Below are 111,497 nucleotides of genomic sequence, written 5' to 3' on the forward strand. Positions count from 1 at the left end.
GCGGCACCAAGGCACCGCAGGCCGCCGGCGTCATCCACACCGACTTCGAACGCGGCTTCATCCGCGCCAACACCATCGCGTTTGACGACTATATCGCGCTCGGCGGCGAAGTCGGCGCGAAGGAAGCCGGCAAGGCCCGCGACGAAGGCAAGGAATACGTCGTCCAGGACGGCGACGTCATCCACTTCCGCTTCAACACGTAAGGCCTGTCGCCCCAAAGGCCACAGCAATTCGGCGTGACGGGCTCCGGCCTGACGCGCCGAGGCGCTTCAGGAACGATCGATAGAAGACCCGATGTTACGGCGCGGTATGCAACCGCGCCGTCATCGTTTCCGGCAACAGGCTGACGACGATGCGCCGCAGCTTCTGCCAGAAGATGCCGATGACGAGCACGGTGACGCCGACCACAGCGAAGGCGAAGAACACGTAGTTGTCGAGCGACGCTCCAGTCTGGTTGAGCATCGTCCAGACAGCCCCGCCCAGCGACAACAGCCCTGATGTAACGAAGGCTCGTCGGTCGATGACCAGCCCGACCAGCATGAACAGGGCCACAATCAGAATGGCGGCGGCCGCCTGGCCAAGGCTGGCTTGCCCATCCCACCACGTCGCACCGTCGTTCGACAGGAAAACCAGAGCGATCAGCCCGTAGAGCAACGCGGGTGCTGCGGCCAGATGCAGCCAGAACGCGGTATCCGAGCGCGTGGTCACGCGCTGCGGATCGGAAACGTCGTAGCGCATCGCGACCGCAAAGACGCCCAAGGCGCCGACAAGAACGGTGAGCGCGAGAAGCATGAAATGGTTCTCATTGGCAAGGTCGATCCCAAGGCTCTTCTCCAAGGCAAGAAGGGCCGCAACCACGCCGATGAGGGCGACCGACACCATCAGGCCGGCCAGTGCCAGTGGCACGCGATAGCGCCAGTAGAACAGGCCGAGCGGGATCGGGAATGCTGATAGAAAGGCGAGCACAAAGACCAGTGGCCTCCAGGCATCCTCATGCTCGCTGACGAACCACAGTGCTGTAATCCCGACCCAATGCACGAGAGCAACCGTCAGCGCCACCGACGGCAGCGCCAGCCGCTGGCGCCGCACCAGGATCTCGGCAAGGACCAGAATGACCGGCAGCGTCAAGAACGGGCCACCCAGGCCCCAAAGACCGATCAGCACGACGACGACACCGATCGTGATCAGGATGTCGTGAAATCCCCGGATGAACCGTGGCTGCTCGCTGTCTTCGGCCGCGCGCGCGTCGAGAGCGGCATCGTCCCGCTCCGCTGCGGCATCCGGCGCCGTCGGCCCGAAAATTATGCCCCGATCGGCCAGATAGGCTTCGAGATCGCTCACCTGATGGGCAGAGATGATCCCTTTTTCGGCGGCGCCTGCAAGCGCTCTGTTCAGTTCGGTCACGTGCATCCTCAATCAAACGCGCATCGTTGCATTTCCAAAACAGGTGGTTGCATGAACATGCGGTATTCGCAACCTGGAAATTCCTTGCTGCGGCCGATCACTTGGCATGAGAGCCCACGCTTCAAACCTTGCTCAAAGCGATTCCGATTTGAGAAATTATGCAGTACGTAGAGCGGCAGCAAATCAGACGGGGCAACGCAGCATGTTGTATTTCGAGGATTTTTCCGAAGGGCGACGCTTCGACTACAAACCGGTCGAAATGAAACCTTCCGATATGATCGCCTTTGCGCGTGAATTCGATCCGCAGCCGATGCATCTCGACGAGGAAGCCGGCAGGCGCAGCATCCTCGGTGGCCTCTCGGCCTCCGGCTGGCACACCAGCGCTGTCGGCATGCGCATGATGCTCGATGCCTTCATGGGCCAGTCCTCGTCGCAAGGCTCGCCCGGTATCGACTTCATGGACTGGAAGAAGCCGGTCATTGCCGGCGACACGCTCACAGGTTTCAGCCAGGTTCTGGAGGCCCGCCGCTCGAAGTCCAAGCCCGGCCTCGGCATCGTCAAGTTCCGCAACGAAATCGTCAACCAGGCCGGCGAACCGGTGGCGGTTTCCGAATGTTCCGTGCTCTTCCGCTGCCGCGACAAGGTCCAACACTGATGATGACGATGGAGGAGTTTTACGCCACCGGCCGCAGGACCGTCATCGGCAGCCTGACGTTTTCGGCGGAGGATATCGTCCGCTTCGCGCGCGATTTCGATCCGCAACCCTTCCATCTCGACGCCGAAGAAGCCCGGCATTCGCTGTTCGGCGGCCTCTGCGCCTCCGGCTGGCACACATCCGCCGGCTGGATGCAGTGCTTCGTCCGGTTCTGGAAGGACGAGCAGCGTCGGCTTGCTGCCGAAGGCCTGCAGGCGCCAAGGCTCGGCCCCTCGCCCGGTTTCAAAGATCTCAGATGGCTGAAGCCGGTCTATGCCGGCGACACCGTGACCTATGCCGTGACGTTCCTCGAAAGCCGCGCGCTCGCCTCGCGGCCCGGCTGGCGGATCAACACCATTCTGTGCGAAGGCGAAAACCAGCACGGCGAAACAGTGATCCGCTTCGAGAGCAAGGTCATAGAGTTCGTATAGATCGCCACGATTGCCGACGGTGCCACGCGCGGGCAACAATCTAATTCCTTAAGTCAGGAACGATTTGGGCGTAAAATCCGTTCGGACCTTCCAAGCTTCACGCCAGTTGCCGATAGGCCCTGGTGTAGCGGAGCTTTGACAGGGAGAACTGGAGGGCAATCTATGGAAAAGACCCATGTCCGCGAACTGGCGGAGGAATATCTTCGCCTCGGCGGCCACCGGCGCGTGGCCATCGACGATAACGAAACCTCGATCCGAAGCTGGGAAGCCGAGCCGCCAGAGGCCGACGCCTTCTGGCGGAGGGAGGTCGAAACACTGACACCGGCAACGCAGCGCGAAGTGCAACTGATGCTGCCCACGATTAATCGCGCCTGAGGACGCGGGCCCTCAGTGGCCGTCGAATTCAATCAGCGTGCGGACGTTGACGCCGAGCGCTTCTAGCTTCTTGCGGCCGCCGAGTTCCGGCAGGTCGATGACGAAACAGGCTGCAACGATATCGGCGCCCATCTGCTTCAACAGCTTGACGGCGGCTTCGGCCGTGCCGCCGGTGGCGATCAGGTCGTCGACCAGAATGACCTTCTCGCCCGGCTTGAGCGCATCCTTGTGCATCTCCATCTCGTCGACGCCGTATTCGAGGCTGTAAGCGATGCGCACCGTGTCATGCGGCAGCTTGCCCTTCTTGCGGATCGGCACGAATCCGGAGGAAAGCTGATGCGCGATGGCGCCGCCAAGAATGAAACCGCGCGCCTCGATACCGGCGATCTTGTCGATCTTGGTGCCGGCATAGGGATGCACCAGTTCGTCGATCGCACGGCGGAACGCACGGGGATTGCCGAGCAGCGTGGTGATGTCGCGGAACATGACGCCCGGCTTCGGATAGTCGGGAATATTGCGGATAGCGGCGATCAGTTCCGATTGAACGGTAGTGGTCATGGGCAAAGAAGGCCTTTGTGTCTCTTGTTACCGCAAACCCATAACACCATCGACCGACATGTCTATAACGGTTTCTTGCCGCACGGCAGGCTGGAACAATTTGGTCGGCCCAGGGGTTGATGTTAGGCTGGGAGCCGTGACGCGCGGAGGAGATGCGCGTGACCTGCCCCTTGCTTGAGCTCACATCGGAAGGAGGAACATCATGCGCCTGTTTGAATGCGGTTCTCTTGTCCCGGGTTGCGAATGGCACACGCGCGCCGATAATGACGCCGAAATCGTCCGCCGCGTGGTGGACCATATGCGCCAGGCGCACGGCGAAACCATGATCCGCGAAAACATGATCGACAACATCAAGGCGCGCATCGTCGAAGAGACCAAGGCCGCCTGACAAAGCTGCATATGCCCCGAACGCGCGCGGGTTTTACACCGACACAGACCCGCGACGCGTCTCGTGTTGCCGCCCGCCAGAGGTGCCTGGCGACGAACTGGTGCGAGAGACAAAACGATCGCCACCACCCGATCTGGATTTGCGACGTTCTCCTGCCAGCTCTTAGGACCGCGGGACCGCGCGTTCTGTTATCCCGTGGACGAGCGGTAATGCGCGAAGGAGATTTGACCCGCCCGGCCCTCACGCTCTATAGCCTCCTGATCAGCACGCGGCGTGTCGCCCTCGCCTGTCGTGGTGATCACTTGCGTTTGCCGGCCGCCTGCGCGAACGTCTCATGCCCTGGATTCTTTTAACTGGCACTCGGAACCTATGAACGACAAAGCTTTTGACACTTTGACCGGCATGTACTTCACGGTCGACGACCCCGATGGGAGCTATGGCACTGGCCAAGTTATTCGTCTTGCTGCCGAAGGGATTTATTTCGTTCGCTTCGACGGCAATGAGGTGACGCTGCCCCTGGAACTCGTATCCATCGGCGAGATGTTGCAGACCACCGAAGAGGAATACAAGCTTTGGCGGTTCTTCGATACGACCGAGGAAAGAGACAAGTGGATCGAATGGCTGGATGCACCATCCAAACCAAGGGTCATTTCGCTTGTGAGGCCGACCAAGTAGCAGCCTCTCGGCCCAGTCACTCCTGGAGCCCACAGGTTTCTCGTTCACGGCGCGTGTTTGGTACCAGCAGAGATCCGTCGTCTATGGCGCCTGGCGCTTTTCCGCCAGGTCATTATGGACCTCGACTCTAGACCTCACGCCCGTTCTTCATTCCCGCGGCACCAAAGCCTCGAGCCTTGCGACGAGGTTCGCCCGGTCGACGCTGAAGTTGCGTTCGACCCACAATGTCTCCAGCTCGCCGAGGATTTCGCCGACGCGCGGCCCGGCCGGGATGCCGGCCTTCAGCACATCCGCACCCGACAGCGGGAAACTCGGGCGCTTCCATGCCTCGGTTCGCTTCAAGAGGCGCTGGAAGGAAGCGGTCTCGGCCAGCAGTGCCGGATCGCTTTCGGACTTGCGCCTCGCCGAGGCAAGCGCCAACCGCAGCCGGACGGAAATCCCCTCGGCACCGTGGCGGTAGAGCAGCCGGTCAAGCGCCGCGTCGACCGTCTTGGTTGGTATCGTCGGGGCAGTGGCAAAGCGCGCAAAATAGGCCGCCTCGGCCTTCGACAGGCGCAACCGTGCGGCCATGGCTTCGAGTCGCTCTGCGTCCGGCGGCACGATCGCCGCAAGGCGCAACAGCGGATCGACAACCCACGAGAATGCTCGCTCGGCGGCAACCAGTTCCGGAATGGCGTCGATGCCCCATTTTTCGGTCTCGGGCAGGATCTCGGTCAACACGCCCGCCTGGCGCATCCAGAGTAGCGCGCGGCCCGGGTCCTCGGCCGAAAGCAGCTTCTTCGTCTCCGCCCACACGCGTTCTGCCGAAAGCGTCGACAGTTTTGAACGCGCCTGCGCGCAGGCCCTCAAGCCATCGGCATCGGGACGCCCGTTGCCGTAATGAGCGAAGAAGCGGAAGAAACGGAGAATGCGCAGATAGTCTTCTGCCACCCGCTCGGCCGCGTTGCCGATAAAGCGCAGGGTCCGGCTTTCGATATCGGCCAAACCGCCGACTTCGTCGATGACCTCGCCTTTGTCATTCGCGTAGAGTGCGTTGATGGTGAAGTCGCGCCGTTCGGCATCCACCTTCCAGTCGGTTCCGAAGGCCACTTCCGCCCGGCGCCCGTCGGTCGCGACGTCGCGACGCAGCGTCGTCACCTCATAGGGCGTTCCGTCGATGACCAGCGTCACCGTGCCATGGTCGATGCCCGTCGGCACCACCTTGATACCGGCAGCCTTCGCGCGGGCAGACACGTCTTGCGGATGCCAGGTGGTGGCCATGTCGACATCGCCGACGGGCACGCCCATCAGGCTGTTGCGCACGGCGCCGCCGACGACGCGCACCTCCCCGCCCTCGGCGTTCAGGACGTCGAAGACGCGGCGAAGGGATGGAGCTGAAAACCAGCTCTCACCGGCAACCGAGGTCATGCATAAAGCCTTTCATAAAGCATTCGGACGATGCCGGCGGTGATACCCCAGATATTCCTGTCGCCATAGGGCATGCGATAGAAATGCCGGTCTTCGCCCTGCCAGTGGCCGCTTCCGCGCCCATGGTTGCCGGGGTTCATCAGAAACGACAGCGGCACTTCGAAGACGCTTTCGACCTCGTCGGGGTTGGGAACCAGCTCGAAGCCCGGCTGCACCACCGCCAGAACCGGCGTGATCTTGAAGCCGGACAACGCCATGTAATGCGGCAGCCGCCCGATCGTTTCCACAAAGCGTGGATCGAGACCGATCTCCTCCTGCGCCTCGCGAAGGGCGGCAAGCTCGATCGACCGGTCTTCGGGATCGACCGCGCCGCCGGGAAACGCCACCTGGCCGGAATGCTTGCGCAGGCTGGCGGTGCGCTGGGTGAAGATGACATGCGCATCTTCGCCGTCGTCGACCACCGGCACCAGCACCGCCGCATCCTTCAGATGCAGGGTCTCGAGATGCGGAACGATGCCGGGGTTGAGCAGGAAATCGCCGTGCTCCCGCCAGGAGCTTTCCACCGGCCCGCCCATCTGGGTCAGCGCCCGGCGGCGAAATTCGTCGGCGGAATAGGGATGCCCGTTCATCGCGACAGCGCTTCCAGTTCGCCAGCCGGCATGATCGGGAAGACCGAGCCGCCCGACCGTACGCAGAACATCTCGACGCCGTCGACCATTAGAGTTTCGCCGAGGTCGACGAGATCATACATGACGGGTCGAGACACCAGCGCTTCCAGCCGGCCGCGCACATGTAGATAAGGTTTCAGCTCGCGATTGTCGCCGTGGATGACAAAACGCAAGGCGTGTTCCGGCCCCGCCTCGACAACATCGCCGACATTTGTGCGAAAGGTCAGCACCTGCACGCCGTCTTTCTCCGTGACGCTCATTTCGACGGCAAGGAAAGGGGCGTCGACGATGCGGATCGCCACCTTTTCCACAGGCGTCACCAGATAGGTGACGCCGTCCTCGTCCTTGCGCAAAACTGTGGAGAACAGCCGCACCAGCGGCTGCCGGCCAATCGGCGTGCCGAGATAGAACCAAGTGCCGTCGGCGCGGATTTCCATGTCGATATCGCCGCAGAATGGCGGATTCCAGCGCTCCACGGGCGGCAGGCCGCGCTTGCCGTCGCCAGTCTGGCCGGCCGCGCGCGTAATCAGCGCCGCTAGTCCGGCCGCGTCCCCGGTTCGCTGAATTTCGGCTTCTGCCATCGTTCCGTCCCGATTGGCCCCGATTTTGCACCGGAGGCGTGTATGCCGTCGCGAGATGCGGCGTGTATGATGTCACGAGATAGTGCGTCTGCGGCGACTTGTCAGCCGTCAGCCAGGGTCTAAATTGGAATAAGGCAACTGAAATTCCCCGGCGGGGCGATTCGGTTCAACAACGGGCGACCGGGGAGTATGACCATGAGTGTGATGAAGGGCGCGACGGACGCGACCGACGAAAAGGCGATCGTTGCCGCGGCGGAAAACGCGCTTGCGGAAATCGCGCTCGTGCGCGCCGAAGTCGGCAAGGTCATCTTCGGCCAGGAAACGGTGGTCGAGCAGACCCTGCTTGCGGTCCTGTCGGGCGGTCACGCCCTGCTCGTCGGCGTGCCCGGCCTTGCCAAGACCAAGCTGGTGGCGACGCTCGGCACCGTTCTCGGGCTCGATTCCAGCCGCGTCCAGTTCACGCCCGACCTGATGCCGTCGGATATTCTCGGCTCCGAAGTCATGGACCAGGATGCCGCCGGCCATCGCTCCTTCCGTTTCATCCCCGGCCCGATCTTCACGCAGCTCTTGATGGCCGACGAAATCAACCGCGCTTCGCCGCGCACGCAGTCGGCGCTGTTGCAGGCGATGCAGGAGTATCACATCACCGTTGCCGGCGCCCGCAAGGACCTGCCGCAGCCGTTCCATGTGCTGGCGACCCAGAACCCGCTGGAGCAGGAAGGCACCTATCCCCTGCCCGAGGCGCAGCTCGACCGCTTCCTGATGCAGGTCGACGTCGGCTATCCCGAGCTTGCCGCAGAACGGCAGATCCTGCTTGAAACCACGGGCACCGCCGAAGCGACTGCCCGTCCCGTCATCGATGCCGCCCGCCTGCAGCAGATCCAGAGCCTCATCCGCCAGATGCCGGTCGGCGAAAAGGTGGTCGATGCGATCCTGGCGCTGGTGCGCTCCGCCCGTCCGGGCAACGGCAATGCCGCCACCGACAAGAACGTCGCCTGGGGCCCGGGCCCGCGCGCAGGACAGGCGCTGATGCTGTGCGCCCGCGCCCGCGCGCTTTACGATGGGCGGCTTGCGCCGTCGATCGACGATATCATGGCACTCGCCGAGCCCGTTCTCCAGCACCGTATGGCGCTGACCTTCGCCGCCCGTGCCGAAGGCATGACCGTGCGCGACGTCATCGCCGGACTGGTGAAACAAGCCAAGGGATAAAGAATGGCCTCCATCGGGCACATAGTTGCGCGTACCCCCGCTGGTGAGGTTCTTTCCCGTGCGCAGCAGCGCGCGATGCTCGTTCCTGACTGCCTCGTCGAAGCCCGCCGCATCGCCAACACGGTGATCTCCGGCTGGCACGGCCGGCGCAAGCGCGGGATCGGCGAGAATTTCTGGCAGTTCCGGCCCTATAGCGACGGCGAAAGCCTGTCGCGCATCGACTGGCGCCGCTCCGCCCGCGACGATCATACCTATGTGCGCGACCGCGAATGGGAGGCAGCCCACACCATCTGGCTCTGGGCCGACCTGTCGCCGTCGATGATGTACAAGTCGACGCTCGGATCGGTGTCGAAGGAAAGCCGGGCGCTGGTCTTGATGCTGGCGCTCGCCGAAATCCTCGCGCGCTCCGGCGAGCGCATCGGATGTCCTGGGGTGATGGAGCCGATCTCCGCCCGCAACGCCGCCGAACGGCTGGCAACCGCCATCATGCTGACGCCGCTTTCCGAAGGGCTGCCGGAGACTGGCATGATCCGCAACGCCAGCGATCTGGTGCTGATCGGCGATTTTCTCGACCCGACCGACCGGATCATGGAGCGGCTGGGTCCGCTCGCCCGCCGCGGCCTGCGCGGTCATGTCGTCGAGGTTGCCGATCCGGCCGAGGAGGTCTTTCCCTATGCCGGGCGGACCGAATTCAGCGACCCAGAAACCGGCCAGAAGCTGACCGCCGGGCGCGCCGAGATCCTGCGCGAAGATTATCAGCGCGCCTACCTCGCTCGCCGCGAAAGCCTCGGGGTGACGCTGCGCCATCTCGGCTGGACTTTTACGCCGCACCGGACGGACAGACCCGCCTCCGAGGCGCTGGTTGCAGTCCACATGTATCTCTCGGGCATGCCCGGTCGCGCCACCCATGGAGGCCAGCTATGACCGGCCTTCCCTTTCTGTTTGCCAATCCCGCGATGCTTGCGGCGCTGATCGCCCTTCCGGTGATCTGGTGGCTCTTGCGCATGACCCCGCCGAAGCCGGCGGCCGAAGTGTTCCCACCGCTGCGCATTCTTGCCTCGGTGCTGAAGCGCGAGGAAACACCGTCGAAAAGCCCGTGGTGGCTGACCCTTTTGCGCATGCTTTTGGCGGCCGCGGTTATTCTCGCCATCGCCGACCCCGTGGTGAACCCGCGCCAGAACACGTTGGCAACGAGCGGCCCGCTCGCCATCGTCGTCGACAACAGCTGGGCAACGGCTACCGACTGGGAGCAGCGTGTGGATGCCGTCAGCACGCTGATCGACGATGCCGAGGCGCGCGACCTCGCCGTCTCGATCGCCTTCACAGGCGACCGCCAGCACGACGCCACGCCGGGCTCGGCAGCGACTGCGCGCAACAGGCTTGCTGCCGCCGCCCCCATCCCGCTCGCCGTCGACCGCACCCAGGCGATTGCCGCACTGAAAACCGCGTTTGAAGGCGCGAAGCCCGGCACGCTGGCCTTCGTCAGCGACGGCATCGAGGCAGCAGACCAGAAGACCATGGCGGCGCTATCCGAGGTCGGAGCCGCCGAACTGCGGCTGATCGAGGCCGATGGCAGCCGCACCGTGGCACTGACCGATAGCAGCAACGGCTCGACCGGCATGTCGGTGACGGCAACGCGCCTCAACAAGGATGGGGCGCTCACCCTGCCGATCGTCGCCTATGACACGCGCGGCCGCGCCATTGCCGACGGGCAGATCGCCTTCGGCCCCGGCGAAGGCGTCGCCAAGGGCAGCATCGAGGCGCCCTTCGAACTGCGCAACGACTTTGCCCGCATCGGCATCGAGAATGCCGCGACCGCCGGCAGCGTGCACCTGCTCGACGATGGTTTCCGCCGTCGTCGCGTCGCACTTCTGAGCGGCGAGGCCCGCGATCAGTCGCAGCCGCTTCTGTCGCCGCTCTACTACATCAACCGCGCGCTCGCGCCCTATGCCGATCTCGTCGAACCGCACGAGACCGATCTCGCCGTCGCCATTCCGGAGCTCCTGGAGCAGAAGCCGTCCGTGCTGATCATGGCCGATATCGGCCGGCTGCCGGAAGAGATCTATCCGAAGCTCACGAAATGGATCGACAATGGCGGCATGCTCATCCGCTTCGCCGGCCCCAGGCTTGCAGCCGCCCCCGCCGACGATCCGCTGGTGCCGGTGACGCTGCGCCAGGGCGAACGGGCGCTCGGCGGCGCACTTTCCTGGTCCGAACCGCAACCGCTCGCCGACTACCCGGCCAACAGCCCGTTTGCCGGCATGGCGCGCCCGACCGACATTCTGGTCAAGCGGCAGGTTCTGGCCGAGCCGACCGCCGATCTTGCCGAGCGCACCTGGGCAAGCCTTGCCGATGGCACGCCACTGGTGACGACGTCGGCCCACGGCGCCGGGCGCATCATCCTCTTCCACGTGAGCGCCGAAGCCACCTGGTCGAACCTGCCGATCTCGGGCGATTTCGTCGAGATGCTGCGCCGCAGTGTCCAGCTGTCGCGCGGCGGTGGCGTTGCCAACGAGGGCAAGGCGCAGCAACAGACGCTCGCGCCCTATCGGCTGCTGAACGCCGACGGCGTGCTTGTCGCTGAGACCGGCAATGCCCGGCCGCTCGATGTCGTGCCGGGCCAGGTGCCGGTGTCGACGCCTGAGAATCCGCCGGGTCTCTACGGATCGGAAGATGGCTTTACCGCGCTCAACCTTTTGCCGCGCAATGCCGAGCTGACGCCGATCGACATGACCGCCGCCGGCGCTCACACCACCCAGCAATTGGCCGCTTCCGAAAGCTGGTCGCTGAAGCCGGCCCTGTTCACCCTTGCAATGCTGCTGCTCCTCGTCGACGCGCTGATCGTGCTGTTCATGGGCGGGGCCTTCTCGCGTCTGCGCGCAGCAAAGGCGATGACCGCAGGCCTCCTGCTGGCGGTAAGTGCCTTCCTCGTCTCGCCGCCGGATAGTCTGGCCGACGACAGCCGACCGGAAGACGCCGCCATTCTCGAGCGCCTCGACACCACGCATCTCGCCTACGTCGTGACCGGCGAAGGCGAAGTCGATCGTCTCTCCGAGCGCGGGCTTGCGGGACTTACCGACTTTCTCACCTATCGCACGACACTTGAGCCGGGCACCCCTGTCGGCCTCGATATCGCCAAGGACGAACTGTCGTTCTATCCGATCATCTATTGGCCGGTTTCCGCATCGGCGCCGATGCCGAGCCCGCAGGCCGTCAGCCGCATCGACGCCTATATGCGCGCCGGCGGCACGGTACTGTTCGACACGCGCGACCAGTTCTCTTCGCTCGGCGCATCGTCCGGCGGGACCAGCCCCAACACCGAGCGGCTGCAGGCGATCCTTGCCAACCTCGACATCCCGCCGCTGGAGCCCGTTCCGACCGACCACGTGCTGACCAAAGCATTTTACCTGCTGTCGAACTTCCCCGGCCGCTACACCGGCAGCCCGCTGTGGATCGAGGCGCAGCTCGACAATCGCGAAGAGGCGAGCAATCGCCCGGCCCGCTCTGGCGATGGCGTGACGCCGATCATGATTACCGGCAACGACTTTGCCGGCGCCTGGGCGGTGGATGCCAACGGCGTCGCATTGCTGCCAACCGTACCACCGGACGAAATGCAGCGTGAATACGCCTTCCGTTCCGGCGTCAACATCATGATGTATATGCTGACCGGCAACTACAAGGCCGACCAGGTGCACGTGCCGGCCCTGCTCGAACGGCTCGGACAATGAGGGCCGATCGATGACCGCTGACTTCTCGCCATTCATCCCGTGGCCCTATCTGGCGGTGCTTGCCGTCGCAGCCGCGATCCTGGCCGCACTCGGCATCTGGCGCGGCGTGCGCGGCGCCTGGGTGCGCGCCGCTGCGCTTGCCGCCTTCTGTCTGGCGCTCGCCAACCCGGTCCTCTTCCAGGAGGAGCGCGAGCCGCTGTCGACCATCGTCGCCGTGGTCGTCGACCGCAGCCAGAGCCAGGATTATGCCGGCCGGCGCGAGCAGACCGACAAGGCGCTTGCCGACCTCAAGGACCGCCTTGCCCGCTTCCCGCAGATCGAGACCCGCATCGTCGAAGCCGCCGACAGCCCGGAGAGCGAAGCGCCTTCAACCCGCCTCTTCTCCGCCTTGACCTCCGTGCTTGCCGATGTGCCGCCGGCGCGGGTCGGCGGTGCGATCTTCATTACCGACGGCCAGATCCACGACGTGCCCGACATCAACCAGAAGCTCGGCTTCGACGCGCCGATCCATGGGCTGATCAGCGGCAGGCCGGATGAATTCGACCGTCGCATCGAGATCGTCAGCGCGCCGCGCTTCGGCATCGTCGGCGAACAGCAGAAGCTGTCCTTCCGCGTGGTCGACGATGGCAAGGCGCCGGGCGGCACCGCCGAGGTGACCATCCGCCTCAATGGCAACGAGATCGCAACGGAAGTCGCCGAACCCGGCACCGACGTGCCTTTCAGCTTCACCGTGCCGCGCGGCGGCAACAACATCCTCGAATTTGCGGTCAACGGCGTCCCCGGCGAAGTTACCGAAACCAACAATCGCGCCGTCCATGTTCTCGACGGCATCCGCGAAAACCTGCGCGTGCTCTTGGTCTCAGGCGAGCCGCATGCGGGCGAACGCGCCTGGCGCAACCTGTTGAAGTCCGATGCCGCCGTCGACCTCGTGCATTTCACCATTCTGCGCCCGCCGGAAAAGCAGGACGGAACCCCAATCAACGAGCTGTCGCTGATCGCGTTTCCCACGCGCGAGCTGTTCGTCGACAAGATCAGCGAGTTCGACCTGATCATCTTCGACCGCTATCAGCACCGCGGCGTGCTGCCGATCCTCTACTATGACAACATCGCGCAATATGTGCAGAACGGCGGCGCGCTCTTGATCGCAGCCGGGCCTGAGCATGCCGGCAACGATTCGATCGCCGCCACGCCGCTTTCGGCGGTACTGCCCGCAAACCCGACCGGCGTGATGAATGAAAAGGGCTTCTATCCGCGCCTTTCGGATGAGGGCAAGAAACACCCGGTCACCCGCGGCCTCGAAGGGGCTGCCAGCGAACCGCCGCAATGGGGCCGCTGGTTCCGCACCGTCGACGTCGACCGGCCACTCGGCCAGACCGTGATGGAAGCCGCCGACGGCAAGCCGCTATTGGTGCTCAATCGTGTCGGCAAGGGACGCGTCGCCATGCTTCTGTCCGACCAGGGCTGGCTCTGGGCCCGGGGCTTTGAAGGTGGCGGTCCGCACGTCTCGCTCTATCGTCGCACCGCCCATTGGCTGATGCAGGAGCCGGCGCTGGAAGAGGAAGCGCTGACGGCCCGCGCCGCAGGCCGCACGCTCGAAATCACCCGCCAGACCATCGAGGGCGACCCCGGCCCCGCGACCCTCACCTATCCCTCCGGCAAAACCGAGGAGCTGTCGCTGACGCAGCGCGAACCGGGCCTCTACAGCGCCGAGGTGAAGACCACGGAAACCGGCCTCTTCGAAGTGGCCAACGACGAACTGTCCACGCTCGTCCATGTCGGCAATGTCGACGCGCCGGAATTCAAGGCGGCGATCTCGACCGAGGACAAGCTGCGCCCCTGGGCAGAACAGACCAAGGGCCTGGTGCGCCGGCTGGCAAGCGCCGACGGCGCCATAGACCTGCCGTCGATCCTGCCGGTGCGCGGCGCCGTGCGCGTCGCCGACGACCAGCGGCTGTCGCTGCGCCTGACCGACGAGACCGTACTCAGGGGCATCAATTCTCTGTCGCTGTTTACCGGCCTCTTCGGCCTTGCCGCCCTGCTCCTGCTGATCTCGGCGACATGGTACCGCGAGGGTCGATGACCGATCCGAGCGTCGCCATCAGCAACCTGCGCGACGTGCCCTATTTCGCCGACGATATCGCCGACCGCGTCTGGCGGGCCTGGTGGGAACCGCGCGGCTTTCCACTCGATCACATCGCCGGGCTGGTTGCCGGCAGCCTCGGCGACCATCGCATTCCTTTCGCCATCGTCGCCCATCGCGGCGCAACGTTTATCGGCACCGCCTCGGTGATCGAATCCGACCTGGAGGAGCGCCCCGAGCTTGGTCCCTGGGTGGCAGCCGTTTGGGTGGAGCCGACATTTCGCGGTCTCGGCCTCGGCGCGAGCATCGTTCGTCACGCAGCCGAGGCGGCCTTGGCGACCGGCGTCGAAACCGTGCATCTCTGCGCCTTGCCGCAGAAGCGCGCCTTCTACCAGCGCGGCGGTTGGCAGCTCGATGAAAAGGATGTGGGTGAAAGCCGGCTCGACGTTTTCAGCATGCGCCGTTCCTGATTTAGGCCACAATGACTGTCGACATCGCAGGGACATTCTTTGGAGCCCTGTAGATGCGTTTGATAGCCTCCTCCTTCCTTGCCCTCGCCCTTGCCGGCGCAATCGTCACCGGGCCCGCTCACGCGGCCGACCTTATCGATTTTTGGGACAAGCCGCAGCATGGCGGCAACAGCTTCAACCGGCTTCCGCCGGACGAGGCCTATTTCAAGGCGCTGTCCGGCTACGGCGCCACCTGGGTTCGCTTGTCCTACGACAAATGGAAGCCGGCCAAGCGCGACTTCCTGATCGGCAATGCCGACAAATACGAGGGCATACCGGCGGCCGACCTGAAGACGCTGAAGGAAACGCTCGATCGCGCCGACAAGGCCGGATTGAAGGTCGTCATCACGCCATTATCGCTGCCCGGCATGCGCTGGTCGCAGAACAACGGCAACAAGTTCGACGGTCGCATATGGCAGGACAAGGCCTGGTGGGCTGAGGCCGCAAGCTTCTGGCGCGACCTCGCCCGCGAACTCAAGGATCACCCTGGTGTTGCCGCCTACAACATCATCAACGAACCGGCGCCTGAAAAGCAGAACGGCCTTGCAGAACACGCCGACGAAAAGGCGATGCAGGACTGGTATGCGAGCAAGAAGGGCAGCGCCTCCGACGTCGTCGCCTTCTATGAGACGGTGATCGCCGCCATCCGCGAGGTCGACCCCGCGACCCCGATCATGGCCGACGCCGGCTGGTACGCCGCAGCCGATGCCTTCAGCTATTGGCCGTCGGGCCTCAGCGACCAGAAGGTGCTCTACAGCTTCCACATGTACGAGCCCTATGCGGCCACCAGCGCGCCCAACATGAAGCGCGAAAAGCCCTATACCTATCCCGGCAAGGTGCCTTTCGGCGAAGGCGAGGAAAACTGGGACAAGGCGCGGGTTGCCTCCTATCTCGACCGGCCGGTGCAGTGGGCGAAAGACAAGGGCATTGCGCTCAACCGCGTCGTTGCCGGAGAATTCGGTTGCATGCGCCGCTGGACCGGCTGCAAGGCCTATCTCGAGGACGTGCTGACGACGCTCGACAAGGACAGCCTGCACTGGGCCTTCTACAGCTTCCGCGAAGACAGCTGGGACGGCATGGACTACGAACTCGGATCGAAGAAGGTCCACTGGAAATATTGGGACGCGATCGATGCCGGCACGCCCGATCCGGTCAAGCGCACGGCGACGCCTGAGTTCGAACCGATCTCCAAGCGGCTGGCCAGGTAGGAGTGTCCATGTTCGAGATCACCGACAAACCGCCGGCCGAAGCGCTTGAAGCCATCGGCAACGGCCTGACGGCCTTCAACGCCGCCGATGTCGGCCCGTCCGAACGGCGGCCACTGGCAGTGCTCATCGGTGGTTCCGATGCCGGCGGAAAACGCGGCGGCCTCAACGGCTATACCGCCTGGGGCTGGCTGTTCGTGCAATGGCTGTGGCTGCCCGAAGACCTGCGCGGCCAGGGTCTGGCGGCCAGGCTCCTGGCCGCGGCCGAAGACGAGGCCCGTCGCCGCGGCTGCCACGGCGCCTGGATCGACACGTTCAATCCGCAAGCCCGCCGCGCCTACGAGCGCCAGGGTTACGAGGCCTTCGGCGAGTTGCCCGACTTTCCGCCGGGCCGCAGCCGGGTCTTTCTGAAAAAGCAGCTGGGCTAAAGCATTTCCAGGAAAAGTGCGGAGCGGTTTTCCGTCAGGAAATGCGTAAAAACAGAGACATAGAGCGTTTCTGTGTTTCCGTGTAAATCGGAAACGCTCTAGAGGTCGCCGACAGACGGTATTGTCAGACGGCAAGCGCCAGTTCGATGTCTTCGACCTCGGCCATCTCCTCGACAGTCGTGTCGTCCCGCCAACCGATGACGCCGGCAAGACCGGCATGCACGCCTTCGGCCATCGGCACAACCAGCACCCGTGCCGGATCGACCGGGCCCGGGAATTCCAGTGCCGCGTAACGGACCTTCTCGAAGCCGAGCGGCTGGTAATAGGGCGGGTCGCCAACGAGGATGACGGCGTGCGAGCCCTTCCGCCGTGCCGCTTCGACGGCGATACGCACCAACTCCCGGCCGATGCCCATGTTCTTGTGCGACGGCCGTACGGCGAGCGGCCCAAGCAGATGCCCCTTGATCGAACCCGCCATCACGGGCGTCATCCGGACCGAGGCAATCGTCTCGCCATTATCGGCGCAGACGAAGGACAGCGACCGATCGTGGGCGCCCTGCTCGCGAATGCGTGCAGCCGCCCGGGCGAACCGGCCGGGACCAAAGGCTTCTTCGTTGATGATTTCGATGGCTGCGTCATGGGACGCGTCTTCGGTCAGGTAGACGAGGTCATGCTTTTTCATGGGATCAGGAACCGTATGCAGACAGACATGGGGATGGCTTCGCCCGAGGGGGCGTTGGCAGCATCAGCGTCGTCGCAGGTTTCCCGAGAAAGTCATGAGTACGGTTCGTTCCGGACACAGAGAAATTTTCTGAAATCGCCGATACCAGAAAATTGCCCGATGTCAAAGCCCAAAACGCACTGTTCAGAAATCGATACCTTCCGCAGGTCGATAAAGCCGCTATCTATGAACAACGAAACCACGAAGGAGATTGCCCATGGGCAGGCTTGTAGACGGCGTCTGGCAGGACGTCTGGTATGACACGGCGGCGACGAAGGGCCACTTCAAGCGCAGCGAATCGCAGTTCCGCAACTGGATCACATCAGATGGATCGGCAGGCCCATCGGGCGAAAGCGGCTTCAAGGCCGAGGCCGGGCGCTATCATCTCTATGTCTCGCTCGCCTGCCCCTGGGCACACCGCACGCTGATCTTCCGCAAGCTGAAGAAGCTCGAAGACCTGATCTCGGTCTCGATCGTCGATCCGCTGATGCTGTCGAAGGGCTGGGAATTCAAGGGCAAGGACGGCGGCACCGTCGACCACCTCTTCGGCTCCGAAGCGCTCTGGCAGGTCTACACCCGCGCCGACCCAACCTATTCCGGCCGGGTGACGGTGCCCGTCCTCTGGGACAAGCAGAAGAACACCATTGTCTCGAACGAATCCGCCGAGATCATCCGCATGTTCAATTCGGCTTTTGATGAGCTGACCGGTTCGAATGCGGATTTCTATCCGCAAGACTTGCGCACCGAAATCGACGAACTGAACGCTCGCATCTACGGCACTGTCAACAACGGCGTTTACAAGGCCGGCTTCGCCACGAGCCAGGAAGCCTACGAGCAAGGCGTCACCCCGCTGTTCGACATGCTCGACGAGCTGGAAGAGCGGCTGGCGAGCCGGCGCTACCTGACCGGCAGCGCGATCACCGAAGCCGACTGGCGGCTGTTCACGACGCTGGTGCGCTTCGACCCCGTCTATGTCGGCCACTTCAAGTGCAATATCCGCCGGATCGCCGACTACAAGAACCTGCAGGGCTACCTGCGCGACCTCTACCAGGTGGCGGGCGTGGCCGAGACGGTCGACATGCGCCACATCAAGGAGCACTACTACCGCAGCCACACGATGATCAATCCGACCGGGGTCGTGCCCGTCGGCCCGATCCTCGATCTGGATGCTCCGCATGGGCGAGGCGCCATCTAAACACCCGGCAAGGCGCTGTCTTGCGCCAGGTCAGGGCCGCACAGCCAGATCTACCAGTAGCTGTCGAAAACGCTTGCGCCCGCCAGCTCTCCAAGCCGGCGGCGCGTGGCGGGCGTCGTATCGTCAGGCAGGGCATCAAGCGCAAAAAAGCCGCTCGCCGAAATCTCCAGATCCGGCGTCTTCGGCGCCGACTGGCGAACATGGTCGCAGCGGTAAAACACCACGTGATCGCGGCGGCTCGTGCGCCTGTTGTAGTAGACCTGTACCAGCGCCGGCGGGACCGCCGCCTCGAGATTACCTTCCTCGCGCAACTCGCGCAGCAGGCCTTCGAGCGCCGTCTCGTCGCGGTCGAGGCCGCCACCCGGCAGGTGCCAGCCGGGCAGATAGGAGTGCCGCACCAGGAAGACCCGGCCCTGATCGTCGAAGCAGGCAGCGCGCACGCCGATCGTCATGCCGCGCGACAAGGCGTAGTAGCCGTGAGCCAGGCGCATCAGGACGCGGTGATACCAGCGCCGCACCTCCCGGGGCTGCTGTTTTTCCAGGTGTTTATCCTTCCGAATAGGCCGTTGGCCGGGATTAATCCGGCGACATGATTCCCCTCAACCGGAATATGCGCTAGACGGGGACGATGTTCAAACTTGCCCATATCTCCGATGTCCACCTCGGCCCCCTGCCCGATCTCTCCTTGAGGGAACTCGCCTCCAAGCGCATCACCGGCTTCGTCAACTGGCACCGGAACCGCAGGCGGCACCTGTTCACGGGCACGCTCGATTGCCTGATGGCCGACATCGAGAAGCGCGATCCGGACCATATGGCAATCACCGGCGACCTGGTGAACCTCGCTTCATCGCGGGAGATCACCGCGGTGACGGACTGGCTCGACGACGCTGGAGACCCGGCCAACATCTCGATTGTCCCGGGTAATCACGATGCCTATGTGCCGGGCGCCTATGAGAAGACGACGCGCGCCTGGTATCCCTTCATGCGCGCCGATGGCGCCCCGGCCGATTGGCATGAGAACCATCGCTGTTTCCCCTATATGCGGGTGCGCGGCCCGGTGGCGCTGATCGGTTGCTCGACGGCCGTCGCGACACCGCCCTTCGCCGCCAGCGGCTATTTCGGCCAGCGGCAGGCCCGCGCCACCGTCAAACTGCTGCGCCAGGCGGGCGATGCCGGCCTCTTCCGCGTGGTGATGATCCACCATCCGCCGATCCGCGGCGCCACGTCGCTGCACAAGCGGATGCTCGGCATCCGTCGTTTTGCAGCGACGATCTCGTCTGGCGGCGCCGAACTGGTGATCCACGGCCACACGCACTTGAACACCGTCTATTGGCTGAAGGGGCAGAACGGCCCGGTACCGGTTGTCGGCATCTCCTCGGCATCGCAGGGCCCGGGCGGCCACAAGCCGCCGGCTGCCTACAACCTGTTCACCATCGCCGGCGAGGCCGGCAACTGGCACCTCACCCGCGAGCGATACGCGCTCAACGCCGACGCGACGGGCGCCACGCTGGTTGAGACCACCCGTTTCTAGGGACGGGACGATCATGGGAGAGGCCGGCCCGAAATTTGCCGGAATCCCATCCCCGAGAGGAATAAATACGCCTGTTTGGGCGTCACACTCCCGTTCGGGTTCCCACAACCGGCAGAGCGATCTATTCTCTGTGCCGGAGATGGCGTGCTCGGCGCCATTGTATCAGTTGGGAGATAGGCATGATGTACCGCAAGACCATTCTATGCACCCTGTTTGCCGCCGGCGCGGCCATCTTCTCAGCGCAGACGGCCATGGCCGCCGGCGAGGATAGCAGCGAGCCGCCGAAGAAAACCAAGACGAGCAGCGAATGCACCCAAGGCAAGGTCTGGGATGCCAGGAAAAATGCCTGCGTTAACGCCAAGAAGAGCGATCTGAGCGACGACATCCTTTTCCAGGCCGCCCGCGAGCTCGCCTATGCCGGCCAGTATGAGAATTCCATCAAGGTTCTCGGCGCCGTCAGGGATCAGAAGAGCGCCCGGGTACTGAACTATCTCGGTTACGCCAATCGCAAGGCGGGCCGGATGGAACTCGGCATGCAATACTACAAGCGCGCGCTCCAGGCCGACGAAAACTATATCCTCGCCCGCTCTTACATGGGCCAGGCGTTGATCGAGCAGGGCCAGATCGAGGATGCCCGCGTGCAACTGGTCGAGATCCGCGACCGGGGTGGCGAAGACACCTGGGCCTATCGCTCGCTGTTGCAGTCGCTCGGCGGCGTCAGGCATTATTGACGCAGTCCCACTGCCTTCCCGCAACCGGGAAGGCAGTTCCGCACCCTGGCTGAAAGCGCCTCCTCAGCTACGCTTCTTTTCGGTCCATTCCGGCGGCAAGCCCAGCCCGCCGCCGACGATGCCTGTCACCCCGGAACCACGCCCGAAAACCGCGCAATCGGGATCGGTCGGCTTGCCGGTGACCGCATAGGACAGGCTGTTCGAGACGGCCTTCATCGACGGCAATTCGAAATCAGACTTCATCGGGTCGTTCGATTTTGCCAGCAACGCGCTGAAATCCTCGGAGAAGTCGCCGGCCAGTTCGAAGGCGTCGGCCGCTGTCGATGCGCGCGAGCCGTTGGTCAGGATATTGGCGCCCCGTGCCCATGTCAGCCCGGCGATCTGCTTGCCCCGTGTATCGAAGGCCTCCGCCTCCACGGCGAGACTGCCAAGACCGATCGGAATACGCGGGACCGGCACCGGAGCCACCGCCGAGGTGACGGTCGACACGCCGGCGACAACGGCATTGGTCGCCTTGACCTTGCTGACAACCGAGCGCACCGCCATATCCGCAGGCTTCGAGACCGGCACGACGTCGAAATGGGCACTGAGCGCCTCGCACAGCGACCGGTCGATGCCCGTCGCCACCAGTTTCTTCTGGGGATCGCCGAGCGTGCCGACGTCGGCATTGGAGGCAAAGGTCGTCGGGATCAGGTGCACGGTCTTCACCGTCTTGGTCGCGGCGGAATCGACCCGGTACTTCGTCTTGGTCACCATACCATCGCTGGCGACGAAATCCTTGTAGGACGACAGCGAGCCGGTCTCGCTGAGCGACGCACTCTGGCAGGCAGCGAGGCCCGCAAGCGATACGCTTAAGCCCGCAACGCGAAGGAACGGCGACGCCGATCGCAACCGCTCACCCAGCACGCGCCCAGAGGATCGCCAGCCGCTACGGCCTGCACGATCGCATTCTTGTTTGTTCATTGACACTTCCCCCGACAACGACTTGCAGTTGCACGGATGAGTACCGGTCAGATTCGGGCTGAACTTTGACGCACTGCCGGCGCAAGCTCGCAGTTTACGGTAACGACTGCCTCGCGAGACGGGGTGCGGGTGAGCGAAGGTTTTTGGGATTACGGCGCAAGAAAGAACAGATTTCGCTTTCCGATCCGGGACTTCCCTTGCAGACTGGCGCTCAAATGTTTCATATCATTGGCCGTGGATACGATCTGGCGAATAAAGACACGATCCCGCACGTTTCATTTGGAAGAGCAATGCGCCCAGCGGCAGAAACGAAGGACTTCAGACGCGACTTGGTCAGCCTGCTGCCCAAATTGCGCCGTTTCGCAATGACATTGACGCGCAATGCCCATGATGCCGATGACCTTGTCCAGGAAGCTTGCGAAAGAGCGATTACGCGCAGTCACCTCTGGAACGGAGAAGGCCGACTCGAAAGCTGGATCTACGCCATGACGCGCAATCTCTGGGTCGACGAGATCCGCAAGCGAAAAGTCCGCACCGGCAGTGGCACGGTTGACGCGTCCGACCAGGACGAACTCAGCGTCGAGGCCTCCGCCGAAAAGGCCGTCTACGCCAACCAATTGCAGAAAATGATCCTCTCCATGCCCGAAGGCCTGGCAAGCACGTTCCTCCTGGTCAATGTCGAAGGCCACAGCTACCGCGAGACTGCCGATATCCTCGGCATCCCCATCGGCACGGTCATGAGCAGGCTATCGACAGCGCGCCTCAGGCTCGCCGCGATGATTTCCGAAAACACCGAAAGGAGGGCATGACCGTTGCAGCAGACGAAAGGTCACGCGCTCGAGATTCGGTTGTGCGCCTATATCGACGGCGAACTCGGCGAGGCAGAGAAGACTGAGCTGGAGGCGCTCCTCGCCCGCGACGAGGACGCAAAGGCTCTGTTCGAAAAGCTGAAGGCCGGTAGCGCCTTCGGCAACACGGCTTTCGAGGATTTCCTGCACGATCCGGTGCCACTGGCGCTGGTGCGTCAGATCAAGCAGGGATCCGGCATCAATCCCAAGGCGGAACGGGTGACGATCGCTGCCGCCAATGTCAGCCGCGTGCGCGTCTGGCCGCGCGTGATGGCCGCTTCCGTGGCGCTGGTTCTGCTCGGTGGCACCGCCGGTTATATCGTCGGGACGACAACCGGCCTCGGCGAGCCGACGAAGCTTGCTTCAGCACGTAGCTGGCTCGACGACATCGCCGACTACCACCGCATCTATTCACGCCAGAAGGAACGCCTCGTCGAGGTTCCTGCCTCCGAAGCTCCTGCTATCGAGACCTGGCTCGCCTCCAGCGTCGGCGTGCCGTTCACCATCCCCAACCTCACCGGCAAGGGCCTGAACTTCGAGGGCGCACGCCTGCTCGTCGCAAACGGCAAACCCGTCGCCCAGCTCATCTATCGCAATGCCGATGGCGACGTGTTTGCAATCTGTTTCCTCAAGGACAGCGACAGCCCGCAATCCGACAAGTTCTCCGAAAGCATCCGCGACGATCTCGGCATGGTTTCCTGGCAGCGCGGCGGCGCATCCTTCGTCGTTGTCGGTCCGTCCGCAAATCCCGGCCTGCACGATCTGGCCGAAGCGGTCTCGACGACAATCTGACCCTGCACCTTCACACCGCCCCGCCGCTCTGTCGCCTTCGTGTTGGCGTGCCATTTGTCAGGCTGGATCGCGTCGCCGTGAAAGCCGGCTCGCTCGCCGGTCCGGCAGAAAGCAAGAATGCCCGAACCCCAGGCAGTTATTTATTCACACAACCAAATAGTTAAAGCCGCTTTTGATGCGGAAAATACATCTGCCGCCGTGGGCAAATATTGACTCCGAATTGCGGTGTCGTCTCGCCCGGAAAATTGGCAAAATTCAGCAAATAAAAACCAAAGGTTGACATTGCAATACTTTATCTCTATCTCTAGAAAATCGATATTTGCTTGCTGAGCTTTGGTTACCGCGCATTTAGCAACCGCGCCCTGAACGAACCTTCCTTTCAAAAATCGCTATCATCATCCGCAGCGCTTCCGCGCCGCGGTCATTCAATACGCTATGAAAGGGTTCATCATGACCACTGGCACAGTTAAATGGTTTAATTCCACCAAGGGCTTCGGCTTCATTCAGCCTGACAACGGCGGCCCGGACGCCTTCGTCCACATCTCTGCCGTCGAGCGCGCTGGCATGCGCGAAATCGTCGAAGGCCAGAAGATCGCCTACGACATGGAGCGCGACAACAAGTCGGGCAAGATGTCTGCCTGCAACCTTCAGGCAGCTTAAATCGGTATCGGCTCTCCCTTGACCACGGATGTACTGGCACTGTCGAGAGCATGATACCCATCAAGGTCAGGCATTATGCCTGGCCTTTTTTTGTTAGCACGTGTTGCCTGCATGATCCCGCCGATCGAAATCGCGCCGGAGATGAAACCATGTGGGAACCAAAGGGATAGCGCAGTTGTCGAATACCTCCATGGAGGTGCGCCACTGCAGGCGAACCCCTTTTAAGTCGGGAAACCCCATGACAGACACACACAACAAATCGCGCCAGCGGGCCGAGATCGCCTTTGCCAAGGAGCAATCGCAGTTCTTTGCCCGTGACAGCGCGGTCGAAGAGCTTGACTCAATCGTCCAGGCTCGCGAGGAGAAGACCTTGCGCCTTCGGGAAGCCCGCCTGGCAAAAGAGTTGCAGGATCGCCTGGCGGCCGCCGCCGCCCCCGTTTCGAAACGTGTCAGAAAGGCCTGACTTTCAGTCAGGGTGACACCTCAACTGGAATAGAGACTTGAGAAACATCAGAAACAGTGAACTCACCGACCGTCGTAGCGCCGCCAACGATGCGAAGGCTGCGCTTCTCCAAGCCTATCGCGCTGCAAAGGAAGCAGCCGAACCGACCCAGCTCGCCCGCCAGGCCGAACGCCAGGCGGTCGCTGCCGCCCGCGAGGAACGGCGCATCAATCGCGAGCGGGTAAAGACCGAGGAGCGCGAGCGCGCGCAGGCAGAGGCCGCCGAGCGCGAGGCAGCAATCGCCGCTGCAGCAACGGCCGAGGCCGAAGCACGCGAAGCAGCTGACAAGAACCGCATTTCACGCGTCATCGAAGACGAAGCTGCGCGCAAGGCCGAACGCGATCGGCGCTACGCCAACCGCAAGGCACGGCAGGGCTGACCGCCTCCAGGCCGACATCATCGGCCCGGTCAGAACACCCGCATGGCAGTGCATTGCATTCCGATTGAACACACCGCGCGTCGACCTCGACGCGCGGTGTGTTTTAATGCTCAGCTGAGCTTCATCTCCAGCACGCGGTTGGCGGCCGAAACGATCGCTTCCAGCGAAGCGGCGACGATGTTGGTGTTGATACCGGCGCCGAACAGCTTTCCGCCCGGATGCTCCATCTCGACATAGGCGATGGCGGCGGCGTTCGAGCCGTGCTGCAGCGAATGTTCCGAATAGTCGGCGACCGAGAGGTCGACACCGAGGTAGATCGACAGCGCGTTGATGAAACCATCGATCGGACCGGTGCCCTTGCCCTCGATGCGCTTCGTCTCGCCATTGTCGGTGATCTCGGCTGCAACCACGCGCACGCCCTTGTGCTCGCCGACCGGATAGGTGTGGTGATCGACGAATTTTATCCGCGCGCCGGGCTGGTCGACGTAACGCTCGATAAAGCGCTCATGGATCCGCTTGGAGGGTAGCTCCTTGCCTTCCTCGTCGGTGATGCGCTGGATATCTTCACGGAACTCGACCTGCAGGTTGCGCGGCAGGTTGATGCCGTAGTCTTCCTGCAGGATATAGGCGATGCCGCCCTTGCCCGACTGCGAGTTGATGCGGATGATCGCCTCGTAGGAGCGACCGACGTCACGCGGATCGATCGGCAGGTAGGGCACTTCCCACTGCGGCTTGTTGGCGGTCTTGATCGCCTTCATGCCCTTGTTGATCGCATCCTGGTGCGAACCGGAAAACGCGGTATAGACCAGCTCGCCGACGTAAGGGTGGCGCTCCGGGATCACCATCTGGTTGGAATATTCGTAGACTTCCTTGATCCGCTCGATGTCGGAGCAATCCAGGTTCGGGTCCACGCCCTGGGTAAACATGTTCAATGCCAGTGTCACGACGTCGACATTGCCCGTGCGCTCGCCATTGCCGAACAGCGTGCCTTCGACACGGTCGGCGCCGGCCATCAGGCCGAGCTCGGTCGCCGCGATACCCGTGCCACGGTCGTTGTGCGGGTGCAGCGAAATGATCAGGCTCTCGCGATTGTCGAGGTTGCGGCACATCCATTCGATCTGGTCGGCATAGATGTTCGGCGTCGCCATCTCGACGGTCGACGGCAGGTTGAGGATCAGCTTGTTGTCAGGCGTCGGCTTGACGATCTCGGTGACGGCGTTGCAGATCTCCAGCGCCACCTCGAGCTCGGTGCCGGTGAAGCTCTCCGGCGAATATTCGAAACGATAGCCGCCGCCGGCCTTGGCCGCCATGTCGGTGATCATCTTGGCGGCGTCGGTCGCGATCTGCTTGATCCCGGCCACGTCCTTGGCAAACACCACGCGGCGCTGCAGCTCACTGGTGGAATTGTAGAAATGCACGATCGGCTTGTGGGCACCCTGCAGTGCTTCGAAGGTCCGGGTGATCAGCTCCGGCCGGCACTGCACCAGCACCTGCAGCGACACGTCCTTGGCGACGTTGCCCTCTTCGATGCACCAGCGGGCAAAGTCGAAGTCCGTCTGCGAGGCAGAGGGGAAGCCGATTTCGATTTCCTTGAAGCCCATGTCGAGCAGCAGCTGGAACATGCGCGCCTTGCGGTCATGGCCCATCGGGTCGACGAGCGACTGGTTGCCGTCACGCAGGTCGACCGAGCACCAGATCGGCGCCTTGGTAATCGTCTTCGAAGGCCAGGTACGGTCCGTCAGCGCGACCTGCGGGTAAGGCTGATACTTGACCGCCGCTTCCGGCATGCCGTTCTTGATGGAATGGGATTTCTGGATCATTGCAGCTTCTCTTCATCACTGAGCGCTCTGGCCGCTTTGCCATAACCGATCGAGGATCGGATTGCGATGGCAAATGCCGCGGCGGGCGCGCCTTTGTCCTAAAACTCTATGGGATTCGAGGAGCATCTGCCGGCGTGGCTTTTCGGCCGCCGGGCGCTCCTCAGCGAACCCGGCAACCGCGAGTAAGGCCGAGAAGAAGAAGCGAGGCGAAGGCGCGCAGCGGCGCACGATTGTCATCGTGTGCGGCAGAGATCGTAGCGATCCGATATGCGCTGGCCTTGGTCATGCCAAAGCCTATACACGGCTTGCCGGAACGGAGCAAGGCGTCGCCTTCAGGAAACATTGGGTGGCTCCACGGGCTCTTCAATCCGTTGACCCGCAAAACAAAAAGGGCACCGGCGCGACCGCCGATGCCCTTTTTTCAGATCAAACCGCCGCTTCCGGCGAGTATCGGCCTCAGATATCCGAAACCGAGGTGATGATGCGCGAAACGAGACCGTAGCTCTTGGCCTCTTCAGCCGACAGCCAGTAGTCGCGCTCGGTGTCCTTGGCGATCTTCTCGACCGACTGTCCAGTCGCCTCGGAGAAGATCTTGTTGAGGCGCTCGTTCATCTTGATGATTTCGCGCGCCTGGATTTCGATATCGGACGCCATGCCGCGGGTGCCACCAGACGGTTGGTGAAGCAGGAAGCGGGTGTTCGGCAGGCAAAGGCGACGCTCCTTGGGAACGCCGACATAGATCAGCGCGCCGGCGGAAGCGACCCAGCCGGTTCCGATTGTCCAGACCTTCGGCTTCACGAACTTGATCATGTCGTGAATGCTGTCGCCGGATTCGACGTGGCCGCCCGGCGAGCTGACGAAGAGGCGGATATCGTCATCGCTGGCCGATGCAAGCGCCACCAGCTGCGAGCACACCTTCTGCGCCAGTTCCTGGGTGATCGTGCCGTAGATGAAAATCGAGCGCGACTTGAAAAGGTTCGCCTCCGTTTCCTTGCCCAAGGGCAGTTCGGTGTTCTTGTCTTCCTCGTCGCTCATCGATGATTCTCCGGCGTCCAATGAATTTCTTTGTCAAAGTCAGATAATGCGACTCGACCGCGAAGACAATGCAACAAACCGAAGGGGCGACAAAGCGGCAATCAGGACTGTGTCTATGGTAAACACCGCCACCGCCAAATGCCGTATGGACAGCCCGACAAGCGGCAATAAGATCAGCGCGTCAACGAACAGCAAGAACGGGGCTTTCCTCCCAGGCCCTGTCGATCCATGGGGACGAGCATGAACAAACGCATCCTGATTGCGGCCGCAGCACTGATGGCATCCGCAGCACCCGCCTTCGCACACCTCAACCCGCAAGAGCACGGCTCGTTTGCCGCCGGCTTCTCGCATCCGCTCTTCGGCCTCGACCATATTCTGGTCATGGTCGCCGTCGGGCTCTGGGCCGCCCAGATCGGCGGCCGGGCGCTGTGGGCGGTGCCGACAGCCTTCGTCGCCATGATGGCGGTCGGTTTCGCGCTGGCAACCGCCGGCATCGACCTTCCGTTCGTCGAGCCCGCGATCCTCGCATCGGTTGTCGCGCTGGGCCTGCTGGTGGCCATGGCCGTGCGCCTCGATGCGGCCGCGTCGGCTGCTGTCGTCGGCCTGTTTGCGCTCTTCCACGGCCATGCCCATGGCGGCGAACTCGGCAGCGCCGGCGCCCTCCCCTTCGCCGTCGGCTTCATGATCGCTACCGCCGCCCTGCACACAGCCGGCATAGGCCTTGGCGTGACGCTGGGCCGCCTCTCCGGCGGCGGCACGCTGGCGCGCGTGCTCGGCGGGATCACGGCTCTGGCCGGAACGGCCCTGATCTTCGGCTGACGATCGCGACGAGAGGCAAAATGAAAATGGCGGGCCAGGCCCGCCATTTCTTATCCCCGTCCGCGATAGGTCGGCACGCCCTGATCGGGCAGCCACAGCCCTTCGGGCGGCTTGCCGGTCTGCCAGAACACGTCGATCGGGATGCCGCCGCGCGGATACCAGTATGCGCCAATGCGCAGCCAGCGCGGCGACAACAGCGTCACCAGCCGGTTGGCGATGTCGATGGTGCAATCCTCGTGAAAGGCGCCGTGGTTGCGGAAGGAATGCAGGAAAAGCTTCAGCGACTTTGATTCCACCAGCCATTCATCGGGCACGTAGTCGATGACGATATGGGCGAAATCCGGTTGTCCGGTCATCGGGCAAAGCGAGGTGAATTCCGGCGCGGTGAACCGCACCAGGAAGTCCGCGCTCCGATTGCCGCTCGGCACACGCTCGAGCACCGCTTCGTCAGGGCTTTGCGGCAGATCGACCTTCGCGCCCAGTTGCGACAGGCCGGATACGTCAGTCTGGCTCATTTCCGAACTCCACTTACCTTTACGCGCACACCGTGCGCCGTTTCGCCTTCCGGCTCCACATGAATGGCGATCTTGGCGCCGGGATGAACCGTGCGGATCGCGTCTTCGATGCGGTCGCAGATATCATGCGCCTCTCCAACCGCCATCTTTTCCGGCACGACCATGTGGAAATCCACAAAGATCACCGCACCCGCCTGGCGAGTCTTCAAGTCGTGCACGCCAAGCGAACCCTTGGCATTGGCGGCAATCGCCTGCTTGATCGCCTCCTCTTCATCATCCGGCACGGCTCTGTCCATCAGCCCGTCGATCGAGCGTGAGATGACAATCCAGCCTTGGAACAGAATGTTGCAGGCAACGATGACGGCGAGCAGCGGATCGAGGATCGCGTAGCCGGTGGCAATGGCAAGAACAAGGCCGATCAACACGCCGATCGAGGTGACGACATCCGACAGGATATGATGCCCGTCGGCGCTGAGCGCAGGCGAGCGATATTGCCTGCCGGCGCGGATCAGCACATAGGCCCAGACGGCATTGATGACACCGGCGACAAAGTTGATCGCGAGCCCGAGGGCGGGCGCATCGAGAAGAACCGGCGCCATCATCGCCGGAACCGCTTCCCAGACGATCAGCAGCGCGGCAACGACGATCAGCACGCCCTCTATAACGGCGGAAATGTATTCCGCCTTGTGATGGCCGAAAGGATGCCCGGCATCCGCCGGCTTGGCGGCATATCCGATCATGGCATAGGCGATGACAGCCGCAATCACATTGACGGTCGATTCAAGACCGTCGGACAGAAGCGCGACGGAACCTGTCACCCACCACGCCAACATCTTCAGGCCCATGACGCCCAAAGCAAGCGGAATGCCCCAGAAGGCAAGTCGGAGCACGGTTCTGTTATCGGATACGGACATTTTCATCATTCCTCATGCAGATGCAAACGAGTTGCAAACGCAAGCCCATTGAAACGCAAAACCGCCCGCGCGAATTTCGCGCAGGCGGTCAATGGCAGACATATGTGCCATCAGTGGCGGCTTGTCAAAGGTTTGATCGGACCATCCGCACCTTCTAAGGGTCCATGGCTGTGCTCGGCAACAGATCAGGGTCTTCGGCTGCAGTTTCCACCACGTCTGCGCCCTTGCCGAGATAGAGGAAGACGATCACCGCTGTGGCCGCGGTAATGGCCGTCAACAGCCAGAGCAGCGCGCCGAACGCATCGCCATAGGCCTGAAGCAGGACACCCGGCTCGATCGACGGCACAACGCTGCCGGCCGCAGCCAGGTTGCCGGTGACGAGCCTCTGGGCGATATCGGCAGCGTGCATGCCCGCAACCGAACCCAGGCTCATCTGCGCAAAGGCAGAGAGAAGCGCCGTCACCACCGCAAGCGCGACGCCTTCGCCGGCAACGCGGGTGGTGCTGAAGATGCCTGTCGCCATGCCCGCGCGCTCCTTCGGCACCACGCTGACGGCAAGGCCATCCATCAAGCCCCAGGGCAGGCTGATGCCGATGCCGATGGTGAGCAAGGGTGCGACAAGCAGCGCCGGTTCGGTCCTCACTGGAAACTGGCCGAGCCAGGCAAGACCGGCCGCCGACACCAGCAATCCGGCCCCGCAGATGGCCGCCGGCGCGAACCAGCGTGTCAACAGGCCCGCGGCGATCGGCAGGACGAGAAGCGGCGCCGACAACGCAATCATCATCCACCCGCCTTCGATTTCACTCATGCCTTCGATGCCGATGAAACGCACCGGCAGCAGAATGAGCAGCACGACGAAAGCATAGGCAGGTGCCGCTGCCAGCAATTGTACGCCGACAAAACGAGGATATCTGAACAGCGAAAGGTCCAGCATCGGCCGCGCTACGGAGCGCTCGATCCGGTAGAAGATGAAGAAGAAGGCGGCAGCAGCTGCCAGCATTGCCAGGACAAACGGATCGCTCCAGCCGGCCTCAGGCATCTGCAGGATGCCGAAAGTCAGGAATGCCAGCGCGAGTGTGAATGTCACCGCCCCCTTCCAATCGAGCCCTCTGGCATTCGGATCGCGTGTTTCCTTCAAGAAGATGGCCCCGAGCACAAGGGCGAAGCCAGCAAGCGCAACGACGAGCAGAAAGATTGCCGGCCAACCGAATGCCTCGACCACGAGACCGGAAGCAATCGGGCCGAAGGCGAGGCCCACGCCGAAGCTCGCACCGACGATACTGAACGCCCGCAGCCGCTCGCCCTCTTCAAATTCCTGCGCCAGCGATGCCATGCCGCCGGAAAAGGCGGCTGCGGCGCCGAGACCCTGCAGCGCTCTGAGACTATCAAACCAGACGATGTCTCCGGCAAAGGCCAGGCCGAACGAGAACAGCCCGAAGGCTGCAAGCCCGCCAAGAAACATGCGCTTGCGGCCGTAGGTGTCGGCAAGCGCGCCGGCGGCCATCAAGGTGCTGCCGAAGGTCAGCATGAAGGCGTTGGTGACCCAGTTGAGCGCCAGCGGGCTTCCGCCTAGGCTCCGGCTGATCGCGGGCAGCGCCACGGCCGGTCCGGTGAAGGTCAGCGGCATCGCCGCCGCGGCACAGCAAACGGCGACAAGCACGAACAAACGTCCCGCCCCGCCCTCACATCCAATCTCTTCTCTCATATCTGTCAGTCCGCTGTGTTCGAGCAAAGGAAGGACCTCGCGGCGCACGCAAAGTGGCCGGCCATATGGTCCGTGTCAGTGACTATCGATTGACTTGAGCAGGATAAATTGGACACAGTATTCGGAAAATACCGCCTTTCCTCCTCGTATGGCGGAACAAAACGCTCGAATAGGAAAAGCCATGGATCGCCTGAGCGGACTGACGGCCTTTGTGCGAACCGCCGATCTCGGAAGTTTCGTTGCTGCAGGACGCGTGCTTGGGCTTTCCGCTTCGGCCGTAGGCAAGGCGGTGACGGGCCTCGAAAAACAATTGGGCGTCCGTCTTTTTCAACGCTCGACGCGCAGCCTGCGACTGACCGAGGAAGGCCGGCTGTTTCATGAGCGCTGCCGCCGCGTGCTTGACGATCTCGACGATGCCGAGGCATCGCTCGCACAGGCTGTCGCTGCCCCGCGCGGCCGCCTGCGCGTCAGCGTTCCGATCGTCAGCTATCATCTGCTGTTGCCGGTGCTACCTGCGTTTGTCGAGCGCTACCCCGAGGTCGAACTCGACCTCGACTTCAATGATCGCATCGTCGACCTGATCGACGAGGAGGTCGATGTCGCCATTCGCAGCGGCGACCTGCCCGACTCCCGGCTGATGTCGCGGGCCCTCAGGCCATTCCGGCTGCTGCTTTGCGCCGCGCCTTCCTACCTCGCCGACCGCGGCACTCCTGAATGCCCGCGGGATCTCGACGGTCACCGGGCGATCCGGTTCCGCTTTCCCAACAGTCGCAAGCTGCAGGACTGGCCTATCGTCTTGCCGGCACAGGCCCTCCTGCCACCGATGCAGACGGTGCTGACATGCAACAACATGGAAGCCCTGCGGGGCGCCGTGGTCAGCGGCCTTGGCATCGGCTGCATGCCGGATTTTCTGGCGCGCGGGCCGCTTGCCGACGGCACGCTCAAAACCGTGCTCGATGCCCATCTCGATGCGCCCGGCCAGTTCCATCTTCTCTGGCCATCGAACCGGCATCTGTCACCGAAAGTCCGCGTCTTCGTCGATTTCCTCAGCGAACGGCTGTTTGCCGATCGCTGTGAAACTCCCGGTGCGCCGAGCGCTCTTTGAGAAAGTGGGCAAGTTCGACAACGCAAAGCGCCGCCCCCCGGTCAAGGAGGCGGCGCTTGATTGTGTGACGATGGTTTCCTTAGGCGGCTTTGACCTTTGCCCGCTTGGCGAGGTGCGCCACCACGTTTTCGATCATGCGCATGCCGGCATCGCCGCCGAGCGTCATGATCGATTCCGGGTGGAACTGCACCGCCGCAACCGGCTCCTTGGTATGCTCGATGCCCATGATCGTGCCGTCTTCGCTTTCAGCAGTGATCATGAAATCACGCGGCAGGCTCGACGGATCGGCAAAGATCGAGTGGTAGCGACCGACGGTCACCTCCTTGCCGAGGCCGGAGAAGACGATACCGGGCTCGAGCACGCGGATGCGTGAGGGCTTGCCGTGCATTGGGATCGCCAGTTGCCGGAGGTCGCCGCCATAGGCTTCGGCAAGCGCCTGCAGGCCGAGGCAGACGCCGAAGATCGGCAGGTCGCGGGCGCGCGCCTTCTTGATCGTCGCCTTGCAATCGAAGTCTTTCGGATTGCCGGGACCGGGCGAAAGCACGACGAGATCCGGCTTCACCCGGTCGAAGATCTCTTCGGCAACCGGCGTGCGCACGGTCGTGACCGTGGCACCCGTCTGGCGGAAATAGTTCGCCAACGTGTGCACGAAGCTGTCCTCGTGGTCGACGAGCAGGATGTTGACACCAGCACCGACGGCCGCGACATCGCGGCCAGCCTTGCCGGCGTTGGCGGATTTCGCGTCACGGATGGCTGCGATCATGGCAGAGGCCTTCAGTTCGGTTTCGGCTTCTTCTTCTTCCGGGTTTGAATCGTAGAGCAGCGTTGCTCCCGCCCTCACCTCGGCAATGCCGTCCTTGATGCGGATGGTGCGCAGCGTCAGGCCAGTGTTCATGTCGCCGTTGAAGCCGACCATGCCGATCGCGCCACCATACCATGCGCGCGGGCTCTTCTCGTGGCTCTCGATGAAGCGCATCGCCCACAGCTTCGGTGCGCCGGTGACCGTTACGGCCCAGGCATGGCTGAGGAAACCGTCGAAGGCGTCCATGTCGTCGCGCAGGCGGCCCTCGATGTGGTCGACCGTGTGGATCAGACGCGAATACATCTCGATCTGGCGGCGGCCGATGACCTTGACCGAACCGGGCACGCACACACGGCTCTTGTCGTTGCGGTCGACGTCCGAGCACATGGTCAGCTCGGATTCGTCCTTCTTGGAGTTCAGGAGCTTCAGGATCTGCTCGCTGTCGGCGATCGGGTCGTCGCCGCGCTTGATCGTGCCCGAGATCGGGCAGGTCTCGATGCGGCGGCCGGACACGCGCACGAACATCTCCGGCGAGGCGCCGACCAGATATTCCTGGTTTCCGAGATTGATGAAGAAAGAATAGGGCGACGGGTTGATCGCCTTCAGACGGTTGGAAATCTCCGACGGCTTGCTGTCGCAGCGCTCGAAGAACTTCTGGCCGGGCACGACCTCGAAGAGGTCACCGCGACGAAAGCTCTCCTTCGCCTTGACGACGAGTTCGGCATATTCGCCAGGGCGATGGTCGCCATGCGGCGGAATGCTGTCGACGGTCTGGAAGGGTTCGCTGGCGATCTCTTCCGTCTTGCCCTCGGTCGAAGCGCCGTCCTTGGCAAAATCGTAGCGGTCGATCCAGGCCTTGGCGGCATAGTGGTCGACGACCAGGATTTCGTCCGGCAGGAACAGCACCATGTCACGCTGGTCGTCAGGACGCTTCAGCTTCAGGTCGATCGCGTCGAACTGGAAGGCAAGGTCGTAACCGAAGGCGCCATAGAGCCCGAGGTTTGCATCCTCTGCCGAATGGAAGAGGTTGGTGACGGCGCGCAGTACGGTAAAGACCGTCGGCATCTTCGAGCGTTCTTCCTCGGTGAAGACACGGTCGGGCACGTTGATCGTCAGGTCGAGACGGGTTGCCGTCGAAGAGACGAGCGTGATGTCGGCAACGGTTTTCAGATGTTCTGCGATGATCGACAGCAGCACTTCGCCACGGCCGTTATAGGCTTCGATCCAGAGCGCGCGACCGAAGGAGGAGATGCCGAGCGGCGGATCGACGACGGCGGTGTCCCAGCGGGTGTAGCGGCCGGGGTATTCGTAGTTGGACGAAAACACCGCGCCGCGGCGCTCATCCAGCCTGTCTACATAGCTGGAGATCGCATCCGCATAGGAGGCCTCGCGCCGCCTGCGGGTGACGACGATGCCGCCCCTGGTGGTATAGCTTTCCGCGCCGTCTTCGAGAATTGCCGTTGCCATTCGTCTCGCTCCGTAAAAGCCCGGTTTTCCCATGCGGCCAGAATACAAAAAAGCCGCCTCGAAATCTCCGGGCGGCTTGGTGTCTCAATCACGCATGACTGGTCAAGGCCGCCTCAGCGAGCCCACCACCAGATCGAAATGTTGCGTGCATTTGTCATGGCGAAAGTGTTAGCGCGGGTTGCGCCCTTGCGCAAGCGGGAAAAAGCGGCACCGTAGAGGCAAAAGAAAAGGCGGCCACAAGGACCGCCTTTTCGACTGGAGTTCGTCTGGTATCGCTTAGAACTTGGCCTTGGCAGTGACCAGGAAGGTGCGGCCGCGACCGGTGTCGATCGTGCTGCCGGCAATGGTGCTCGACGATGGGGTATAGGTCTTGTCGAACAGGTTCGTCACCGTTCCCGTCACCTCGAAGCCATTCTCGAACTTGTAGTTCGCGAACATATCGACCAGGCCGTAACCCGGAACGGTCGGCGGTGTGCGGTTGATCGCGCCGACGTCGGCGCTCGATACGGCGTAGAAGCGCGTTCCGACAGTCAGGCGTTGATCTTCGAGGAAGCGGGCGCCGAGCGTCGCGCTGACAATGTTGTCCGGCAGATAGCTCTGCACGCCGAACCCGTTGACCTGCGACGGCAGCTTGCTGTCGGTGTAGGTATAGGCAAGGTCGCCGAACACGAAGCCTGCATCATAGGCCGCCTGCAGTTCGAAGCCCTGAACCGTCGAGGTGCCCGGGTTGTTGGCGAAGAAGATCTGACGGCCGCCATTGAGCAGGACTGCAGTGATGTAGTTGTCGATCCTGTTGTGGAAGTAGTTGGCCTTCACCCGCAGGCTGTCGCTGGAATCGAGCAAGCCGTCGAAGGAGAAATTGGCGCCGACTTCCCACCCCTTGGAGGTTTCAGGCTCCAGGAACGGATTGGGGAAGAAGGACTGGCCGCTCGGACCCGGATGCGTGCCGCCGGCAAAGGTTTCGTTGACGGTCGGCGAGCGCGAGGTCTCGGCGTAGGTCACGTAGGGCTGGAACCAGTCGGTCGGGTTGAGAGCAAGCGTGATGCTCGGGTTGAGGCGGCCGTCGGACTTGTCAACCGTGTAGGGGCCAGCCGGAAGACCGATCGGGTTGCCGGCAACGACAGCGCCCGAACCGTCGAGGCTGTAGTGGTCCCACCGCAGGCCGGCCGTCAGGTCGACGATGCCGTAGGTGAAGGTCGTATTGCTGAAGACGCCCGTCGTGGCATTGGTGCCGCTGCCGTTGACGCCAGCGCCCGGCCGCGCCGTGCTGTTGATGACGTCGTAGTCGTCGCGGAAATACTCGACGCCGTAATTGGCCCGGACCGCCACTTCGCCGAGATCGAACAGCGAGGTGTTGGAGACGTCGAAGCCCTTGCCGGTATCGGTGATGCGGCGACCTGCGGCAGTACCGGCACCGTTCACATCGGCGTCGTACTTCATCTTCAGCCGGTTCCAGTAGGCATTGGCGCGGAAGTCGATGAGCTCGTTGTCCGGCGTGTAGGAATAGCTTGCCGCCAGCGTCTGGTTGTTCACGTTCTGGAAGTAGGAGTTGGCGAAGAAGTCGTTGTCATAGGTGATGCCGCTGAACTTGAAGGTATGATCCTTGTCCGGCGTCACTTCGAACTTCAGCATGCCCGACAGCAGGTCCTCCTCGGTGTAGGGAACCTTAACGCCGTTGCCATTGTCGTAGTTGCCCGGATCGGCCTTGCTGATGCCGCCCAATACCGAGAATACGTCGTTGAAGCGATAGGCGCCGATCAGCGATTCCGACCAGCCGGCACCGTTGGTGCCGTAGGTGGCCGAGGCGATGCCGCCATAGTTCTTGCCGTCCTGGATCAGATCTTCGACGTCATAGGTCCTGAAGTTGACCGAACCGGCCAGCGCACCACCGCCGACACCGTTGACCGCGCCACGGGTCACGTCGATCTCAGACAGGAACGCCGGATCGAAATAGGCAAAGCCCTGCGCTTCATGGCCGGTGAAGCGGAAATTCTGGCGCACGCCGTCGATCATCATGTTGACGCGGCCGGAACCTTCGAAGCCACGGATGTTGACGGCCACGCCCGGGTTCTGCGGGTTGTTCGCCGTCGATGTGCCAGGAACGCCGCGCAAGAGGTCGTCGGTTTCAAGCCCGGACTGAAGGTCGATCTGGTCGGTCGTCACCACGCTGACCGGGCCGGCCTTCGCATAGGGGTCACTGGTGCGTGCGCCCTTGGCGACGATCGGCGACAGGAAGGTTTCACCCTTCTTGGCAGCTTCAGCCTTCTGCTCGTTTGCCTTCTGTTCTGTTGTCGCGGTCTGCGCGAAGGCAGCCGTTGCAGCGGAAAGAGCAAGTGTAGTCGTGCAAGCCAGAAGTGCCAGGCGACGGTGCCGGTTAAGCATGGACCAATCCTTTGAAATCATGGGCCGGGCTTGCTGTTGAGCGGCGAACTCAAGGGGCTGGCTGGGCGTGGGGTCGAAAGCGTTGCGACATTGCGTCGCCTCATTTATGCCGCATAAAAAACATGACTATTGTTGTCAACATAGAAACGCTTCCCCCACAATTTATGGGATCGTCCCAATTCGGGGCGTTGCCGAACTGCAACGCTCTTTGGGCAAGGCCGATGAAACCAGATCGCCTCCCATGCGTTCCTCCCCCTCTTGGGCTACCGCTCCGGACCCCGTGAAAGGATACGCATGCGTTGCCATATCCCTCTGATTTTCCTGTCGACATTGCTCCTCACTGGCGCGAGCCTTCCTAAATCCGGACCTCTTCCTTCCGAAAAACCGCCGACCGAAGCGCAGGCCGACGCGCCCATTCCGGCGCCTGGAAAAAAGCCCGGAACGCCGGCAAAGGATGGTGAGGCAAACAAGAACCAACCGGCGCCAGAAGAAGAGCAGGACAGCCAAACGCCGACACCTGAGCCGAAGCCGTCAGAAGGCACGGACACCGAGAAGGCTGACGACAAGGGAGGTGATGAAAAGAAGGGCGATACTGCCGGAGACGAAAAAGAGGAGGGCAAACCTGCGGACGACAAAGTGGAAGCACCACCGGTCACCTACCCGCCGGTCGAAAACGAAAATCCGGCCGACTATGCCAAATGCCTGTCGGAGCTGAAGGCACTGGGCGCGGTCTTCACCGAGGCCAAGCGGGTCGACGATGGCAAGGGCTGCGGCATCGACAAACCGCTCGATGTCACCAGCGTGCTGCCCGACGTCACGCTGGCGCCGAAAGGGCTGATGCGCTGCGAGGCGGCACTGGCGCTGGCGCGCTGGACCAAGGAAGCGGTGCAGCCGGCGTCTGACGTGGCCTTTGCCAAGGGCACGACGGTCAAGACGCTGAACCAGGCCTCCACCTATATCTGCCGCCTGCGCAACAATGCCAAGACCGGCAAGATTTCGGAGCATGCGCACGGCAACGCCGTCGACATCGCGTCCTTCACCTTAAGCGACGGCAAGATCATCGAGATCCAGCCGCGCGACGAGGACGGCACCATGACCGGCGCCTTTCAGCGGGCGATCACCGCATCGGCCTGCCTCTATTTCAAGACCGTGCTCGATCCCGGCAGCGACGCAGCGCACGAAACGCACCTGCATCTCGACGTGATCGACCGCAGGAACGAATACCGCTACTGCCGCTAACTCTTTCCGTGTCCGAGGGCGACGAACTCGCCCTCGAAACGCCCCGCAAGCTCGTCACCATCGAGCAATTCAGCAGCAACGACGATGCGTGCCTTGCCCCGACGATGAAACATGCGCAGGAAATCCGGCCATTGCCCGATGTCTGCAAGGGTCGCGCAAGCCGCAAATGGACCGGCCACCGGCTTCAGATACTCCATGCGGTTGCTCTGGATCACCAGGCGTGCCGGAACGCCGGCGCGGGTCAGCCGCACATGCAGCAGCGACCATGCGGACAGGATCGACAGCGCCGAGGCACTACCGCCGAACACCGTTTCGCGATGATTGATGTTCGGGGCCAGCGGTGCCGAGAGCCGCACGTGCTCGTCCGTTACCTCGTCGACATGAACCTGCATCGCCGCGGACAGCGGAATATGGGCGTGAAGATAGGCTTCGAGGTTGAGCGGGGTCATGGGCGGCTTTTCCATTCGGCTGAGGACGTCTTGGATGGCAGGTCACCTGAAGAGATGAGCACGGCGACGCCGCCCTCCACAATAGTCTGAACGTTTGGCGCCCTCTCATGAACATTCCGCAGCACACCCAGGCCAACAAAGGCAACGCCGGCGCCTTGTCGGATCCGGTTTCCTTTCCCAGATAGCAGTCCAGGCAAATCGCAATCCCCCAACACCCGAGGAACCACCATGGCACTCACAATGTACCGGCTCTCCGTTCCCACTTTCGTCCATGGCTTCGCTGTCCTCGGCAAATTGCTCGACAAGGCCGAGGCCCATGCCGGCGAAACGGGCCTTTCGCTCGACGATCTCGTCAACGCCCGGCTCACCGCCGACATGCTGCCGTTCTCCGGCCAGGTCCAGCGCGCCAGCGACACGTCGAAGGGCACCATCGCCCGGCTGACCGATCTCCAAGTGCCGAGCTTTCCTGACGAGGAGAAGACGTTTGCGGATCTGCGCGAGCGCATCGGCAAGTCGGTGGCGTTCCTCGAAACGGTCCGGCCGGCCGACCTCGACGGCAGCGAGACCCGCGAGGTCACACTCAACTTCACCAAGCTGAAGATGACGCTCTCCGGCGAGGACTATCTGCTGAAGTTCGTTCTGCCGAACTTCTATTTCCATCTGACCACGGCCTACGACATCCTGCGCCACAAGGGTGTTCCGGTCGGCAAGGCAGACTTCATCAGCCTCAGCTGAGGCTGTGCATGAAATGGAAGGTGCGGAGCTGTAACGTCAGTCGACAACGCCTCAAATCGATTTCGTTTTGAGGCGTTGTCGATCCTTGCGATCGGCTAAAGCATTTCCAGGAAAAGTGCGGAGCGGTTTTCCGTCAGGAATTGCGTAAAAACAGAGACATAGAGCGTTTCTGTGTTTCCGTCTAAATCGGAAACGCTCTAGAACAGCCCTTCGATGTAGCCCTGTTGGTTGAGATAAATCTTCTCCGACGACGGCACCTTCGGCAGGCCGGGCATGGTCATGATCTCGCCGGTGATGACGACGACGAAACCCGCTCCTGCAGCAAGCCGGACTTCGCGGATAGGAACCGCGTGTCCGGTCGGCGCGCCGCGCAGGTTGGGGTCGGTCGAGAACGAATATTGCGTCTTGGCCATGCAGATCGGCAGGTGGCCATAACCCTGGTCCTCCCAGGTGCGCAATTGGTCACGCACCGACTTGTCGGCGATCACTTCGCTGGCATGGTAGATGTCCTTGGCGATCGTCTCGATCTTGTGGAACAGCGACATCTCGTCGGGATAGAGCGGCGAAAACTGCGAGTGGCCGCCCTCGGCAAGCTCGGCCACCTTGCGTGCCAGTTCCTCGATGCCGGCTGAGCCTTCGGCCCAGTGGCGGCAGAGCACGGCCTCGGCACCGAGCGTTGCGACATAATCCTTGATTGCCTGCACCTCGGCCTCGGTGTCGGAGGTGAAATGATTGATCGCCACGATCGCCGGCACGCCGAATTTTTTCACGTTCTGCACGTGGCGGCCAAGATTGGCGCAACCCTTGCGCAGCGCCTCCAGGTTTTCCTTGCCGAGATCGTCCTTCTTGACCCCACCATTCATCTTGATCGCGCGCACAGTGGCGACGATGACAGCGGCATCGGGCTTGAGCCCCGCCTTGCGGCACTTGATGTCGAAGAATTTTTCCGCCCCGAGATCGGCGCCGAAACCGGCTTCGGTCACCACGTAATCCGCAAGCTTGAGCGCCGTCGTGGTCGCGATCACCGAGTTGCAGCCATGGGCGATGTTGGCGAACGGGCCGCCATGCACGAAGGCCGGGTTGTTCTCCAGCGTCTGCACCAGGTTCGGCTGCATCGCATCCTTCAAGAGCACCGTCATTGCGCCATCCGCCTTGATGTCGCGGGCAAAGACCGGGCTCTTGTCGCGCCGGTAACCAATGATGATATTCCCCAGGCGCTTTTCCAGATCCTTCAGATCCGTCGAGAGGCAGAGGATCGCCATGACCTCGGAGGCGACGGTGATGTCGAAGCCGGTCTCGCGCGGGTAGCCGTTGGCGACGCCGCCGAGCGAACCGACGATGCTGCGCAGCGCCCGGTCGTTCATGTCCATCACCCGTCGCCAAGTGATGCGCCTGATGTCGATGTTCTGCTCATTGCCCCAGTAGATGTGGTTGTCGAGCAGCGCCGCAAGCAGGTTATGGGCGGAGGTGATGGCGTGGAAATCGCCGGTGAAATGAAGGTTCATGTCCTCCATCGGCACCACCTGGGCATAGCCGCCACCGGCCGCCCCGCCCTTGACACCAAAGCAGGGGCCGAGCGACGCCTCGCGGATACAGACGACCGCCCTCTTGCCGATGCGGTTGAGCCCGTCGCCGAGACCGACGGTCGTCGTCGTCTTGCCTTCGCCGGCGGGCGTCGGGTTGATTGCCGTCACCAGGATCAGGTGGCCGTTCTTGCGGTCCTTCTGGGCTGCAATGAAATCGGCGCTGATTTTCGCCTTGTCATGCCCGTAGGGCAGCAGATGCTCCGGCGGAATGCCGAGCTTTGCGCCGACCTCGAGGATCGGCTTCTTCTTCGCGGCACGCGCGATTTCGATATCGGACTTGACCTCCGCCATGGGTTTTCCCCTCCCCCCAAGCTGCATTTTTTCTTTTGCCGCACCCCTTCATGGGATGAAGCTTGTTTCCAGCGGCTCCGGTCGGAGCCGCCGCCTTCAGGCATAAAATTCAGCGTGCAAGAATGTCGCGCATTTCGACGATGTTGGAGCGCACCCGCAGGATATAGAAGCCCATGGTCGCCAGATGCGTCGGCATGATCCAGCCGGCCTCCTCGCCGTTGGAGATGATCAGCGGCTGGATGCGAAGCGCCGAGCGCAGCTGCTTGATCGTTTCCGTCCAGATCGGCGTCAGGCCGCGCTGGGCAACCACGTTCTCGAAGTCGGCACCGGCAGCCGAAAGGATGCCGTAATAGCCATAGAGCTGGCCGTAGGCGAACCAGAAGCGGTCGTCGGCGCGCGTGTCGAACCAGCCGCCATTGTGGTTTTCCGAGCGCTCGCGAATGATCGCCGAGGTGTTGCCGAGGTCGTTGGCGATGCGGTCGAGGAATTCGACCAGGTTATCGGCGCGGCCGTCGAAGACGGCGTCGCACTTGGCAAGCGAAGCGTTGAAGGCGCGCATGTCCTTCATGGCGGCGCGATAGAAGCTCGGTGTCGGCGTCTTCGGGCCGAACGGATTGAGACCGAAGTACCAAGTCTCCTCGTCGAACTGGATGTTGCCCCGCGCGCGCTGCAGGTCGTTGTTGATGCCGGAGGTGCCGCGAACGCGCCCGAGCGAATCGACGAGCTCCACCGAGGTGCGGCGGACCGCCTGGTTGATGCCGCGCTGGAACGATGCCTTGTTGTCGAGCCAGGGCGTATCGTCCCAGTCGAGGCCGAAGAAGCCGGTCTTGTAGAGCAGCATCGACGAGATCCAGGCATTCTCGTTGACGTTGAAATCGATGAGGTCGGCCGTGACATCGACGATCGCCGAGGTCTGGCACTGGGTTCCGGCCGGCAGCTGCACGGCGGCGAGCGCCTCGGGCGTCACTTCGGCCGGCGGCGTGGCGACTGCCGCCTGGTTGGCTGCAGCTGCGCCTGTCGTCGTCTGCCCTGTCGTCGCCCCCGGTCCGCTCACAGGCGAACCGGCCGGCACCTTGCGCTCGGCGAGCTTGTAACGGTCGATGTAGTCAGGGTTGAAGTTCGTCCAGGCCTGGGTCTGCCAGACGAAGTAGCCATAGAAGAAGATCAGGCCGAGCAGGATGATGCCGATCGGTCCCTTGATGATCCAGCTGCGCTGGCGATACCAGTTACCAAGTGCCACGAACGGCCACAGCAGCCACGCAACGGCCAGGCCGATGCCGCGGCCGATCGCGGTAAAGACACGCTGGAAAAACGCGACGATCGGATCAAACATGTCCTATTCCTCTCTGAGGCCGTAAAGCTTGCGGCGGAAGGCCGCCTTGTCTTTGAGATATGTCCCGGTCAGTGTCGCCACAACATATTCCCTGAACTTTTCGCTGTAACGCTCGTAGGCGTCATAAAACCCCTGCTTGTCGAAGACGAAGCGGGAGACGAAATCGCGAGGAACGAGCTGGGCGATCAGGCGATTGACCAGCCACTGATCGGGATGGCTGGGCGATGCCCTCACCAGCATGAAGCGGTTGGCCGGAGCGACATCCTGCATCCGGATGCCGCCGGTCGTTTGCACGGTGCGCAGCATTTCCTGCAGGAAAGGATAGGCGCCGTCCCGGGCAACGAGTGCGGCATTGCGGTGCATCCAGGTCTGCAGCCAGATCCGGTCGGCGCCGGCCAGATCCGCCGTCGGGTCGGCGTCGTTGATGAGCCCGCGCACCACCATGTCGGCCCGATGCTGGTAGAGCCCTGATTCCTCGACCCAGGACGCCTGCGGCAGTTGCAGCCGCTTGGTCGAGGCGAGGAAATCGTAAATGCGGGCGTGATCGTCGATGGCGATGTAGCTCACCTGCCAGGGCCGCGATCGGCGAAAGCCGGGAACCGATGGGTCGCAGATAACCGTCGTCGTCTTGTCGTCGAGGAAGACATAGACGCCGCCGAAATGGTTTGCCCAGAAGGCGTCGTGGCGGAAAACCAGTTGATCGGGCACCAGCGCATTCTGGCGGATGTCACCCGTCACCTTCGCCAGCTCGACCATGCGGTTAAGCATCTCGTCGTCCGTCCAGGCGGTGGGCACCTTCTTCAGGCGGTCGACCAGACCGCGCAGTTCTGCCGCCTTGCCCAGCATGTCCTCAGCTGAGAGCACCCGGAAGCGAACCTCATTGATCGACAAGAGGTCGTCGATATCGTCGACGATCGAAACCGAATCCTCGATCTCGCCGTAGAGCGCATCCTTGATCGTCACCGCGTTGATGGCGCGACTGTTGGCGTTGAAGAACTCGTGCATCAACGCCGCCGTGTTGGAAAAGCTCGTATGCACCACCGGCAGCTCCGCCTGATCCGGCGTCATGATGATAAAGCGGCGGTTCACCCGGTTCGGGTCGAGATAGTCGCGGTCACCGAGCTCGTCGGCAATCTCCGGCGAAAATCCGGTCATGTCGATGCTGAAGCGCTCCAAGGCTGTGGGACGCAGGCCAAAGCCCTGCAGCGCCTTGTTGTAGCGCGCAATCAGATGCGGCTCGGAAATATCGAGCAGCCGTCCATAGATGAGCTCGGCTTCGAGCAGACGTTTCATCGGTCAGTGCTCCCCGCCATCACCCCTGCCACCGGCCGTCGCGCTTCATCGCCTCGATCTCGCGGATCGCCTTTTCGCGCTGGCGCTCGCGGCGGATGATGTCGGTGACGGCGGCATCGTCGGACTTGTCGGTGTAGCGGAATTCGCTGTCGGCGTAGCGGTTGATTTCCTGCAGCACCATGTCGATGGAGATCGGGCCGCGCAGCGCCTCGATCATCGCTTTCTTCTCGTCATAGCCCTTGTGCATGAACGAGCCGGCGTCCTTGAACCATTCGTCGGGCAATTCGACATCCATCGCCCTGAGCTTGATCGCATCGGTAATGTTCTTGATCGCCCGGCCGGTGAAGCGCGGTTCCGCTTCCTTGATCATGTGCAGATAGGCGCCGACGTCGGCAAGCGTGGCGAGCGCCCCCTTCTCCTTCTGGTATCGCTCCCAGACGGAAACGAGGCCCTCTTCCTGCGGTCGCGAATGCGCCTCGTAGGATTGCGACACGGCGCGTTTGATCTCCTGTCCTTCGAACAGCGCGTGTTCGCCAAGCGGGATCTTGTGGTTCTTGCCGACCAGCAGCGCGAAGATGTCGATGTAGTCGTCTTCCGTCTGCGGCCCATCGACCAGCCAGCGGGCGCCGGCGCGCTGCCTCAGCGCATCGTCGACATTCTCAGGGTAGTTGGAGAACATGCCGAAGGTGCAGTTGCCGCGCACCACCGTCGAGGCGCCGGCAAAGCTCTCCATCAGCACCGCCGTCACCTCATGCTGGCCGGCCGATGCCCGGTCGTCGGAGCGTTTGGCCGCCACCTGGTCGACGTCGTCGATGGTGCCGAAGCCGATGGCGCGCGGGTTGATGACGTTGTTGACGAATTCCTTGCAGTTCTGGCCTGATTTGCCTTGATAGGACGAGATCTGGTCGACGCCGAAGTTTTCGTAGTGGAAGGCGTAGCCGGCAATCTCGCAATATTCGTTGAGCATGCCGGCGAGCATCTGGATCAGGATCGTCTTGCCGGTGCCGGGCATGCCGTCGCCGATGAAGGTGAAGAGGAAGCCGCCGAGTTCGACGAAGGGGTTCATCTGCCGGTCGAAGTCATAGGCCATCAGCATCTTGGCGAGCTTCAGCGCCTGATACTTGGCGATATGGTTGCCGATGATCTCTTCCGGCTTCTTGAACGTCATTACCAGCGGCTTGCGCTTCTGGCCGGGCGCGACGTCGAAACCGTTGAGCGTGAAATCGTCCTGGTCGAGACGGATATGCACGGTCTCGAAACTCTGTAACCCGGTGAAGCGGCCCTTGCGCGCAATCAGCCCTTCGATGGCGACGCGTGAAAAGGCGCGTGCACGCGCCGTCAGCGCCAGATCGTCGGCCGCCCCTGCAATGCTGCGGTCGAGTGCGGCGATCATCGCCTTCAAGGCGTCCTGCGGCGTGTCGAACAGGAAGTCCGGCTCGACCGCATCGTCGACCGGCTCGCCTTCTCCCGAGAGGGTCGCGCCGAGATAGGCGGCAAGGGTGAAGGCCGAGATATAGGCAGAGGCGTTCAGCAGCGCCTTGAACTGGTTGGCGTCCTCTCCGGCAAGCGGCGCGGTCAAGTTGCGGGCCTGCAACTGCTCGAGGCTCGTCTGGCGCGAGAAGACGTCGGCAACGGCGAGCGCCACCTGGATGCCGCGGCGGGTCCTGTAGAGCACGGCATGCTGCGCCGGCGACAGCATCGGGTCGCCCTGGCGCACCGCCTGGACAGTGCGCGCAAGCTCGACCTCACGGGTGCGGCGTTGGCCACCGGTCGATACCGTCGAGACGAACCGCCGTCCGGTCCCGGCGAGCGGCGCGCCGGCCGGGCCCTCGTCGCGCTCGAGGATCACCAGTTTGGTCACCAACCCTTGCGCGACTGCCTGGTGCCTGGCGATCTCGTCTTCGTGCAGCGTCGTCAGCCCGGCATTGAGTGTCATGTTTAAACCTCGCTCACGACCTGGTTACCGGAGATGACATGCACCTTGTAGTCGCCGAAGACCTGCTCCGCTTCGCCCGCGGCATAAAGCGCCTGGTAGGCATCGTGCGGCACCAGCGCGTGTTTCTCGTAGGACGAGACGCCCATGCGCGTCGCCTCCAGATTGTCGGTGTCGATGTGGAACTCTTCCTGCGCCGGCGTCGTCGACCAGAAGCCGCGCTTGGCGGCGCGCTCGGCCTTGGAAAACACCTCCTGCACGGTCCAGGTCAGCAGCCAGGCATTTTCCGGCTTGCGCACCTTGGACAGGATCTCGTTAATCTTGGCATTGTTCTCGGTGATCCCGGCCGAATAGAACGGGCCAAGCACGATGCGCCGCAACTGCTTGGGGTGCAGCTCGGGAAAATCCTTGTCCATGTTGGTGGCGATCGTCACCGGCGTCAGCGAATAGGTGCTGTTCTTCGAGGCGAAATCATCGAAGCGGCTGGCAAGCTCCGGATTGAGCAGGCCGCCGACCGGCAGCGGGATCTCGACCTGCGGATTGAGCTTGCCGTCTTCGGTGACGAGCATCTCGACGATCTTCTCGGAGGAATCCTCGATCGTCGCCATATAGACCATTGGCAGGGTCTGGGTTCCGTCGAAGGCGCCCCAGCTCACCACGTAATAGGGCCGCATCGTCTTCGGGTTGACGGCGACGCGGATCGTTTCCGGCAGGATGAAGGGTGAAAAGATCTCGCCCTTGCCGATCTGCTCGAGATAGAGGCGCTCCGCCATGCGCGCTTGCAGCGCCTCGGGAAACGCCTTCTGCCGCAGGATGAAATCGGCCATCTCCTCGCGCAGCGCATCAGCCGACGGAATGTCCGCAAGCCGCTTGGCCGCCGTCTGGCGGTCGTTTTCGAGTTCGAGCACGTTCTGGAAAACCGGAAAGCCACTCTCGGCCCGGGAAATCCTGAACTGGTCGACGAAGCCGATGCGGTTTTCCCAGCAGGCGATCGAGGCCTTGAGCCTGGCGAGATAGGGAACGATCACCTCGCCGACCACGGTGTTGCGATAGAGCGGTGAATTGCGGTCACCAAGAAACAGCTCAAGCCCGGCCAGCGCCGAATGGATCGAGGCAAAATATTGCGCAACGGCGGGGGATGCAGCAATTTTCATGCCGTTCCCCCTTGCGTGTAGCGCAAGGCAAAGTCGAACCGTTTCATTCGCATGCCCATGTGCCAGCGCCGATCACTGCTTCACGTAGTTGGCAGTGTTGTGCTTGTCCATGACCGCCTGGAAGCGCCGGGCAAAGGCGTCGTCGGCCAGCTTCTTGCGGCGCTGGATGTCCTGCGTCGACAGCATGTTCTTCTCATGCATTTCCAGGAGATCGCCGATATGGCGCTGGGCGGCAGCACCGATGCCGGCCATCGTCTCTTCAGCGGCCGTGTCGACCTGGCTTCCGAGCGTGTTGATCTTGTGGGCGACATCCTGCTGTGCCGCAGTCTTCAACGAATCTTCCAGCGCCTTGTAGAGCACGATGCGTTGCTCGGTATCGATCGTCAGCTTGTTGATGAGCGTGTTCTGCGCCGCGATCTGGTTGTTGAGCGAATCGACGAAGGTCTGGAACATCGAGGTGTAGCGCTCAAGCGTCTGGCTTTCGGCCAGAAGCTCCTGCTCCTTGGCCTGCTTCTCGTTGTATTCCGTCGCCAGTGCCGAGCGCTCGCCTTCAAGCTCGGTGCGCACCTTCTGTTCGGTCGATGCGGCAATGCGATTCTCGATGTCGAGCAGCAGCGGGTTCAATTCCTCGATGCGCTTCTGCACCGTTTCCAGATTGGACATGGTGCCCTTGCGGCGCTCGATCACCTGGATCAGGCTCTGCTCGGAGGTCTTGTAGCGCTGGTCGAGGATCGACTTCTGGTCCTTGAGGATGCCGACAATGGTGTCGGACTTCGACAGCAACTCCTGCAGGTTGCCGGCAAGCGACATGTTGCGCACCCGGTCGGTGCGCAAACGCTGCATCTTCTGTTTGGAGAAGATGCCGATGAACTTCTCGTAGCCGGTATAGTTCTTCATGCTCTCGAACTCGGTACCGAAGATGTTCGTCGCATCTTCCAGCCCGATGATCAGGTCGGCGATGTTGGCCTCCATCACCTTCTGCTGGTTGATCACGTCCTGAATGCGGGCGTTCTCGATATCGAAATTGACGTCGCCGAGCTTGGTCTCCGACTTGGCAAATTGCTCCAGCACGACGCCTGATTGTTCGAGCTTGCCGCGCATCTGCTCGACAACGCTTTTCGTCTTCTCGATTTCCGCGTCAAAATTCTGAAGCGAAGCCATATCATCCCCCTGGATCGATCGAGGCAACAAATGCCATCCGGGCCAAATTATTCAGCCTTCGATTGCAGTTATATAAAGGGTGTTTATCGAAAGAGAACAAGTCTAGCCGGCCGGCTTTTTTGGTCAACCGTCCCGCCGAAGTGCTTGAGATATCGAAGGCATTGCCTACCTGGCGGCCGCCGGATCCCTGAGATAGGCAATGACGTCGGCAATATCCTGAGGCTTCTTAAGGCCAACAAAGCTCATCTTTGTGCCGCCCACCATCGCCTTCGGGCTGAGCAGGTACTCGCTCAGCGTCGCCTCGTCCCAGACATGCCCCTGTGAACCGAAAGCTTTCATGGCTTCCGAATAGCTGTAGTCGGCGACAGACGCGGCCGGACGGCCGATGACGCCCATAAGGCTCGGCCCAACACGATTGTTGGGTTCGGTAGCCGTGTGGCAGGCCCCGCATTTGCGGAAAACGGCAGCCCCCGCCTTGGCGTCGCCGCCGGCATGGCCGGGCGTCGCCCCGAGACAGAGGCAGATGAAAAGAGACGGAAGCAGACGCAGCATTGCGAACCTCATCGAGGAGAAACCGGATCAGCATGACACCCCGACTGCGCAGCTTTCAAGGCGCCATGCAGCCGCACCGCAGCCAAGTGCGCCCAAGGAATGCCGCAACACTCCAAACGCCAGACAGGCGGCCGCGAAACGAATCCGGTTTCAGGCGTCAGGCGGGGTCGCAACGCATCTTGTCTTCCCAGTGGCGCCGGCAATAGGAGACATATTTCTCGTTGCCGCCGACCTCGACCTGGGCGCCCTCGCGAACGACGTTGCCGTGCCCATCGAGACGGACGACCATCGTCGCCTTGCGGCCGCAGTCGCAGATCGTGCGCACTTCGCGCAGTTCGTCGGCAATGGCCAGAAGCGCCATCGAGCCCGGAAAGAGTTTGCCCTGGAAATCGGTGCGCAACCCGTAGGCCATGACGGGGATACCGATCCGGTCGGCGACCCGCGCCAGCTGCCAGACCTGCTCTTCGTCCAGGAACTGGGCTTCATCGACGAAGACGCAGGCAATCTTGCCCATGCCGTCGGTGTTGAGCTTTTCAATCAACGCGTAGAGATCGTCGCCGCCATGGAAGGGGATGGCGTCCGCATCGAGACCGATGCGCGACGAGATGCGTCCGGTGCCCGCCCGGTCGTCGAATGCCGCGATCAGCATGACGACGCGCATGCCGCGTTCCTGATAGTTGTAGGATGCCTGCAGCAGCAACGTGCTCTTGCCCGCATTCATCGTGGCATAGCTGAAATAGAGTTTGGCCATATCCTACCGTTTCCGGAATCGTCTCGCCGGTACATGACGAGGCTTGGCCCCGAAGGCCAGAGCCTGTTTGCGCGACCCACAGTTTTTCGCCCGACTTGACCATTTCGTGGGCATTGCGACATTCTGCGTCGCAGCGTGCATCCCGTCCGCGTATTGACGCAATACACTTCCTTCGACATCAAAGCGCTTGAATTCGCTATCCAATGGTGTTTGGCTAAAACCCCAATGTGTTTGGCTAAAACAATAATAGAGGCAGGGGAACGACAACGATGAACAAAGCACTCTCTCTCAAATTCATGCTCGCTGGCGCCGTTTCGGTGGCTGCCCTTGTTGCTGGAAACGCCGCGGCGGCCGAGCCTGAAAACTGTGGCACCGTCCGTTTCTCCGACGTTGGATGGACGGATATCACAGCCACCACCGCCACGGTTTCCGCCGTGCTCAAGGGCCTCGGCTATCAGACGGATATCAAGGTTCTCTCGGTTCCGGTCACCTACACCTCGTTGAAGAACAAGGACATCGACGTCTTCCTCGGCAACTGGATGCCGACCCAGGAAAACGACGTTCGCCCCTATCTCGACGACAAGTCGGTCGAATCCTTCGGCCCGAACCTCGAAGGCGCGAAATACACGCTGGCGACCAACGCCAAGGGTGCCGAACTCGGCATCAAGGACTTCAAGGATATCGCCGCCCAGAAAGACGCGCTCGAAGGCAAGATCTATGGCATCGAGCCGGGAAATGACGGCAACCGCCTGATCATCGACATGGTCGACAAGGACACCTTCGGCCTCAAGGGCTTCGAAGTGGTCGAATCCTCCGAACAGGGCATGCTGGCGCAGGTCGCACGCTCCGAAAAGGATGGTGCTCCGATCGTGTTCCTCGGCTGGGAGCCGCATCCGATGAACGCCAACTTCAAGCTTACCTACCTCTCTGGCGGTGACGATATCTTCGGCCCGAATTTCGGCGGCGCCACCATCTTCACCAACGTTCGTGCCGGCTACACCACCGAATGCCCCAATGTCGGCAAGCTGCTCACGAACCTCAAGTTCTCGCTGCAGATGGAAAACGAGATCATGGGCAAGATCCTCAACGACGGCAAGGAACCGGATGCCGCCGCCACGGAATGGCTGAAGGCCAACCCGACGGCGATCGAACCGTGGCTCGCCGGCGTGACCACCAAGGATGGCGGCGAAGGCCTCCCGGCGGCCAAGACCGCGCTCGGGCTCTGAGCGACGACAAGGCGGGGGAAGACCCCGCCTTTTTTCACCGCATCGCGCGATATTGTTGATCTGACGAGACGGATTCACCCCTGTGGAATTTCTGACCGAATACCGCATTCCCATCGGCGGCTGGGCCAAGGCGTTCGTCGACTGGCTGACGACGAACTTCGAGCTGTTCTTCGACCAACTTGCCCGCTTCCTGTCCGGCGTCGTCGGCATTCTGCTCTATATTCTGCAGACGCCGCATCCGCTGATCGTGGTGGCAGTCATCACCGGGCTTGCCTGGTGGTTCCGCCGTTCGCTCGGCATCACGCTGTTCACCGGCCTCGGATTGCTGCTGATCATCAACCAGGGCTACTGGAAGGAAACGACCGAGACACTGGCTCTGGTGCTGGCTGCCAGCGTCGTCAGCATGGCCGTCGGCGTTCCGCTCGGCATTGCCGCTGCGCGCCGCGCCTGGGTCTATTCCGTCATGCGCCCGATCCTCGACTTGATGCAGACGATCCCCACCTTCGTCTATCTGATCCCCGCGCTCATTCTCTTCGGCCTCGGCATGGTGCCGGGCCTGATCGCAACGGTGATCTTCGCCATTCCAGCCCCCATCCGCCTCACCCGCCTCGGCATCATCTCCACGCCGCCGTCGCTGGTGGAAGCGGCACAGGCCTTCGGCGCAACACCCGGCCAGGTGCTGCGCAAGGTCGAGTTGCCCTTCGCAATGCCGCAGATCATGGCGGGTCTGACCCAGACGATCATGCTCTCGCTGTCGATGGTGGTCATCGCCGCCCTCGTCGGCGCCAACGGCCTTGGCGTCCCGGTCCTTCGCGCGCTGAACTCCGTCAACGTCGCCAAGGGTTTCGAGGCCGGTCTCTGCATCGTCATCCTCGCGATCATTCTCGACCGCCTGTTCCGCTCGTCCGACGAAGGAGAGGGTGCATGACCGACGCCGTCGTTTTCAAGAATGTCGACATCATCTTCGGCAACAATCCGCAGACCGCGCTGCAGATGGTCGACCAGGGCAAGACCCGCGACGAGATCGGCGCGGCCACCGGCCTGGTGCTGGGCGTCGCCGGTGCAACGCTGTCGATCAACGAGGGCGAGATCCTCGTCTTGATGGGCCTCTCCGGCTCCGGAAAGTCGACGCTGCTTCGCGCCGTCAATGGCCTGGCACCCGTCGTGCGCGGCGAGGTCGAGGTCAAGACCGCCAATGGACCGCTCAATCCCTATCGAACCACGCCTAAGTCGCTGCGCGATTTCCGCATGCACACCGTGTCGATGGTGTTCCAGCAGTTCGCGCTGTTGCCCTGGCGCACCGTTGCCGACAATGTCGGCTTCGGACTGGAGCTTGCCGGCATGCCCGACGCCGAACGCAAGGCCCGCGTCGGCGAGCAGCTCGAACTCGTCAACCTGACGAAGTGGGCCGGCCGCAAGGTCAACGAGCTTTCGGGCGGCATGCAACAGCGCGTCGGCCTGGCCCGCGCCTTTGCGACCGGCGCGCCGATCCTGTTGATGGACGAACCGTTCTCCGCCCTCGACCCATTGATCCGAACCCGGCTGCAGGACGAACTGCTCGAATTCCAACGTCGCCTGAAGAAGACCATCGTCTTTGTCAGTCATGACCTCGACGAGGCGTTCCGCATCGGCAACCGCATCGCCATCATGGAAGGCGGTCGCATCATCCAGTGCGGCACGCCGCAAGACATCGTCAGAAACCCGGCGAACCAATATGTCGCCGATTTCGTTCAGCACATGAACCCGATCACCATGCTGACGGCCAAGGACGTGATGCAGACCGGCGTCCAACGCGGAGCAACGGTTGCCGGCGTGACGGCAACCGCCAAGCCGACGACACCGCTCGTCGATATCCTCGACGCCATGTCCCGCCAGCCGGGCAGCGTCGGCGTCGTCGACAATGGCTCCGTGGTCGGCACGATCAACGCGCAAAACATCGTTGAAGGCCTGACGCGACACCGCAACAAAAGTTGACGAAAGCGCACAAGAAGCCAATAAAAGCCCGGACCCTGTTCCGGGCTTTTTCGTCTGGAACCGGACGGAAGCTCAGGAAGGAAGACGAATGACCGACAAGCCGAACGTATTGCGCGAAACCGATGACGAGGCGCGCAAGCTGGCGCATACGCTCTTGCGCGGTGCGCGCAGCGGTTCGCTTGCAGCAATCGAACCGGAGAGCGGCGGCTTCCCGTTCGTCAGTCGCGTCCTCGTCGGCATGGATGTCGACGGTGTGCCGCTGATCCTGATTTCCAAATTGTCGACCCACACAAAGGCTCTGCTCGCCGACACGCGCGCCTCGCTGCTGACGGGAGAACCGGGCAAAGGCGATCCCCTCGCCCATCCAAGGCTCACAGTGCAGTGCGAGGCCGAAGCGGTTGAACGCGATTCGGACGCTCACGCCCGCATCCGCGAGCGGTTCGTCCGTCGTCACCCGAAATCGAAGCTCTATGTCGACTTCCCCGATTTCGGTTTCTTCCGTCTAAATCCGTTACGCGCGAGCCTTAACGGTGGTTTCGGGCGCGCCTACGTGCTGACTGCGGAGGATCTGGTGATCGAATCACCGGCCACCGCATCACTCGCAGCGATGGAAGCCGGTGCCATCGAGCATATGAACGCCGATCACGCCGAAGCGGTCAAGTTTTACGCTGAAAAGCTCTGTAACGCCCCGGAAGGTGACTGGAAGGTCGTCGGCATCGACGCCGCCGGCCTGGATCTGGCCTATGGCGACCAATTGAAGCGGCTCGAGTTTCCTGCGCCAATGCGGGACAGCTCGGAGTTACGGCCACTTTTGCGCGAACTTTACGGTTAATCGCTCGCCAGATACCCCCATTTCTTGCAGTAGGTAGTTGCCCTTTTATGCATCACGACTAATTATCGTCCTTCGTCAACCATAACTACGTGTGATGTAATTTTCGCATGGAGCACGCAATGCAGCCACTTTCGCCTGAAAAACATGATGAAGCCGAGATAGCAGCCGGCTTCCTCTCGGCCATGGCAAACCCTAAGCGCCTTCTCATCCTCGATTCCCTTGTCAAGGAAGAGATGGCAGTCGGCGCATTGGCCAATAAGGTGGGCTTGAGCCAGTCCGCTCTTTCCCAGCACCTGTCCAAACTGCGAGCCCAGAATCTGGTCAGCACTCGCCGTGACGCTCAGACGATCTACTATTCCAGCTCGTCCGACGCCGTCATGAGGATTTTGGGTACGCTCTCCGATATCTACGGCGTCGACGCAAATGCCGTGGAAGAAAAGACCTTGGTCCGCCGCTCGGCCTGACCTTGTCAGTCCGCAACAGGGATCATGCCCTGAAGTAGCCCCACACGAGCAATCGCGCGGGGCTTATTCTTTTCTGGAAGATCGGCAGACGGGGCAAGGCCATTGCCCGACCGAAGCGCCCCGCTGCCCAAGCAACCTCCGTTCTGAAGGTTGCTTGGGGCTTGCCGCCGTTGTTTACGCGGCCTTGAGGTTTCCGGGTCAGGATGCGCCCCGAGCGAAACAGCCGGGACATCGGGTTTATGAAGGACAAGGTCCGTTGGGGCATCGCCGGTACCGGCGTGATCGCAAACAGCTTTGCGTCCGACATCCAGTTTACCGGCAACGCCGTGCTGGCCGCTGTCTATTCCCGAAGCCAGGAGAAGGCCGATGCCTTCGCCGAACGCTTCGGCGGCATCACCCCCCATTCCAGCATCGATGCCTTTGCCGCCGATCCTGAAATCGACGCGGTCTATGTTGCCTCGCCGAACGCCGTGCATCTGGAACACGCCATCGTCTTTCTTTCGGCGGATAAGGCCGTCCTGGTCGAAAAGCCGCTGACGACCTCGTTCGACGACGCGCGTTCGCTATCGGCACTGGCCGCAGCCAAGGGCCTCTTTGCCATGGAGGGCCTGTGGACCTGCTTCCTGCCGGCGATCACCAAGGCACGCGCACTGCTCGATGGTGAGGCGCTGGGGCGCATTCGGCATGTGACGGCGGAGCTCGCCTATGAAAAGCCGTTCGACCCCACAGACCGCTTTTTCGACGCCAGGCTCGGCGGTGGGTCGCTGCTCGACCTCGGCATCTATCCGCTTTCGCTGTGTCTGAACCTGTTCGGGCGCCCGCATACGATCGACGGCCGCTGGCAAAGCGCGCCGACGGGCGTCGATCTCTCGGCGGAAATGCGCCTCGCCTATACCGGCTTCAACGCACATCTTTCCTGCGGCTTCGACCGCGACGGAGACAACCGCTTCGTCATTGATGGAGACCGCGGAACGCTCGTCATCGACGCTCCGTTTCTGAAGGCCAGTCGGCTGTTTCTCGCCAGCAACGGCCTGGTGCGCAAGGCCATCGCACCCAGAGGACGGGGCCTGTGGGCGAAGACGCTGACGCGGGTTGCCAGACGCGTCTCCCTGCCCGGTCTTCAGCGTTTCGAACTGCCGTTCCCGGGCAACGGGTTGCAATTCGAGATCGAGGCAGCAAGCGCTGCAATCCTGGAAGGCTGGCACGAACACATCCTGATGCCGACGTCGCGCAGCGTCCAGGCGATCGAAATCATCGAAACGATCCGCGCTTTGCCTCCGTCATAGATCGCGTGGGCGGTAGGCCTGGCGGCCGTTGTTGAGCGCAAGCACGATTTCGGTCAGGTGACGTGCCGTGGCTCCGGAAAAGAACGGCGCCTCCCCACGCGTGATCGCCTCGGCCTGGGCTGCAATGCCGCCGACAAAATCGATCTTCGAGGGATAGGCGGGCAAGGCTGCAGTCCTGGCCTTGGCGGGATAGCGCACCCTGTTGCCGGCATAGAGCCGGACAGGCAGCTTGCGACCGACCTTCCATTCGACCCAGTCGAGGATGCGGTGTTGCAGCGAGCGCTTCGCGCCGAACGCCTCGAGATGAATGGGCGAGCGGTTGTCCCAGAGATCGCGCACGACGATGGTGCCCTTGTCGCCGATGATGGTCAGCGATCGGTCGCGCGGGGCCGCAAGCCCGCAGGTCACCCGCGCCGTCACGCCCGAGCGGAAGGAAAGGCAGCCGACCGAGAAATCCGGACCGAGCAGCAACCGTTCCGTACCCGGCCCCTTGTCCGGAAAGGTCAGGGCCGAAACGGCGCTGACCTCGGCAACCGGGCCGAAGAGCGAAACGAGCCAGCTTGCGGCGTAGCCGGCGTGCTCGAGTGTGCAGCCGACTTCGAACTCATGCACGCCCGGCCAGCGGGCGCCGGAACGGCTGCGCCATTCCCGCCAGTTTGCCTTGAACACCGGGCCATCTTCCATTTCCGCGTAGACGAGGCGCGGCGTGCCGATGGCACCAGCCGCCAGCAGCGAGGCACAAAGCGCGTGCGCCTCGCTGAGCGCATTGGCCGGCGCGCCGCCTAGCACCAGCGCCCGCTCGCGCGCCAGTTCCACCAGTTCGCTCGCCTCATCGACGTCCATGGCCAGCGGCTTTTCGCAATAGACATGCTTGCCGGCGAGAAGTGATGCCCGATTTACGGTGTAGTGACTTTCCGGCGTCGTCAGGTTGACGACGATCGTGACCGCCGGATCAGCCAGCGCCTCTTCCAGCGTCGCGTAGCGGTTGACCTTCCAATAGTCGGCAAACTCCATCAGGCGGGCTTCATCGCGGTCCCATACGCCGACGAGCCGCAACTGCGGATGGTTGGCAAGCGTCGTCATGTAATAGTCGGCAACGAAGCCGGTTCCGACAAAGGCTATCCCGGTCATCGCTGCAGCCTCCTAGCGTGCGTCGGCAAGGAACGAAGCGACATAGACGAGCGGCGCATTCCAGTTGATGGTGATCTCATTGGATCCATAGGCCTCGATATCATCGACATAGCATGTCTGGGGGGCGCAGCCCTTCAGGCGCTCCTTGGCGATCGCATCGACAGGCGTCGAATTCGGTCCGCCGGCAAGTGATCCGACCGGCGGGTTAGGCAGGGCCGGGTCCAGCTGATGCGCGTACCAGCGGCTATGCTGGTTCTGCGGCGAGCGAGCGCCGTAGCCCGTAATGTAGGACATCGCCAAAGCATTGCGGCCAAGAAGATAGTCCATGCTTTCCCGCGCGGCATTGAGGAAAGTCTTCTCGCCCGAAAGGTCGAAGGCCGCCGACAGGACGATGATGTTCTGCAAAATAAGCTGGTTCGATCCCCAGTCGTATTGGTGATTTCCAGGGCGATAGATCTGCCCGAACGGCTCGGCTGCCTGCAGCGGCAGGAAGGATCTGGCCGCATTCAGAACCGTGCGTCGCACCATGTCGAGATCGGCCTTGGGCAAGGCTTCATCGTAGAGCGCCAGCTGCAGCCGGGCGAAGCCGGCAACATTGCGCCAGTGGAAGGCGCCGCTGGGCGGTAGTACATCGCCCGACCAGTGCGGTGATGCGCGCAGGACGTCGAGATACTTCGCGTCTCCGGTCGTCAGGAAAAGCTCAGTCGCAGCCCAATAGAGTTCGTCCGAAACGTCGTCGTCGTCATAGTCGCCGCCACCCGAATTCCCGTCCGATTTCGGCGCGAGCAGGACCGGATTGGCATTGGCCGCCACCCACGCCTTGCGGGCGGCGGAAAGCAGCTTTGCCGCAAATGTCGGATTGTCCTTGGCAAACAGCCGCGAGGCCTGTGCGGCAACAGCTGCCACGTCGAAGGTCGCAGCCGTCGAGGGTCGGTGCAGCGCCCGCGGCTTCGGATCCTCGCTCGGCAGCATCGGCGGCGACGTCCACTCGGTGTCATGGATCTTGTGATGAACCATCCCGGCAAGCGGTTCGCCATCCGGCACCATCATCGAAAGCAGGAACTGCAGCTCCCATCGCGCCTCGTCGAGCAGATCGGGAATGCCGTTGCCGTTTTCCGGAATGCGCGCAAGCTGATCGCGCAGGGCTGGCGATTTGGCGCCGCCGAAGGCGCGGGCGCGCTCGTAGGTCGCCAGCAGCTGAGCAACGGAGATCGCCCCGTTGACCGCATACTTGCCGTGATCGCCGGCGTCGTACCAGCCACCGGAAACATCGAGACGATAGGTGCAGGACCAGTCGCCGTAGAGTGATGCGGCTTCGTCGCCACTGAGGCAGCCAACCGATTTGTCGCCCTCGTTCGGTGCGACACCCACATGGCCGGCGGGCCGGGCATAGGCCTTGCCGGCGATATCGCCGCGGATCTTGATGCCGCTGCGCTGCGGATAGAACCAGGAGAGCGCGTCGACGGTGAGACGGCCATAGAGATCGTCGGAGATCGAAAAGCGGTCGCTCGTCCAGTCGCCGGACACCAGTCGATAGCCGTCACCGGGAACGGCATAGGCGGAAAAATCCGCCACATGCGTCCTGACGCCGGCGGACGGATCAAACCCGCTCGGCCGGGTCATCCCCTCGCCGACGACGACATCGCTGGCATCGACGAGTTGGAAGGATATGGCGCGGCGCGCGTCCGAGATCACGGTCGCCCGCTTCGGACCGTCGGTAAAATAGCCGAGTTGGTTGACCCGGATGGTCGGGGCCCTGGTCGCCCGGTTGGTGGCAGCGGAAGGTGCGGCAATCTCCACCAATGACACGTCGTCGATACAGAAGCGCGAGGGCTTGTCGGCTCCGCCGAGCGGGAAGACCAGTTGAGCCTCTTCCTCGTCCGACGCCATGAAGTCCGCCGAAAACGATGCGCGCTCCGACTCGCCGCCGACGCTGAACTCGCTCTGCACCGTCCAGGGCTCGGCCGCGCGCTGGATGCGGGCCGTCACGGCACGGACAGGATCGGCCGCGGCCGACAATGAAAGCCTGTAGTGTAGTCCCGGTTCAAGTTTCACGCCGTTGACGCCGATGAGCCTGTCCCAGGGACCGCCGCCCGCCGAAACGTCGGCGCAAAGCTCGCCCCCGCCCCGCGTCAGCGCCACACCCTCACCGGCCCAGAAGCCGTCCTGGCCATGCTCGAAACGGCCGTCGACGATCAGGTCGGCGCCTGCTGCCACGCCGGGCAGAAATAGGACGACCATGGCCGCCTGCGCGATCCCCAACCTCGACACCGTCTCGCACTCCGCTTCATTCGGCGCCGGATCGCACCGTCCGGACGACGGCCAAAAGCACGAGCCATGGATCCGGCGATACACGGCGCGGTAGCGTTGACGCAAACAGGTTAAACTTGAGAAAACGTCCGCGCCTGCAACGAAAAATCCCGCCCACCGCCGGAAATGAACAGGTGATTCTTTCGGCAAATCACACCCACCCACCAAACTGGTGCGAGCCCTGAACCCGTTCACGCGCCGGCTCTCCAGACTTGACCCGAACCTGCGCCCTGATAGTTTGACCAAAGGGTAAAAAAATCCGAGCGGGCGCGACTGCCCGACACAGGACCATGCCGAGGAGAACTGGAATGTCGAACCGTCTGAATACCACGCCGAATGATCTGCGCGCCTTCTGGATGCCGTTTACCGCCAACCGGCAGTTCAAGAAGGAGCCGCGCCTGTTCGTCGGCGCGAAGGACATGCATTACACGACCCATGACGGTCGCACGGTGCTCGACGGTACGGCCGGTCTTTGGTGCGTGAATGCCGGCCATTGTCGCCCAAAGATCACCGAGGCGATCCGTCAGCAGGCGGGTGAGCTCGACTATGCACCGGCCTTCCAGCTCGGCCACCCCAAGGCCTTCGAGCTCGCCAACCGCCTGGTCGACATCGCGCCGGAGGGCATGAACCACGTTCTCTACACCAATTCCGGTTCTGAATCGGTCGAGACCGCGCTGAAGGTGGCGCTCGCCTACCACCGCGCCAAGGGCGACGGCTCGCGCTCCCGCCTGATCGGCCGCGAGCGCGGCTATCACGGCGTCAATTTCGGCGGCATCTCGGTCGGCGGCATCGTCTCCAACCGCAAGATGTTCGGCACGCTCCTGACCGGCGTCGACCATATGCCGCACACCCATCTGCCGGCCCAGAACGCCTTCACCCGCGGCGAGCCGGAACATGGCGGTGATCTCGCGACCGAACTCGAGCGCATCGTCACCCTGCACGACGCCTCGACCATCGCCGCCGTCATCGTCGAGCCGGTCGCGGGCTCGACGGGCGTGCTGATCCCGCCGAAGGGCTATCTCCAGAAGCTGCGCGACATCTGCACCAAGCACGGCATCCTCTTGATCTTCGACGAAGTCATCACCGGCTTCGGTCGCCTCGGCACGCCTTTCGCCGCCCAGTATTTCGACGTGACGCCTGATATCATCACCACCGCCAAGGGCCTCACCAACGGCGTTATCCCGATGGGCGCGGTGTTCGTGACGTCGGAAATCCACGACGCCTTCATGAACGGCCCGGAACACCTGATCGAGTTCTTCCACGGCTACACCTATTCCGGCAACCCGATCGCCTCGGCAGCAGCGCTCGGCACCCTCGACACCTACAAGGAAGAGGGCCTTCTGACCCGCGCCGCAGAACTGGCCTCCTACTGGGAGGATGGCCTGCATTCCCTCAAGGACTGCCCGAATGTGATCGACATCCGCAATGTCGGCCTGATCGGCGCGATCGAGCTGCAGCCGATCGCCGGAGAACCGACCAAACGTGCCTTCAACGCCTTCCTGAAGGCCTATGAGAAGGGCCTCCTGATCCGCACCACCGGCGACATCATTGCGCTGTCGCCGCCGCTGATCATCTCCAAGGCGGAGATCGACGAGCTGTTCGACAAGCTTCGCGACGTGCTCGTCAACAATATCTGATAACGTCGCCACCGGCGAACAGGACCCTTTCCCCGGCAACGGGGAGAGGGTTAATCTTATCTACAGACCGAAATAAAGGGTGCAGAGATGTCGACAGCTTTGGAACGAATGATCGACCAGGGCGTCGGCCGCGAGCCGGCCGACATCGTGCTCAAGGGCGGGCGCTTCTTCGACCTGGTGACGGGTGAGCTGGTCGCCTCCGACATCGCGATATCGGGCGACCGGATCGTCGGCACCTATGGCGACTATCAGGGGCGCGAGGAGATCGACATCTCCGGCCGCATCGTCGTGCCCGGCTTCATCGATACGCACCTGCACATCGAATCCTCGCTCGTCACCCCGCATGAGTTCGATCGCTGCGTGCTGCCGCTCGGCATCACCACCGTCATCTGCGACCCGCACGAGATCGCAAACGTGCTCGGCACCGAGGGCATCCAGTTCTTTCTCGATTCCGCCCTCGAGACCATCATGGATATCCGCGTGCAGCTGTCGTCCTGCGTGCCGGCGACGCACCTGGAGACGTCAGGCGCCGACCTGCCGATCGAACGGCTCCTGCCCTTCCGCGATCATCCGAAGGTGATCGGCCTTGCCGAGTTCATGAACTTCCCCGGGGTCGTGCACAAGGATCCCGTTTGCCTTGCCAAGCTGGAGGCGTTCCAGGGCGGCCATATCGACGGCCACGCGCCGCTCTTGAGCGGCAAGGACCTCAACGGTTACCTGTCGACCGGCATCCGCACGGAGCATGAATGCACCACGGCGCAAGAGGCGATGGAGAAGATCCGAAAGGGCATGCACATTCTGGTGCGTGAGGGCTCGGTCTCCAAGGACCTGCATGCGCTGATGCCCATTATCACCGAACGGCTGTCGCCCTATCTCGCGCTCTGCACCGACGACCGCAATCCGCTCGATATCGCCGAGCAAGGCCACCTCGACTACATGATCCGCACCGCGATCTCAGCCGGCGTCGAGCCGTTGGCGATCTATCGCGCCGCCTCGATTTCGGCCGCACGCGCCTTCGGCCTTCGCGACCGTGGCCTTGTTGCGCCAGGCTGGCGCGCCGATCTCGTGGTGCTCGATAGCCTGGAAAGCTGCCGCGCGCAGATGGTGTTTTCCGGCGGCCGGCGCGTGAGCGACGCCCTGTTTGCCACCCGCAAGCCTGTCGCCCCGGTCGGGCTCGACAGCGTCAAGGCCGGCCATGTCAACGCCAGCGACTTCGGCGTGCCCTATTCCGACAATGACACGTCCGTCATCGGCGTTCTGCCGGGCAAGATCATCACCGAACACCGCCGCTACAAGCTGCCGGCAAACGGCAACGAGACCGGCGTCGATCTCGGCCGCGACATCATCAAGGTGGCGGTGATCGAGCGGCACGGCGTCAACGGCAATCATGCGAACGGCTTCGTGCAGGGCTTTGGCCTGAAGAAGGGCGCGATCGCGTCCACGGTCGGCCACGACAGCCACAACATCTGCGTCGTCGGCGTCAATGTCGAGGACATGGCGACCGCTGCCAATCGGCTTGGCAAGATCAAGGGCGGCTTCGTCGTCGTCGAGGATGGCAAGGTCACCGGCGAGATCGCATTGCCTGTCGCGGGCCTGATGAGCCTTGAGCCACACGAATCCGTGCGCGATACCCTGCATCACTTGCGCCAGGCCGCCTTTGCGCTGGGCGCGACGCTGGAAGAGCCCTTCCTGCAGCTCGCCTTCCTGCCGCTGCCGGTGATCCCGCATCTGAAGATCTCGGACCGCGGGCTTGTCGACGTTGACAAGTTCATGCTGATCGGCTGAGCCGGATAGCGTCGCTCAGTTATCGGCGGAGGAGCCGGAAAGCTCCTTGCGGAAATAGACGACCCGCTCGGTTTCCTCGAAGCCGAGCGCCATGTGCAGGCCGTGGCTTTCCAGGTTGTCGATGTCGGTGTCCGACGCCAGCTCGCGACAACCATGGCTGATCGCCCAGCGTTCCGCGGCCGTGATCAGCGCCCGCGCCACCCCATGGCGACGATACCGTGGAAGCACGTAGATGCCTTCGAGAAAGGCGACAGGCGACGTCTCGCAGCCGTTGACGTAATCCGTGCGCAGCGACACCTCAGCAAAGCCTGCGGCAACCCCTGCATCGTCCTCGCACAGAAACGCCGCCTGCCGTTCGGCCGCCGCAAGACAGCCGTCGATCTCCTCACGGTGCACCACGGCCGGCGTATCGGACCAGAGCGCCAGCCGCATCTCCAGCCAGCGTCCCACCATCTCGACGTCCATCAGCAACACACGCATCACAGTTTCCCGCAATAGGCGCTCAGGCCACCGAGCTTCAGCACGCCACCGACAACCTCAGCCAATTGGCCCGGCAGTGAAACGGTCTCGACGGACGTGTCGGAAACGAGGAACTCCTGCGGCTCCCGCGTCAGGTTGAAGACGAAGAGCAGCTGCTCACCATCCTTTTCGCGGGTGAACGCCAGAAGATCGCGGTTGCTCTCGAGGAACGACATATCGCCATCGTGCAACGCTGCATGCGACCGGCGGAAGCCAAGCATGGAACGATAATGATTGAGCACACTGTCGGCGCCAGACTGCTGCGTATCGACGGCCAGCCGCGCCTGTTCCACCGGCACCGGCAACCACGGCTTTCCATCGGAGAACCCGGCATTCGTGGCGGTTGCCTCCCACACCATCGGCGTGCGGCAACCATCCCTGCCCTTGAAGGATGGCCAGAAGCGGATGCCATAGGGATCGCGCAGATCCTCGAAGGCGACGTCCGCCTCGGGCAGGCCGAGCTCTTCGCCCTGATAGAGGCACACCGAGCCACGCAAGGTCGCGAGCAGCGTGATCGCCAGCCTGGCGACTACCTCCCGTTCCGCCTCGTTTTCGGCAAAGCGGCTGACATGGCGCATGACGTCGTGGTTTGAAAAGGCCCAGCACACCCAGCCGTCGGTCACCGCCTTCTGGAAATTGTCGACGCAGCGGCGGATATGGCTTGCGGTGAAATCCGGGCCGAGCAGATCAAAGGTGTAGCACATGTGCAGCTTGTCGCCGCCGCTGGTATAGGCCGCCACAGTCTTCAGCGAGCGGGCGCCGTCTCCGACCTCCCCCACCGTCGTGCGCCCGCCATAACCATCGAGCAGAGCCCTGAAGCGCTGGAGGAAGGCGACGTTTTCCAGCTGGCTCTTGTCGTAGAGATGATCCTGCATGCCATAGGGGTTGACGTCGGGCGCGTCGTTGCTGGTGGCATCCGGATCCGGCACCAGCGGCGGATTGTCTCTGAGATGGCGGTCGTGGAAATAGAAGTTCACCGTATCGAGCCGAAAGCCGTCGACACCACGGTCGAGCCAGAACCGCGCGGCATCGAGCACAGCATCCTGAACCTGCGGATTGTGGAAGTTAAGATCCGGCTGCGAGGCCAGGAAGTTGTGCATGTAATACTGCTTGCGCACCCCGTCCCATTCCCAGGCAGGCCCGCCGAAGATCGAAAGCCAGTTGTTGGGCGCAGTACCATCCGGCTTCGGATCCGCCCAGACATACCAGTCTGCCCTCGGGTTTTCGCGGCTGGAGCGGCTCTCGACGAACCAGGAGTGGCGGTCGGACGAATGCGAAATCACCTGGTCGATGATCACCTTGAGGTGGAGACGGTGCGCTTCCGCCAGCATGTCGTCGAAATCGGCAAGCGTGCCGAACATCGGGTCGACATCGCAATAATCAGAGACGTCATAGCCCATGTCCGCCTGCGGCGAGGTGAAGAATGGCGACAGCCAGATGGCGTCGACGCCGAGTGAGGCAATGTGGCCGAGCCGGCGGGTGACACCCTTCAGGTCGCCGATGCCATCGCCATCGGTATCCTGGAACGAGCGCGGATAGACCTGATAGATCACCGCGCCGCGCCACCAATCGTCACCCGAACCCTGCTGAGACGCCATGCCCTGCCCCCGTGAAACCGATCTGTGCGCAAAGATGTAGCCTTGCGCGGCGCATGAGTAAACGCCGGACTGCAGCCATGCCATCGCTCAAATCGCCAATGCCGGAAAACATTCTCTTGCCGAGACCGGCCTTGAACCTTATCCCGTCAGCACGGGAAAAACGAAAGGGAGAGAAGACGTTGGCCGGAACGATGCTTTCGATCGGTGAGTGCATGGTCGAACTGATGCAGGCCGAGGGCGGTCTGTTGCGCAAGGGCTATGCCGGCGACACCTTCAATGCAGCCTACTATGCGTGCCTGTTCCTGCCGAGTGACTGGTCGGTCGCCTATTGCTCCGCCGTCGGCACCGACACCGTGTCCGACGAAATGCTCGCCTTCATGGCCGAGAAAGGCATCGATACCGGCCCCGTTCGCAAGATCGAAGGCCGCACGCCCGGCCTCTACATGATCCATCTGAAGGACGGCGAGCGTAGCTTCTCCTATTGGCGCTCGGCTTCGGCCGCGCGGCTGCTTGCCGACGACCCGGACCATCTGCGTCGCGCCGTCGAGGGCGCCGACCTCATTCTCTTCTCCGGCATTACCCTTGCGATCCTTTCGCCCGACGCTGTGGAAACCCTGCTTGCCGAGCTGCGCCGCGCCAAGGCCGCGGGCAAGCGCGTCGTCTTCGACCCCAATATCCGCCCCCGCCTCTGGGACGATGCCGAGCGCATGCGCCGGACACTGACCGAAGGCGCCCGCGCCGCAAGCCTGCTGATGCCGAGCTTCGACGACGAGGTGACGCATTTCGGCGACAGCTCGATCACGGCGACGATCGCGCGCTACAAGGCGCTGGGTGTGGCAGACGTGGTCGTCAAGGACGGGGAAAAGGGCGTGACGCTCGCGTTCGAGGGGTCGGAAGAAAGCCACGTCCCGGCCACACCGGTCGCGCGCGTGGTCGACACCACCAGCGCCGGCGACAGCTTCAACGGCGCCTTCCTTTCCCGTCTTGTCACGGGCGGATCGCCGAGCGAGGCCGCAGCCTTTGCGGCGCGCATCGCTGCGGGCGTCATCGGCCATCACGGCGCGCTCGTCGACAAGGCCAAGCTCGTCGGCTGACAGCCCGCATCGGCGTTGCCATCACCGCACACATTGATCGCTTCGGCGCCAAGTTTGATCCGTTTGGCGCCGAACGCATCCCCGTTTGCGCTAGCTTTCCCGCATCCACATGAAGGAGATGCAGGGAATGAAACGTTTTCGTAATCTGGCGCTTGCGACCTCGATGCTCGCCGCCCACGCCACCCAGGCGGCCGATTTCACCGTGACCAGCCCTGACTTTGCCGGTGGCAAGGTTCAGCAGGCGCAATTTGCCGCCGGCATGGGTTGCACCGGCAAGGATCTGTCGCCGGCAATCTCCTGGGCCAATGCCCCTGAGGGCACCAAGAGCTTCGTCGTCACCCTCTATGACAAGGATGCTCCGACCGGCTCGGGCTGGTGGCATTGGGTGGCAATCGACATCCCGGCCGACGTCACCGCACTCGATGGCGGCGCCGGCAGCGAGACCGCAAAAATGCCGGCCGGAGCGGTGACGATCGCCAACGACGCCGGCGTCGCCGGTTTTGGCGGCGCCTGCCCACCCGTAGGCGAGGTCCATGACTACACCATCACCGTCAAGGCGCTGAGTGTTGCGAAACTGCCGGTGCCGCCAGAGGCATCGCCCGCTCTGGTCGGCTTCGTCAGCAATATGAACACGCTCGCCTCAGCGACGATATCCGCCAAGGGAAGCCGTTAAACTGGCCCATCCGCAAGCCGAGATCGAACGCCGCTCGGCTTGCCCGCAGCGGCGTTTCCGCGCTACCACCGTTCTCCGGGCCGCTCGCCGAGGGAATGAAGCCGCGTGAACCACAAGATCTCCGTTCGCCCTGGCGCTGGCGCCGCGGCCCAAATCGTTCAGTATAACCGGCTGCGCTATTCGAACATCCTGATCGAGCAGCCGGTCATCATCGTCGTCGAGCGCGGCACGAAGGTCCTGCGCCAGGGCGATTTCGAATGTGTGATTGCGCCCGGCGAAGCTGTGGCCCTTCAGCAGGGCCAGGTGTTCGATGTGGTCAACGCTGCCGAGAAGGACGCCGCCTATCTCGCACGATGGGTCGCCTTCGATCCGGAGATCGTCGCCGCCTTCCGTCCAACGAAGGATGTCGGCACGCCGATCGATAAGGCGCATCTCCTCACCGGCCTGCAACCTGCTTTTGTCGACGCCTTCGACGCGGCAGCCAAATCTATTGCCGAGACCGATGACGTTCCCCTGCCCGTCGCCCGACACCGGATCGGTGAACTGCTCATCTGGCTGAATGTCATGGGTTGCTTCTTCCGTCCCGTCGCCACGACAAGCTTTGCCCAAAAGGCTCGTCAGAACCTGATGGGCGATCTGGGCACGCCATGGACTGGCAGCGGCCTTGGCAAGCGGCTCGGCGTCAGCGAGGCGACCTTGCGCCGCAAGCTTGCCGCCGAGGGTTGGTCGTTTCAGCAGCTGTTGACCGACGTGCGCATGTCCGCAGCCATGCAGATGCTGCAGTCATCCGATGTACCCGTGCTGCACATCGCCCAGCAGGTCGGATATGAATCGCAATCGCGTTTCGCCGCCCGCTTCCGCCAACGCTTTGGCTTTCCGCCGAGCGCGATCCGTGGCCACAGGCGCTGACGCCTGCGGCTTAGCGCTTCTTGCGCTTGTTTTCGAAGGGGTTCTCCGACGCGCGATAGTGGATGCGGATCGGCACGCCCGGCAGGTCGAAATCGTTGCGCAAGCCATTGATCAGGTAGCGCGTATAGGATTCCGGCAGCGCGTCGGGGCGCGTGCACGAAATCATGAAGCCCGGCGGGCGGGCCTTCACCTGCGTCATGTATTTCAGTTTCAGCCGGCGGCCAGACACGGCCGGTGGCGGATGCTGCACCTGCTGGGAATCGAGCCAGCGGTTGAGACGCGCCGTCGAGATGCGGCGGTTCCAGGTCTTGTCAGTGTCGATGATCGCCTGCATCAACCGGTCGAGGCCATAACCGGTATGGCCTGAGATCGGTATCGCGCGAATGCCGCGCGCCTGCGGCAACAGCCGCTCGGTCTTTTCTCGAAGATCGGCGAGCACCGCCTGCCAGTCTTCCACCAGATCCCACTTGTTGAAGGCGATCACGGCGGCACGACCTTCGCGGATGATGAGGTCGACGATCTGCAGGTCCTGCTTTTCGAACGGAATGGTCGCGTCGAAGACGATGACCACCGTTTCGGCAAAGCGGATGGCGCGCAGCGCATCGGCGACCGACAGCTTCTCGAGCTTCTCCTGCACCTTGGCCTTGCGGCGCATGCCGGCGGTGTCGAACATCTTGATGGTGCGGCCGCGCCAGTCCCACTCGACCGAAATCGAATCGCGGGTGATGCCGGCTTCCGGACCGGTCAGGAGCCGGTCTTCGCCGAGGAAGCGGTTGATCAATGTCGACTTGCCGGCATTCGGGCGGCCGACGATCGCCACGCGCAGCGGCTTGGTCTCGTCATAGGCGGGCTCGGCCTCGTCGTCCTCTTCCCCCGCCTCGCCGGTGGTCGGGCGAAGATCAATGTCGGTCTCGGCCACGTCGTCTTCCGGCGGATAGGCCCGGTCCTCGCCGATCGCAGCGACGATCGCGTCGCGCAGGTCGAGCATGCCCTGGCCGTGTTCGGCGGAAATCGGGCAAGGATCGCCAAGCCCGAGCGTGAAGGCATCGTAGAATCCACCGTCGGAACCACGCGCTTCGGACTTGTTGGCGACGAGCACGACCGGCTTGCCGCGCCGGCGCAGCATCTCGGCCAGCGTCTCGTCGGCAGGCGTCAGGCCGGCCTTGGCATCGACCACGAACAGCGACAGGTCGGCCTCGTCGATCGCGGCTTCCGTCTGCGCCCACATGCGGCCCTGAAGGCTGTCGGGTGCGGACTGTTCCAGACCGGCGGTATCGATGATGCGGAACCGCAGGTCGATGAGCTTGGCATCTCCAGGGCGGCGGTCGCGGGTGACGCCCGGCGTATCGTCGACGAGCGCCAGCTTCTTGCCGACCAGACGGTTGAACAAGGTGGACTTGCCGACATTGGGGCGCCCGACGATGGCGACGGTGAAACTCATGAACGTATCCGTTTCCGACTGAAAGCGCTGCATGTCCTCAAGACATACAGCGCTCCAACACTTTGAAAATCAACATATCCTTTCCAGAGACCGGACCGGTCTCCAGGGATATGCGCTTAGGCTTTGCCGCTCGCGGCAATGACGTCGAGAAGCATCTGCGCCCGGCCTGCGACATTGCGCGGGCTCTGGGCGTCATCGACGATCTGTTGGAACCAGCTCTTCGCCTTGGCGATATCTCCGGCCTTGTAGGCCGACAGGCCAAGCGCCTCGCGGGCCGAGTGGCGCATGGTGTTCTGCGGCACCGCTAGTTGCTCGACCTCGGCCGAAACCTGATCATAGGTGCCGGCATCAACCAGCAGGTAGGCGGCACGCAGACGGGCAGCATCACGAAGGGCTTCGGGCAGGCTGGTATCCTTGCCGATGTCCGAGAACGCCTTGACGGCGGCATCGGTCTCGCCCTTTTCCGCCTGCAGTGTTGCTGCACGAAGACGCGCAAGCACCGGATAGGCGCCGTAGCCATCCTTCTGCAAGGTGTCGAGAGCGGCCAGCGCCTCGTCGGCCTTGTTTTCCTTGGCCAGGTTCAGCGCCTGCAGGAACTCGTCGCCAGACTTCGACGAGGCGTTGTCGCTCCAGTAATCGTAGCCGACCTTGCCGACGGTTCCCAGAACGATAAGCACGGCGATTGCCACGATGACGCTGCCGAAACGGGCCCAGATGTTCTTCATCTGGTCCGAACGCAGTTCTTCATTCACCTCGCGGATAAAGCTGTCGTCTTGGTTCGCCATCGATTGCCCCGGCCTCTCGGCCTTCCCTGCACGCTAATAGGATTTTGCGCCTTCTACCCGATTTTGCGGCAGTTGTAAGGGGGCGCGCGTTATTTAGCCGACAACCATCGGCGAAACACCGATCACCAGTTCGTGCAATTTCCAGACGATCACGCCGTAAAGGGCAGCACCGAGCACGATGGCGATGAGGTCATAGCGATAGGAAACGAAGGCCGGATAGGTGATTTCACCGGCGCGCCAGCGCTTCTTCATCGAGATGCGCAGGATCACCGCCCAGACGAGGAACGTGCCGAACAAAAGCACCGACGACGTCTCGCCATTGGCAAGCAGGTGGGCGAGCGCCCAGATCTTGATGGCGAGGATGGCGGGATGCTTGGTGGCCGTCCTGATCTTGCCCGGCGGCAGATAGGCGGCGACGAGACAGATGCTGGCGATGAGCATCAAGGTCAGCGCGATATGGGCGAGGAAGGTCGGGGGCGTATAGAGCATTCCGGTGGTGGCCCGTGCCTGGTCAAAGCCATAGGCGATCAGACCAAGACCGACGAGCGCCGAGACGCCGTGGATCGCATGCCAGGCGCCAGTGCCGCTGCGCGCAATCACCGATGCGCGCAGGCCGGGCGCGAAACTGCGAACGAGATGGATGCCCAGGAAGATCACGATACCCAATATCAGCAGCGCCATGTCGTCACCCGTCCTTCATTGTTGCTCTGTCCACTCGGGACTTGGTATGAGGCATAGCCGGAGTGCACAGAAATTTCCAGACAGATCAAAGGATTGCCGCATTCCTGGATAAAGGGACGGCATACGCAAATCGTCGCAGATATCATGATCCGAACATTTATTGCCCTTTCCCTCGCCCTTATCCCTGCCCTCGCTTCGGCCACCGAACCTGCGGCCGAAAGTGCCGTGGCTACCGTTCCCGCAAAGGAAAAGCAGCTCGTCATCGTCTCCTTCGATGGGGCGCATGACAATGCGCTGTGGGAAAAGAGCCTTGATATGGCCAAGCGCACGAATGCGCATTTCACCTATTTCCTCTCCTGTACGTTCCTGATGACACGTGCCGACGGCAGAGAGATCTACAAGCCGCCCGGGATGAAACCGGGCCGCTCCAATGTCGGCTTTGCCCAGAGCCGTGATGAGATCGCTACTCGCGCCGGTCATATCTGGCAGGCCCATCTCGACGGCCACGACATTGCCAGCCACGCCTGCGGCCATTTCGATGGCAAGGGCTGGACGAAGGCCGACTGGCAAAGCGAATTTACGACCTTCGACGCGGCCTTGCGCGATGCCTGGAAGAAGGCTGACAAGCCGGACGCCGAACCGGAAGGCTGGGCGGAATTTGCGCGCACCGGCATCAAGGGCTTCCGCGCGCCCTACCTTTCGCTGAGCGACGGGTTGTTGCCCGCGCTCAAGGCCTCCGGCTTCACCTATGACGCAAGTCTGGTGACCAAGGGACCGGGATGGCCGACGGAGAAGGACGGCCTGCCGCGCTTCGGTCTGCCGCTGATCCCCGAGGGACCATCCAAGCGCCCGGTCATTGGCATGGACTACAACCTGTTCGTGCGCCATTCCATGGGTGTGGAAAACAAGAAGGACAGCGCCACCTTCGAAGCCCGCACCTACGAGGCCTACAGGAAAGCCTTCGACAAGGAATATGCCGGCGACCGCATCCCGCTGCAGCTCGGCTTCCATTTCGTCGAAATGAACGGCGGCGCCTACTGGCGCGCACTCGACCGGCTCTTGACCGAGGTCTGCGGCAAGTCGGATGTTGCCTGCGTCAACTACGCTCAGGCGCTACCGATGATCGAGCAGGCAAAAAAGAAGGCGGATCGCTCCGCCTTCTGATTGGTTTGCATCCGGCCCGGATCAGGCCAGCTCTTCTTCGCCACCCACCGCGATGAACTTCTGCTCGATTTGCGGCAGGGGTTCGTCGTCGATTGCCGCTTCGAAGGCGCGCAGACGCTTGTAGATCGACAAAAGCTCGACAATGGTCGGCCAGGACGAAACCAGGTACTGGAACGACGACGTAACCTGCCCGAACGCACCCGAAATCTGTTGCAAGGCGCCGAGCGTGATCTTGCCGGCGATGATCGATGGCGCCAGAATCAGCAGCGAAAAGATGCCGTTGATCTGCAGATAGAAAATGCGGGCGATGTTGAAGTAGAGATAGTGGAAGTAGAGCCGGAAATAGTTCCGGCGAACGTTTTCGAAGAGATCGGCGACGGTCGGCGGCTGGGCGCGATCGGCGTGGTCCTCGCCATAGACTAATTCCTTGCGGTAGGCCGCTTCCACACGCTGGTTGCGGAACTCAAGGCCCGGCAGCTTGATACCGACGATCGCCAGGAACACCGTACCGAACAACGACCAGAGCACGGCGGCTGTCACGAGCGGATACGGAATGGCGCCGACGATCGGCAGTTCGGTCACGTTGGCCGAAAGCCGGATCAACACCGGCGTAAACGCGATCAACGTCATCACGCTGTCGATCAGGCTGACGCCGAGGCCTTCCACGGTCGTGGAAAAGCGCATCGTATCTTCCTGCACGCGCTGCGAAGAACCTTCGATATGGCGTAGCTTGCCCCAGTGGGCCATGTAATATTCGTTCATCGCCGTGCGCCAGCGGAAGATATAGTGGCTGACGAAGAAGCGGGTCATGACCGCCACCGCGACTGCGACCATGGCAATGCCGAGGAAGACGGCAATTTCCCCATAGAACTCCGCCGCGGTCACCACCTTCGTCTTCGAGACGACTGCCTGGATCAGATCCCAGAACGGCCCGTACCAGTTGTTGATCGCGACGCTCACCTGCACCTGAAAATAGGTGACGAACAGAATGAGGGCCGATCCGAGGATCGACCAGTTCTGCCAGGGGTGTGGCGAGTAGACATACCAGAACGCGGCGAACAACCCGACGACCAGCGCAAAGTACAGGTAGAACCAGAGGAATGCGGGCGACCAGAAGGCAGAAATGCCGGTGATCGGCGGTGCATCCGCTGGCAAAGGCGGCATTCCGAAGACGGCGCCCAACTGTTCGCCCCCGCCATACCATAAGGCAATGGCGACCAGCGACCAGGCGACGAAGGAACTGAAAAAGAGCTTCGGCTTCGGAAAGAAGGATAGGAACAAAGGACGGCACTCTCGTTTCGGGGGAGGAGAACAACTCGCCTCCCGAAGCGCCGAAACTAGGGCAAAGCGCCATTTTCAACAATCCGGTAATATGAACCTTACTGTTATTTCATGATACCGGATGGAGATACCTTGCCGCATCCAACCATCGCCGCGTCGGCCGTCATCGGAGTAGCTCTTCAGCGCGGCAAGGCAGCCGAGATCCGCCTCAACTCCACCATGATGATGCCGCCGCAGACAAACAGCACGGCAGCCGCGATCAATGTTGGCGCTGAAAAGCTGCCGGTGCGCTCAGCGAGCCAGCCGGCGACGACAGGGCCGATGATCTGGCCGATGCCGAAGGCGGCCGTCATCAAGGCGAGCGCCTTGCGCGGGCTTTCCGGCGCGAGATGCCGGCCGATCTGCAGGCCGTAAGCGGTGATCATCATGAAGGTGGCGCCGAGCATCAGCCCGCCGGCAAGCGGCGCATAGGGCAGCGGCAGACTGACGGTCAGCACAAGTCCGACGGCCTCGACCAGAAGACCGATTGCATAGACGCCGGCAAGTCCGAAGCGCGGCACGGCAAAGCGCCAGAGATAGACCGATAGTGCTGCGCTCAGGCCCGTGATCAGCCAGGCGAGGAACTCGATGCTGTGACCGCCGCTGGCATCCCGGGCCATGGCGACGAGGAAGGTCGCGGTGATGACATAGCCGAAGCCGAACAGACCATAGGTCAGTGTCACCACCGTCAGGGGCCGCGTCCAGATAAGCGGTTTTTCGCGCACGGCGCCGTTGCCCGAGACAGGACCCGACGGCAGCATGAGGGCGACAACGATCGTACCGATCAGGCCGACAAGAGCGCCGGTGAACCAGTCGGCCTGCGACGCGCTCAGCCCGGCGATACCGGCAAGTGGTGCGGCCCAGACGTAGAGCGAGGAGAAGGCGATACCGAGCCCGACGCCACCGAAATGCACCGCGGGCACATGTTCGGACCGCGCCAGCAGCCCGTGGCCAAGCACGATGCCGGAGATGAAGATCATGGCAAAGGCGCTGGCAAGCCCGGCGAGGAACCGGATGAGCCCGAGCACCAGCACGGACGAAGACAGTCCCATCGCCGCCAAGAGCGCCGTCGTCGCCGCGAGTGCCAAAAGGCCAATGCGGCGCTCGTGTCCATGCGCCCAGCCGTAGGCGGCAAGGATCGCTCCGGCGAGGTAGCCGATGAAGTTGGCCGAGGCGATGAGACCCGCGTCACCCGGCGACAAGCCGAGGTCCGCCATCATCGCCGGCAGAACGGGCGTGTAGGAGAACCGGCCGAACCCCATGGCGACCGCCATAGCAATCGCACCTGCGGTCGCCGTCGTGGAGATATTGGTTTGAAGCGGTCTATCGAGCGTGGTCATGCCACTTTATTGCGCCGCAACACGAGAGATCACAAACGACTAAAATTGAAGGTCCTATTGAAGAAATCGAACGATTGCCCGTGAGCCGAGATGAGGCGGAAAACCGCATGCAACCGAAGGCTTTAGTCTCTTACTACGAAATCGTTTCCTGTTATCTGGAACGCGAAGGGTGACTGCACAAAAGGTCCGTTTTTCTTAAAGTCTTCCTCAAACTGCACCTGCCATTTCTTGAAGAACCCCGGACCAAGCGCTGCCTCCACTTTGCCCCTCGTGACTGGCTCGTCCGTCAGCGACAACACGACAGACTTCAGCCGAACACCTGGGCCAAACGCACTGTCAAGTTGGAGGGGATCGACTTCCTCTAACGTTTTCGGATCGTTCGTATCCTCGATCGTCGCGAACACCGGATAGAGGTCCGTAGAAAGTTCACGGGCTGGAGGGTTCGTTTCCAAGCTATCGAGGGAGCGCCGGACTTCCTCGCGGCCATAGCCCTTCATTGGCGGATCCGCCAAGGTGAAAAAGGCGGTTTCTGGAGTATAGCCCTTCAATAGGGCAAACAGGTACCGCCCCGGAGCCACTTCCAGCACCAGAGCTTCGCCCTCAAGGGTTCCTGCACCACCCCCTCCACCTGAGTCGCCGATCTTGAACCACTTTGGCGGCATTTCCCACGCCGCGATCGTAACCGCGCTTGCCGTGATCTCGCGGCTGGGTGTTTCGACAGTGACCGTGAGCTTCTGATGCCACTCCCAATCCCGGAAACCAAACATGTCGCAACCCGGCAAAACAGCCAGGAAGAAGACGAGCGGCATCAGCGATGCAGGTCTCATTTGCGTCAATCGGGCCGCTAACCCGGCAGCGTCACCACCAGCGGCCCGCCGCGGGTGACGATGACGGTGTGTTCGTATTGTACGGTCGGTGCCCGCGGCTCGCTGTAGAGCGTCCAGTCATCCTTGTCGCCGCTCTCGGCCCAGTCCGCGCCCATCGAGAGGAAGGGCTCGACGGTAAAGACCATGCCGTCGGTCATGCGCCGCCGCTCGCTCGGATCCGGCCAGGTGGCGATCTCCTTCGGCTCCTCGTGCAGGGAGCGGCCGATGCCGTGGCTGGCAAGGTTGGTGACCAGCGAATAGCGGTTCTTGCGGGCGAAATCGCCGATGGCGTTGCCGATTGCCGCGAGCGGTTGGTCGGGACGCACCTGCTTGAGGCCAACCCACATCGCCCGCTTGCCGTCCCGGCACAGTCGGTCGATCGCAGCCGACACCGGCGGCACCGGGAAGGACGCACCGGTATCGGCGAAGATGCCGTCTTTCTCGGCCGAGACGTCGATGTTGACGAGATCGCCGGCGCGGATGATGCGGCTGCCGGGAATGCCGTGGGCGATTTCCTCGTTGACGCTGATGCAGGTGGCGCCAGGAAACTGGTAGCAGAGCTCAGGGGCTGAGCGCGCACCGGCCTCTTCCAGCACCTTACGGCCGATCGCATCCAGTTCCGCCGTGGTGATGCCGGGCTCCAGCGCTTCGCCCATCGCCAGCAGCGCATTGGCGCAGATGCGGCCGATTTCCTTCAGCCGCAGCAGATCTTCTTCGTTGTTGAGGGTCATCCGTGTCTCGCTTTCGTGCCCACATGTAGCCTGCCGGCGCCGGATTTTCCAGCGCCGACAGCTATGCATGTTGGGCTTGCGATGTTCAGGCCGAAACGGCCTGGCCGGCCCTTTCGTCAGTCAGCGCCTTGCGCACCAGTGGTGCGACCTTTGTGCCGTAGAGTTCGATGCCGCGCATGATCTGGTCGTGCGGCATCGGGCCGATCGCCATCTGCAAAAGAAAGCGGTCGTTGCGGAACAGCTTCCAGTTCTCAACGATTTTCTCGGCCACGGTTTCCGGATCGCCGAGGAAGAGATTGCCGGCGGGGCTTCGCGCCTGGTCGAAATGCGCCCGGTTGGTCGGCCCCCAGCCGCGCTCGCGGCCAATGCGGTTCATCACTTCGGCCTGCGGCCCGTAGAACTGGTCGGCGGCAAGATCGGTGGTATCGGCGATGAAGCCGTGCACATTGATGCTGGTCTTCAGCTTCGCCGGATCCTGGCCGGCGCGGCGGGCCGCCTCGCGATAGAGGTCGAACAGCGGCGCGAACCGGCGCGGCTCGCCGCCGATGATGGCGAGCGCCACCGGCAGCCCGAGAGCGCCGGCGCGGGCAACCGACTGCGGCGTGCCGCCGACGGCGATCCACAGCGGCAACACCTCTTGCAGCGGACGCGGATAGACGCCACGGTCGCTGATCGCTGGGCGCATCGCGCCCGCCCAGGACACTTTCTCCGTTTCGCGCAACGCCATCAGCAGGTCGAGCTTTTCGGCAAAGAGCTGGTCGTAATCGTCGAGCGACTGGCCGAAGAGCGGGAAGGATTCGATGAACGAGCCACGCCCGGCCATGATTTCCGCCCGGCCATTGGAGATGAGATCGAGCGTCGAAAACTGCTGGAACACCCGCACCGGATCGTCGGAACTGAGAACCGTCACAGCACTCGTCAGCCGGATGGCCTTGGTTCTCGCGGCGGCGGCGGCAAGGATGACGGCCGGCGCTGAAGCTGCATAATCGGGGCGGTGATGTTCGCCGAGGCCGAAGACATCGAGGCCGACCTGGTCGGCCAGCTCGATCTCTTCAAGCAGATTGGCAAGCCGGCGCTGGCCTTCCCGGCCCTTGTCGGCTGCGTTCGGATCGACATCCGCGAATGTGTAAAGCCCGAGTTCCATGGTGCCCATCCTGTCCTTGTTTACCGACAGATAGTTGGCGCGGGGACAAGCAGCAAATGCGCATTCGGGAAACACTGTGTTTCCCGAATGGATCCAAACGGCGCTTTGATCAGGCCTGGGTCAACGTGCGCTTGACCGCATTGCGCCAACCCTTGAGCTTCACCTTGCGCGTCGCCTCGTCCATGGCGGGCTCGAAGCGGCGGTCGCGGGCCCAGGATTTGGCAAAGGCCTCCTGCTTCGGCCAGACGCCGGCGCGGCTACCGGCAAGCCAGGCGACGCCGAGCGCTGTCGTCTCGAGAATGATCGGCCGGTCGACGGGTGCGTCGAGCAGGTCGGAAAGCCGCTGCATCGTCCAGTCGGAGACAACCATGCCGCCATCGACTCGCAGCACCGTCTCCTTGCCGTGGCTGCGCCAGTCCTTGTGCATGGCTTCGAGCAGATCGCGTGTCTGGTAGCAGACCGCCTCGAGCGCAGCACGGGCGAACTCGGCCGGGCCGGTGTTGCGGGTCATGCCGAAGATCGCGCCGCGGGCGTCGGGGTCCCAGTGCGGTGCACCGAGACCCGTGAAGGCCGGCACCAGATAGACCTCCTGCGATGGGTCGGCGCTTTCGGCAAGCGTGCCGGCGTCGGGCGCGGCCTTGATCACCTTCAGGCCATCACGCAACCACTGTACGGAAGCACCGGCCACAAAGATCGAGCCTTCGAGCGCATAGGTGGTTTCGCCATCCAGCCGATAGGCAATGGTGGTGAGCAGCCGGTTCTTCGAGCGCACCATGTCCCGGCCGGTGTTGAGCAGCGCGAAGCAGCCGGTGCCATAGGTCGATTTCAGCATGCCCGGCTTGAAGCAGGCCTGGCCGATGGTTGCGGCCTGCTGGTCGCCGGCAACGCCGAGGATCGGGATCGCCGCACCAAACAATGCCGGATCGGTGACGCCGAAGTCGGCGGCGCAATCCTTCACCTCCGGCAACATGGCGCGGGGAACGCGCAGGATGTCGAGCAGCTCGTCATCCCAGGCATTGTCGGCGATGTTGTAGATCAGCGTGCGTGAGGCGTTGGTCGCGTCGGTGACGAAGGACTTGCCGCCCGTCAACCGCCAGATCAGGAACGTATCGACCGTGCCGAAGCAGAGCTCGCCCCTGGCAGCACGCGCATGGGCGCCCTTCACATTCGACAGCAACCACTGAAGCTTCGTGCCGGAGAAGTAGGGATCGAGCAGCAGCCCGGTCTTCTTGGCGAAGGTCTTTTCCAGCCCCTGCTTCTTCAGCTTGTCGCAATAGGCAGCGGTTCGGCGATCCTGCCACACGATGGCATTATGGATCGGCTTTCCGGTCTGGCGATCCCAGACGACGACGGTTTCGCGCTGGTTGGTGATGCCGATGCCGGCGAGATCGCTGGCCGAGATCCCCGCCTTCTTGATCGCCTCTTTGACGGTGACGATAACCGTCTCCCAGATTTCCTCCGGATCGTGCTCGACCCACCCGGATTTCGGGAAATGCTGCTTGAATTCCTTCTGGCCGACGCCCGCCACCTGTTGCTTGCCGTCGAAGACGATCGCCCGGCTCGATGTCGTGCCCTGATCGATCGCGAGAATATATCCGCCCATATGCCCCTCCCCGGCCTCACATCACGTGTTTCGACGCGCTTCCTCGAGCGCGTGGCGTCCATTTCGAAAAACTTCAATACGATGGCAAAACGAATGTCAAACGAAAACAAAACGCAAGAAACCGTGACGAAGCCTGCAGCCGCAACTCTGCGTCGGCGACCTGAAAAACACAATTGTCACCTCAGCGGTTTTACGCGTAGGTTGACGCTGTTGCGTCGCAAAAACCGGGCAAGATCAGGCGACGCTGCAAAGGGAGAAATCAGGAATGACGAGAACTGCGGTCATCACCGGTTCGACGAGCGGCATCGGCCTTGCGATTGCCAAGGCTTTCGCCAAGGGCGGCGCCAATATCGTCTTGAACGGCTTCGGCGCGCCCGACGACATCAAGGCTGCAACGGAGGAAGTCGCCGCACTTGCCACCGGAACCGTGATCTATCATCCGGCCGACATGACGAAGCCGGACGAGATCGCCGACCTGATGGCAACGGCTGAAAACCGCTTCGGCGGCATCGACATCCTCGTCAACAATGCCGGCGTTCAATATGTCGAAAAGGTCGAGGATTTTCCGGCGGAACAGTGGGACCGGATCATCGCCATCAACCTCTCCTCCTCCTTCCACACCATTCGCGCCGCCCTGCCCGGCATGAAGGCCAAGGGTTGGGGCCGTATCATCAATATTGCGTCTGCCCACGGGCTCGTCGCCTCGCCGTTCAAGTCGGCCTATGTCGCCGCCAAGCATGGCGTGATGGGCCTGACGAAGACCGTCGCGCTGGAAGTCGCCGAGAATGGCATCACCGCCAACTCGATTTGCCCGGGCTATGTCCTGACCCCGCTGGTCGAAAAGCAGATCCCGGATCAGGCCCGCACCCGCGGCATTACCGAGCAGCAAGTGATCAACGACGTGATGCTCAAGGGGCAGCCGACCAAGAAATTCATCACCGTCGAGCAGGTGGCGTCACTCGCCGTCTACCTCGCCGGCGACGACGCCGCACAGATCACCGGCACCCATGTCTCCATGGACGGCGGCTGGACGGCGCAATAGTGCGCGGCCCGTCCATTGAGACAAGGCGCAAGACGCCCTAACTTTATGACAATGCGCAAGGGTCCACCGCCAGGAACGATTCCGGCTTTCGCGGCCTTGCATCAGCAGGAATGAACGGCATGCCCCAGGACAGGGAAAGCAAGAACAACGACAGCATTCGCTTCATTCTCAATGACAGCGAGGTCGCGCTTTCCGATGTCGCGCCGACGGCGACGCTGCTCGATTACCTGAGGCTCGAGCGCCGGCTGACCGGCACCAAGGAAGGCTGCGCCGAAGGCGACTGCGGCGCCTGCACCGTGCTCGTCGGCCGACTTGCCGGGGAAAAGTTGGTCTATGAAAGCGTCAACGCCTGCATCCGCTTCGTCGGATCGCTGCATGCAACGCATGTGGTAACGATCGAACATCTCGCCGCCCGTGACGGGACGCTGCATCCGGTGCAGCAGGCGATGGTCGATTTCCACGGCTCCCAATGCGGCTTCTGCACACCCGGTTTCGTCATGTCGCTCTATGGTCTGTGGCTGTCGAACGATGACCCCAGTCGGGCAGACATCGAAAAGGCGCTGCAAGGCAATCTCTGTCGGTGCACCGGCTATGAGCCGATCGTCAAGGCCGCCGAAGCCGCGGCCAGCGCGCGACCCTCCGCCATCTTCGATCCGATCACGGCGGCGCGCGAGGCGACCATTGCCCGCCTGAAGGCGCTGCAACCCGAAGAGACGATCACGATCCGCCACGGCGAGCACTGTCTGATCGTGCCGGCAGATGCCGCCGGCCTCGCGAACGCGCTTGCCGAACACGAAGGCGCAACGGTGGTTGCCGGCTCCACCGATGTCGGTCTCTGGGTCACCAAGCAGATGCGCCCGATCGATCCGGTCATCTTCATCAACGGCATCGCCGAACTGCAGCACATCACGCAAAGCGACACCGGCCTGACCATCGGTGCCAGCGTCAGCTATTCAGCGGCCTTTGCAGCCCTCAGCACGGCCTTTCCCGCCTTCGGCCGGCTGATCGACCGCATCGGCGGCGAGCAGGTGCGCAACATGGGCACCATCGGCGGCAACATCGCCAACGGCTCGCCGATCGGCGACAGCCCGCCGCCGCTGATCGTGCTTGGCGCAACCGTAACGCTGCGCTCGACGGAGGGTGCGCGCACGCTGCCGCTCGAAGATTTCTTCATCGCCTATGGCAAGCAGGATCGAAAGGCAGGCGAATTCGTCGAGAGCATCTTCGTGCCGAAGCTGCCTGAGGGTGACCTCTTTGCCGCCTACAAGATTTCCAAGCGCCGCGACGAGGACATTTCCGCATTGCTCGGAGCCTTCCGCATTTCGATTGAAGACGGCAGGGTAAGGTCCGCCCGCATCGCTTTCGGCGGCATGGCCGGTACGCCGAAGCGTGCCGCAAGCGTGGAAGCTGCCCTCATCGGCAAGCCCTGGACCGAAGAAACCGTGCGCACCGCTCAAGGTGCCTTCGAGACCGACTATCAGCCGTTGAGCGACTGGCGCGCCACCAGCACCTATCGCATGCTTGCCGCGAAGAACCTGCTGATGCGCTTCTTCCTCGAAAGCGAAGGCGAACCGGCAGAGCTCGTGCGCTACGCAGCGGGAGAGAAGTGATCATGGACAAGTCGACCTTCGAGGAACGCAAGGCGATCAACGGCCAGATGCATTCGCGCCAGCGCCATGACAGCGCCCACAAGCATGTGGCCGGCACCGCCGACTATATCGACGACATGCCGGAACCGGCGGGCACCCTGCACGGCGCGCTCGGAATGACCGACCGCGCCCATGCCGAAATCACCGCGATGGATCTGTCGGCCGTCATCGCAGCGGCCGGCGTCGTCTGCGTGCTGACCGCGCGCGACATGCCGCATTCCAACGACATCAGCCCCAGCCACCTGCATGACGAGCCGGTGCTGGCCGACGGCATCGTCCAGTTCCACGGCCAGCCGGCCTTTGCCGTCATCGCCGAGACGCGTGACATCGCCCGCCGCGCCGCCCGGCTGGCAAAGATCAGCTATCGCGACCTGCCGCATTTCACCGATATCACCGACGCCGTCGCCCATGGCGGCGAACTCGTCACTCAGCCGCTGACGCTGCAGCGTGGCGACGCGGAAACTGAACTGGAAAAGGCGCCGCGCCGGCTGAAGGGCCGGATGCGCATCGGCGGCCAGGAGCATTTCTATCTCGAAGGTCATATCGCCCTTGCAATTCCCGGCGAGGACGACGAGGTCACCGTCTGGTCGTCGACCCAGCATCCGAGCGAAATCCAGCACATGGTCTCACACGTGCTCGGCGTTCCCTCCAACGCAGTGACGGTCAATGTGCGCCGCATGGGCGGCGGCTTCGGCGGCAAGGAAACGCAAGGCAACCAGTTTGCAGCGCTTGCGGCGGTGGCGGCAAAGAAGCTCAACCGCGCCGTCAAGTTTCGCCCTGATCGCGACGAGGACATGACGGCCACCGGCAAGCGCCACGACTTTCTCGTCGACTATGACGTCGGCTTCGACGACGAGGGCCGCATCCACGCGGTGCATGCCAATTATGCGGCGCGCTGCGGCTATTCCTCGGATCTTTCCGGGCCGGTCACCGACCGCGCGCTGTTCCATGCCGACAGTTCCTATTTCTACCCGCATGTGAAATTGACGTCGCAGCCGCTGAAGACCAACACAGTCTCCAACACCGCCTATCGCGGCTTCGGCGGGCCTCAGGGCATGGTTGGAGGCGAGCGCATGATCGAGGAGATCGCCTACGCGCTCGGCAAGGACCCGCTTGAAATCCGCAAGCTCAACTTCTACGGCGAGAAAGGCTCGGGCCGGGATATCACGCCCTACCACCAGCACGTCGAAGACAACATCATCGCCCGCGTCGTTGCCGAGCTCGAAGCCGACGCCGACTACCAGGCGCGCCGCAAGGCGATCGTCGACTTCAACCGCACGAGCCGGGTCATCCGCAAGGGCATCGCGCTGACGCCGGTGAAGTTCGGCATCTCCTTTACGCTCACCGCCTTCAACCAGGCGGGCGCGCTGGTGCATGTCTATCAGGACGGCTCGATCCACCTGAACCATGGCGGCACCGAGATGGGCCAGGGGCTCTATGTGAAGGTCGCCCAGGTCATTGCCGACAGCTTCCAGGTCGATCTCGACCGCGTGCGCATCACCGCCACCACCACCGGCAAGGTTCCGAACACCTCGGCGACCGCTGCCTCGTCCGGCACGGATCTCAACGGCATGGCCGCCTTCGATGCCGCGCGCCAGATCAAGGAGCGGCTCATCGCCTTTGCCTGCGAACGCTGGCAGACGACGGCGGAAAACGTCACCTTCGTTCCAGACCACGTCAAGATCGGCGAGGAACGGATCGCCTTCCCGGAATTCATCAAGCTTGCCTATATGGCGCGCGTGCAGCTGTCGGCCGCCGGGTTCTACAAGACGCCGAAGATCCACTGGGATCGCGCGACCGGCCGCGGAACGCCGTTCTACTACTTCGCCTACGGTGCCTCGGCCTCGGAAGTCTCGATCGATACGCTGACCGGCGAATACATGATCGACCGCGTCGACGTGCTGCACGATGTCGGCCGCTCGCTCAATCCGGCAATCGACCTCGGCCAGATCGAGGGCGGTTTCGTCCAGGGCATGGGGTGGCTGACGACGGAGGAGCTGTGGTGGGACGACAAGGGCCGGCTGCGCACCCATGCCCCCTCGACCTACAAGATCCCGCTCGCCTCAGACCGGCCGAAGATCTTCAACGTCAAGCTGGCCGAGTGGGCGGAGAATGCGGAAAAGACCATCGGCCGGTCGAAGGCGGTGGGCGAACCGCCGTTCATGCTGCCGATCTCGGTACTCGAGGCCCTGTCGATGGCGGTCGCAAGTGTTGCCGATTATAGCGAATGCCCGCGTCTTGATGCGCCGGCGACGCCGGAGCGCGTCTTGATGGCCATCGAACGTCTTCGCAAATCCCCTTGAAACAAGACAACGCCGCGCATCCTGCCCGATGCGCGGCGCTTTCGAAAAATCCGGTCAGATCCGGGGCAGTTCGTCGCTGTTGAACAGCCGATGGGCATCCTTCTGTGCCTCGGCGTCGTGCCCATAGGGGCCGCGGCCATCCATGAAACCCATGTCTCTTTTGATGTGGTCGGACAGTGCATTGACATCGAGCACCGGCTTGGCGGCGACAGTGCCGCGAAACAGGGAGGACGTGAACCGCACGACCGCATCCAGCGAAAGAACCTGTTTTCTTTCAGTATGTTCGATAACGTCGCAAGTCATTTTTATCACCTGTTCGTCTTGGGAAGTTGACTTGCAGGATGACGTGGAAGAGGATTGAAATCCAATCGAACATCCGTCTGCATGCATCAAGAGAACTTATCCATGAAGATGTCCAAGCAGTTTCCGCTGAATGCGCTCCGGGTCTTCGAAGCCGTCGCCCGGCTCGGCAGCTTTACTAGGGCCGGCGAAGAGCTGGGCATGACCCAGACCGCTGTCAGCTACCAGGTCAAGCTGATCGAGGAGAATGTCGGCGAGCCCCTGTTCCTGCGCCGTCCGCGCCAGATCGCTCTCACCGACGTCGGCCAGCGGCTGGCGCCGCGGGTCACCGAAGCCTTCGAGATGCTGCAGGAAGCCGTCTCGTCGGCGCGCGGCGACATCGACAGCACGCTGCTGATCAGTTCGACCCCGACCTTCGCCTCGCAATGGCTCGCTCGCAACATCGGCTCGTTTCAGCTCGCTCACCCCACCATCGCCGTGCGCCTGGACACCAACGACAACCTCGTCGATTTTGCCAAGGAATTCACGGATGTCGCCATCCGCTCCGGCGCGGGCGTGTGGCCCGGTCTCGACACGCATCCGCTGATGCGCGTCGAGTTCAGCCCGATGCTGAGCCCGGCACTCGCCGAAACCATCGGCGGCATCCACGAACCACGCGATCTCCTGAAGCTCAGGATCATCGATGCCGGTGATCCCTGGTGGCGGCTCTGGTTTGCCGCAGCCGGCGTGAAAGATCCGGATCTGGAAGGTCGGCCGACGAGCCGGCTCGGGGCACAATCCTTCGAGGCGCGCGCGGCCATCGCGGGCCAGGGCGTGGCGATCCTGACGCCGGAATTCTACGGCGACGACGTGGCGCTTGGCCGGCTCTACCAGCCTTTCGACCTGCGCTGCAGCGACGGCTGCGATTACTGGCTTGCCTACCCGCATGCCCGCCGCAACACCCCGAAGATCCGTATCTTCCGCGACTGGATCCTCAGCGAACTCTGCCCATCGATGCAGTTCGGAGCCGATTGGGTGGAGCAGCGCAAAGCAGCTTCCGCGCGCTAAAGCATTTCCAGGAAAAGTGCGGAGCGGTTTTCCGTTAGGAAATGCGTAAAGGCAGAGACATAGAGCGTTTCTGTGTTTCCGTCTAAATCGGAAACGCTCTAGGGTAACCCCTTAGAATCCATCAGGTTTATCGTCAGGCACATTTCACCGCGAAATCGTCCCGATCCCTGCAAAACACGCCCACAGGTGCATGCTCCCCCTTTCCCAACTCCCGGTTTTTGCGCAAGGTGCGCCGACGGAGAGAATAAAGGGGACCCCGAATGTATGAGTTCGCCATCGCCTGGGAATGGCTGGCCTTTGCCGTGCGCTGGCTGCACGTCATCACCGCCATCGCCTGGATCGGCTCATCCTTCTATTTCATCGCGCTCGACCTCGGCCTGGTGAAGCGTGATCATCTGCCCGTTGGCGCCTATGGCGAGGAATGGCAGGTGCATGGCGGCGGTTTCTACCACATCCAGAAGTATCTGGTGGCGCCGGCTTCCATGCCCGAGCACCTGACCTGGTTCAAATGGGAATCCTACGTGACGTGGCTTTCGGGCTTTGCCATGCTCTGTCTCGTCTACTACGGCGGCGCCGATCTTTTCCTGATCGACCGCCATGTGCTCGACATCTCCGCGACCACGGCCATCCTGATCTCGCTCGCCTCGCTCGGCATCGGCTGGATCTTCTATGATCTGCTCTGCAAGTCGCCTTTGGGCAAGAACACCTGGGGCCTGATGGCGCTTCTCTACGTGGCGCTGGTGATCATGGCCTGGGGCTATACGCAGGTCTTCACCGGCCGCGCCGCCTTCCTGCACCTGGGCGCCTTTACGGCGACCATCATGTCGGCCAACGTCTTCTTCCTCATCATCCCCAACCAGAAGATCGTGGTTGCCGACCTGATCGCCGGCCGCACGCCGGACCCGAAGCTCGGCGCGCAGGCCAAGCAGCGCTCGCTGCACAACAACTACCTGACCCTGCCGGTCATCTTCTTCATGCTGTCGAACCATTATCCGCTGGCCTTTGCCACCGCCTTCAACTGGATTATCGCGGCCCTCGTATTCCTGATGGGCGTCACCATCCGGCATTGGTTCAACACCACCCACGCGCGCAAGGGCAGGCCCACCTGGACGTGGCTTGCCACCGTGCTCCTCTTCATCCTGATCATGTGGCTGTCGACCGTGCCGAAGGTGCTGACCGGCGAAGAAAAAGCCGAGATCGCACCAGTCTTTGTCCGTTTTGCCGAGAATGCGCACTTCCCCGCCGTCAAGGACGCGATCTCGACCCGCTGTTCCATGTGCCACGCAGCCGAACCGGTCTATGAGGGCATCGTCCGGGCGCCGAAGGGCGTGGTGCTGGAAAGCGATCAGGAGATTGCCGCCCACGCCCGCGAAATCTATATCCAGGCGGGGCGCAGCCATGCCATGCCGCCCGGCAACATAACAGACATGACGACGGACGAGCGCCAGTTGCTGACAGCCTGGTTCGAAAGCGCCGTCGAGGAAGGCAAGACACAATGACATCGACGCTCATCCGCGGCCGCCTCCTGAGCTTTCACCGCGCGCCACTGGCCATCGACGACAGCGCCGCCTATGCCTATGAAGCCGATGGCGCGCTGCTGGTCGAGGGTGGCCTGATCAAGGCGTCGGGCTCTTATGAGAGCGTGAAGTCCGAGGCAGCGGATGACAGTGTCGAGATCGACCACCGCCCGCATCTGATCGTGCCCGGCTTCATCGACACACACCTGCATTTCCCGCAGATGCAGGTGATGGCGTCCTACGCAGCCAATCTCCTGGAATGGCTGAACACTTACACCTTCCCGGAGGAATGCCGCTTCGTCGAGACCGCCCATGCCGAGCGTATCGCCAGCCGCTTCTTCGACGAGATGGTCCGCCACGGCACGACCACAGCGGCCGCCTACTGCTCGGTCCACAAGGCATCAGCCGATGCCTTCTTCACCGAGGCGCTGCGCCGCGACATGCGCATGATCGCCGGCAAGGTGATGATGGACCGCAATGCCCCGCAAGGCCTGCTCGACACGCCTGAGATGAGCTACGACGAGACCCGCGCGGTGATCCGTGATTGGCACGGCAAGGGCCGCAACCATGTGGCCATCACCCCGCGCTTTGCCATCACCTCGACGCCGGAGCAGATGGACGTGGCCAAGTCGCTGGTGCACGAATTCCCCGAACTGCACGTCCAGACGCATCTTTCGGAAAACCGCGACGAGATCGCCTTCACCTGCGAACTCTACCCGCAAGCAGTCGACTACACCGACGTCTATGCCCGCTACGGCCTGCTTGGGCCCAAAAGCCTGTTCGGCCACTGCATCCACCTCTCCGAGCGCGAGGCGGACGTGATGAGTGAGACTGGATCGGTCGCGGTCTTTTGCCCGACATCCAATCTCTTCCTCGGCTCGGGGCTTTTTCCGTTGCGGGCGCTCAACCGGCGCGACAAGCCGGTGCGCACTTCGGTCGCCTCCGATATCGGCGGCGGCACCAGCTATTCCATGCTGAAGACGCTCGACGAGGCCTACAAGATCCTGCAGTTGCAGGGCGAGCGCCTGAACCCATTCGACAGCTTCTTCATGATGACCCGCGGCAATGCCGAGGCGCTGTCGCTAGTCGACAGGATCGGCACGCTCGAGGCCGGCACCGATGCGGACTTCATCGTGCTCGACATGGCGGCAACGCCTGCGATGGCGCTGCGCGCCGAAGTGGTCAACTCGCTTTCCGACGAGCTGTTCCTGTTGCAAACGATGGGCGACGACCGCTCTGTGGTCGAGACCTATGTGGCGGGAAGACCGGCAAAGTCGGCACTCGCTGCCGCCTGATTTTGCCACAGAACGAAAAGAGGTCAAAAAAATTGACCTCTTTTTCCAAGCGCTATTAACAAGCCTTCGGCAAACATGGTAAGGGCTGTGAAGTCAGTCCTCGAGCAGGCGTGCACGGTTTTCGCCGACATCCGCTCTGACCCCTGCGTTTCAGATGAAGGCCGTTTCCATGACGCAAATCCTCGAAATCAGCGACCTCAAGGCCCTTGCCAAGCGCCGCGTGCCAAAACTCTTCTTTGATTACGCCGACAGCGGCGCCTGGACCGAGGGCACCTATCGCGCCAACGAGGAAGATTTCGCCAAGGTGAAGCTGCGCCAGCGGGTGCTGGTCGACATGACCAACCGTTCGCTGGAAACGACGATGATCGGCCAGAAGGTGTCGATGCCGGTGGCGCTGGCGCCGACGGGCCTCACCGGCATGCAGCACGCCGACGGCGAGATGCTGGCAGCCCAGGCGGCCGAGGCCTTCGGTGTGCCCTTCACGCTGTCGACCATGAGCATCTGCTCGATCGAGGACGTGGCGTCGGTCACGACCAAGCCCTTCTGGTTCCAGCTTTACGTCATGCGCGAGCGCGAATTCGTGCTGAACCTTATCGACCGCGCCAAGGCCGCAAAGTGCTCGGCGCTGGTTCTGACACTCGACCTGCAGATCCTCGGCCAGCGCCACAAGGACCTGCGCAACAGCCTGTCGGCCCCGCCGAAGCTGACGCCAAAACATCTCTGGCAGATGGCGACGCGTCCCGGCTGGTGCATGAAGATGCTCGGCACCAACCGCCGCACCTTCCGCAACATCGTCGGCCATGCCAAGAGCGTCACCGACCTCTCCTCGCTCGGCGCCTGGACGACGGAACAGTTCGACCCGCAGCTGTCGTGGAAGGACGTCGAGTGGATCAAGGAGCGCTGGGGCGGTCCGCTGATCCTGAAGGGCATTCTCGATCCGGAAGACGCCAAGATGGCGGCTGCGACCGGCGCCGACGCGATCATCGTCTCCAACCACGGCGGCCGCCAGCTCGACGGCGCCCATTCCTCGATCAGCATGCTGCCGCGCATCGTCGATGCGGTCGGCCACCAGATCGAGGTGCACATCGACGGCGGCATCCGCTCCGGCCAGGACGTGCTGAAGGCCGTGGCCATGGGCGCCAAGGGCACCTATATCGGCCGCCCCTTCCTCTATGGCCTCGGCGCCATGGGGAAGGAAGGCGTGACCAAGACGCTGGAAATCATCCGCAAGGAGATGGACATCACCATGGCCCTCTGCGGCAAGCGCGATATCAACGACGTCAACCGCGACATTCTCGCAGATTGAGGCACGGCCTTTCGACTACTCGCCATGGAGACAGCCTCAGGATCGGCCTCAAAGAGCGCAGCGCGTCAAACATGGCGCGCTCGAGACACTGCAACGCGCTAAGCTTGCTCAAAAATTCCGGCGGTTCAACGCCGGTCAAGGGCAGCCCCAGCTCTCACCGTCATGCTCGGGCTTGACCCGAGCATCCACCACACTCAAGCTCTTCCACGTCCGGCGCATGGCTGGATCCTCGGGTCAAGCCCGAGGATGCCCGTCGGAGAAGGCGAGCGCGAAATCAGAGCTGCCTCCGCTCTGCAGATTGCCTGCGGAACCTCGTTCTCCAAGCATGCAGAAAACCAGCGCTCAACTGCCGCGATATGTCGAATAGCCGTAGGGCGAGAGAAGCAGCGGCACGTGGTAGTGGCTGCCCGGATCGGCGATGCCGAAGCGCAACGGTATCAGGTCGAGGAAGGCGGGTTCCGGCAGCTCCACACCTGCTCCCCGCAGATAGGCGCCGGCGTGGAAGACGAGCTCGTAGCTGCCGGCCATAAAGCCGACGCCTTCGGCCATCGGGCCATCCACCCGCCCGTCGCTGTTGGTGTGGACGGTGCGGATCAGTTGCCGCTCCTCGCCTTCGAGCCAGAAGAGATCGATGCGCAAACCTTCGGCGGGCTTGCCGAGCGCGGTGTCGAGGACATGGGTGGTCAGACGGCCGGTGCTGCTCATCGCGTCTCTTCCTTCAGATTGCGCTTTCGATGACGAAGGGCTCTTCGTAGAAATACTCTTCGAGATTGTTGCCCGGTCCCTCCCGGTCGACGACGATGAATTCGCTGGCGGCGCCCACCGTCATCAGTGGGTGATGCCAGACATTACGGCCGTAATTGACACCCTGCCGACCATGGGCCTGAAACACCCGCGGCGCGCCCGGCTTGCCGCCCTCGTCCTCAGCAACGACCACCAGCCAGGGCCGGTCGTCGAGCGGCGAGAAGCTCTGGCTGCCGAACGGGTGCCGCTCCATCATTGCGACCGAATAGGGGAAAGCCCGTGGCTGGCCGCGAAAGATGTTGATGATGACATTGGCGCCCTCGCCGGTGACATCGGCGCGCGCCAGGCCGTGGAAGCGCTCGGTGTTGCCACCGTTGATGTAACGCATCGACGCAGGATCCGCTTCGATGACGGTGCCGAATGGGGCGAAAGCGTCCTGTGTCAGGGGTTCGATCGAAAGAATACTCGACATCAGGCAATAACCCCGCGGCTGTTGCTGCCGGCGGTATTGGCATGATCCGGTTCGACTACCCTCCATAACGGTGAGAGTAGAGTGCGAACGGGCAAGTCAGGCATTTTCGTCTCCTGGAAGCATGGATTGCAGCCGCAGACGAGCGATTTTCTCCACCTGCGCACAGGCGGTCTCAAATTCCTCTTCGGTCGAATTGTCAATGCGCCTTTCGAACGAGGCGAGAATATCGTTCTTCGTCAGACCCTTGACGGCGATGATGAAGGGAAAGCCGAACTTCTGCGTATAGGCCTCGTTGAGCGCCGTGAAGCGGGCATGCTCGTCGGCCGAAAGACGATCAAGCCCGGCGGACGCCTGCTCGGCGGTCGAGTCCGCCGTCAGCTTGCCGGCGACCGCCAGCTTGCCGGCAAGATCCGGGTGCGCCCGCAGCACCGCGAGCCTCTCGCGCGGCAATCCGGCGCGAAAGGCCTGGCAAAGGGCCGAGTGTACATTGCCGGCTGAAAGTCCCGTCGCGGCCGCCCGGTCATAGGCTCGTTCGGCAACCCAGGGAGAATGCTCGAACACGCCGCCGAAGCGGCTGACGAAGGCGTCGCGATCGGACATCAGAGAGCCCCTTCCGGCTTGTGGTGTTCATACCAGTGGCGGGCGATATCGACGCGCCGCGGCACCCAGACCTTGTCGTGCGACATGACGTAGTCGATGAAACGCGCCAGCGCCGCCGCACGGCCCGGACGGCCGACGAGGCGGCAGTGAAGACCGATATTCATCATCTTGGCGTCGCCTTCCTTGCCTTCCTCGTAGAGCACGTCGAACGTGTCCTTGAGATAGGTGAAGAACTGGTCGCCGGAGTTGAAACCCTGGTTCGTCGCAAAACGCATGTCGTTGGCGTCGAGCGTGTAGGGAATGATCAGATGGGGTTTGTCGGAGTTAAGCCCCGGAACCCAGTAGGGTAATTCGTCCGCATAGCTGTCGCTGGAATAGAGGAAACCTCCCTCTTCGAGAACCAGCTTCAGCGTGTTGTTGGACGGCTTGCCCTGGTAAAGGCCGAGCGGACGCTCTCCGGTCAGCTCGGTGTGCAGGCGCACCACCTCGCGGATATGCTCGCGTTCCACCTCTTCGGGGAAATCCTTGTATTCGAGCCAGCGCAGCCCGTGGCTGGCGATCTCCCAGCCGGCTTCCTTCATTGCGGCGACCGCTTCCGGATTGCGCGCCATCGCCTGCGTCACGCCATAAACCGTCAACGGCACGTCGCGGCTCGTAAACATGCGCCACAGCCGCCAGAAGCCGGAGCGCGAGCCGTATTCGTAGATCGATTCCATGTTGAGGTTGCGCTGCCCCGGCCAGGGTTGAGCGCCGACAATCTCCGAAAGCAGGCTTTCCGACGCCGGATCGCCATCGAGGATGCAGCTTTCGCCGCCTTCCTCGTAGTTGAGCACGAACTGCACGGCGATACACGCATCGCCCGGCCAGTTTGCCTTGGGCGGGTTGCGGCCATAGCCGACGAGATCGCGTGGATAGGTAGTCTCAGACATCAAATCACCCTTCGAGTTTTCCGGAACGGTATCATTGCCGCCCGGATTGTCGAGACAAAATGACGTCAGTGCAGACGGTTAGCGGCCGGCCATCAACGCGGCCACCATCCGCGACAACGGCGGAACCGGGCTCGGCGCAAGCGTCGCCTCAGTGGCAGCACGCTTGATCCGGTCCGCCCGCTTGGTCGCGGAAATCTTGCCGAGCGGGTGCTGCGAGTGAACGCGCATCGGCGCACCCGATTCCTGCTCGACGAACAGCGCCAGGCTGCCGATCGTCAAGGGCTGCATCAGGCACGGCTCGAACAGGTCGCGAAGCGGCGCCTCGATGCGGCGCATCGCGTCCTGACCGAGCGGCCCGGTCAGCATCATGTGAAAGCGATATTCGTCCATCACATGTGGATCGCCCCAGCGATGCAGGTTCGAGAATTGCGGCGCCGTCAGTCGGTCCGGATCGGAACGTTCGATCTCGTCTTCGCTCAGCGGCGCGCGGAACGCGTCGAACTCCTGGATGATGCTGGCGGCGAGCAGGTGCATCGCCGTGCTCGGGATCTGCGGCATCAGCCCCCAGCACTGGCCGAGGCGAGCCACTTCCATCCGCTCGATCTCGAACGGCATCTGGGCGCCGGCAAAGTGCATCAGCGCCTTGAGCAGCTGCGCCTCGTCCATATCAGGGTGGAGCCTGAAGGGCGACATCACCACCGCATGAAACCCGAAGCGACGTGGAACGGCCGTGTGGAAAGCAATCTCGGATGCGCTCAATCCGCAGATCGATGGCAGTTCGGTAGGCTCGCCCGAGTAGACGTTGCGACCGAGCCAGCTCGCGGCAACCGTTGAGAGCGGATCGGCCATCGGCGGCGTGAAACAAATGGCGTAACGCATGCGCATGCTCCGGAAATCCGTTCTGGCACTTGCCCGCGACAACCGATCTCGATCGTCGCCAGGGCTGGCGCAGGTTCAAAACCTTGAGAGCGTCAACAATGCTTCCCCGAGGAAACGCGACGCTCTACTGCCTGCGTCTTAGGTGATTTGCGTGACAGATTGACGAAGTAGGCGGGGCATGCCTGGGGATCACGCCCAAGGTTCTCGACCGAACTCTTTCGGAACCATCGCGGCCAACAGCCGTTCCCCTGATGTAGCCAACAACTATGGAGAAGAAGTGTGACCTATCACAATGCGAACCTTCAGGACGCCAGCATCAAGGAAACCCATGACCTGATCGCGAGCGACAAGGTTGAAGGCACGAAGGTTTATGGCGCCGACAGCAAGCACATCGGCTCGATCGAGCGCGTGATTATCGAAAAGCGCAGCGGTCGCGTGGCCTATGCCGTGCTCGGCTTCGGCGGTTTTCTCGGCATCGGCGAGGATCACTATCCACTCCCCTGGGCGAAGCTGACCTATGACGAGAGCCTCGGTGGCTATCGCACTGACGTGACCCGCGAACAGGTCGAGCGCGCGCCGAAGTATCATGGCAGCGATGAATACGACTGGAACGCCGAGAACGGCCGCCGCGTCTACGACTACTACGGCGTGCCGCCTTACTGGATGTAACGACCGGGTTTTCCCGATACAGGATTTACGGGCTCCGCCAGCGGCGGGGCCCTTTGCATGACGACGCCTTAAAGATGTTTCTCGCGAAGTGCCGCTATGTGTGTCCGGCACAGGAAGGTGTCCGGAATTTCGATTGACGGGCGACCCGTGATCTCATCGACGACGAAGCGCGCGAGGCGATGGGCGATGCCGAAGCTCACCTTGAAGCCGCCTGTCAGCACCGACAGGTTTTCGTGATCCGGATGCCGCCCGACCATCGGCTCCCGTTCGGTCGATTTCGGCCGGATGCCGGCCCAGCGCTCAACCACTTCCGCCCCGAGTAGAGCCGGAACCAGCACCTCGGCCCGCCCAAGCAGCTCATTCAAGAGTTCATCCGTCGACAGCGGATCGGCATATTTGTTTTCGCTGGTGCTGCCGACAGCCACATGCCCGTCGTCATGGGCGACGATGTAGACGCCGTCGGTGAAGATGACGGGCAGTTGCGGATCGACATCGGCCAGCAGCAGCGCCGCCTGGCCCTTGACCCCCGTGCCGCTCGGTCCGCGGATCGGTCCGCACAGCGTGTCGATCAGCGGAAAGCTGCCGATACCGGCGGCAAGAATGCAGTGGCCGAATGCGATTTCCGTACCGTCATCGAGTTCCGCCCGGCCTTGGCCGGGGTGGATGCCCCGAACGCCGCTTCCCTCAACAATCCGCACCTTCGGCGCTCGCGCCAGAGCCGCGCGCAAAACTGCCAGCATCTGGCGAGGCGCAAGCCGGCCGCCAAGCGTATCGAACACCAATCCGTGGGCCATCTCTTCCGCACCGAGCCAGCCGGAGGGCGCCTCGTCTCGCACATGCCAGAAGAACCGGCGGTCACCTGCCCGCCAGTTTGCCAATGCATCCTGTTCGTGGCGAAGGGCGATATCGCGCAGATGCGGCTTGGCGAGTGGCATGATCCGGCCGCTGCGGCGATAGCCCGCCGAAAGCCCGGTTTCAGCCTCGAGCGCTTCGATCTCGCTCTCAAGCGACACCAGCGCTTCGAATTGGAATTGTTTCTTAGCGTTCCACTTGTCGGGCATATGCGGCATCAGCGCGCCGAGGATGCCGCCGCTGGCACCAGCGCCGATTTGGCGCTCTTCGACAAGGCAGACGCTCATGCCCGCGCGCGCCGCCGTAAGGGCGGCCCAAAGCCCCATGATGCCGCCGCCGATGATCAAAACTTCGCTCATCGATTGACCTTCTCCGGTGGCCGGATTATCGCCATCGCATGACAGGATCCGCCGCAGAACCGAACCAGCCCCCGGCCCATCAAAGCCTCGATTGGCACGAGGGCGATATGCCCTATTCGCGCGAATTTGGCGATCACTTTTATTGCCGCACCGATGGCCGGCTCGAATGCGGGCACGTGTTCCTTGCCGGCAACGGCCTGCCCGAACGCTGGGCCACCGGCGCCGCGTTTACCATTGGCGAACTGGGCTTTGGCACAGGCCTCAATTTCTGTGAAACCTGGCGGCAATGGAAAGCGGCAGCGACAGGCGGGGCATTGCACTTCGTCAGCTTCGAGCGGTTCCCGATGCAGGCGGAGGAAATTTCCCGAGCGCTTGCCCATTGGCCAGAGATCGATGCCGAGCGGCTGGCTCTCGTCGAACGATGGCCGGCTGCGAACGACGGCCGGATCGAGATTGATTTCGGCGATGGCGTTCGCCTGACCGTCGTCTGCGGTCCCGCGCTGGAGAGCCTCGCCGAGGCGGCCGAGTTCTTCGATGCCTGGTTTCTCGATGGTTTCGCGCCGTCGCGCAATCCCGACATGTGGTCTGAAGAGCTGATGCGACTGGTGTTCGACAGGACCGCACCCGGCGGCAGCTTTGCCACCTATGCCGCTGCTGGCTTTGTTCGCCGCAATCTGCAGGCAGCCGGTTTTGCCGTCGAGAAGCGCAAGGGCTTCGCCGGTAAACGCGAGATGCTGCGCGGCGACAAGGTCTGAGCAAGACGTTTTCACGGCCTTTACTCCACCAGAGAACTGAACTGTCGCAAATGGCGGGGGCACGCCTGCGAATAATCTGCGACAAAAATCCATCGGCAACGCGGTGGGTTTTTCATGAACGACGATCAGTTTCCGGATGCTGCGACAGGCGAAAATTCCTCCCCGCTCGAGCGACGACGCAGGCCAGGCGGCCGCGGTGGCGAGCGCACACGAAAGTCCACGGGCGGCAAATATCTCAATCTCGTCAACACCCAGAGCAAATCCTCGGTGCTGTCGGACGATGCGCTCGAGGCGATCCATGATGCGTCGCTGACGATCCTGGAAGAGATCGGCATGGACGTCATTCTGCCTGAGGCGCGCGAGCGCATGAAGGCAGCCGGCGCTGATGTAACCCCCGGGACCGACCGCGTGCGCTTCGACCGCGGGTTGATCATGGACATGATCGCCTCGGCCCCCTCCTCCTTCACCATGCATGCGCGCAATCCGGCCCGCAATGTCGAAATCGGCGGCAACAATCTGGTGTTCGCCCAGATTGCCAGCGCCCCGTTCGTCGCCGACCGTGAAGGCGGCCGGCGCACGGGCAACCAGGAGGATTTCCGCAAGCTGGTGAAGCTCGCCCAGTCCTACGACATCATTCACACCACCGGCGGCTACCCGGTCGAGCCGGTCGATCTGCACGCCTCCGTCCGGCACCTCGACTGCCTCTCGGACATGGTGAAGCTCACCGACAAGGTTTTTCACGTTTATTCGCTCGGCCGCCAGCGCAACACCGACGGCATCGAGATCGCCCGCATCGGCCGTGGCGTATCGATGGAGCAGATGGAGCACGAACCATCGCTGTTCACCATCATCAATACCTCGTCGCCGCTGCGCCTCGACGGGCCGATGCTGCAGGGCATCATCGAAATGTCGTCGCGCAATCAGGTGGTGGTAATCACGCCGTTTACGCTCGCAGGCGCCATGGCGCCGGTGACGATTGCCGGCGCTTTGGTGCAGCAGAATGCCGAGGCGCTCTGCGGCATTGCCTTTACCCAGATGGTGCGACGCGGAGCGCCTGTCATGTACGGCGGCTTCACCTCGAACGTCGACATGAAGACCGGTGCCCCCGCCTTCGGCACACCTGAATACATGAAGGCGGTGATTGCCGGCGGCCAGCTCGCGCGGCGCTACAACATTCCCTACCGCACTTCCAACACCAATGCGGCCAACACGCTCGACGCACAGGCCGCCTACGAATCGGCACTCTCACTGTGGGCGCTGACGCAAGGAGGCGGCAACTTCATCATGCATGCGGCCGGCTGGACCGAGGGCGGGCTGACGGCCTCCTTCGAAAAATTCATCCTCGATGTCGACATGCTGCAGATGGTGGCGGAATTCCTGACGCCGCTCGATGTCAGCGAGGATGCGCTCGGTCTCGACGCGGTGCGCGATGTCGGACCGGGCGGCCATTACTTCGGCACGCTGCACACGTTGCAGCGCTACGAGACCGCCTTCTATTCGCCGATCCTGTCGGACTGGCGCAACTTCGAGACCTGGACGGAGGCCGGCCGCCCGACCACCTATGATCACGCCAACCGCGTCTTCAAGCAGAAGCTCAACGAGTACGAACGGCCGCCGCTGGATCCGGCGATCGAAGACGAACTCGACGCCTTCGTTGCCAAGCGCAAGGAGGAAGGCGGCGTCCCGACGGATTTCTGACGGGACGCGGTGTTTCGGTTAGCGGGAAAAGCCTCAGGGATAAACGGCCGAGCGGGCGGTAGCGATCAGCTGCTCGATCGGCACCGTCACGCAGTTGCGGTCGATTTCGGCGACCGTCTTCTGCTTCACATTGGCCGACAGCAGTTTACGCAGATCACCGAGCGTCTTTGGCGCCGCGCAGATCACCAGGCTGTCGAAGGCGTTGTCGTTTAGATAACCTTCGATTTTGCTGGCCACATCGGCGGCAAAGCGGTGTTTTTCCTCGCGCACCGGATCGCTGCTGTATTCCATCGCTGAGCGGCCATGCCCCACCGAGGAATGACTGCGCCCCGGCTTGTCGGCCATGATGTCCTGGGCGCGCTTGGGATCGGTGTGAATGACCTCCTCCTCCGGGTGCTGACGTTCGTCCTTCCGCAGGTTGACGCCCTTGACGAAGCGCGCCGTGTTGCCATCCGCGGCCAGTATCCAAGTCCGGTTTTGCACGATTGTCTCCCATGAAATGATGTTGCTCGTGGGCAGGCCAGAATGGGCCCGGAATAGAAACGGATGAAGGCCGATCCGGTTCCATCCACTTTGTCAAATCCATGCACTTTTTTGGTGTGCCGGCCGCCTCACATGCGCGCGAGGTAGGCCTCGAAGCTGCGTTCGGGCGTCGGCTGGAAATGATCCCGCTCGACTTTCATCTCGCGGATGCGATCCACACGGAAATCGCGGAAATCCTGGCGCAGCTCGCACCAGCTGGTCAGCAGCCAGTGGTGGCCGAAGACGCTCAAGCCCAGCGGCCAGACCGTGCGCTCGGAGCTCTGGTCGGCAAGGCTTTCATAGGCGATCGTCACCTTTCGCTCCTCTGTGATCGCCCGGCGCAGATCACCAAGCACCGGCGGCGTCTTCGGCTGCAGCGCCGAGCGGAAAGCGCGGATCGGGGCGCTACGCAATCGCGCCACGTGCTCGGGCGGAAGTCCGTGCTCGATCTTGTCCATCGCCTCACGGGCGGCCTGCGCCAGCCTGCTGTCGCCGAGCATCTGCACGGCCCGCGCGCCGAAGGCCAGCGCCTCCAGCTGTTCGAAGGTGAAGGCGAGCGGTGGTGCGTCAAAGCTTTCGCGCAGGAGGTATCCGACACCGCGCTCACCGTCGATCGGCGCGCCTGACGCCATCAGGTGCTCCATGTCGCGGTAGATGGTGCGCCGCGCCACTTCCATCTTCTCAGCGATTTCCTGCGCCGTCATCGCTCGGCCGGTCGCGCGCATGAGCTGGATGATTCGAAACAGCCGGTCGGCAGGTCTCATTGGCGCAATCCGATCGCAGGTCCCGTGTGCGGTTATGGCCATAAGGCTGTCAGTTGCGTTGTGATTAAGTCAAGCCGCAATCAACAGGGAGCATGACATGACCACCGAAAGCATCATCGAACTCGCCGTCTGCATCGTCGCGGACAGGCCAGCCGCCGCGGCCGCTCGTCAAAGGGCGATGCAAGCCGTCTCGCAGTATCCGGGATTCATTTCCTGGCGTGCCGTCGGCTCCTGCGAAAAGGCAGACATGCTTGCGGATCTGGTCGAGTGGGAAACGCTCGACGCGGCCAGATCAGCCGGCGAGCGCGTGCGCCGCGATCCGGATTTTGCGCCTTACATGGCGGCAATCAGCGCGGTAATGCTGATGCAGCATTTTGCGGTCGAGCAACAGATCTGAGCAGAAAGACGATCCAGCAATGGCTGAACCACTGAAGAACCTGCTGCATCCGGGTGTCGTCACCGCCATCGCCGACCGCCTGTGCGCGGTCCGCCCGACCTTCGAGCGAGCAAGGTTCGAAACGCTTGCCGGCGCCAATCTCGAAGCGCTGGAATTGATGCAGCGATCGCTACAGATCCGCGATGCCCTGATCGAAACCCTGCCGCAATCCTTCACGGAAGCAGCGGCCGCCCTTGATGGCTGTCTGCCGAGCGGTGACCGGGCCGGCCTCAGCGGCTGGGCGCTGCTACCCGTCAGCCAATATGTCGCGGCACGCGGGCTTGGCGATTTCGAGCTGTCGCTGGCGCTGCTGCGTGCCTTGACGCCGCACTTTACATCCGAGTTCGGAATCCGTGTGTTCATCGACCAGGATCAGGAACGGGCGCTCGCGATCATCGGCCCTTGGGTCACCGATCCGAACCATCACGTCAGGCGCCTGGCGAGTGAGGGCACCCGCCCTCGCCTGCCATGGGCGATGCGCCTGCCGAAGCTCATCCGCGATCCCCAACCGATCCTGCCGATCCTGACCGCGCTGATCGACGACCCGGAAGATTATGTCCGCCGCTCGGTCGCCAACAGCCTCAACGACATTGCCAAGGACCATCCCGATCTCGTGGCAGGGTTTGTGGCCGAGCACATGGCAGGCGCCTCGCCCGAGCGGCGGCAATTGCTGCGCCACGCGTCACGTACGTTGCTGAAACAGGGCCATGGCACTGCCCTTTCGAACTTCGGCTTTGCGCCACCCGCAGGCATCGACGCAGCCTTTTCGCTCGACCGGTCGGAAATCGCTCTTGGAGAAAGCCTCGTCTTCAAGCTGGCTGTCAGGCACTCCGCCGAGACCGCCCAGAAGATCATGATCGACTACGCGGTGCACCACCGCAAAGCCAATGGCACGACATCGCCCAAAGTGTTCAAATGGACATCGGCAACGCTCGAGCCGGGCGCGACGATCGAGATCGAAAAGCGCCACGCGATCCGGCCGATCACGACCCGCCGCTATTATCCCGGCGCCCATCGCGTGGTCATCCTCGTCAACGGCCAGGAGGCAGCCGACGCAGATTTTCAGCTCTCGGTTGACGAATAGCCCCACCTCATTTCGCACCTGCGAAAAGATGGACCTTGACTTTTGGGCGCAAAACGACGACATGGACGCAGCGTCACCTTCAGGCCGCCGCGTGAGCGCGCCCTCGGCAACACAGAAAGCCGTGAAGAAGGAAAAGCGCACCCATACGCCGTAAGCGGCGACAGCACAGGCGCTTGACGACTTTTTCTTAACCCACAAGTTCCCAATTCACGCGGGGTTCTTGACGCCGAACGACACCGGAACAGCAGACTGCGGTTCCGGCGAATGCGTTTGGCGCCCCCAAAAGGTATATGCATTTGTCCACCTTTAAAGATCTTGGTCTTTCCGAACACATTCTGGAGACCCTGACTGCCAACGGCTTCGAAAAGCCGACGCCGATCCAGGCGCAGGCCATTCCGCTGGTGTTGAAGGGCCACGACCTGATCGGTCTCGCCCAGACCGGAACCGGCAAGACGGCCGCCTTCGGCCTGCCGATGATCGAAAAGCTTGTTGCCGACGGCAAGCGCCCCGACCCGCGCAACATCCGCGCCCTCGTGCTGGCGCCGACCCGCGAACTGGTCAACCAGATCGCTGCCAACCTCAAGCTGTTCGTCAAGAAGTCCCCGCTGAAGATCGGCGTTGTCGTCGGCGGCGTCTCGATCAACAAGCAGACCGAACAGCTCGCCCGCGGCGTCGACATCCTGGTCGCAACGCCGGGCCGCCTGCTCGACCTGATCAACCGCAAGGCCGTGACCCTGACGCAGGGTCGCTACCTCGTGCTCGACGAAGCCGACCAGATGCTCGACCTCGGCTTCATCCATGACCTGCGCAAGATTTCCAAGCTCGTGCCGAAGAACCGCCAGACGCTGCTGTTCTCCGCCACCATGCCGAAGCTGATCGCCGAACTCGCTGGCGAGTACCTGACCGACCCGGTCAAGGTTCAGGTCACGCCTCCGGGCAAGGCCGCCGACAAGGTCGAACAGTATGTTCACTTCGTTCCCGGCAAGGACCTGAAGACGGTTATCCTCAAGAAGACCCTGACCGAGAACCCGGATGGCCTGTCGCTGATCTTCAGCCGCACCAAGCATGGCGCCGAGAAGCTGATGAAGCATCTCGACCACGTCGGCTTCAAGGCCGCCTCGATCCATGGCAACAAGAGCCAGGGCCAGCGCGAGCGCGCATTGAAGGCGTTCCGTGACGGCGAGATCCGCGTGCTCGTCGCCACCGACGTCGCTGCCCGCGGCATCGACATCCCCGGCGTCACCCACGTCTACAACTACGACCTGCCGGAAGTTCCGGACGCCTATGTTCACCGCATCGGCCGTACCGCTCGCGCCGGCCGCGACGGCATTGCGATTGCGTTCTGCGCACCGGACGAAATCCGCCTGCTTCGCGACATCGAGAAGCTGATGGGCATCAACATTGCTGTCGCCAGCGGCGAAGCGCCTGCCGACCAGGCCCGCCCGTCCAAGGGACGCGGTGGTCGCGGCAACGGCAATGGCAACGGCCAGCACCGCGGCAATGGCGGCGGCGGTCCGCGCCAGGAAGCCCGCCCGCGCCGCGAGCGCCCGGCTCGCCAGTCGGCACTCGCTCCGAGCAGCTTTGCCGGTGACGACCTCCTGCGCGACGACCGTCCGCAGAAGACGGAACACCGTGGCCAGCGCCCGGCCAGCCAGGGTCATGCCGACGGCCGTTCGGAAGGCAACCGCAACCACGAGCCCAAGAAGCACCACGGTCGTCCCGGCCAGAAGCCGGGCGAATGGCGCAACAAGGGCCCGCGTCCTGAAGGCCAGGGCGGCGACCGCCGCGAAGGCGGTCAGGGTGGCATGCGCCGTGGAGCCGGTGGCGGCAATCGTGGCCAGCAGGGCTGATCTCTACGCGCGTTCCAGGCGAGCCGTTTGAAGCGGCTCCCGGAACTGCTGGAAAATCAAAGAATTGAGAACGGCGGGTCGCTTCGGCCCGCCGTTCTTTATGCCTGCTGCTTGCGATTAGTGAGGTAGACGCCGGCAACGGCAATGACCGTGCCGATGATCATCGGCAGCGTCAGCGCCTCGCCGAAGAACAGCCATGCCTGCACGGCCGCAAGCGGCGGCACCAGATAGATGAGCGAGGCTGCGCGCGAAACCTGGCCGCGGCGGATGAGATAGAGCAGCAGCGCGATCGCACCCATGGAAAGTCCGAGCACCGACCAGGCGAGGGCTGCAAAGATCTGCAGGTTCCAGGTGACATGCAGATCCTCGAGCATCAGCGCGAGCGGAATGGTGACGATGAGTGCGCCGAGATACTGAAGCGCCGCAATGGTGCGGATGTCGCCGCTTTGCAGATGCCGCTTCTGGTAGAGCGTGCCATAGGTCACAGCGGCCATCCCGAGAACGTTGACAATCACCGGCAGCAGGTGGATCGGCGTTGCACCGGTATCGATGACAAGCACCTTCGGCAATACGGCAAGGGCGATGCCGAAGAAGCCGAGCACCAGCCCGAGTTTCTGCTGAATGCTGAGCTGCTCGTCGATGACCACGGAGGCGGCTACAGCCGTCATCAGCGGCTGCAGCCCGGCGATGATGCCGGAGATTGCCGCCGGCACACCCTGTCCGATCGCCCACCAGACGGCGCCGAGATAAAGCCCGTGCAGAAACATGCCCGAGACCACCGCGTGGGCAGCCGCCGACCATGACGTCGGCCATTTCGCGCGGGTCACGAGACAGAAGCCGATGAACAGCAGGATTGCCAGCGTGTAGCGCAGCACCAGAAAGGTCAGTGGATCGGCATAGACGGCCGCATATTTGGCGACAACCCAGCCGGTCGACCAGAGCAATACGAAGATGGCCGGGGCCAGTCGGGCGAGTGTCATTGAGCTATCCGAGCGCGCAAAGGGAGTGAGCCGCGATAGCCGTTGGGGGCGGTGATGGTCAAAGCAATTTTTCTGATGGTCACGATCAGCCGGCTGCATGAAACCATGAATCGCAACGGGTTCATCGGCAGGATTATGCAGACGTTTTAAGGTGTTACTGCGCCCCTTGCGCGCCATCCGTCACACGCGGCGCAACGGGAACCATCAGCCGCAGCGATGACAGCGAAAGCGAAACGAAGCCCGGATCATACTCCTCGCGGTAGTGCAGCCGGCTGGTATCGGCTGCCAGGCCCTCCGACGCGATCCAGTCGAACATGTGCTGGTAATGCACAAAGACGTCGCCATCATCAGGGTGATGCAGGGCGCTGGCGAAGCGCATGGATGGCAGGTCGACATGGCCGGGATGACGGGTCGCTTCCTCGGTCTCCGAAACAAACCCGACGAGGTAGCGGAAACCATCAGGCCGATCATTCCAGGAAAGGCCGACGAGGGTCGGGCGATCCTTCGGGTGCAGCCGCCGATGATGCTCCTGCATCTCGACGATCAACCGGCGCACTGCGCCGTCCGCCGCCTCGATAAACGTTCCTTCCCAGAACGAACCTGCGATCCGCTGTGCCGGCCTTTCGACGATTTCGAACACGATAACCACCTCTCGCGAAAGCAGCACATGGGTAGTGCCTCAACGGGCCGCACCATTGATAATCCGGCCGCGCCGGATGGCAATCGTCTTTGCCGAAAGGGCCGTCAGAGCAAGTCGACGAAAGCCTGCGCCGCGCGGCTGAACTGACGGTCGCGATGTGTCAACAGTTCGAAGCTGCGCTCGGCAAGCTCGAACGGCAATTCCACCAGCCGGCCGCTGTCGACGAAGGGCTGGGCGGCAAGCCTGGAAACGGCGGTGATGAAGGGACCGCTCTCGACGGCCGTCAGCACTGCCTCGTTCGATGGCAATTCAAGCTCGATCTTCAGCTGATCGGTATCCGCACCCTGCGCCTGCATCGATTGCAGGAACATGGCGCGCGTCCCCGATCCCTCTTCGCGCAGCACCCAGCGCGCGGCAAGCAGCGCTTCAAGATCGACGGGCCCACCGGCAAGCGCAAGGCGCGGCGGTGCGTAGATGGCGATGCGGTCGACAGCGACACTGCGATGGTCCAACCTCTCCGCCTCGACCCTGCCCTCGACGAAACCGAGCTGCGCCGTTCCTTCCTCGACCGCCTCGGCAACAACGGTCGTATTGCGGACGGTCAGCTTCACGTCGATATGCGGATAGTCATGGGTGAACCGCGCTAGGCGGACCGGCAGCCAGTAGCTGGCCACCGTCTGGCTCGCGGCGATCGCCAGCGTGCCGCGGCGCAGATGCGAGAGGTCGTTGAGGCAGGCAGTGGCGACCGTTGCGCGTGCGAGAACGGCCTTTGCCTCCGGCAGAAACGCTTTTCCGGCCTCCGTCAGCGCCAGCCCGCGACCGATACGATCGAACAACCTGACGTCGTGCTGCGTTTCGAGTGCTGCGATGGCAGCGCTTGCCGCGGACTGCGTGACGTTCATGGCCTCGGCCGCTCGCGTCATATGCAGACGCTCCGCGACAGCCACAAAAATGCGAAGTTGGTCGAGGGTCATAGAAAATCAATCGCAAAAAGCGATCGGTTTGACAAGAACAATCCGTTAGACTGATTTATCAATCGGATTAGGGTGTGGTCATGTCCAGATCGCATCGCATATACACCACCTTCGTAACCACGCTCCCTTCCCGCATAGCGCGTATCGCGCCGGGCCTGATCCTTTGTTGTCTCGTTGCGCTCGCCGCCTTCGTCCTCGAACGGTTCGAGGCAAAGTGGACCGGTCGCCCCTGGCTGGAAGCGCTTGTCATCGCCATCCTCCTCGGGGCGCTCGTGCGCATTTTCTGGACGCCAGGAGATCGCTGGATGACGGGCATCCGCTTCTCCTCCAAGCTGCTTCTGGAAGCGGCAATCGTCCTGATCGGCGCGAGCCTGAGCTTCGAGGCGATCCTGGCAAGCGGCCCGGTGCTGCTCGCCACCATCGTCGGCATCGTTTTTCTCTCGATCGTCTCCGGCTATCTGATCGCGCGGCTGCTCGGCCTGCCCAAGCGCATGGCGACGCTGATTGCCTGCGGCAATGCCATCTGCGGCAATTCGGCGATCGCCGCCGTCGCGCCGGCCATCGGCGCCGAGGGCGATGAGGTTGCTGCAGCCATCTCCTTTACCGCAATCCTCGGCATCGCCGTCGTTCTCACCCTGCCGTTGATTGGCGGCTGGTTCGGCATGTCGCCCTATGGCTTCGGCGTTCTGGCTGGCATGACCGTCTATGCCGTGCCCCAGGTGCTGGCGGCGGCTTCCCCGTTCAGCGCACTTTCCGTACAGGTCGGGACCCTGGTCAAGCTCGTGCGTGTGCTGATGCTTGGCCCCGTTGTCCTTTGCTTCTCGCTCATCAACCGCGGGGGCGAAGCGCATCCCCTGGCGCCAAGCCGGCCCGAAGGCAAGCAGCCGGCCCGTCTCGCCACATTCGCGCATTTCGTTCCCTGGTTCATTCTCGGTTTCCTCGCAGTCGCAGTCGCCCGCAACAGCGGAGTGATCCCCGATGTCGCCGCAACCGGTGCAGCACATCTCGCCACATGGCTGACCGTCATCGCCATGGCGGCGCTTGGCCTGGAGGTCGACATTCGCAAGCTCGCCGATGCCGGCCCGCGCGCAAGCGCGGCCGCCATGCTGTCACTGCTGGTCCTGGCCAGCCTGGCAGCCGCGGCCATCGTTGTTTTCGGCCTGGGCTAGCCTCACAGGCGCGCCCAAATTTCAAGCATTTGCCTATTTTCTAAGACACCAGATTCAAGGCGGCCCGTCCGACGGACGAAGTCCGCCCCATTGTTGGGCATCACTTTGGCCGCAACAGCCGGATTAACGCGTCAGAACTTTCTTGTCCCGCGACTGTGCACGCTTCTTGCATTGCATCCAGCGTTGTACTCAAATGGTCAAAAATAAGGGGACCACGCCTTTGGCATTTGACGAAATGATGAATGCGGATAGCAGTCCGCGCCAGCCATATTCGACCTATCATGAATGGTATGCCAGCCAGGACAGAAATCGGCTCATAGCGAAATCCAAGGACGCCGAGAATATCTTCCGGAAAACCGGCATCACCTTCGCGGTCTACGGACACGCAGACTCATCCGAAAAGCTCATCCCCTTCGACCTCATCCCCCGCATCATTTCCGGCCGCGAATGGCGCAAGCTCGCCCAGGGCATCGAACAGCGGGTCATCGCGCTCAACGCCTTCCTCGACGACATCTACCACAAGCAGGAAATCATCCGCGCAGGCCGCGTGCCGCGCGAACTGATCGAGAAGAACGTCGCGTTTCTGCCGCAGATGATCGGTTTTAGGCCGCCAGGCGGCGTCTACACCCATATCGTCGGCACCGACATCGTGCGCACCGGCGAAGATCAGTTCTACGTGCTGGAGGACAATGCCCGCACGCCGTCCGGTGTCAGCTACATGCTGGAAAACCGCGAAACGATGATGCAGATGTTCCCCGAACTCTTCCATCAGAACCGCGTGCGACCGGTCGAGAACTACCCGAACCTGTTGCGCCAGAGTCTGGCGTCGCTGGCGCCTCCCGGCTGCAGCGGCAAGCCGCGCGTCGCGGTGCTGACGCCCGGCATCTACAACTCCGCCTATTACGAACATGCCTTCCTTGCCGACATGATGGGCGTCGAACTGGTCGAGGGATCGGACCTGCGCGTCATCGACGGCAAGGTGAAAATGCGCACCACCCGCGGCTACGAGGCGATCGACGTGCTCTATCGCCGCGTCGACGACGACTTCCTCGATCCCCTCACCTTCCGTCCGGAGTCTGCGCTCGGCGTGCCCGGCATCATGGACGTCTACCGCGCCGGCAACATCACCATCGCCAACGCGCCCGGCACCGGCATTTCCGATGACAAGGCGATCTATTCCTACATGCCCGAGATCGTCGAGTTCTACACGGGCCGCAAACCGCTCCTGGAAAACGTGCCGACCTGGCGCTGTTCCGAGCCGCAGAGCCTCAAATACGTGCTCGAACACCTGGAAGAACTGGTGGTCAAGGAAGTGCACGGCTCCGGCGGCTACGGCATGCTGGTCGGCCCGACCGCCAGCAAGAAGGAGCGCGCGCTCTTTGCCGAAAAGCTCAAGGCACGCCCCACCAACTACATCGCCCAGCCGACGCTGTCGCTGTCGACCGTGCCCATCCTCGTCAACAAGGGCATTGCGCCCCGACATGTGGATCTTCGTCCCTACGTCCTTGTCTCCGACAAGGTGCAGATCATTCCCGGCGGCCTGACGCGCGTCGCCCTCAAGGCCGGTTCACTCGTCGTGAACTCCAGCCAGGGCGGCGGGACCAAGGACACCTGGGTGCTGGAGGACTGAGACCATGTTGGGAAGAACTGCAAACGGTCTCTACTGGATGTTCCGTTACATCGAACGCGCCGAAAACAGCGCCCGGTTGATCGATGCCGGCCTGCGCATGGCGCTGACCCGCAGCGGCGCGACAGAGGGCGATTGGGACGGCGTCTTGCAAAGTGCCGGCGTGCGCGAGCTCTACGACGAGGTGCACGAGACGCTGACGAGCATCGACGCGATCGACTTCCTGTTGCGCGACCGCGCCAATCCGTCGAGCGTGATGTCCTGCATCGAGGCGGGTCGCCACAACGCCCGCATGGTGCGTACGGCGCTGACGCGCGAGACCTGGGAAGCCACCAACGAATGCTACCTCGAGATGAAGGCGATCCTCTCCAGGAAGGCGCGTCCGACGGACATGCCGGAGATCATCGATCAGATCAAGCGTCGTGCCGGCCTCATCCGTGGCGCGTTCCACGGCACGATGCTCAGGAACGAGATCTTCAACTTCTCTCGCATCGGCACCTTCATCGAGCGGGCCGACAACACCGCGCGCATCCTCGATGTCAAATACTACGTGCTACTGCCGGCGGTCGCCGCCGTCGGCTCGTCGATGGACAATGTGCAGTGGGAATCGATCCTGCGCTCGGTCTCAGCCCACCGCGCCTATGGCTGGGTCTATGACGCCGAACTGAAACCGGCCAACATAGCCGACTTCCTGATCTCGAACGGCCGCATGCCGCGGTCGCTGGCCTATTGCTACGAGAAGATTGCCAGCAACCTCGGCTATCTCGAGCGGGAATATGGCGAGCGCCACCAGGCGCACGAGACGGCGGACCGTACGCTGGCAGCACTGCGCAGCCGTTCGATCACCGACATCATGGACCAGGGACTGCACGAATACCTCGAGGATTTCATCAGCCAGAACAACCGTCTCGGCCAGGAAATCTCCGACGGCTATCGTTTCAACTGAGTTTCGGGAGGACAGCATGCACCTGAAAATCAGCCATACGACCGAATACCACTACGACGAGCCGGTGCAGTATGCGCTGCAGCGGCTGCGCCTGACGCCGGTCACAGGGGTGGGCCAGACCGTGCTCGGCTGGCAGACGCTCGTCGACGGCGCCGCGATGGAGGTGAGTTACGACGATCACTTCGGCAACCGCGTCCATCTCGTCAGCGTCGACGGCGACCGGGAGGCGATCCACATCACCGCAAGCGGCGAGGTCCACACAGAGGATCGCGCCGGCGTCTTCGGGCCGCACCAATCCTATGTACCTCTATGGCTCTATGCCCGCGAAACGCCGCTGACCAAGGCGGGCAATCTGATCCGCGATCTCGCGAAATCGGCCGAGGGCGACACCGACCTTGCCCGCATGCATGCGCTGATGGCGATGATCCACGAGGCGGTGGAATACAAGGCCGGGGAGACCCACGCGGAAACGGCGGCCGAGGACGCGCTTGAGGCCGGTCGCGGCGTCTGCCAGGATCATGCCCATATCATGATCTCGGCCGCGCGCGCGCTCGACATGCCGGCGCGCTACATCTCAGGCTACCTGATGATGGAGGGGCAAACGGCGCAGACCGCCAGCCACGCCTGGGCCGAGGTGCACCTGCCCGGCCTCGGTTGGGTCGGGTTCGATGCGGCCAACAAGATCTGCCCTGATGACCGCTACGTGCGCATCGCCTCGGGCCTGTGCTACCGCGATGCCGCCCCGATATCCGGCCTGATCCATGGTGAGGCCAACGAAACGCTGAAGGTTTCGGTGACCGTCGAGCAACAGACGCAAAACCAGAGCCAGACGCAAAGCCAGTAGGATATCCTCGCCGGCCAAAGCCCTGATCGCGGGTCAACTGCAGCCATCCTGTCCTAGGTCACGGAAGACCTTGCGAGCGGCCCGAAAAAGCCGATGACGCGTGTTATTCGCTTCTGGTCAGCGTCGAGGAAGACGATGTCGAGCCCCTCAGGGAAGGAGGACCCATCGGGCATCACGAATTTCCACGCGAAGCGTGCGATCCCATGATGAAAATCCACGTCGCTTGTCCGCGTGATGCATGCGCCCGAATGCTTGGCCTGAATTCCTGAGATGTGCGCGAGCAATGCTTCTGCGCCGGCAGCGTGAACCGTTGGATCCGTGTACGTTGCGCCATCGCTCCAGATCGGGAGCAGCAACGCCCGCCGCTGCTCGGCGTCCTCCTTCGACCAGGCAGCACAATACGAATCAATGAGATGCGTTAAAGACATTCTATTCCGCTCCTGTAGCCCATTGGGCTGACTTCACCCATGCTCGGACAACAAGGCCCGAGCACATCCAGCTTGTTGTGTCGCAATCAGCTGAAAGCCATAGGATCAACTGCCGCGGCGGCCGTGCCGGCTGCAGCCCGCCCGAATCCACGCGAGGACGAGCGCCGGTCCCATTCGTGCGTTTCGCCAAGACACGGATTGAAGGCTTCATTCCCGCACTCCATATTGATCGGCGCGATGCTCGGCGCGCCGGTCGTTGCAGGAACCTACGATGTGGACGGGGCGACGCAATACGTACGGAGCCGCAAGTGGTTACCCGCCGGTAAGGAGAATGAGATGAACAAGCCTGCGGACAATGGCTTTTCGACAGCCATGAAGATGGTCGCGGGTAAGTGGAAGATAAACATCCTTTGCGAACTCGGCGTCGCGCCTCGCAGATTTGGCCGGCTGCGACAGTCGATTCCGGCGATCAGTGAAAAGATGCTGACGCAGCAGTTGCGGGAACTGGAGACCGACGGGCTTGTGAACCGGAAGGTCTATCCGGGCTCTCCGACAAAGGTCGTCTACTCGTTGACGGAAAGCGGAGCGGCACTCAACGCCGGCGCAGAGGGGTTGTGCCTCTGGGCTGAACAGTTCCCATCCCGTGCCGATGCTTAACGGCGCTCGACAAACATGCTCGTCTACAGCGCCGCGCGTCTTATTGGACGCGCAAAGGTCGCTGTAGCACTTTGAATTGCTGCATGTTTTTATCCCTAAATCGAATACGATTTACGGAAACATGCAGTAGCCTTCGGTGACCAGTGTCACTGAGCCCACGGCGGTACTGTCGCACCACCATCATGGTGCGACAGTCGCAACAGCATAGGCCAGGCACGAGCATGATGTCGCTCGTGCTCAGCCGGATTTAGTGGCTGTCGCGTTCGACGACGGAACCGCGCGCCCCAACCAGGAAATCGAGGTCGGCGCCGGTGTCGGCCTGCATGACCGTGTTGACGTAAAGGCCGGCATAACCGCCCTTTTGCGGCTTGACCGGGGAAATCCAGGCCGCCCGACGCCGGGCCAGTTCCTCATCGGAAACATCAAGCTGGATGCTGCGGGCGGCAACGTCGACGGCAATCATGTCACCGTTTTGAACCAGCGCCAGCGGTCCACCAGCGGCCGCCTCCGGCGCGGTGTGAAGGATGACGGTGCCGTAGGCGGTGCCCGACATGCGCGCATCGGAAATGCGGATCATGTCGGTGATGCCCTTCTTCAGCACCTTCGGCGGCAGGCCCATGTTGCCGACCTCGGCCATGCCCGGATAGCCCTTGGGGCCGCAGTATTTCAGCACCATCACACAGGTCTCGTCGATGTCGAGATCGTCGCGGTTGATGCGGGCGTGATAGTCCTCGATGCTTTCGAAGACCACGGCGCGGCCCTTATGCTGCATCAGGTGTGGCGATGCCGCCGACGGCTTCAGCACGCAGCCCTTGGGCGCCAGATTGCCGCGCAGCACCGCGATACCACCCGACTGGGTCAACGCCTTTTCGCGCGGAACGATGACGTCGTCATTGTAGTTGGTGACGTCCTTGACGCCGTTCCAGATCGTGTCGCCGGTGACGGTCAGGGCGTCCTTGTGCAGGAGGCCCATTTCACCGACGGCCTTGATCACCACCGGCAGACCGCCGGCGTAGTAGAACTCTTCCATCAGGTGCTTGCCCGATGGCTGCAGGTTGACGATCGTCGGCACGTCGCGGCCGAGCTTATCCCAGTCGTCGAGCGTCAGTTCGACACCGATGCGGCCGGCAAGCGCCAGCAGATGCAGCACCGCATTGGTCGAGCCACCGACAGCGCCGTTGACGCGGATGGCATTCTCGAACGCCTCTCGCGTCAGGATATCGGACGGCTTCAGATCCTCCTTGACCATGTCGACGATGCGACGGCCGGAAAGCTGCGAGATCACCCGCCTGCGGGCATCGACAGCCGGAATTGCCGCATTGCCGGGAAGCGTCATGCCGAGCGCTTCGGCCATGGAGGCCATGGTCGAGGCCGTGCCCATGGTCATGCAGCTGCCGGCGGAACGCGCCATGCCCTGCTCCGCATCCATGAACTCATCCAGCGACATCTCGCCGGACTTCACCATCTCCGAAAACTGCCAGATGGCGGTGCCGGAGCCGACGTCCTTGCCACGCCACTTGCCGTTCAGCATCGGGCCACCGGAAACGAGAATGACGGGGATGTCGACACTGGCCGCGCCCATCAAGAGGCTCGGCGTGGTCTTGTCGCAGCCGCCGAGAAGCACGACGCCATCGACCGGATTGCCGCGGATCGCCTCTTCGACATCCATGGCCGCCAGGTTGCGGAACATCATCGCGGTCGGCCTGAGCGTGCTTTCGCCCACGGAGAAGACCGGGAATTCGACCGGGAAGCCGCCAGCCTCGTAGACACCGCGTTTCACCCGCTCGGCGAGATCACGCAGGTGCGCGTTGCACGGCGTCAGCTCCGACCAGGTGTTGCAGATGCCGATGATCGGCCGACCGTCGAAGGTGTCGGCGGGCAGACCCTGGTTCTTCATCCAGGAGCGGTGCATGATGGCATTCTTGCCCGTGCCGCCGAACCATT

At 62.6% G+C, this 111,497-nt stretch carries 107 protein-coding genes (2 of these 107 running past the window's edge); 55 read left to right on the forward strand and 52 right to left on the reverse strand.

Annotated elements, in window-relative coordinates:
* On the forward strand, positions 1 to 203 hold the 3' end of the coding sequence (gene ychF / locus AC1Q80_RS12770) for a redox-regulated ATPase YchF (protein WP_077503441.1). It extends 901 nt beyond the left edge of the window; 203 of the gene's 1,104 nt are visible here — the last part of the coding sequence; its start codon lies off the left edge, out of view; it ends in the stop codon at positions 201 to 203.
* 94 nt (positions 204 to 297) lie between these two features.
* Here the strand turns inward: ychF and AC1Q80_RS12775 are convergent, their stop codons facing one another.
* Entirely contained in the window at positions 298 to 1,404 is a 1,107-nt protein-coding gene (locus AC1Q80_RS12775) for a hypothetical protein (RefSeq protein ID WP_492360642.1), read from the reverse strand.
* 202 nt (positions 1,405 to 1,606) lie between these two features.
* Between AC1Q80_RS12775 and AC1Q80_RS12780 the strand changes: the two genes are divergently transcribed.
* From AC1Q80_RS12780 to AC1Q80_RS12790, 3 genes are all read left to right on the forward strand, one after another.
* Positions 1,607 to 2,059, forward strand: a complete 453-nt coding sequence (locus AC1Q80_RS12780; protein WP_173420810.1) for a MaoC family dehydratase — start codon at positions 1,607 to 1,609, stop codon at positions 2,057 to 2,059.
* Entirely contained in the window at positions 2,059 to 2,529 is a 471-nt protein-coding gene (locus AC1Q80_RS12785) for a MaoC family dehydratase (RefSeq protein WP_492360643.1), read from the forward strand. The genes AC1Q80_RS12780 and AC1Q80_RS12785 overlap by 1 nt, the downstream gene beginning before the upstream one ends.
* Before the next feature lie 162 nt (positions 2,530 to 2,691).
* Entirely contained in the window at positions 2,692 to 2,904 is a 213-nt protein-coding gene (locus AC1Q80_RS12790) for a hypothetical protein (RefSeq protein WP_173420812.1), read from the forward strand.
* 12 nt (positions 2,905 to 2,916) lie between these two features.
* Here AC1Q80_RS12790 and AC1Q80_RS12795 read toward each other — a convergent pair whose 3' ends face one another.
* The gene (locus tag AC1Q80_RS12795; protein WP_173420813.1) at positions 2,917 to 3,462 is read right to left on the reverse strand and encodes an adenine phosphoribosyltransferase; all 546 of its coding nucleotides are present in this window, start codon (positions 3,460 to 3,462) and stop codon (positions 2,917 to 2,919) included.
* A 202-nt stretch (positions 3,463 to 3,664) separates the two neighbouring features.
* Between AC1Q80_RS12795 and AC1Q80_RS12800 the strand changes: the two genes are divergently transcribed.
* Both AC1Q80_RS12800 and AC1Q80_RS12805 read left to right on the forward strand, forming a co-directional pair.
* Positions 3,665 to 3,850, forward strand: a complete 186-nt coding sequence (locus tag AC1Q80_RS12800; protein WP_173420814.1) for a DUF1059 domain-containing protein — start codon at positions 3,665 to 3,667, stop codon at positions 3,848 to 3,850.
* A gap of 369 nt (positions 3,851 to 4,219) precedes the next feature.
* Positions 4,220 to 4,525: a hypothetical protein gene (locus AC1Q80_RS12805; protein WP_115419607.1), complete on the forward strand. Its 306-nt coding sequence runs from the start codon at positions 4,220 to 4,222 to the stop codon at positions 4,523 to 4,525.
* Between the two features lie 147 nt (positions 4,526 to 4,672).
* Here AC1Q80_RS12805 and AC1Q80_RS12810 read toward each other — a convergent pair whose 3' ends face one another.
* Genes AC1Q80_RS12810 through AC1Q80_RS12820 form a run of 3 tightly spaced genes read right to left on the reverse strand, consistent with a single transcriptional unit; the run spans position 4,673 to position 7,181 of the window.
* Positions 4,673 to 5,932, reverse strand: a complete 1,260-nt coding sequence (locus tag AC1Q80_RS12810) for a CCA tRNA nucleotidyltransferase (protein ID WP_492360644.1) — start codon at positions 5,930 to 5,932, stop codon at positions 4,673 to 4,675.
* A complete protein-coding gene (locus AC1Q80_RS12815; RefSeq protein WP_173420817.1) occupies positions 5,929 to 6,561 on the reverse strand; it encodes a CoA pyrophosphatase in 633 nt (210 codons plus the stop codon). Before AC1Q80_RS12815 ends, AC1Q80_RS12810 begins: the two co-directional genes overlap by 4 nt.
* On the reverse strand, positions 6,558 to 7,181 hold the full coding sequence (locus AC1Q80_RS12820; protein WP_492360645.1) for a DUF1285 domain-containing protein: 624 nt from the start codon (positions 7,179 to 7,181) through the stop codon (positions 6,558 to 6,560). Before AC1Q80_RS12820 ends, AC1Q80_RS12815 begins: the two co-directional genes overlap by 4 nt.
* Positions 7,182 to 7,376: 195 nt before the next feature.
* On the opposite strand from AC1Q80_RS12820, the gene AC1Q80_RS12825 reads away from it, so the two are divergent.
* Genes AC1Q80_RS12825 through AC1Q80_RS12855 form a run of 7 tightly spaced genes read left to right on the forward strand, consistent with a single transcriptional unit; the run spans position 7,377 to position 16,340 of the window.
* Positions 7,377 to 8,390 carry an AAA family ATPase gene (locus AC1Q80_RS12825; RefSeq protein WP_173420819.1) on the forward strand — a complete coding sequence of 338 codons (1,014 nt, stop codon included), beginning with the start codon at positions 7,377 to 7,379 and terminating at the stop codon, positions 8,388 to 8,390.
* A gap of 3 nt (positions 8,391 to 8,393) precedes the next feature.
* Positions 8,394 to 9,314 carry a DUF58 domain-containing protein gene (locus tag AC1Q80_RS12830; protein ID WP_173420820.1) on the forward strand — a complete coding sequence of 307 codons (921 nt, stop codon included), beginning with the start codon at positions 8,394 to 8,396 and terminating at the stop codon, positions 9,312 to 9,314.
* Complete coding sequence (locus AC1Q80_RS12835) at positions 9,311 to 12,118, forward strand: DUF4159 domain-containing protein (protein WP_492360646.1); 2,808 nt, start codon at positions 9,311 to 9,313, stop codon at positions 12,116 to 12,118. Before AC1Q80_RS12830 ends, AC1Q80_RS12835 begins: the two co-directional genes overlap by 4 nt.
* A gap of 10 nt (positions 12,119 to 12,128) precedes the next feature.
* A complete protein-coding gene (locus AC1Q80_RS12840; RefSeq protein ID WP_492360647.1) occupies positions 12,129 to 14,198 on the forward strand; it encodes a hypothetical protein in 2,070 nt (689 codons plus the stop codon).
* Entirely contained in the window at positions 14,195 to 14,668 is a 474-nt protein-coding gene (locus tag AC1Q80_RS12845; protein ID WP_492360648.1) for a GNAT family N-acetyltransferase, read from the forward strand. The genes AC1Q80_RS12840 and AC1Q80_RS12845 overlap by 4 nt, the downstream gene beginning before the upstream one ends.
* A gap of 53 nt (positions 14,669 to 14,721) precedes the next feature.
* Positions 14,722 to 15,915: a glycoside hydrolase family 5 protein gene (locus tag AC1Q80_RS12850; RefSeq protein ID WP_492360649.1), complete on the forward strand. Its 1,194-nt coding sequence runs from the start codon at positions 14,722 to 14,724 to the stop codon at positions 15,913 to 15,915.
* A gap of 2 nt (positions 15,916 to 15,917) precedes the next feature.
* On the forward strand, positions 15,918 to 16,340 hold the full coding sequence (locus AC1Q80_RS12855) for a GNAT family N-acetyltransferase (RefSeq protein ID WP_492360650.1): 423 nt from the start codon (positions 15,918 to 15,920) through the stop codon (positions 16,338 to 16,340).
* 124 nt (positions 16,341 to 16,464) lie between these two features.
* Here the strand turns inward: AC1Q80_RS12855 and AC1Q80_RS12860 are convergent, their stop codons facing one another.
* Entirely contained in the window at positions 16,465 to 17,022 is a 558-nt protein-coding gene (locus AC1Q80_RS12860) for a GNAT family N-acetyltransferase (protein ID WP_492360651.1), read from the reverse strand.
* Between the two features lie 256 nt (positions 17,023 to 17,278).
* Between AC1Q80_RS12860 and AC1Q80_RS12865 the strand changes: the two genes are divergently transcribed.
* Positions 17,279 to 18,256 (forward strand): glutathione S-transferase family protein, encoded by a 978-nt coding sequence (locus tag AC1Q80_RS12865; protein ID WP_492360652.1) that lies wholly within the window; start codon positions 17,279 to 17,281, stop codon positions 18,254 to 18,256.
* Between the two features lie 50 nt (positions 18,257 to 18,306).
* Here AC1Q80_RS12865 and AC1Q80_RS12870 read toward each other — a convergent pair whose 3' ends face one another.
* Positions 18,307 to 18,747 carry an NUDIX domain-containing protein gene (locus tag AC1Q80_RS12870; protein ID WP_492360653.1) on the reverse strand — a complete coding sequence of 147 codons (441 nt, stop codon included), beginning with the start codon at positions 18,745 to 18,747 and terminating at the stop codon, positions 18,307 to 18,309.
* Between the two features lie 137 nt (positions 18,748 to 18,884).
* Here AC1Q80_RS12870 and AC1Q80_RS12875 point away from each other — a divergent pair, with 137 nt between their 5' ends.
* The gene (locus AC1Q80_RS12875; protein WP_173420828.1) at positions 18,885 to 19,787 is read left to right on the forward strand and encodes a metallophosphoesterase family protein; all 903 of its coding nucleotides are present in this window, start codon (positions 18,885 to 18,887) and stop codon (positions 19,785 to 19,787) included.
* Between the two features lie 182 nt (positions 19,788 to 19,969).
* Positions 19,970 to 20,518 (forward strand): tetratricopeptide repeat protein, encoded by a 549-nt coding sequence (locus tag AC1Q80_RS12880; RefSeq protein ID WP_173421070.1) that lies wholly within the window; start codon positions 19,970 to 19,972, stop codon positions 20,516 to 20,518.
* A 63-nt stretch (positions 20,519 to 20,581) separates the two neighbouring features.
* Here AC1Q80_RS12880 and AC1Q80_RS12885 read toward each other — a convergent pair whose 3' ends face one another.
* Positions 20,582 to 21,481, reverse strand: coding sequence for a DUF3313 domain-containing protein (locus AC1Q80_RS12885; protein WP_173420829.1), 900 nt, complete (start codon positions 21,479 to 21,481; stop codon positions 20,582 to 20,584).
* Between the two features lie 290 nt (positions 21,482 to 21,771).
* Between AC1Q80_RS12885 and AC1Q80_RS12890 the strand changes: the two genes are divergently transcribed.
* The 5 genes from AC1Q80_RS12890 (at position 21,772) to AC1Q80_RS12910 (ending at position 24,662) form a co-directional block, all read left to right on the forward strand.
* Positions 21,772 to 22,290: an RNA polymerase sigma factor gene (locus tag AC1Q80_RS12890; RefSeq protein ID WP_173420830.1), complete on the forward strand. Its 519-nt coding sequence runs from the start codon at positions 21,772 to 21,774 to the stop codon at positions 22,288 to 22,290.
* Between the two features lie 3 nt (positions 22,291 to 22,293).
* The gene (locus tag AC1Q80_RS12895) at positions 22,294 to 23,121 is read left to right on the forward strand and encodes an anti-sigma factor family protein (protein ID WP_492360654.1); all 828 of its coding nucleotides are present in this window, start codon (positions 22,294 to 22,296) and stop codon (positions 23,119 to 23,121) included.
* Positions 23,122 to 23,571: 450 nt separating this feature from the next.
* Entirely contained in the window at positions 23,572 to 23,781 is a 210-nt protein-coding gene (locus AC1Q80_RS12900) for a cold-shock protein (protein ID WP_025427963.1), read from the forward strand.
* A 238-nt stretch (positions 23,782 to 24,019) separates the two neighbouring features.
* A complete protein-coding gene (locus AC1Q80_RS12905) occupies positions 24,020 to 24,244 on the forward strand; it encodes a hypothetical protein (RefSeq protein WP_173420832.1) in 225 nt (74 codons plus the stop codon).
* Positions 24,245 to 24,281: 37 nt separating this feature from the next.
* Entirely contained in the window at positions 24,282 to 24,662 is a 381-nt protein-coding gene (locus AC1Q80_RS12910; protein WP_173420833.1) for a DUF6481 family protein, read from the forward strand.
* A 110-nt stretch (positions 24,663 to 24,772) separates the two neighbouring features.
* Here AC1Q80_RS12910 and leuA read toward each other — a convergent pair whose 3' ends face one another.
* Complete coding sequence (gene leuA, locus AC1Q80_RS12915; RefSeq protein WP_173420834.1) at positions 24,773 to 26,482, reverse strand: 2-isopropylmalate synthase; 1,710 nt, start codon at positions 26,480 to 26,482, stop codon at positions 24,773 to 24,775.
* Between the two features lie 456 nt (positions 26,483 to 26,938).
* On the reverse strand, positions 26,939 to 27,517 hold the full coding sequence (locus tag AC1Q80_RS12920; protein WP_173420835.1) for an ATP-dependent Clp protease proteolytic subunit: 579 nt from the start codon (positions 27,515 to 27,517) through the stop codon (positions 26,939 to 26,941).
* Positions 27,518 to 27,757: 240 nt separating this feature from the next.
* On the opposite strand from AC1Q80_RS12920, the gene AC1Q80_RS12925 reads away from it, so the two are divergent.
* A complete protein-coding gene (locus AC1Q80_RS12925; RefSeq protein WP_209790974.1) occupies positions 27,758 to 28,336 on the forward strand; it encodes a HupE/UreJ family protein in 579 nt (192 codons plus the stop codon).
* A gap of 50 nt (positions 28,337 to 28,386) precedes the next feature.
* Here the strand turns inward: AC1Q80_RS12925 and queF are convergent, their stop codons facing one another.
* The 3 genes from queF to AC1Q80_RS12940 all read right to left on the reverse strand — a co-directional run bounded on the left by queF (position 28,387) and on the right by AC1Q80_RS12940 (position 31,470).
* Entirely contained in the window at positions 28,387 to 28,851 is a 465-nt protein-coding gene (queF, locus tag AC1Q80_RS12930) for a preQ(1) synthase (RefSeq protein WP_492360655.1), read from the reverse strand.
* Positions 28,848 to 29,765, reverse strand: a complete 918-nt coding sequence (locus AC1Q80_RS12935; protein WP_173420837.1) for a cation diffusion facilitator family transporter — start codon at positions 29,763 to 29,765, stop codon at positions 28,848 to 28,850. Before AC1Q80_RS12935 ends, queF begins: the two co-directional genes overlap by 4 nt.
* A 154-nt stretch (positions 29,766 to 29,919) precedes the next feature.
* A complete protein-coding gene (locus AC1Q80_RS12940) occupies positions 29,920 to 31,470 on the reverse strand; it encodes an MFS transporter (RefSeq protein WP_492360656.1) in 1,551 nt (516 codons plus the stop codon).
* 181 nt (positions 31,471 to 31,651) lie between these two features.
* Between AC1Q80_RS12940 and AC1Q80_RS12945 the strand changes: the two genes are divergently transcribed.
* Positions 31,652 to 32,575 carry a LysR family transcriptional regulator gene (locus AC1Q80_RS12945; RefSeq protein ID WP_492360657.1) on the forward strand — a complete coding sequence of 308 codons (924 nt, stop codon included), beginning with the start codon at positions 31,652 to 31,654 and terminating at the stop codon, positions 32,573 to 32,575.
* A gap of 79 nt (positions 32,576 to 32,654) precedes the next feature.
* Here the strand turns inward: AC1Q80_RS12945 and AC1Q80_RS12950 are convergent, their stop codons facing one another.
* The 3 genes from AC1Q80_RS12950 to AC1Q80_RS12960 form a co-directional block, all read right to left on the reverse strand.
* Complete coding sequence (locus AC1Q80_RS12950) at positions 32,655 to 34,844, reverse strand: anthranilate synthase (RefSeq protein WP_173420840.1); 2,190 nt, start codon at positions 34,842 to 34,844, stop codon at positions 32,655 to 32,657.
* Positions 34,845 to 34,957: 113 nt separating this feature from the next.
* Positions 34,958 to 35,002: a trpE operon leader peptide TrpLE gene (trpLE, locus tag AC1Q80_RS12955; protein ID WP_178385073.1), complete on the reverse strand. Its 45-nt coding sequence runs from the start codon at positions 35,000 to 35,002 to the stop codon at positions 34,958 to 34,960.
* A gap of 118 nt (positions 35,003 to 35,120) precedes the next feature.
* Positions 35,121 to 37,226 (reverse strand): TonB-dependent receptor domain-containing protein, encoded by a 2,106-nt coding sequence (locus tag AC1Q80_RS12960; RefSeq protein WP_492360658.1) that lies wholly within the window; start codon positions 37,224 to 37,226, stop codon positions 35,121 to 35,123.
* A 294-nt stretch (positions 37,227 to 37,520) separates the two neighbouring features.
* Here AC1Q80_RS12960 and AC1Q80_RS12965 point away from each other — a divergent pair, with 294 nt between their 5' ends.
* On the forward strand, positions 37,521 to 38,465 hold the full coding sequence (locus AC1Q80_RS12965) for an extensin-like domain-containing protein (RefSeq protein ID WP_492360659.1): 945 nt from the start codon (positions 37,521 to 37,523) through the stop codon (positions 38,463 to 38,465).
* Here AC1Q80_RS12965 and AC1Q80_RS12970 read toward each other — a convergent pair.
* Entirely contained in the window at positions 38,462 to 38,914 is a 453-nt protein-coding gene (locus tag AC1Q80_RS12970) for a thioesterase domain-containing protein (protein ID WP_173420843.1), read from the reverse strand. The genes AC1Q80_RS12965 and AC1Q80_RS12970 overlap by 4 nt on opposite strands.
* A 228-nt stretch (positions 38,915 to 39,142) precedes the next feature.
* Between AC1Q80_RS12970 and AC1Q80_RS12975 the strand changes: the two genes are divergently transcribed.
* On the forward strand, positions 39,143 to 39,649 hold the full coding sequence (locus AC1Q80_RS12975) for a DUF1993 domain-containing protein (RefSeq protein ID WP_173420844.1): 507 nt from the start codon (positions 39,143 to 39,145) through the stop codon (positions 39,647 to 39,649).
* A gap of 197 nt (positions 39,650 to 39,846) precedes the next feature.
* On the opposite strand, the gene AC1Q80_RS12980 is transcribed toward AC1Q80_RS12975, so the two are convergent.
* The 8 genes from AC1Q80_RS12980 to AC1Q80_RS13015 all read right to left on the reverse strand — a co-directional run bounded on the left by AC1Q80_RS12980 (position 39,847) and on the right by AC1Q80_RS13015 (position 49,703).
* On the reverse strand, positions 39,847 to 41,526 hold the full coding sequence (locus AC1Q80_RS12980) for a formate--tetrahydrofolate ligase (protein WP_173420845.1): 1,680 nt from the start codon (positions 41,524 to 41,526) through the stop codon (positions 39,847 to 39,849).
* A 109-nt stretch (positions 41,527 to 41,635) separates the two neighbouring features.
* The gene (locus AC1Q80_RS12985; protein WP_173420846.1) at positions 41,636 to 42,859 is read right to left on the reverse strand and encodes a DUF2333 family protein; all 1,224 of its coding nucleotides are present in this window, start codon (positions 42,857 to 42,859) and stop codon (positions 41,636 to 41,638) included.
* 3 nt (positions 42,860 to 42,862) lie between these two features.
* Positions 42,863 to 44,152, reverse strand: a complete 1,290-nt coding sequence (locus AC1Q80_RS12990; RefSeq protein ID WP_209790983.1) for a DUF6638 family protein — start codon at positions 44,150 to 44,152, stop codon at positions 42,863 to 42,865.
* Positions 44,153 to 44,171: 19 nt separating this feature from the next.
* Positions 44,172 to 46,088: an AAA family ATPase gene (locus tag AC1Q80_RS12995; RefSeq protein WP_492360660.1), complete on the reverse strand. Its 1,917-nt coding sequence runs from the start codon at positions 46,086 to 46,088 to the stop codon at positions 44,172 to 44,174.
* A 2-nt stretch (positions 46,089 to 46,090) separates the two neighbouring features.
* Positions 46,091 to 47,239, reverse strand: coding sequence for a hypothetical protein (locus AC1Q80_RS13000; protein WP_173420849.1), 1,149 nt, complete (start codon positions 47,237 to 47,239; stop codon positions 46,091 to 46,093).
* A gap of 72 nt (positions 47,240 to 47,311) precedes the next feature.
* A complete protein-coding gene (locus AC1Q80_RS13005) occupies positions 47,312 to 48,400 on the reverse strand; it encodes a hypothetical protein (protein ID WP_492360661.1) in 1,089 nt (362 codons plus the stop codon).
* A gap of 165 nt (positions 48,401 to 48,565) precedes the next feature.
* Positions 48,566 to 48,964 (reverse strand): c-type cytochrome, encoded by a 399-nt coding sequence (locus AC1Q80_RS13010; protein ID WP_209790987.1) that lies wholly within the window; start codon positions 48,962 to 48,964, stop codon positions 48,566 to 48,568.
* 145 nt (positions 48,965 to 49,109) lie between these two features.
* Complete coding sequence (locus AC1Q80_RS13015; RefSeq protein WP_209790988.1) at positions 49,110 to 49,703, reverse strand: thymidine kinase; 594 nt, start codon at positions 49,701 to 49,703, stop codon at positions 49,110 to 49,112.
* 269 nt (positions 49,704 to 49,972) lie between these two features.
* Here AC1Q80_RS13015 and AC1Q80_RS13020 point away from each other — a divergent pair, with 269 nt between their 5' ends.
* From AC1Q80_RS13020 to AC1Q80_RS13045, 6 genes are all read left to right on the forward strand, one after another.
* Positions 49,973 to 50,929, forward strand: coding sequence for a choline ABC transporter substrate-binding protein (locus AC1Q80_RS13020; RefSeq protein ID WP_209790989.1), 957 nt, complete (start codon positions 49,973 to 49,975; stop codon positions 50,927 to 50,929).
* 82 nt (positions 50,930 to 51,011) lie between these two features.
* Positions 51,012 to 51,857 (forward strand): choline ABC transporter permease subunit, encoded by an 846-nt coding sequence (gene choW / locus AC1Q80_RS13025; RefSeq protein ID WP_173420854.1) that lies wholly within the window; start codon positions 51,012 to 51,014, stop codon positions 51,855 to 51,857.
* Positions 51,854 to 52,903, forward strand: a complete 1,050-nt coding sequence (choV, locus tag AC1Q80_RS13030; RefSeq protein WP_173420855.1) for a choline ABC transporter ATP-binding protein — start codon at positions 51,854 to 51,856, stop codon at positions 52,901 to 52,903. Before choW ends, choV begins: the two co-directional genes overlap by 4 nt.
* A gap of 88 nt (positions 52,904 to 52,991) precedes the next feature.
* Positions 52,992 to 53,735 carry a HugZ family pyridoxamine 5'-phosphate oxidase gene (locus tag AC1Q80_RS13035; RefSeq protein ID WP_173420856.1) on the forward strand — a complete coding sequence of 248 codons (744 nt, stop codon included), beginning with the start codon at positions 52,992 to 52,994 and terminating at the stop codon, positions 53,733 to 53,735.
* Between the two features lie 119 nt (positions 53,736 to 53,854).
* Positions 53,855 to 54,199 carry an ArsR/SmtB family transcription factor gene (locus AC1Q80_RS13040; RefSeq protein ID WP_173420857.1) on the forward strand — a complete coding sequence of 115 codons (345 nt, stop codon included), beginning with the start codon at positions 53,855 to 53,857 and terminating at the stop codon, positions 54,197 to 54,199.
* 239 nt (positions 54,200 to 54,438) lie between these two features.
* Positions 54,439 to 55,485, forward strand: a complete 1,047-nt coding sequence (locus AC1Q80_RS13045) for a Gfo/Idh/MocA family protein (RefSeq protein WP_492360662.1) — start codon at positions 54,439 to 54,441, stop codon at positions 55,483 to 55,485.
* Here AC1Q80_RS13045 and AC1Q80_RS13050 read toward each other — a convergent pair.
* Both AC1Q80_RS13050 and AC1Q80_RS13055 read right to left on the reverse strand, forming a co-directional pair.
* Positions 55,480 to 56,616 (reverse strand): Gfo/Idh/MocA family protein, encoded by a 1,137-nt coding sequence (locus tag AC1Q80_RS13050; protein ID WP_492360663.1) that lies wholly within the window; start codon positions 56,614 to 56,616, stop codon positions 55,480 to 55,482. The two genes, AC1Q80_RS13045 and AC1Q80_RS13050, sit on opposite strands and share 6 nt — an antisense overlap.
* A gap of 12 nt (positions 56,617 to 56,628) precedes the next feature.
* Complete coding sequence (locus AC1Q80_RS13055) at positions 56,629 to 58,887, reverse strand: glycoside hydrolase family 9 protein (protein ID WP_492360664.1); 2,259 nt, start codon at positions 58,885 to 58,887, stop codon at positions 56,629 to 56,631.
* A gap of 347 nt (positions 58,888 to 59,234) precedes the next feature.
* On the opposite strand from AC1Q80_RS13055, the gene aptA reads away from it, so the two are divergent.
* Positions 59,235 to 60,563: an omega-aminotransferase AptA gene (aptA, locus tag AC1Q80_RS13060; protein ID WP_492360665.1), complete on the forward strand. Its 1,329-nt coding sequence runs from the start codon at positions 59,235 to 59,237 to the stop codon at positions 60,561 to 60,563.
* 87 nt (positions 60,564 to 60,650) lie between these two features.
* Positions 60,651 to 62,348: an adenine deaminase gene (ade, locus tag AC1Q80_RS13065; protein ID WP_492360666.1), complete on the forward strand. Its 1,698-nt coding sequence runs from the start codon at positions 60,651 to 60,653 to the stop codon at positions 62,346 to 62,348.
* Between the two features lie 15 nt (positions 62,349 to 62,363).
* Here ade and aac(6') read toward each other — a convergent pair whose 3' ends face one another.
* Positions 62,364 to 62,828, reverse strand: coding sequence for an aminoglycoside 6'-N-acetyltransferase (aac(6'), locus tag AC1Q80_RS13070; protein WP_173420862.1), 465 nt, complete (start codon positions 62,826 to 62,828; stop codon positions 62,364 to 62,366).
* A complete protein-coding gene (gene bglA / locus AC1Q80_RS13075; protein WP_492360667.1) occupies positions 62,828 to 64,465 on the reverse strand; it encodes a beta-galactosidase BglA in 1,638 nt (545 codons plus the stop codon). The genes aac(6') and bglA overlap by 1 nt, the downstream gene beginning before the upstream one ends.
* 179 nt (positions 64,466 to 64,644) lie before the next feature.
* On the opposite strand from bglA, the gene AC1Q80_RS13080 reads away from it, so the two are divergent.
* The 3 genes from AC1Q80_RS13080 (at position 64,645) to AC1Q80_RS13090 (ending at position 67,141) form a co-directional block, all read left to right on the forward strand.
* A complete protein-coding gene (locus AC1Q80_RS13080) occupies positions 64,645 to 65,559 on the forward strand; it encodes a sugar kinase (protein ID WP_492360668.1) in 915 nt (304 codons plus the stop codon).
* 127 nt (positions 65,560 to 65,686) lie between these two features.
* Complete coding sequence (locus tag AC1Q80_RS13085) at positions 65,687 to 66,232, forward strand: YbhB/YbcL family Raf kinase inhibitor-like protein (RefSeq protein WP_492360669.1); 546 nt, start codon at positions 65,687 to 65,689, stop codon at positions 66,230 to 66,232.
* A 105-nt stretch (positions 66,233 to 66,337) separates the two neighbouring features.
* Positions 66,338 to 67,141: an AraC family transcriptional regulator gene (locus AC1Q80_RS13090; RefSeq protein WP_492360670.1), complete on the forward strand. Its 804-nt coding sequence runs from the start codon at positions 66,338 to 66,340 to the stop codon at positions 67,139 to 67,141.
* 10 nt (positions 67,142 to 67,151) lie between these two features.
* Here AC1Q80_RS13090 and der read toward each other — a convergent pair whose 3' ends face one another.
* From der to AC1Q80_RS13105, 3 genes are all read right to left on the reverse strand, one after another.
* Positions 67,152 to 68,582, reverse strand: coding sequence for a ribosome biogenesis GTPase Der (gene der / locus AC1Q80_RS13095; RefSeq protein WP_173420867.1), 1,431 nt, complete (start codon positions 68,580 to 68,582; stop codon positions 67,152 to 67,154).
* 116 nt (positions 68,583 to 68,698) lie between these two features.
* Positions 68,699 to 69,367 (reverse strand): tetratricopeptide repeat protein, encoded by a 669-nt coding sequence (locus AC1Q80_RS13100; protein ID WP_173420868.1) that lies wholly within the window; start codon positions 69,365 to 69,367, stop codon positions 68,699 to 68,701.
* A gap of 93 nt (positions 69,368 to 69,460) precedes the next feature.
* The gene (locus tag AC1Q80_RS13105) at positions 69,461 to 70,048 is read right to left on the reverse strand and encodes an NnrU family protein (protein WP_492360671.1); all 588 of its coding nucleotides are present in this window, start codon (positions 70,046 to 70,048) and stop codon (positions 69,461 to 69,463) included.
* A 144-nt stretch (positions 70,049 to 70,192) separates the two neighbouring features.
* On the opposite strand from AC1Q80_RS13105, the gene AC1Q80_RS13110 reads away from it, so the two are divergent.
* Complete coding sequence (locus AC1Q80_RS13110) at positions 70,193 to 71,212, forward strand: polysaccharide deacetylase family protein (RefSeq protein WP_492360672.1); 1,020 nt, start codon at positions 70,193 to 70,195, stop codon at positions 71,210 to 71,212.
* Between the two features lie 21 nt (positions 71,213 to 71,233).
* Here AC1Q80_RS13110 and sbmA read toward each other — a convergent pair whose 3' ends face one another.
* The 6 genes from sbmA to glpK all read right to left on the reverse strand — a co-directional run bounded on the left by sbmA (position 71,234) and on the right by glpK (position 78,216).
* Positions 71,234 to 72,493 (reverse strand): peptide antibiotic transporter SbmA, encoded by a 1,260-nt coding sequence (gene sbmA, locus AC1Q80_RS13115; RefSeq protein ID WP_492360673.1) that lies wholly within the window; start codon positions 72,491 to 72,493, stop codon positions 71,234 to 71,236.
* Between the two features lie 179 nt (positions 72,494 to 72,672).
* Positions 72,673 to 73,872: an MFS transporter gene (locus AC1Q80_RS13120; protein WP_492360674.1), complete on the reverse strand. Its 1,200-nt coding sequence runs from the start codon at positions 73,870 to 73,872 to the stop codon at positions 72,673 to 72,675.
* A gap of 122 nt (positions 73,873 to 73,994) precedes the next feature.
* Positions 73,995 to 74,681, reverse strand: a complete 687-nt coding sequence (locus AC1Q80_RS13125; protein ID WP_492360675.1) for a hypothetical protein — start codon at positions 74,679 to 74,681, stop codon at positions 73,995 to 73,997.
* Positions 74,682 to 74,716: 35 nt separating this feature from the next.
* On the reverse strand, positions 74,717 to 75,469 hold the full coding sequence (gene map / locus AC1Q80_RS13130; protein ID WP_492360676.1) for a type I methionyl aminopeptidase: 753 nt from the start codon (positions 75,467 to 75,469) through the stop codon (positions 74,717 to 74,719).
* Positions 75,470 to 75,554: 85 nt separating this feature from the next.
* Positions 75,555 to 76,613 (reverse strand): LLM class flavin-dependent oxidoreductase, encoded by a 1,059-nt coding sequence (locus tag AC1Q80_RS13135; RefSeq protein WP_492360677.1) that lies wholly within the window; start codon positions 76,611 to 76,613, stop codon positions 75,555 to 75,557.
* 109 nt (positions 76,614 to 76,722) lie between these two features.
* Positions 76,723 to 78,216: a glycerol kinase GlpK gene (gene glpK, locus AC1Q80_RS13140; protein WP_492360678.1), complete on the reverse strand. Its 1,494-nt coding sequence runs from the start codon at positions 78,214 to 78,216 to the stop codon at positions 76,723 to 76,725.
* A gap of 265 nt (positions 78,217 to 78,481) precedes the next feature.
* On the opposite strand from glpK, the gene AC1Q80_RS13145 reads away from it, so the two are divergent.
* From AC1Q80_RS13145 to xdhB, 3 genes are all read left to right on the forward strand, one after another.
* Positions 78,482 to 79,258, forward strand: coding sequence for a 3-hydroxybutyrate dehydrogenase (locus AC1Q80_RS13145; RefSeq protein ID WP_492360679.1), 777 nt, complete (start codon positions 78,482 to 78,484; stop codon positions 79,256 to 79,258).
* A gap of 119 nt (positions 79,259 to 79,377) precedes the next feature.
* The gene (gene xdhA / locus AC1Q80_RS13150; protein ID WP_492360680.1) at positions 79,378 to 80,868 is read left to right on the forward strand and encodes a xanthine dehydrogenase small subunit; all 1,491 of its coding nucleotides are present in this window, start codon (positions 79,378 to 79,380) and stop codon (positions 80,866 to 80,868) included.
* A gap of 2 nt (positions 80,869 to 80,870) precedes the next feature.
* A complete protein-coding gene (gene xdhB, locus AC1Q80_RS13155; RefSeq protein ID WP_492360681.1) occupies positions 80,871 to 83,210 on the forward strand; it encodes a xanthine dehydrogenase molybdopterin binding subunit in 2,340 nt (779 codons plus the stop codon).
* 54 nt (positions 83,211 to 83,264) lie between these two features.
* Here xdhB and AC1Q80_RS13160 read toward each other — a convergent pair whose 3' ends face one another.
* A complete protein-coding gene (locus AC1Q80_RS13160) occupies positions 83,265 to 83,513 on the reverse strand; it encodes a hypothetical protein (RefSeq protein WP_173420879.1) in 249 nt (82 codons plus the stop codon).
* Between the two features lie 102 nt (positions 83,514 to 83,615).
* Here AC1Q80_RS13160 and AC1Q80_RS13165 point away from each other — a divergent pair, with 102 nt between their 5' ends.
* The 4 genes from AC1Q80_RS13165 (at position 83,616) to AC1Q80_RS13180 (ending at position 88,675) form a co-directional block, all read left to right on the forward strand.
* Positions 83,616 to 84,557 carry a LysR substrate-binding domain-containing protein gene (locus tag AC1Q80_RS13165; protein WP_209791003.1) on the forward strand — a complete coding sequence of 314 codons (942 nt, stop codon included), beginning with the start codon at positions 83,616 to 83,618 and terminating at the stop codon, positions 84,555 to 84,557.
* Between the two features lie 260 nt (positions 84,558 to 84,817).
* Positions 84,818 to 86,056 (forward strand): urate hydroxylase PuuD, encoded by a 1,239-nt coding sequence (gene puuD / locus AC1Q80_RS13170; RefSeq protein WP_173420881.1) that lies wholly within the window; start codon positions 84,818 to 84,820, stop codon positions 86,054 to 86,056.
* A complete protein-coding gene (guaD, locus tag AC1Q80_RS13175; RefSeq protein WP_492360682.1) occupies positions 86,053 to 87,369 on the forward strand; it encodes a guanine deaminase in 1,317 nt (438 codons plus the stop codon). The genes puuD and guaD overlap by 4 nt, the downstream gene beginning before the upstream one ends.
* A gap of 169 nt (positions 87,370 to 87,538) precedes the next feature.
* The gene (locus tag AC1Q80_RS13180) at positions 87,539 to 88,675 is read left to right on the forward strand and encodes an alpha-hydroxy acid oxidase (protein WP_173420883.1); all 1,137 of its coding nucleotides are present in this window, start codon (positions 87,539 to 87,541) and stop codon (positions 88,673 to 88,675) included.
* A gap of 342 nt (positions 88,676 to 89,017) precedes the next feature.
* On the opposite strand, the gene uraH is transcribed toward AC1Q80_RS13180, so the two are convergent.
* From uraH to AC1Q80_RS13205, 5 genes are all read right to left on the reverse strand, one after another.
* Positions 89,018 to 89,380, reverse strand: a complete 363-nt coding sequence (uraH, locus tag AC1Q80_RS13185) for a hydroxyisourate hydrolase (protein ID WP_173420884.1) — start codon at positions 89,378 to 89,380, stop codon at positions 89,018 to 89,020.
* A 13-nt stretch (positions 89,381 to 89,393) separates the two neighbouring features.
* Positions 89,394 to 89,891: an ureidoglycolate lyase gene (locus AC1Q80_RS13190; protein ID WP_492360683.1), complete on the reverse strand. Its 498-nt coding sequence runs from the start codon at positions 89,889 to 89,891 to the stop codon at positions 89,394 to 89,396.
* A 96-nt stretch (positions 89,892 to 89,987) separates the two neighbouring features.
* Positions 89,988 to 90,491: a 2-oxo-4-hydroxy-4-carboxy-5-ureidoimidazoline decarboxylase gene (gene uraD, locus AC1Q80_RS13195; protein WP_492360684.1), complete on the reverse strand. Its 504-nt coding sequence runs from the start codon at positions 90,489 to 90,491 to the stop codon at positions 89,988 to 89,990.
* Complete coding sequence (gene puuE / locus AC1Q80_RS13200; protein ID WP_492360685.1) at positions 90,491 to 91,420, reverse strand: allantoinase PuuE; 930 nt, start codon at positions 91,418 to 91,420, stop codon at positions 90,491 to 90,493. The genes uraD and puuE overlap by 1 nt, the downstream gene beginning before the upstream one ends.
* Positions 91,421 to 91,498: 78 nt before the next feature.
* Positions 91,499 to 92,299, reverse strand: coding sequence for a DUF1045 domain-containing protein (locus AC1Q80_RS13205; RefSeq protein ID WP_492360686.1), 801 nt, complete (start codon positions 92,297 to 92,299; stop codon positions 91,499 to 91,501).
* 279 nt (positions 92,300 to 92,578) lie between these two features.
* Here AC1Q80_RS13205 and AC1Q80_RS13210 point away from each other — a divergent pair, with 279 nt between their 5' ends.
* Positions 92,579 to 92,968 (forward strand): PRC-barrel domain-containing protein, encoded by a 390-nt coding sequence (locus AC1Q80_RS13210; protein ID WP_173420888.1) that lies wholly within the window; start codon positions 92,579 to 92,581, stop codon positions 92,966 to 92,968.
* A gap of 68 nt (positions 92,969 to 93,036) precedes the next feature.
* Here AC1Q80_RS13210 and AC1Q80_RS13215 read toward each other — a convergent pair whose 3' ends face one another.
* On the reverse strand, positions 93,037 to 94,179 hold the full coding sequence (locus AC1Q80_RS13215) for an NAD(P)/FAD-dependent oxidoreductase (RefSeq protein WP_492360687.1): 1,143 nt from the start codon (positions 94,177 to 94,179) through the stop codon (positions 93,037 to 93,039).
* A gap of 38 nt (positions 94,180 to 94,217) precedes the next feature.
* On the opposite strand from AC1Q80_RS13215, the gene mnmC2 reads away from it, so the two are divergent.
* Positions 94,218 to 94,934, forward strand: coding sequence for a tRNA (5-methylaminomethyl-2-thiouridine)(34)-methyltransferase MnmC2 (mnmC2, locus tag AC1Q80_RS13220; RefSeq protein ID WP_492360688.1), 717 nt, complete (start codon positions 94,218 to 94,220; stop codon positions 94,932 to 94,934).
* 114 nt (positions 94,935 to 95,048) lie between these two features.
* Positions 95,049 to 96,632: a trimethylamine methyltransferase family protein gene (locus tag AC1Q80_RS13225; RefSeq protein WP_173420891.1), complete on the forward strand. Its 1,584-nt coding sequence runs from the start codon at positions 95,049 to 95,051 to the stop codon at positions 96,630 to 96,632.
* Between the two features lie 33 nt (positions 96,633 to 96,665).
* Here the strand turns inward: AC1Q80_RS13225 and AC1Q80_RS13230 are convergent, their stop codons facing one another.
* On the reverse strand, positions 96,666 to 97,115 hold the full coding sequence (locus AC1Q80_RS13230; protein WP_115419552.1) for a host attachment protein: 450 nt from the start codon (positions 97,113 to 97,115) through the stop codon (positions 96,666 to 96,668).
* A 128-nt stretch (positions 97,116 to 97,243) separates the two neighbouring features.
* Positions 97,244 to 97,918 carry a helix-turn-helix transcriptional regulator gene (locus tag AC1Q80_RS13235; protein WP_209791010.1) on the reverse strand — a complete coding sequence of 225 codons (675 nt, stop codon included), beginning with the start codon at positions 97,916 to 97,918 and terminating at the stop codon, positions 97,244 to 97,246.
* Positions 97,919 to 98,015: 97 nt separating this feature from the next.
* Between AC1Q80_RS13235 and AC1Q80_RS13240 the strand changes: the two genes are divergently transcribed.
* From AC1Q80_RS13240 to AC1Q80_RS13250, 3 genes are all read left to right on the forward strand, one after another.
* The gene (locus AC1Q80_RS13240; RefSeq protein ID WP_209791011.1) at positions 98,016 to 98,315 is read left to right on the forward strand and encodes a hypothetical protein; all 300 of its coding nucleotides are present in this window, start codon (positions 98,016 to 98,018) and stop codon (positions 98,313 to 98,315) included.
* A 19-nt stretch (positions 98,316 to 98,334) separates the two neighbouring features.
* Entirely contained in the window at positions 98,335 to 99,438 is a 1,104-nt protein-coding gene (locus AC1Q80_RS13245; protein WP_492360689.1) for a DNA alkylation repair protein, read from the forward strand.
* A 296-nt stretch (positions 99,439 to 99,734) separates the two neighbouring features.
* Positions 99,735 to 101,288, forward strand: a complete 1,554-nt coding sequence (locus AC1Q80_RS13250; protein WP_492360690.1) for a DEAD/DEAH box helicase — start codon at positions 99,735 to 99,737, stop codon at positions 101,286 to 101,288.
* 98 nt (positions 101,289 to 101,386) lie between these two features.
* Here the strand turns inward: AC1Q80_RS13250 and AC1Q80_RS13255 are convergent, their stop codons facing one another.
* The 3 genes from AC1Q80_RS13255 to AC1Q80_RS13265 all read right to left on the reverse strand — a co-directional run bounded on the left by AC1Q80_RS13255 (position 101,387) and on the right by AC1Q80_RS13265 (position 103,882).
* Positions 101,387 to 102,268 carry a DMT family transporter gene (locus AC1Q80_RS13255; protein ID WP_209791014.1) on the reverse strand — a complete coding sequence of 294 codons (882 nt, stop codon included), beginning with the start codon at positions 102,266 to 102,268 and terminating at the stop codon, positions 101,387 to 101,389.
* A 154-nt stretch (positions 102,269 to 102,422) separates the two neighbouring features.
* Positions 102,423 to 102,908 carry a GyrI-like domain-containing protein gene (locus tag AC1Q80_RS13260; RefSeq protein WP_492360691.1) on the reverse strand — a complete coding sequence of 162 codons (486 nt, stop codon included), beginning with the start codon at positions 102,906 to 102,908 and terminating at the stop codon, positions 102,423 to 102,425.
* Between the two features lie 104 nt (positions 102,909 to 103,012).
* Positions 103,013 to 103,882 carry a LysR family transcriptional regulator gene (locus tag AC1Q80_RS13265; protein WP_492360692.1) on the reverse strand — a complete coding sequence of 290 codons (870 nt, stop codon included), beginning with the start codon at positions 103,880 to 103,882 and terminating at the stop codon, positions 103,013 to 103,015.
* A gap of 80 nt (positions 103,883 to 103,962) precedes the next feature.
* Here AC1Q80_RS13265 and AC1Q80_RS13270 point away from each other — a divergent pair, with 80 nt between their 5' ends.
* The 4 genes from AC1Q80_RS13270 (at position 103,963) to AC1Q80_RS13285 (ending at position 108,468) form a co-directional block, all read left to right on the forward strand.
* Positions 103,963 to 105,051: a YeiH family protein gene (locus tag AC1Q80_RS13270; protein WP_492360693.1), complete on the forward strand. Its 1,089-nt coding sequence runs from the start codon at positions 103,963 to 103,965 to the stop codon at positions 105,049 to 105,051.
* A gap of 235 nt (positions 105,052 to 105,286) precedes the next feature.
* Positions 105,287 to 106,681 (forward strand): circularly permuted type 2 ATP-grasp protein, encoded by a 1,395-nt coding sequence (locus tag AC1Q80_RS13275; protein WP_081788908.1) that lies wholly within the window; start codon positions 105,287 to 105,289, stop codon positions 106,679 to 106,681.
* Positions 106,682 to 106,685: 4 nt separating this feature from the next.
* On the forward strand, positions 106,686 to 107,624 hold the full coding sequence (locus AC1Q80_RS13280; protein WP_173420899.1) for an alpha-E domain-containing protein: 939 nt from the start codon (positions 106,686 to 106,688) through the stop codon (positions 107,622 to 107,624).
* A 16-nt stretch (positions 107,625 to 107,640) separates the two neighbouring features.
* On the forward strand, positions 107,641 to 108,468 hold the full coding sequence (locus AC1Q80_RS13285) for a transglutaminase family protein (protein WP_492360694.1): 828 nt from the start codon (positions 107,641 to 107,643) through the stop codon (positions 108,466 to 108,468).
* Positions 108,469 to 108,521: 53 nt separating this feature from the next.
* Here AC1Q80_RS13285 and AC1Q80_RS13290 read toward each other — a convergent pair whose 3' ends face one another.
* Positions 108,522 to 108,896: a hypothetical protein gene (locus tag AC1Q80_RS13290; RefSeq protein WP_492360695.1), complete on the reverse strand. Its 375-nt coding sequence runs from the start codon at positions 108,894 to 108,896 to the stop codon at positions 108,522 to 108,524.
* A gap of 198 nt (positions 108,897 to 109,094) precedes the next feature.
* Between AC1Q80_RS13290 and AC1Q80_RS13295 the strand changes: the two genes are divergently transcribed.
* Positions 109,095 to 109,553 (forward strand): winged helix-turn-helix transcriptional regulator, encoded by a 459-nt coding sequence (locus AC1Q80_RS13295; RefSeq protein WP_492360696.1) that lies wholly within the window; start codon positions 109,095 to 109,097, stop codon positions 109,551 to 109,553.
* Positions 109,554 to 109,800: 247 nt separating this feature from the next.
* Here AC1Q80_RS13295 and araD read toward each other — a convergent pair whose 3' ends face one another.
* On the reverse strand, positions 109,801 to 111,497 hold the 3' portion of the coding sequence (gene araD, locus AC1Q80_RS13300; protein ID WP_492360697.1) for an L-arabinonate dehydratase. 43 nt of this gene lie beyond the right edge of the window; the window shows 1,697 of its 1,740 coding nt (coding positions 44–1,740); its start codon lies beyond the right edge, outside the window; it ends in the stop codon at positions 109,801 to 109,803.

The sequence above is a fragment of the Ensifer sp. GW823-FHT05D09 genome (assembly GCF_058795755.1).

What these genes read in the sequence shown, in the direction of transcription:
- AC1Q80_RS13020 (WP_209790989.1), top strand. Translation starts at nt 49,973, where the DNA reads ATGAACAAAGCACTCTCTCTCAAATTCATGCTCGCTGGCGCCGTTTCG.
- AC1Q80_RS12995 (WP_492360660.1), bottom strand. Translation starts at nt 46,088, where the DNA reads ATGACACTCAATGCCGGGCTGACGACGCTGCACGAAGACGAGATCGCC.
- AC1Q80_RS13100 (WP_173420868.1), bottom strand. Translation starts at nt 69,367, where the DNA reads ATGGCGAACCAAGACGACAGCTTTATCCGCGAGGTGAATGAAGAACTG.
- AC1Q80_RS12860 (WP_492360651.1), bottom strand. Translation starts at nt 17,022, where the DNA reads ATGAAAAAGCATGACCTCGTCTACCTGACCGAAGACGCGTCCCATGAC.
- AC1Q80_RS12845 (WP_492360648.1), top strand. Translation starts at nt 14,195, where the DNA reads ATGACCGATCCGAGCGTCGCCATCAGCAACCTGCGCGACGTGCCCTAT.
- AC1Q80_RS12885 (WP_173420829.1), bottom strand. Translation starts at nt 21,481, where the DNA reads ATGAACAAACAAGAATGCGATCGTGCAGGCCGTAGCGGCTGGCGATCC.
- AC1Q80_RS12840 (WP_492360647.1), top strand. Translation starts at nt 12,129, where the DNA reads ATGACCGCTGACTTCTCGCCATTCATCCCGTGGCCCTATCTGGCGGTG.
- AC1Q80_RS12925 (WP_209790974.1), top strand. Translation starts at nt 27,758, where the DNA reads ATGAACAAACGCATCCTGATTGCGGCCGCAGCACTGATGGCATCCGCA.
- AC1Q80_RS12865 (WP_492360652.1), top strand. Translation starts at nt 17,279, where the DNA reads ATGGGCAGGCTTGTAGACGGCGTCTGGCAGGACGTCTGGTATGACACG.
- AC1Q80_RS13040 (WP_173420857.1), top strand. Translation starts at nt 53,855, where the DNA reads ATGCAGCCACTTTCGCCTGAAAAACATGATGAAGCCGAGATAGCAGCC.
- AC1Q80_RS13180 (WP_173420883.1), top strand. Translation starts at nt 87,539, where the DNA reads ATGACGCAAATCCTCGAAATCAGCGACCTCAAGGCCCTTGCCAAGCGC.
- mnmC2 (WP_492360688.1), top strand. Translation starts at nt 94,218, where the DNA reads ATGACAGGATCCGCCGCAGAACCGAACCAGCCCCCGGCCCATCAAAGC.
- AC1Q80_RS12815 (WP_173420817.1), bottom strand. Translation starts at nt 6,561, where the DNA reads ATGAACGGGCATCCCTATTCCGCCGACGAATTTCGCCGCCGGGCGCTG.
- AC1Q80_RS12850 (WP_492360649.1), top strand. Translation starts at nt 14,722, where the DNA reads ATGCGTTTGATAGCCTCCTCCTTCCTTGCCCTCGCCCTTGCCGGCGCA.
- AC1Q80_RS12890 (WP_173420830.1), top strand. Translation starts at nt 21,772, where the DNA reads ATGCGCCCAGCGGCAGAAACGAAGGACTTCAGACGCGACTTGGTCAGC.
- AC1Q80_RS13125 (WP_492360675.1), bottom strand. Translation starts at nt 74,681, where the DNA reads ATGCCGCTCGTCTTCTTCCTGGCTGTTTTGCCGGGTTGCGACATGTTT.
- AC1Q80_RS12825 (WP_173420819.1), top strand. Translation starts at nt 7,377, where the DNA reads ATGAGTGTGATGAAGGGCGCGACGGACGCGACCGACGAAAAGGCGATC.
- AC1Q80_RS12940 (WP_492360656.1), bottom strand. Translation starts at nt 31,470, where the DNA reads ATGAGAGAAGAGATTGGATGTGAGGGCGGGGCGGGACGTTTGTTCGTG.
- AC1Q80_RS12805 (WP_115419607.1), top strand. Translation starts at nt 4,220, where the DNA reads ATGAACGACAAAGCTTTTGACACTTTGACCGGCATGTACTTCACGGTC.
- AC1Q80_RS13145 (WP_492360679.1), top strand. Translation starts at nt 78,482, where the DNA reads ATGACGAGAACTGCGGTCATCACCGGTTCGACGAGCGGCATCGGCCTT.
- AC1Q80_RS13285 (WP_492360694.1), top strand. Translation starts at nt 107,641, where the DNA reads ATGCACCTGAAAATCAGCCATACGACCGAATACCACTACGACGAGCCG.
- AC1Q80_RS13270 (WP_492360693.1), top strand. Translation starts at nt 103,963, where the DNA reads ATGTCCAGATCGCATCGCATATACACCACCTTCGTAACCACGCTCCCT.
- AC1Q80_RS13085 (WP_492360669.1), top strand. Translation starts at nt 65,687, where the DNA reads ATGAAACGTTTTCGTAATCTGGCGCTTGCGACCTCGATGCTCGCCGCC.
- xdhB (WP_492360681.1), top strand. Translation starts at nt 80,871, where the DNA reads ATGGACAAGTCGACCTTCGAGGAACGCAAGGCGATCAACGGCCAGATG.
- der (WP_173420867.1), bottom strand. Translation starts at nt 68,582, where the DNA reads ATGAGTTTCACCGTCGCCATCGTCGGGCGCCCCAATGTCGGCAAGTCC.
- choV (WP_173420855.1), top strand. Translation starts at nt 51,854, where the DNA reads ATGACCGACGCCGTCGTTTTCAAGAATGTCGACATCATCTTCGGCAAC.
- AC1Q80_RS12950 (WP_173420840.1), bottom strand. Translation starts at nt 34,844, where the DNA reads ATGGCAACGGCAATTCTCGAAGACGGCGCGGAAAGCTATACCACCAGG.
- AC1Q80_RS13165 (WP_209791003.1), top strand. Translation starts at nt 83,616, where the DNA reads ATGAAGATGTCCAAGCAGTTTCCGCTGAATGCGCTCCGGGTCTTCGAA.
- map (WP_492360676.1), bottom strand. Translation starts at nt 75,469, where the DNA reads ATGACCCTCAACAACGAAGAAGATCTGCTGCGGCTGAAGGAAATCGGC.
- AC1Q80_RS12820 (WP_492360645.1), bottom strand. Translation starts at nt 7,181, where the DNA reads ATGGCAGAAGCCGAAATTCAGCGAACCGGGGACGCGGCCGGACTAGCG.
- AC1Q80_RS13240 (WP_209791011.1), top strand. Translation starts at nt 98,016, where the DNA reads ATGACCACCGAAAGCATCATCGAACTCGCCGTCTGCATCGTCGCGGAC.
- AC1Q80_RS12920 (WP_173420835.1), bottom strand. Translation starts at nt 27,517, where the DNA reads ATGAGCGACGAGGAAGACAAGAACACCGAACTGCCCTTGGGCAAGGAA.
- AC1Q80_RS12780 (WP_173420810.1), top strand. Translation starts at nt 1,607, where the DNA reads ATGTTGTATTTCGAGGATTTTTCCGAAGGGCGACGCTTCGACTACAAA.
- AC1Q80_RS13120 (WP_492360674.1), bottom strand. Translation starts at nt 73,872, where the DNA reads ATGACCACGCTCGATAGACCGCTTCAAACCAATATCTCCACGACGGCG.
- puuE (WP_492360685.1), bottom strand. Translation starts at nt 91,420, where the DNA reads ATGTCTGAGACTACCTATCCACGCGATCTCGTCGGCTATGGCCGCAAC.
- AC1Q80_RS12965 (WP_492360659.1), top strand. Translation starts at nt 37,521, where the DNA reads ATGCGTTGCCATATCCCTCTGATTTTCCTGTCGACATTGCTCCTCACT.
- AC1Q80_RS13045 (WP_492360662.1), top strand. Translation starts at nt 54,439, where the DNA reads ATGAAGGACAAGGTCCGTTGGGGCATCGCCGGTACCGGCGTGATCGCA.
- AC1Q80_RS13275 (WP_081788908.1), top strand. Translation starts at nt 105,287, where the DNA reads ATGATGAATGCGGATAGCAGTCCGCGCCAGCCATATTCGACCTATCAT.
- AC1Q80_RS13225 (WP_173420891.1), top strand. Translation starts at nt 95,049, where the DNA reads ATGAACGACGATCAGTTTCCGGATGCTGCGACAGGCGAAAATTCCTCC.
- AC1Q80_RS12830 (WP_173420820.1), top strand. Translation starts at nt 8,394, where the DNA reads ATGGCCTCCATCGGGCACATAGTTGCGCGTACCCCCGCTGGTGAGGTT.
- AC1Q80_RS12870 (WP_492360653.1), bottom strand. Translation starts at nt 18,747, where the DNA reads ATGCGCCTGGCTCACGGCTACTACGCCTTGTCGCGCGGCATGACGATC.
- uraH (WP_173420884.1), bottom strand. Translation starts at nt 89,380, where the DNA reads ATGAGCAGCACCGGCCGTCTGACCACCCATGTCCTCGACACCGCGCTC.
- queF (WP_492360655.1), bottom strand. Translation starts at nt 28,851, where the DNA reads ATGAGCCAGACTGACGTATCCGGCCTGTCGCAACTGGGCGCGAAGGTC.
- AC1Q80_RS12800 (WP_173420814.1), top strand. Translation starts at nt 3,665, where the DNA reads ATGCGCCTGTTTGAATGCGGTTCTCTTGTCCCGGGTTGCGAATGGCAC.
- puuD (WP_173420881.1), top strand. Translation starts at nt 84,818, where the DNA reads ATGTATGAGTTCGCCATCGCCTGGGAATGGCTGGCCTTTGCCGTGCGC.
- AC1Q80_RS13000 (WP_173420849.1), bottom strand. Translation starts at nt 47,239, where the DNA reads ATGAAAATTGCTGCATCCCCCGCCGTTGCGCAATATTTTGCCTCGATC.
- AC1Q80_RS12935 (WP_173420837.1), bottom strand. Translation starts at nt 29,765, where the DNA reads ATGTCCGTATCCGATAACAGAACCGTGCTCCGACTTGCCTTCTGGGGC.
- AC1Q80_RS12975 (WP_173420844.1), top strand. Translation starts at nt 39,143, where the DNA reads ATGGCACTCACAATGTACCGGCTCTCCGTTCCCACTTTCGTCCATGGC.
- AC1Q80_RS13010 (WP_209790987.1), bottom strand. Translation starts at nt 48,964, where the DNA reads ATGAGGTTCGCAATGCTGCGTCTGCTTCCGTCTCTTTTCATCTGCCTC.
- AC1Q80_RS12835 (WP_492360646.1), top strand. Translation starts at nt 9,311, where the DNA reads ATGACCGGCCTTCCCTTTCTGTTTGCCAATCCCGCGATGCTTGCGGCG.
- AC1Q80_RS13135 (WP_492360677.1), bottom strand. Translation starts at nt 76,613, where the DNA reads ATGGAACTCGGGCTTTACACATTCGCGGATGTCGATCCGAACGCAGCC.
- aptA (WP_492360665.1), top strand. Translation starts at nt 59,235, where the DNA reads ATGTCGAACCGTCTGAATACCACGCCGAATGATCTGCGCGCCTTCTGG.
- AC1Q80_RS13235 (WP_209791010.1), bottom strand. Translation starts at nt 97,918, where the DNA reads ATGAGACCTGCCGACCGGCTGTTTCGAATCATCCAGCTCATGCGCGCG.
- xdhA (WP_492360680.1), top strand. Translation starts at nt 79,378, where the DNA reads ATGCCCCAGGACAGGGAAAGCAAGAACAACGACAGCATTCGCTTCATT.
- AC1Q80_RS12980 (WP_173420845.1), bottom strand. Translation starts at nt 41,526, where the DNA reads ATGGCGGAGGTCAAGTCCGATATCGAAATCGCGCGTGCCGCGAAGAAG.
- bglA (WP_492360667.1), bottom strand. Translation starts at nt 64,465, where the DNA reads ATGGCGTCTCAGCAGGGTTCGGGTGACGATTGGTGGCGCGGCGCGGTG.
- AC1Q80_RS13205 (WP_492360686.1), bottom strand. Translation starts at nt 92,299, where the DNA reads ATGCGTTACGCCATTTGTTTCACGCCGCCGATGGCCGATCCGCTCTCA.
- AC1Q80_RS13265 (WP_492360692.1), bottom strand. Translation starts at nt 103,882, where the DNA reads ATGACCCTCGACCAACTTCGCATTTTTGTGGCTGTCGCGGAGCGTCTG.
- glpK (WP_492360678.1), bottom strand. Translation starts at nt 78,216, where the DNA reads ATGGGCGGATATATTCTCGCGATCGATCAGGGCACGACATCGAGCCGG.
- AC1Q80_RS13215 (WP_492360687.1), bottom strand. Translation starts at nt 94,179, where the DNA reads ATGAGCGAAGTTTTGATCATCGGCGGCGGCATCATGGGGCTTTGGGCC.
- AC1Q80_RS12810 (WP_492360644.1), bottom strand. Translation starts at nt 5,932, where the DNA reads ATGACCTCGGTTGCCGGTGAGAGCTGGTTTTCAGCTCCATCCCTTCGC.
- AC1Q80_RS13160 (WP_173420879.1), bottom strand. Translation starts at nt 83,513, where the DNA reads ATGACTTGCGACGTTATCGAACATACTGAAAGAAAACAGGTTCTTTCG.
- AC1Q80_RS13035 (WP_173420856.1), top strand. Translation starts at nt 52,992, where the DNA reads ATGACCGACAAGCCGAACGTATTGCGCGAAACCGATGACGAGGCGCGC.
- AC1Q80_RS12960 (WP_492360658.1), bottom strand. Translation starts at nt 37,226, where the DNA reads ATGCTTAACCGGCACCGTCGCCTGGCACTTCTGGCTTGCACGACTACA.
- AC1Q80_RS12905 (WP_173420832.1), top strand. Translation starts at nt 24,020, where the DNA reads ATGACAGACACACACAACAAATCGCGCCAGCGGGCCGAGATCGCCTTT.
- uraD (WP_492360684.1), bottom strand. Translation starts at nt 90,491, where the DNA reads ATGTCCGATCGCGACGCCTTCGTCAGCCGCTTCGGCGGCGTGTTCGAG.
- AC1Q80_RS12880 (WP_173421070.1), top strand. Translation starts at nt 19,970, where the DNA reads ATGTACCGCAAGACCATTCTATGCACCCTGTTTGCCGCCGGCGCGGCC.
- guaD (WP_492360682.1), top strand. Translation starts at nt 86,053, where the DNA reads ATGACATCGACGCTCATCCGCGGCCGCCTCCTGAGCTTTCACCGCGCG.
- AC1Q80_RS12990 (WP_209790983.1), bottom strand. Translation starts at nt 44,152, where the DNA reads ATGAAACGTCTGCTCGAAGCCGAGCTCATCTATGGACGGCTGCTCGAT.
- AC1Q80_RS12985 (WP_173420846.1), bottom strand. Translation starts at nt 42,859, where the DNA reads ATGTTTGATCCGATCGTCGCGTTTTTCCAGCGTGTCTTTACCGCGATC.
- AC1Q80_RS12790 (WP_173420812.1), top strand. Translation starts at nt 2,692, where the DNA reads ATGGAAAAGACCCATGTCCGCGAACTGGCGGAGGAATATCTTCGCCTC.
- ade (WP_492360666.1), top strand. Translation starts at nt 60,651, where the DNA reads ATGTCGACAGCTTTGGAACGAATGATCGACCAGGGCGTCGGCCGCGAG.
- AC1Q80_RS12875 (WP_173420828.1), top strand. Translation starts at nt 18,885, where the DNA reads ATGTTCAAACTTGCCCATATCTCCGATGTCCACCTCGGCCCCCTGCCC.
- leuA (WP_173420834.1), bottom strand. Translation starts at nt 26,482, where the DNA reads ATGATCCAGAAATCCCATTCCATCAAGAACGGCATGCCGGAAGCGGCG.
- AC1Q80_RS13245 (WP_492360689.1), top strand. Translation starts at nt 98,335, where the DNA reads ATGGCTGAACCACTGAAGAACCTGCTGCATCCGGGTGTCGTCACCGCC.
- AC1Q80_RS13110 (WP_492360672.1), top strand. Translation starts at nt 70,193, where the DNA reads ATGATCCGAACATTTATTGCCCTTTCCCTCGCCCTTATCCCTGCCCTC.
- AC1Q80_RS12900 (WP_025427963.1), top strand. Translation starts at nt 23,572, where the DNA reads ATGACCACTGGCACAGTTAAATGGTTTAATTCCACCAAGGGCTTCGGC.
- AC1Q80_RS12785 (WP_492360643.1), top strand. Translation starts at nt 2,059, where the DNA reads ATGATGACGATGGAGGAGTTTTACGCCACCGGCCGCAGGACCGTCATC.
- AC1Q80_RS13105 (WP_492360671.1), bottom strand. Translation starts at nt 70,048, where the DNA reads ATGGCGCTGCTGATATTGGGTATCGTGATCTTCCTGGGCATCCATCTC.
- AC1Q80_RS13050 (WP_492360663.1), bottom strand. Translation starts at nt 56,616, where the DNA reads ATGACCGGGATAGCCTTTGTCGGAACCGGCTTCGTTGCCGACTATTAC.
- AC1Q80_RS13015 (WP_209790988.1), bottom strand. Translation starts at nt 49,703, where the DNA reads ATGGCCAAACTCTATTTCAGCTATGCCACGATGAATGCGGGCAAGAGC.
- AC1Q80_RS12970 (WP_173420843.1), bottom strand. Translation starts at nt 38,914, where the DNA reads ATGACCCCGCTCAACCTCGAAGCCTATCTTCACGCCCATATTCCGCTG.
- AC1Q80_RS12945 (WP_492360657.1), top strand. Translation starts at nt 31,652, where the DNA reads ATGGATCGCCTGAGCGGACTGACGGCCTTTGTGCGAACCGCCGATCTC.
- AC1Q80_RS13255 (WP_209791014.1), bottom strand. Translation starts at nt 102,268, where the DNA reads ATGACACTCGCCCGACTGGCCCCGGCCATCTTCGTATTGCTCTGGTCG.
- AC1Q80_RS13290 (WP_492360695.1), bottom strand. Translation starts at nt 108,896, where the DNA reads ATGTCTTTAACGCATCTCATTGATTCGTATTGTGCTGCCTGGTCGAAG.
- AC1Q80_RS13005 (WP_492360661.1), bottom strand. Translation starts at nt 48,400, where the DNA reads ATGGCTTCGCTTCAGAATTTTGACGCGGAAATCGAGAAGACGAAAAGC.
- AC1Q80_RS13190 (WP_492360683.1), bottom strand. Translation starts at nt 89,891, where the DNA reads ATGTCGAGTATTCTTTCGATCGAACCCCTGACACAGGACGCTTTCGCC.
- AC1Q80_RS12795 (WP_173420813.1), bottom strand. Translation starts at nt 3,462, where the DNA reads ATGACCACTACCGTTCAATCGGAACTGATCGCCGCTATCCGCAATATT.
- AC1Q80_RS13280 (WP_173420899.1), top strand. Translation starts at nt 106,686, where the DNA reads ATGTTGGGAAGAACTGCAAACGGTCTCTACTGGATGTTCCGTTACATC.